Annotated in this window: 86 protein-coding genes, 1 tRNA gene and 5 pseudogenes (1 of these 92 running past the window's edge); 42 read left to right on the forward strand and 50 right to left on the reverse strand. The window is 37.7% G+C overall.

Annotated elements, in window-relative coordinates; translation table 11 throughout:
• The 3 genes in view from NMG86_RS24320 to NMG86_RS24330 are tightly spaced (at most 18 nt apart) and all read left to right on the forward strand, a layout consistent with a single transcriptional unit that may run on beyond the window.
• Positions 1-363, forward strand: partial view of a sensor histidine kinase gene (locus NMG86_RS24320; protein WP_052338582.1) — the 3' portion only. 507 nt of this gene lie to the left of the window's left edge; only the last 363 of its 870 coding nucleotides appear in the window; its start codon lies off the left edge, out of view; it ends in the stop codon at positions 361-363.
• Positions 364-378: 15 nt separating this feature from the next.
• Positions 379-492, forward strand: coding sequence for an AAA family ATPase (locus NMG86_RS24325; RefSeq protein ID WP_272944390.1), 114 nt, complete (start codon positions 379-381; stop codon positions 490-492).
• Between the two features lie 18 nt (positions 493-510).
• A complete protein-coding gene (locus NMG86_RS24330; RefSeq protein WP_026796694.1) occupies positions 511-861 on the forward strand; it encodes a ribbon-helix-helix domain-containing protein in 351 nt (116 codons plus the stop codon).
• Between the two features lie 11 nt (positions 862-872).
• Here NMG86_RS24330 and NMG86_RS24335 read toward each other — a convergent pair whose 3' ends face one another.
• The 7 genes from NMG86_RS24335 to NMG86_RS24365 form a co-directional block, all read right to left on the reverse strand.
• Complete coding sequence (locus tag NMG86_RS24335) at positions 873-1,880, reverse strand: ParA family protein (protein ID WP_026796695.1); 1,008 nt, start codon at positions 1,878-1,880, stop codon at positions 873-875.
• Positions 1,877-3,067 (reverse strand): ATP-binding protein, encoded by a 1,191-nt coding sequence (locus NMG86_RS24340; protein ID WP_026796696.1) that lies wholly within the window; start codon positions 3,065-3,067, stop codon positions 1,877-1,879. Before NMG86_RS24340 ends, NMG86_RS24335 begins: the two co-directional genes overlap by 4 nt.
• A 219-nt stretch (positions 3,068-3,286) precedes the next feature.
• Entirely contained in the window at positions 3,287-3,877 is a 591-nt protein-coding gene (locus NMG86_RS24345) for a Uma2 family endonuclease (RefSeq protein ID WP_026796697.1), read from the reverse strand.
• A 35-nt stretch (positions 3,878-3,912) separates the two neighbouring features.
• Complete coding sequence (locus tag NMG86_RS24350; RefSeq protein ID WP_026788072.1) at positions 3,913-5,226, reverse strand: O-antigen ligase family protein; 1,314 nt, start codon at positions 5,224-5,226, stop codon at positions 3,913-3,915.
• Between the two features lie 34 nt (positions 5,227-5,260).
• A complete protein-coding gene (locus tag NMG86_RS24355; RefSeq protein WP_026795310.1) occupies positions 5,261-6,100 on the reverse strand; it encodes a YaaW family protein in 840 nt (279 codons plus the stop codon).
• 129 nt (positions 6,101-6,229) lie between these two features.
• Entirely contained in the window at positions 6,230-6,565 is a 336-nt protein-coding gene (locus tag NMG86_RS24360; RefSeq protein ID WP_026795311.1) for a helix-turn-helix domain-containing transcriptional regulator, read from the reverse strand.
• Complete coding sequence (locus tag NMG86_RS24365; protein ID WP_026788075.1) at positions 6,537-6,881, reverse strand: type II toxin-antitoxin system RelE/ParE family toxin; 345 nt, start codon at positions 6,879-6,881, stop codon at positions 6,537-6,539. Before NMG86_RS24365 ends, NMG86_RS24360 begins: the two co-directional genes overlap by 29 nt.
• Before the next feature lie 102 nt (positions 6,882-6,983).
• On the opposite strand from NMG86_RS24365, the gene NMG86_RS24370 reads away from it, so the two are divergent.
• Positions 6,984-8,054 carry an NAD(P)/FAD-dependent oxidoreductase gene (locus NMG86_RS24370; RefSeq protein ID WP_043938961.1) on the forward strand — a complete coding sequence of 357 codons (1,071 nt, stop codon included), beginning with the start codon at positions 6,984-6,986 and terminating at the stop codon, positions 8,052-8,054.
• A gap of 62 nt (positions 8,055-8,116) precedes the next feature.
• Here NMG86_RS24370 and NMG86_RS24375 read toward each other — a convergent pair whose 3' ends face one another.
• Both NMG86_RS24375 and alr read right to left on the reverse strand, forming a co-directional pair.
• Complete coding sequence (locus NMG86_RS24375; RefSeq protein WP_026796699.1) at positions 8,117-9,037, reverse strand: cation diffusion facilitator family transporter; 921 nt, start codon at positions 9,035-9,037, stop codon at positions 8,117-8,119.
• An 18-nt stretch (positions 9,038-9,055) separates the two neighbouring features.
• On the reverse strand, positions 9,056-10,261 hold the full coding sequence (gene alr, locus NMG86_RS24380; RefSeq protein WP_026796700.1) for an alanine racemase: 1,206 nt from the start codon (positions 10,259-10,261) through the stop codon (positions 9,056-9,058).
• Positions 10,262-10,334: 73 nt separating this feature from the next.
• Here alr and NMG86_RS24385 point away from each other — a divergent pair, with 73 nt between their 5' ends.
• Positions 10,335-10,832, forward strand: a complete 498-nt coding sequence (locus NMG86_RS24385) for an HNH endonuclease (RefSeq protein WP_026788079.1) — start codon at positions 10,335-10,337, stop codon at positions 10,830-10,832.
• Between the two features lie 122 nt (positions 10,833-10,954).
• Here NMG86_RS24385 and NMG86_RS24390 read toward each other — a convergent pair whose 3' ends face one another.
• Positions 10,955-11,473, reverse strand: coding sequence for a DUF3172 domain-containing protein (locus tag NMG86_RS24390; protein WP_026788080.1), 519 nt, complete (start codon positions 11,471-11,473; stop codon positions 10,955-10,957).
• A 284-nt stretch (positions 11,474-11,757) separates the two neighbouring features.
• Here NMG86_RS24390 and clpS point away from each other — a divergent pair, with 284 nt between their 5' ends.
• The 5 genes and pseudogenes from clpS (at position 11,758) to NMG86_RS24415 (ending at position 18,487) form a co-directional block, all read left to right on the forward strand.
• Entirely contained in the window at positions 11,758-12,039 is a 282-nt protein-coding gene (clpS, locus tag NMG86_RS24395) for an ATP-dependent Clp protease adapter ClpS (RefSeq protein WP_026788081.1), read from the forward strand.
• 26 nt (positions 12,040-12,065) lie between these two features.
• Entirely contained in the window at positions 12,066-12,956 is an 891-nt protein-coding gene (locus tag NMG86_RS24400; RefSeq protein WP_040957607.1) for a CPBP family intramembrane glutamic endopeptidase, read from the forward strand.
• 670 nt (positions 12,957-13,626) lie between these two features.
• Entirely contained in the window at positions 13,627-14,859 is a 1,233-nt protein-coding gene (locus tag NMG86_RS24405) for an HlyD family secretion protein (protein WP_237747642.1), read from the forward strand.
• A pseudogene (locus NMG86_RS24410) lies at positions 14,834-17,950 on the forward strand (efflux RND transporter permease subunit); the annotation flags it as partial. The gene NMG86_RS24405 and the pseudogene NMG86_RS24410, both read left to right, overlap by 26 nt.
• 27 nt (positions 17,951-17,977) lie before the next feature.
• On the forward strand, positions 17,978-18,487 hold the full coding sequence (locus tag NMG86_RS24415) for a hypothetical protein (protein ID WP_051340308.1): 510 nt from the start codon (positions 17,978-17,980) through the stop codon (positions 18,485-18,487).
• 233 nt (positions 18,488-18,720) lie between these two features.
• Here NMG86_RS24415 and NMG86_RS24420 read toward each other — a convergent pair whose 3' ends face one another.
• Complete coding sequence (locus tag NMG86_RS24420; RefSeq protein ID WP_026788083.1) at positions 18,721-19,722, reverse strand: pentapeptide repeat-containing protein; 1,002 nt, start codon at positions 19,720-19,722, stop codon at positions 18,721-18,723.
• 597 nt (positions 19,723-20,319) lie between these two features.
• Between NMG86_RS24420 and NMG86_RS24425 the strand changes: the two genes are divergently transcribed.
• From NMG86_RS24425 to NMG86_RS24440, 4 genes are read left to right on the forward strand one after another with little or no spacing between them, the layout of a single operon-like run.
• On the forward strand, positions 20,320-21,909 hold the full coding sequence (locus tag NMG86_RS24425; protein WP_026796701.1) for a hypothetical protein: 1,590 nt from the start codon (positions 20,320-20,322) through the stop codon (positions 21,907-21,909).
• 48 nt (positions 21,910-21,957) lie between these two features.
• On the forward strand, positions 21,958-23,658 hold the full coding sequence (locus NMG86_RS24430) for a glycosyltransferase family 39 protein (protein WP_026796702.1): 1,701 nt from the start codon (positions 21,958-21,960) through the stop codon (positions 23,656-23,658).
• Between the two features lie 41 nt (positions 23,659-23,699).
• Complete coding sequence (locus NMG86_RS24435; protein ID WP_026796703.1) at positions 23,700-24,452, forward strand: DUF8692 domain-containing protein; 753 nt, start codon at positions 23,700-23,702, stop codon at positions 24,450-24,452.
• A 46-nt stretch (positions 24,453-24,498) separates the two neighbouring features.
• Positions 24,499-25,080: a Uma2 family endonuclease gene (locus NMG86_RS24440; protein WP_043939487.1), complete on the forward strand. Its 582-nt coding sequence runs from the start codon at positions 24,499-24,501 to the stop codon at positions 25,078-25,080.
• A gap of 4 nt (positions 25,081-25,084) precedes the next feature.
• On the opposite strand, the gene NMG86_RS24445 is transcribed toward NMG86_RS24440, so the two are convergent.
• The 3 genes and pseudogenes from NMG86_RS24445 to NMG86_RS24455 all read right to left on the reverse strand — a co-directional run.
• Positions 25,085-25,678 carry a TIGR04376 family protein gene (locus tag NMG86_RS24445; RefSeq protein ID WP_026796705.1) on the reverse strand — a complete coding sequence of 198 codons (594 nt, stop codon included), beginning with the start codon at positions 25,676-25,678 and terminating at the stop codon, positions 25,085-25,087.
• Positions 25,679-25,757: 79 nt separating this feature from the next.
• Positions 25,758-26,936: a hypothetical protein gene (locus NMG86_RS24450; protein ID WP_026796706.1), complete on the reverse strand. Its 1,179-nt coding sequence runs from the start codon at positions 26,934-26,936 to the stop codon at positions 25,758-25,760.
• Positions 26,937-27,083: 147 nt separating this feature from the next.
• A pseudogene (locus tag NMG86_RS24455) lies at positions 27,084-27,264 on the reverse strand (nucleoside triphosphate pyrophosphohydrolase); the annotation flags it as partial.
• A gap of 195 nt (positions 27,265-27,459) precedes the next feature.
• Between NMG86_RS24455 and NMG86_RS24460 the strand changes: the two are divergent.
• Positions 27,460-27,726, forward strand: a complete 267-nt coding sequence (locus NMG86_RS24460; RefSeq protein ID WP_026795324.1) for a hypothetical protein — start codon at positions 27,460-27,462, stop codon at positions 27,724-27,726.
• Between the two features lie 22 nt (positions 27,727-27,748).
• Positions 27,749-28,195: an HNH endonuclease gene (locus NMG86_RS24465; RefSeq protein WP_026795325.1), complete on the forward strand. Its 447-nt coding sequence runs from the start codon at positions 27,749-27,751 to the stop codon at positions 28,193-28,195.
• A gap of 12 nt (positions 28,196-28,207) precedes the next feature.
• Here the strand turns inward: NMG86_RS24465 and NMG86_RS24470 are convergent, their stop codons facing one another.
• Positions 28,208-29,587 (reverse strand): helix-turn-helix domain-containing protein, encoded by a 1,380-nt coding sequence (locus NMG86_RS24470; RefSeq protein ID WP_026796707.1) that lies wholly within the window; start codon positions 29,585-29,587, stop codon positions 28,208-28,210.
• A gap of 331 nt (positions 29,588-29,918) precedes the next feature.
• On the opposite strand from NMG86_RS24470, the gene NMG86_RS24475 reads away from it, so the two are divergent.
• Entirely contained in the window at positions 29,919-30,338 is a 420-nt protein-coding gene (locus tag NMG86_RS24475) for a hypothetical protein (RefSeq protein ID WP_026796708.1), read from the forward strand.
• A 375-nt stretch (positions 30,339-30,713) separates the two neighbouring features.
• Here NMG86_RS24475 and NMG86_RS24480 read toward each other — a convergent pair whose 3' ends face one another.
• From NMG86_RS24480 to NMG86_RS24490, 3 genes are read right to left on the reverse strand one after another with little or no spacing between them, the layout of a single operon-like run.
• Positions 30,714-30,968 (reverse strand): hypothetical protein, encoded by a 255-nt coding sequence (locus NMG86_RS24480; protein WP_026796709.1) that lies wholly within the window; start codon positions 30,966-30,968, stop codon positions 30,714-30,716.
• Between the two features lie 53 nt (positions 30,969-31,021).
• Positions 31,022-31,846 (reverse strand): nucleoside triphosphate pyrophosphohydrolase, encoded by an 825-nt coding sequence (mazG, locus tag NMG86_RS24485; RefSeq protein WP_026796710.1) that lies wholly within the window; start codon positions 31,844-31,846, stop codon positions 31,022-31,024.
• Between the two features lie 33 nt (positions 31,847-31,879).
• The gene (locus NMG86_RS24490; RefSeq protein ID WP_071783062.1) at positions 31,880-32,551 is read right to left on the reverse strand and encodes a metal-binding protein; all 672 of its coding nucleotides are present in this window, start codon (positions 32,549-32,551) and stop codon (positions 31,880-31,882) included.
• Between the two features lie 76 nt (positions 32,552-32,627).
• Here NMG86_RS24490 and NMG86_RS24495 point away from each other — a divergent pair.
• Positions 32,628-32,699, forward strand: a tRNA-Val gene (locus NMG86_RS24495).
• A gap of 51 nt (positions 32,700-32,750) precedes the next feature.
• Positions 32,751-34,052 carry a PQQ-dependent sugar dehydrogenase gene (locus tag NMG86_RS24500; RefSeq protein WP_043938959.1) on the forward strand — a complete coding sequence of 434 codons (1,302 nt, stop codon included), beginning with the start codon at positions 32,751-32,753 and terminating at the stop codon, positions 34,050-34,052.
• Between the two features lie 68 nt (positions 34,053-34,120).
• Here the strand turns inward: NMG86_RS24500 and NMG86_RS24505 are convergent, their stop codons facing one another.
• Positions 34,121-34,810: a Uma2 family endonuclease gene (locus NMG86_RS24505; RefSeq protein WP_043938957.1), complete on the reverse strand. Its 690-nt coding sequence runs from the start codon at positions 34,808-34,810 to the stop codon at positions 34,121-34,123.
• Between the two features lie 181 nt (positions 34,811-34,991).
• On the opposite strand from NMG86_RS24505, the gene ispG reads away from it, so the two are divergent.
• Positions 34,992-36,212: a (E)-4-hydroxy-3-methylbut-2-enyl-diphosphate synthase gene (ispG, locus tag NMG86_RS24510; RefSeq protein WP_026795333.1), complete on the forward strand. Its 1,221-nt coding sequence runs from the start codon at positions 34,992-34,994 to the stop codon at positions 36,210-36,212.
• 152 nt (positions 36,213-36,364) lie between these two features.
• Positions 36,365-37,651, forward strand: coding sequence for a carboxyl-terminal processing protease CtpC (gene ctpC, locus NMG86_RS24515; RefSeq protein ID WP_026788099.1), 1,287 nt, complete (start codon positions 36,365-36,367; stop codon positions 37,649-37,651).
• On the opposite strand, the gene NMG86_RS24520 is transcribed toward ctpC, so the two are convergent.
• Genes NMG86_RS24520 through NMG86_RS24530 form a run of 3 tightly spaced genes read right to left on the reverse strand, consistent with a single transcriptional unit; the run spans position 37,644 to position 40,578 of the window.
• Complete coding sequence (locus NMG86_RS24520; RefSeq protein WP_155806316.1) at positions 37,644-37,799, reverse strand: hypothetical protein; 156 nt, start codon at positions 37,797-37,799, stop codon at positions 37,644-37,646. The two genes, ctpC and NMG86_RS24520, sit on opposite strands and share 8 nt — an antisense overlap.
• Positions 37,796-39,199, reverse strand: coding sequence for a DUF2079 domain-containing protein (locus tag NMG86_RS24525; protein ID WP_043939649.1), 1,404 nt, complete (start codon positions 39,197-39,199; stop codon positions 37,796-37,798). The genes NMG86_RS24520 and NMG86_RS24525 overlap by 4 nt, the downstream gene beginning before the upstream one ends.
• Positions 39,200-39,252: 53 nt before the next feature.
• Positions 39,253-40,578: a mannosyltransferase family protein gene (locus tag NMG86_RS24530; protein WP_144018181.1), complete on the reverse strand. Its 1,326-nt coding sequence runs from the start codon at positions 40,576-40,578 to the stop codon at positions 39,253-39,255.
• A gap of 271 nt (positions 40,579-40,849) precedes the next feature.
• Between NMG86_RS24530 and NMG86_RS24535 the strand changes: the two genes are divergently transcribed.
• From NMG86_RS24535 to NMG86_RS24545, 3 genes are all read left to right on the forward strand, one after another.
• Complete coding sequence (locus NMG86_RS24535) at positions 40,850-41,929, forward strand: AI-2E family transporter (protein WP_026788102.1); 1,080 nt, start codon at positions 40,850-40,852, stop codon at positions 41,927-41,929.
• Between the two features lie 83 nt (positions 41,930-42,012).
• Complete coding sequence (locus NMG86_RS24540) at positions 42,013-43,080, forward strand: ABC transporter permease (protein ID WP_026788103.1); 1,068 nt, start codon at positions 42,013-42,015, stop codon at positions 43,078-43,080.
• Positions 43,081-43,134: 54 nt separating this feature from the next.
• Positions 43,135-43,284, forward strand: coding sequence for an FAD-dependent oxidoreductase (locus tag NMG86_RS24545; RefSeq protein ID WP_071783063.1), 150 nt, complete (start codon positions 43,135-43,137; stop codon positions 43,282-43,284).
• Here the strand turns inward: NMG86_RS24545 and NMG86_RS24550 are convergent.
• Positions 43,246-43,551: a hypothetical protein gene (locus NMG86_RS24550; RefSeq protein ID WP_043938954.1), complete on the reverse strand. Its 306-nt coding sequence runs from the start codon at positions 43,549-43,551 to the stop codon at positions 43,246-43,248. The two genes, NMG86_RS24545 and NMG86_RS24550, sit on opposite strands and share 39 nt — an antisense overlap.
• Before the next feature lie 54 nt (positions 43,552-43,605).
• On the opposite strand from NMG86_RS24550, the gene NMG86_RS24555 reads away from it, so the two are divergent.
• From NMG86_RS24555 to NMG86_RS24570, 4 genes are read left to right on the forward strand one after another with little or no spacing between them, the layout of a single operon-like run.
• Positions 43,606-44,442 (forward strand): ATP-binding cassette domain-containing protein, encoded by an 837-nt coding sequence (locus tag NMG86_RS24555; protein ID WP_026796713.1) that lies wholly within the window; start codon positions 43,606-43,608, stop codon positions 44,440-44,442.
• 31 nt (positions 44,443-44,473) lie between these two features.
• The gene (locus tag NMG86_RS24560) at positions 44,474-45,250 is read left to right on the forward strand and encodes a hypothetical protein (protein ID WP_026796714.1); all 777 of its coding nucleotides are present in this window, start codon (positions 44,474-44,476) and stop codon (positions 45,248-45,250) included.
• 24 nt (positions 45,251-45,274) lie between these two features.
• Positions 45,275-45,661 carry a hypothetical protein gene (locus NMG86_RS24565; protein ID WP_144018182.1) on the forward strand — a complete coding sequence of 129 codons (387 nt, stop codon included), beginning with the start codon at positions 45,275-45,277 and terminating at the stop codon, positions 45,659-45,661.
• A gap of 17 nt (positions 45,662-45,678) precedes the next feature.
• Positions 45,679-45,999, forward strand: a complete 321-nt coding sequence (locus tag NMG86_RS24570) for a hypothetical protein (protein ID WP_026796716.1) — start codon at positions 45,679-45,681, stop codon at positions 45,997-45,999.
• Positions 46,000-46,074: 75 nt separating this feature from the next.
• Here the strand turns inward: NMG86_RS24570 and NMG86_RS24575 are convergent, their stop codons facing one another.
• The 5 genes from NMG86_RS24575 to NMG86_RS24595 all read right to left on the reverse strand — a co-directional run bounded on the left by NMG86_RS24575 (position 46,075) and on the right by NMG86_RS24595 (position 58,343).
• The gene (locus NMG86_RS24575; protein WP_026788104.1) at positions 46,075-47,712 is read right to left on the reverse strand and encodes an HD-GYP domain-containing protein; all 1,638 of its coding nucleotides are present in this window, start codon (positions 47,710-47,712) and stop codon (positions 46,075-46,077) included.
• 96 nt (positions 47,713-47,808) lie between these two features.
• A complete protein-coding gene (locus NMG86_RS24580; RefSeq protein WP_026788105.1) occupies positions 47,809-48,090 on the reverse strand; it encodes a 4a-hydroxytetrahydrobiopterin dehydratase in 282 nt (93 codons plus the stop codon).
• Between the two features lie 479 nt (positions 48,091-48,569).
• Positions 48,570-49,073, reverse strand: a complete 504-nt coding sequence (locus tag NMG86_RS24585) for a phosphoribosyltransferase (RefSeq protein WP_026788106.1) — start codon at positions 49,071-49,073, stop codon at positions 48,570-48,572.
• 73 nt (positions 49,074-49,146) lie between these two features.
• Entirely contained in the window at positions 49,147-55,422 is a 6,276-nt protein-coding gene (locus NMG86_RS24590) for an AAA family ATPase (RefSeq protein WP_052338584.1), read from the reverse strand.
• A 254-nt stretch (positions 55,423-55,676) separates the two neighbouring features.
• Positions 55,677-58,343, reverse strand: a complete 2,667-nt coding sequence (locus tag NMG86_RS24595) for a pentapeptide repeat-containing protein (protein ID WP_043938950.1) — start codon at positions 58,341-58,343, stop codon at positions 55,677-55,679.
• 93 nt (positions 58,344-58,436) lie between these two features.
• Here NMG86_RS24595 and NMG86_RS24600 point away from each other — a divergent pair, with 93 nt between their 5' ends.
• Positions 58,437-59,453: a HEAT repeat domain-containing protein gene (locus NMG86_RS24600; protein WP_052338585.1), complete on the forward strand. Its 1,017-nt coding sequence runs from the start codon at positions 58,437-58,439 to the stop codon at positions 59,451-59,453.
• 95 nt (positions 59,454-59,548) lie between these two features.
• On the opposite strand, the gene NMG86_RS24605 is transcribed toward NMG86_RS24600, so the two are convergent.
• The 6 genes from NMG86_RS24605 to NMG86_RS24630 form a co-directional block, all read right to left on the reverse strand.
• On the reverse strand, positions 59,549-60,154 hold the full coding sequence (locus NMG86_RS24605; RefSeq protein WP_051319448.1) for a hypothetical protein: 606 nt from the start codon (positions 60,152-60,154) through the stop codon (positions 59,549-59,551).
• On the reverse strand, positions 60,151-60,531 hold the full coding sequence (locus tag NMG86_RS24610) for a DUF1823 family protein (RefSeq protein WP_036843457.1): 381 nt from the start codon (positions 60,529-60,531) through the stop codon (positions 60,151-60,153). Before NMG86_RS24610 ends, NMG86_RS24605 begins: the two co-directional genes overlap by 4 nt.
• A 74-nt stretch (positions 60,532-60,605) precedes the next feature.
• Entirely contained in the window at positions 60,606-61,166 is a 561-nt protein-coding gene (locus NMG86_RS24615; RefSeq protein ID WP_026795341.1) for a Uma2 family endonuclease, read from the reverse strand.
• Positions 61,167-61,275: 109 nt separating this feature from the next.
• Positions 61,276-61,494, reverse strand: coding sequence for a hypothetical protein (locus tag NMG86_RS24620; RefSeq protein ID WP_026788109.1), 219 nt, complete (start codon positions 61,492-61,494; stop codon positions 61,276-61,278).
• Positions 61,495-61,789: 295 nt separating this feature from the next.
• Positions 61,790-62,551: an amino acid ABC transporter ATP-binding protein gene (locus tag NMG86_RS24625; protein ID WP_026796718.1), complete on the reverse strand. Its 762-nt coding sequence runs from the start codon at positions 62,549-62,551 to the stop codon at positions 61,790-61,792.
• Positions 62,517-64,004 (reverse strand): ABC transporter substrate-binding protein/permease, encoded by a 1,488-nt coding sequence (locus NMG86_RS24630; protein WP_026796719.1) that lies wholly within the window; start codon positions 64,002-64,004, stop codon positions 62,517-62,519. The genes NMG86_RS24625 and NMG86_RS24630 overlap by 35 nt, the downstream gene beginning before the upstream one ends.
• Before the next feature lie 262 nt (positions 64,005-64,266).
• On the opposite strand from NMG86_RS24630, the gene cysC reads away from it, so the two are divergent.
• From cysC to NMG86_RS24650, 4 genes are all read left to right on the forward strand, one after another.
• A complete protein-coding gene (cysC, locus tag NMG86_RS24635; protein ID WP_026796720.1) occupies positions 64,267-64,803 on the forward strand; it encodes an adenylyl-sulfate kinase in 537 nt (178 codons plus the stop codon).
• 139 nt (positions 64,804-64,942) lie between these two features.
• A complete protein-coding gene (locus NMG86_RS24640) occupies positions 64,943-65,662 on the forward strand; it encodes a DsbA family protein (protein ID WP_233423096.1) in 720 nt (239 codons plus the stop codon).
• A gap of 136 nt (positions 65,663-65,798) precedes the next feature.
• Positions 65,799-66,365, forward strand: a complete 567-nt coding sequence (locus tag NMG86_RS24645; protein WP_081694422.1) for a lysophospholipid acyltransferase family protein — start codon at positions 65,799-65,801, stop codon at positions 66,363-66,365.
• Positions 66,366-66,402: 37 nt separating this feature from the next.
• A complete protein-coding gene (locus NMG86_RS24650; protein ID WP_026788115.1) occupies positions 66,403-66,696 on the forward strand; it encodes a DUF2288 domain-containing protein in 294 nt (97 codons plus the stop codon).
• On the opposite strand, the gene NMG86_RS24655 is transcribed toward NMG86_RS24650, so the two are convergent.
• The 4 genes from NMG86_RS24655 to NMG86_RS24670 form a co-directional block, all read right to left on the reverse strand.
• On the reverse strand, positions 66,679-67,392 hold the full coding sequence (locus NMG86_RS24655) for a phosphorylase family protein (protein ID WP_026788116.1): 714 nt from the start codon (positions 67,390-67,392) through the stop codon (positions 66,679-66,681). The two genes, NMG86_RS24650 and NMG86_RS24655, sit on opposite strands and share 18 nt — an antisense overlap.
• 109 nt (positions 67,393-67,501) lie before the next feature.
• The gene (locus NMG86_RS24660; RefSeq protein WP_158295762.1) at positions 67,502-67,648 is read right to left on the reverse strand and encodes a hypothetical protein; all 147 of its coding nucleotides are present in this window, start codon (positions 67,646-67,648) and stop codon (positions 67,502-67,504) included.
• A 213-nt stretch (positions 67,649-67,861) separates the two neighbouring features.
• Positions 67,862-71,428 (reverse strand): PAS domain S-box protein, encoded by a 3,567-nt coding sequence (locus NMG86_RS24665; RefSeq protein WP_052338586.1) that lies wholly within the window; start codon positions 71,426-71,428, stop codon positions 67,862-67,864.
• Between the two features lie 32 nt (positions 71,429-71,460).
• On the reverse strand, positions 71,461-71,784 hold the full coding sequence (locus NMG86_RS24670) for a circadian clock KaiB family protein (RefSeq protein WP_026788117.1): 324 nt from the start codon (positions 71,782-71,784) through the stop codon (positions 71,461-71,463).
• Positions 71,785-72,216: 432 nt separating this feature from the next.
• Here NMG86_RS24670 and clpP point away from each other — a divergent pair, with 432 nt between their 5' ends.
• From clpP to NMG86_RS24695, 5 genes are all read left to right on the forward strand, one after another.
• A complete protein-coding gene (clpP, locus tag NMG86_RS24675; protein WP_026796723.1) occupies positions 72,217-72,927 on the forward strand; it encodes an ATP-dependent Clp endopeptidase proteolytic subunit ClpP in 711 nt (236 codons plus the stop codon).
• 12 nt (positions 72,928-72,939) lie between these two features.
• On the forward strand, positions 72,940-74,289 hold the full coding sequence (clpX, locus tag NMG86_RS24680) for an ATP-dependent protease ATP-binding subunit ClpX (RefSeq protein ID WP_026788119.1): 1,350 nt from the start codon (positions 72,940-72,942) through the stop codon (positions 74,287-74,289).
• Between the two features lie 73 nt (positions 74,290-74,362).
• Positions 74,363-75,712 (forward strand): GH39 family glycosyl hydrolase, encoded by a 1,350-nt coding sequence (locus NMG86_RS24685; protein ID WP_036843463.1) that lies wholly within the window; start codon positions 74,363-74,365, stop codon positions 75,710-75,712.
• Positions 75,713-75,818: 106 nt separating this feature from the next.
• A complete protein-coding gene (locus NMG86_RS24690; protein ID WP_026788121.1) occupies positions 75,819-76,286 on the forward strand; it encodes a Spy/CpxP family protein refolding chaperone in 468 nt (155 codons plus the stop codon).
• Positions 76,287-76,338: 52 nt separating this feature from the next.
• Positions 76,339-76,977: a YqiA/YcfP family alpha/beta fold hydrolase gene (locus tag NMG86_RS24695; protein ID WP_026796724.1), complete on the forward strand. Its 639-nt coding sequence runs from the start codon at positions 76,339-76,341 to the stop codon at positions 76,975-76,977.
• 3 nt (positions 76,978-76,980) lie between these two features.
• Here NMG86_RS24695 and NMG86_RS24700 read toward each other — a convergent pair whose 3' ends face one another.
• From NMG86_RS24700 to NMG86_RS24740, 9 genes are all read right to left on the reverse strand, one after another.
• Positions 76,981-78,003 carry an Npun_R2821/Npun_R2822 family protein gene (locus NMG86_RS24700; protein ID WP_026796725.1) on the reverse strand — a complete coding sequence of 341 codons (1,023 nt, stop codon included), beginning with the start codon at positions 78,001-78,003 and terminating at the stop codon, positions 76,981-76,983.
• 17 nt (positions 78,004-78,020) lie between these two features.
• Positions 78,021-78,914, reverse strand: coding sequence for an Npun_R2821/Npun_R2822 family protein (locus NMG86_RS24705; RefSeq protein WP_026788123.1), 894 nt, complete (start codon positions 78,912-78,914; stop codon positions 78,021-78,023).
• 9 nt (positions 78,915-78,923) lie between these two features.
• On the reverse strand, positions 78,924-79,895 hold the full coding sequence (locus NMG86_RS24710; protein ID WP_026788124.1) for an Npun_R2821/Npun_R2822 family protein: 972 nt from the start codon (positions 79,893-79,895) through the stop codon (positions 78,924-78,926).
• A gap of 63 nt (positions 79,896-79,958) precedes the next feature.
• Positions 79,959-80,924, reverse strand: a complete 966-nt coding sequence (locus NMG86_RS24715; RefSeq protein ID WP_026788125.1) for a glycosyltransferase family 10 domain-containing protein — start codon at positions 80,922-80,924, stop codon at positions 79,959-79,961.
• Between the two features lie 19 nt (positions 80,925-80,943).
• Positions 80,944-82,152, reverse strand: coding sequence for a glycosyltransferase (locus NMG86_RS24720; RefSeq protein ID WP_043938948.1), 1,209 nt, complete (start codon positions 82,150-82,152; stop codon positions 80,944-80,946).
• A gap of 36 nt (positions 82,153-82,188) precedes the next feature.
• The gene (locus NMG86_RS24725; RefSeq protein WP_026796727.1) at positions 82,189-84,198 is read right to left on the reverse strand and encodes an ABC transporter ATP-binding protein; all 2,010 of its coding nucleotides are present in this window, start codon (positions 84,196-84,198) and stop codon (positions 82,189-82,191) included.
• A gap of 76 nt (positions 84,199-84,274) precedes the next feature.
• Positions 84,275-85,444 (reverse strand): glycosyltransferase family 4 protein, encoded by a 1,170-nt coding sequence (locus NMG86_RS24730; RefSeq protein ID WP_026796728.1) that lies wholly within the window; start codon positions 85,442-85,444, stop codon positions 84,275-84,277.
• A 41-nt stretch (positions 85,445-85,485) separates the two neighbouring features.
• Complete coding sequence (locus tag NMG86_RS24735; protein ID WP_026796729.1) at positions 85,486-86,313, reverse strand: hypothetical protein; 828 nt, start codon at positions 86,311-86,313, stop codon at positions 85,486-85,488.
• Between the two features lie 85 nt (positions 86,314-86,398).
• Positions 86,399-86,623: a DapH/DapD/GlmU-related protein gene (locus NMG86_RS24740; RefSeq protein ID WP_272944378.1), complete on the reverse strand. Its 225-nt coding sequence runs from the start codon at positions 86,621-86,623 to the stop codon at positions 86,399-86,401.
• A gap of 568 nt (positions 86,624-87,191) precedes the next feature.
• Between NMG86_RS24740 and NMG86_RS24745 the strand changes: the two genes are divergently transcribed.
• Positions 87,192-89,141, forward strand: a complete 1,950-nt coding sequence (locus NMG86_RS24745; protein WP_026796730.1) for an ArnT family glycosyltransferase — start codon at positions 87,192-87,194, stop codon at positions 89,139-89,141.
• Here the strand turns inward: NMG86_RS24745 and NMG86_RS24750 are convergent.
• Positions 89,142-90,346, reverse strand: a pseudogene (locus NMG86_RS24750) (glycosyltransferase).
• 30 nt (positions 90,347-90,376) lie between these two features.
• Positions 90,377-90,586, reverse strand: a complete 210-nt coding sequence (locus tag NMG86_RS24755) for a hypothetical protein (protein ID WP_026788132.1) — start codon at positions 90,584-90,586, stop codon at positions 90,377-90,379.
• A 131-nt stretch (positions 90,587-90,717) separates the two neighbouring features.
• On the opposite strand from NMG86_RS24755, the pseudogene gloB reads away from it, so the two are divergent.
• A pseudogene (gene gloB / locus NMG86_RS24760) lies at positions 90,718-91,490 on the forward strand (hydroxyacylglutathione hydrolase).
• A 153-nt stretch (positions 91,491-91,643) separates the two neighbouring features.
• Here gloB and NMG86_RS24765 read toward each other — a convergent pair.
• Positions 91,644-91,808 carry a hypothetical protein gene (locus NMG86_RS24765; protein ID WP_499103729.1) on the reverse strand — a complete coding sequence of 55 codons (165 nt, stop codon included), beginning with the start codon at positions 91,806-91,808 and terminating at the stop codon, positions 91,644-91,646.
• 211 nt (positions 91,809-92,019) lie between these two features.
• Here NMG86_RS24765 and rplI point away from each other — a divergent pair.
• Together rplI and NMG86_RS24775 are read left to right on the forward strand one after the other, a co-directional pair.
• Positions 92,020-92,479: pseudogene (gene rplI, locus NMG86_RS24770) on the forward strand (50S ribosomal protein L9).
• Between the two features lie 144 nt (positions 92,480-92,623).
• Positions 92,624-92,746 (forward strand): hypothetical protein, encoded by a 123-nt coding sequence (locus NMG86_RS24775; protein ID WP_274518401.1) that lies wholly within the window; start codon positions 92,624-92,626, stop codon positions 92,744-92,746.
• Positions 92,747-92,781 lie beyond the last annotated feature (35 nt).

Below are 92,781 nucleotides of genomic sequence, written 5' to 3' on the forward strand. Positions count from 1 at the left end.
TATCCAGGGCATTTTAATCAAGCTATATCTTATTTAATTAATCATGGGATTAATTCCCTAGATAAAAAAGCAGAAGCTCACCCTTCCGATCCTGAATTTAAACCTACAATTACTATTAAAACCGACTTAAACCAAGATTCTGTACTTTTATCAATTCAAGATAATAGTTTAGGAATATCTGATGACGTTCAAAATGCAATTTTTGAGGATTTATTAATTACAAAACCTGTATTACAAGGAAGTGGAATTGGTTTATCGGTGAGTCGTCAAATCATTGAAGATCGGCATCAAGGCAAAATTATCTGTCGGTCATTGGTGGGAACTGGAACAGAATTTATTATTGAACTTCCTCTGTCGTTATGAGTTAATAATAACAAAATTTTACGAGGACTTGAATTAGAAGGCTACCCTGGATGTGGTAAGACATTTATTGCTAGAGCGATCGCCAAAGAATGGCATATTCCTCAAATTAATTTTGAAATTTCTCGTTAAAACCAAAGAGAATAAATTATGCTCAAAATTACCTTAACCCCCGAACAAGAACAATTTTTACAAGCCCAACTCAAAACTGGAAAATACAATAACCCCCAAGAGGTAATTTCTAAAGCCTTTAAGCTGTTAGAAAAAGAAAATAAAACCGAATTACTTGCTAATATTCCAGCCAGCGCATCAGCTAAAAAGATCCTGACAGAAAAGATTAAAGAGTTTAGGGATAACCTAGAAAACACTCAAAACCAACCCCTAAACCCCGAACGAGAAAAATTGAGTCGAGAAGTAAAAGAGCTATTCGATAAAACTCAATCTATCCCTGGGATTGGAGATATAACCGAGGAGGAAATAGCCGCAGAAATAGAAGCCTAGGTGAAATCCTATTAATCCCTTAAATCCTTGTTCATAATTTGTGTGAGTTCAGCAATTTTTAAAGCTAAGGAATGAAAATCTTTATAAGCATTTTGTACCGCTTGAAGATGAGCACCAATTGCTCCATCGGCAGGTTTCAGGGCGAACATCGGTTTATGGGCTTCTTGCGCCAAAGGCATAAGGCTTTGATAATGTTTGAGTAAAGCTAAACAATTCGGGTCATGACTCAATGCTAATTCAGGATTTTCTGCTTCTCCTAAAACCGCTTGTCGATAAACATTAGGAATGCGATTCATCCAGCGCTGATAGGCTTTTACTGGACGATCTAATCTAACCGAATGCTGTAACAAAACATATCCGACTGGCTGCATTTGACCCGAAGGAAGTTGTAAATCGGATACCGGATTTTTTTCTAATCTTTCTTGCCACTCTTGTCGCCAACGTCTTAAAGTGGGGCCTAAATTTTTCAATCCTTGTAGGGAGAATAAATCGGGCGCAATGGGAACAACAACATAATTAGCCGCAATTAAAGCTGCACGGTTAATCGCGCCTAAATTGGGGCCAAGATCGGTTAAAATCACATCAGCCTGATGGCTTTCGGCGGTGTATTGTAGGAGTCGCCAAAAGGCAGAAATTACTCGAAAAGATCGTTCTTTCCTATCCATACATCCCGGCCATTCTGAGGAGAGATCATCTTCAAATCCAGATAACAATAAATCTCCTACTAATAGTGCTAAGTTATCTTCGATTAATTCTAATTGCGGAGAGGCAATATCTCCAATACCACGCACAAGCGGTTGAACACACCGAAAAACTGTATTGGGTTGAGAGTTTCCTTCCCAAATTTCTTCTAAGCGATCTTCATCTAAAAAAGCCGCCGTGAGATTGGCTTGCGGATCTAAATCAGCAGCAACAACTCTTAATCCTAAATTATTATACATCCAAGCTAAATGATAAACAAGGGATGTTTTTCCAACGCCGCCTTTATTATTGAAAAAAGCAATAATGGGAATAGTCATAAATGTCTCCGAATCACAGCTAAAATACAACTCTCTTCAACGGTAAATTCTGGGGGAGGATTACCATTTTTTTGGAGTTCTTTTTGGGCGATAGAAATTCCCGCCCCAAATCGTTGTACATAACCTAAATTTTTCAAAACTTCTGCTAAATTAGGATTACGATAATCGGTAATTCCGGGTTGACCAAAGTTTTGACGGGTTACTTGTCCAAAGGGGCCACCTGGATTTTGAATTTCAATGCGATCGCTAAACCATGTAATTCTAACAGGTGCATTAGTCGATTCATAGGTTCGATGTAAAACTGCATTTCGAGTTAATTGTTGTAGCGCAACTAAAGGATAATCTGGCTGCTTAATTTCTAAAGGTTGAGTGATAAAATCAGAAGCTACTGAAATATTAATCTGTAGGGTTTCATCCAACTGTCTTAAGATTTGTGAAATCGATCCAGTGAGTTCTTTTTGATCTTTAGTCGGATCAGTTAACTCCGTTCCTTCGATTCTACGGAATTGAATATAAGCACCCGGAATAAAATCTCTAGGTTCTTTTCCAATGACTAAAATTCCTAAATTTGTGGGTTGAATGGGAGGATCAAGACGATGAATAAATCGCACTGAAGCCAGTTTTTGTTCAGTCGTTCTTTGATTTTGTTCTAGGATATCTGGGGGTAAACTAGCGGGCAAATATTCTTGTTGAAATAGGTTTAAATTAAAATCATCTAAACTAGCAGAGGATAAGGGTTGAATATCAAAGGGTAAATCTCTGAAACGCCGTTTTTCTGATAGGCGACGTTCGTCGTCGGCACTAGCGGTGCAGCGACTTGGCCCTACTCGTGTCCAAACCCGTCCGTTATAGCGTACAGGAGGCGCATAGGAAGGTTCTACAATAATAACGGCTAATTTACATCCAGCTATAGTTCGTTTCTGAACTATCATTGTGGGAAACGGTAGGAAATTGCCAAGCATACCAGAAAGTTTTAATAACAATTCATCTGTGATAGCCAGATTAGCACAACTACTATCATCATTAACCCCAATAAAAAGTACCCCAGGTTTTTGATGATTAGGTAAGTCATTAGCAAACGCACAAATTGCTTGCCTAATTTTGTCCCTGTCTGATGGGGATGCTTTACGTTCTACTCGATCTGATTCTAGATCCTTAAGCAGCTTTTCTAATTCAGCGTCATCCATTTTTAGGCGATTTTAAGATATTCTATTGATTAATTATAAACTATTTTTTTAAAAAATCAAACACAAATGATAAAATATTAACTGAAGTCAACGAGAACTTTAAAATGACTCAAAGATTGCGTGTTGTTGCCCGTGTTATGGCATTACCTAATCAGGTAGAAGCGTTAAAAGTGTTATTATTAGGGTTAGATTCGGTGTTATGACCGGATTTTATAGGGTTTAATTGTTAAGATTAAAAATAGGATTTAAGTCTAAAATAAAACCCTTTAAAATATTTTCTCCTGATAATTGATCAGGGTTTTGTAAGATTTCAATAGGTTGATTGATTCGATATATTTCTACTTTTTTTTGAATGGGATCAATTAGCCATCCTAATCCTACCCCATTTTGTTGATATTCTTTCATTTTATTTTGCAGCGTGGTTAAACTATCGGTTTTTGACCGTAATTCAATCACAAAATCTGGATAAATAGGGGGAAACTTTTCTCTTGCTTCTGGGGTTAATTTTTGCCATCTTTCTAGTTGTATCCATGACCCATCGGGAGAACGATTTGCGCCATTAGGGAGTTTAAAACAGGTAGAAGAATCAAAGGTAACTCCGGTTTTATCTTGTTGACTCCAGGTTTCTAACTGAAACAAAATAGAAACATTTCTTCGTCCTGTTTCTCCTCCCGTTGGTGGCATAATTATTAAAACTCCATCAGCAGTTTTTTCAAATTGTAAATCTCTATTTTCGCTACAAAGTTCAAAAAATTGTTCATCGGTTAAAGTATGAATAGAGGGTAAATTGAGAGTTAATATTTCCACCATAAAAGTTACCCTTTTGGGGACTATTAAAAGATGATTTAATTATAACTGTTTTTAGTGGAATTACCAATAGTATTATCAACAACTCCCCAAATTCCTGATAAAATTATCCAACTCAAGGTATTTACTCTAAAATCAAATAAACTGACATCAAAACAGTTAAACAAAATTAATCCTAAAAACGTGATTAAATAGCTATAATAAATTAATCGCTCTGAAGGATTAGTTAAGCTATTTGTTAAGAATAAAAATCCTTGACTTAAAATCCAACATATTATTCCCATAAAAAATAGTGTTGTGGGGATTCCAATTTCAGCAAACATCATTAAAAATAAATTATGGGGATGACCTAACCAAACGTTCATTTTAGCTTCATATAAAGGCGTAAAATTTCTTAATCCCCATCCGGTTAACGGTCGAGTTTGGGCTAAATTTAAGGCAAATTTCCATTGGGTAATTCTTAGAGTTTCTACCGGACGCACAAAATTTTCATCGGTAATTCTTTGCCAAAAATAAGCGGGGATAATCATTCTTAACCCGTCTTTAATCGGAGAGGGTGCAAAAGCTGACCCGAAAACGGCCGTTACTCCCGTAGTCACTAATAAGATTAACCACCACCATCCTAAATATAAAGCATAAGCTAAACTTGATAATACTGCTAATCCCCAAGCATTACGAGAATTAGTTAAAATTAAGTCAATTGCTGTTAATAATAGTGTGATAATTAATAGTATAATTTTCTGATTTTTATTCAGAATAAAAATATCATATTTCTCGGCTTTGTTTTGCCATTCTTCAATTAATAATCCTAGGGTTAATGTGAAAATAATTATTAAATATGCTGCGAAAATATTAGCATACATAAATACCGATGACATTCGACCCACCGGGTTACCATTTAGTTGTAAACTCCAACCTAAAATTCCCTGTAAAATATCAATTCCCGACCAGCTTAAATATTGTTGTCCGAGTCCCAAAATTATCACGGGAATAGCACCAAATATCATTAACCATGATAACTGTCGCAATTGACTAGGGGTTTGGATAATTTCACTTAACCCCGCAAACATAATAAAATAGGGAATAAAATTAAATAAACCCAGAAAAGACTCCAGGGAATTATTCGCTAAAATAGAAATAATAACTAATAAAATACTTAAAATAGCTAACCCTTGGTTAACGGGATTTTTCCGAATTGATTGAAATTGACGTTGATAACTGAGAATCATTCCCAAAAAAATAGAAATGCTGCCAAATATTGGTAAAATAGGTAATAAAAATACCCCCCATTGTAAACAATTCCAAGGTAATTGTAACCGTCGTTCTGGGTGGGGTAAAAGTATTGATTGCATGGGTTAAAATCAGTCAAAAAACCTTAAATCAGTATTAAGAATAAGCCCAATCTGAACGGGTTAAACGAATTTGTGCTAAAGTAAATATGGTGGGAATAATCCGCGCATAATTGGTAGAAATTGCTCGCCATCCTAAGTCAGCAACTAACCACGTCCATAATAACGGCCCCAGGAAAGAAAATACACTGCGAGTTACGCCATATTTTGTCGCAGTAACGGCCATTCCTCGGTTTGCTGTTTGAATAGCAACATAATTTTGAAATTGAGTTGCTGCGGTTGCGCCTCCTGTGATTAAGGCTTCTTTTGCTACTTGATATTTAGCAAAATGTAAAGCAAATTGACTGGCTATTTGTCCTAAAATTATCGGTCGGATAACAGAATTAACTGCTACCAAACTTCCAGCTTTAAATAACCATCCTAACGGATCTTTTTGGGCAGAAATTGGTAAGGGTTGTAAAGGTTTTGTTTCGGTTAATGCTTTTTGAACTTTTTGGGTGAGGTTGGTTTGTTCTGACTGGGGTAAACGTTTCCAAGCTTGACCTAAAAGATGTAAAAAAACTTCCGCTTCTAAATCAGCCGTTGACAGGTTTTTTGCATAGGGAATTTTCAAATAACGACAAACTTGAATTAACGCTTGGCGGTAAGTCACCTGTTGAGTTTTTCCCCGTAAAACCGTTACCCCATCGGCGGCGAGATAGCGAAAACGCTGTTCTAAGGCGTCTAACCAGGCTTCCCGGTCTTGACTTTGAACGTCGATGGGGGTGGGAGTTTGTACATAGTCTAAAGGGTTCAAACCCCGACTAAACAAGAGTTTTGTTAACTGTTCTAACTCATCTTCTGTTGCCAGTTCTAATCCAGATCTAAGTTCGTCCAATGTTGATATCCTCCTCAATTGGGAGTTTTTCCGTTTCCTATTTTACTACTATTTGGGAAAATCTCTTATCCCTGATCAGTAAATCCTGTTTTATGAACAATTGATCATTAAATCCCCTGAAATTCATTATTATTCTTTTTGCTCAACGGGTTTAACTGTTACATTTAATTGTAAACCCATTGCATTAAGCCAGGAAATAAATGTATAAATTTCTTCAGCTTGACTTTGAGATAACATCTGATCTAGCTTTTTATAAAGTTGATGAGCTTCTTCGGTTAACTGATGATTTTGTAAATACGCATCAACAATATCTTTAAATGCAGCTTGAAGTAATTCGGGTTCAGGTTGATTATCTTCAATCTCTAAGATTACTTCTAAATAGCCCGCAGCACTAATGGGATCTTTGAGAGAAGAAATCAAATATTCATGATAGTTTTTACTTGTGGCAACTTTCAGTTTGTTCATAATTTCTCCAGTATTTCTTGGCTTTTTTAATATCTTCTTTTTGAGAACTTTTATCACCCCCACAAAGAAGTAATATAACAGTTAAACCAATTTGTCCAAAATAAATGCGATAACCCGATCCATAATCAATCCTAAATTCATATACTCCTTCTCCTACTGAGCGATAATCTCCTAAATTTCCAAGTTCAACTCGCCTTAGTCGTTTCTTAATTAGAGATACTCCTCTAATATCCTGAAAAGCATCTAGCCATTCTTCAAAGGGACTTGTTCCATCAGGTTTTAAATAGGTTTTTACTTGCTTAGGTTGAACTTCCATAATTTTAACACAACCCATCAGATTACAACTTTCATTCATTTAGAATATCAGGAATTAGCAATATACACTTATAATCTAAGAAACTAAAGTTCAACAATACCCATGAATTCAATCATATTTGATGTCGCCGTTATTGGTTCTGGAGTTTCGGGTTTAACCTGCGCTCAAGAGTTACAAAAAGCCGGATATAAGGTTATAGTTTTAGATAAATCTAGGGGTGTGGGAGGACGGATGGCGACTCGACGAGTATCAGGAACTCGTGCAGATCATGGGGTGCGTTATTTGGAACCGAAGGGGGAACTATTACAACAGTTAATTCAAGATTTACAAACTCAGGAACCCTTAGAAAATAAATTACAACTTTGGACAAATACCCTCTATGAGTTTAAACAAAATCAACTCCAACCTCAAGCTATTTCTCAACCCTATTATATCATGCCTTCTGGCATGAATACCGTCGGAAAAATTATGGCTGAGGGCTTAAATATTCAGTTGAATAGTAGAGTTGAATCTGTGACAATTACAACAGAAAATAATTGGCAATGTCATATAGAATCAACTGATAAAAACAATCCAGAATTGCCTGAAATAGTAACGGCAAAATCTCTGGTTATTGCCATTCCTGCCCCCCAAGCCTTGATGTTATTAGAATCGTCTGATATTGAGTTTGAATCTATTTTTTTAAATCAGATAAAATCAGTTGAGTATGATCCTTGTATTACGGTAATGGCAGGTTATTCTAAAGAACATAATCCAGATATTCTAAATTGGAAAGCGGTCACTTTCTCCGATGATTCCATATTAGCTTGGGTAGGAATAGATAGCAGTAAACGCTCACATCCTACCCAGCCTGTTTTTGTAATTCAAAGTAATAGTATTTTTGCTCAACAATATTTAGAAACAACTGATTTAAACGCCGTAGGACAAAAATTAATTGATCAAGCTGCAAATACTTTATTACCCTGGTTAGATACCCCTGAATGGATACAAATTCATCGCTGGCGTTATGCCTTTTGTCGAACACCTTTAAGCGTTTCCTGTTTAACAAATATGACTCCATTACCCTTAGTTTGTGTGGGGGACTGGTGTGGCGGAAATCAAATTGAAGGAGCGTTAAAATCGGGAATAGATGCCGCCAATTGGTTACAAAATCAACCCCATTTAAAACGGTAAAAATATAGACAGATGCCGCAACTGCCATTACCCATTACCCATTACCCATTACCCATTACCCATTACACAATATGATCAGGCTCCAGGGGACAAGGATACTGCTGATCCCCAGTTTCAACTTGTAGGGTAGGATGGTCGATGTCAAAGTGATGATGCAATTCTTCGCTGATATGGGCTAAAAAGCTATCTCCTGGGCAGCCTTCAGGCATCACCAAATGGGCTGTCAGGGCCGTTTCTGTGGTACTCATGCCCCAAATATGAAGATCATGGACTTGTGCCACCCCGGGTAACTCTTGCAGAAAAGTCCGTACCGCCAGGGGTTCGATGTGCTTGGGTACTCGATCTAAAATCAATCCTAGGGCATCCCGCAGTAGGTTCCAAGTCCCTACCACAATTACTACCACAATCACTAAACTGATGGCGGGATCGAACCATAGCCACCCCGTTAACAGAATGGCTATGCCCGCGAACACCACCCCGACAGAAACCAGGGCATCGGCGGCCATGTGCAGAAACGCACCCCGAATATTAATGTCTTTTTTACCCCCGGAGAAAAACAAGAGGGCGGTCAGGGTATTGATCACGACCCCCACCCCAGCCACCCAAATTAGGGTCATACCCGGCACGGGAGTGGGTTCTTGGAGTCGGCGCAGGGCTTCCCAGGTAATGCCTCCCATCGCCAGCAGGAGCAGAATTCCATTCAGTAGGGCGGCTAAAATTGATGATCGTCGCCAACCATAGGTATAGGTTTGATTGGGCGGAAGCTGCCCCAGGTAACTAGCACCCCAGGCCAGTAACAGCCCCAAAACATCACTTAGGTTGTGTCCGGCATCGGCTAGTAGTGCCAGGGATTGGCTAGTTAATCCAAAGGCGACCTCAATCAACACAAAGCCAATATTTAAGCCAATACCGATTTGAAAAGCCCGGGTATAGGTTTTTGGAGTATGACTATGGGAATGACTATGGGAGTGATGATGAACCACAACGGAGATCCTAAATAACTATTTATTCATAATATTAACACGGGGAAGTCGATGTTTAAATCCACAAAGGATTTCCCATGAAATTGTACCAATAGTATTCGCCCAATCATCGGCAGAAATCGAATATTCTCCATCCTGACCTAATAATGTGACGACTTCTCCGACCTGTAAATCTGGAATTTCACTCACATCTAACATGATTTGATCCATGGTAATTGTGCCAATTTGAGAAACTAATTGACCTCGAATTAAAACCTTAATTTTATTAGAAAGATTCCGAGGAATACCATCGGCATAGCCAATGCCAATCACGGCAATTTTAGTTTGTTTTTTGGCAATAAATTGATAACCATAACTGACTCCAGTTCCGGCTTCAATGGTTTTAACTTGTGTTACCCGGGCTTTAATTTGCATAGCGGGTTTTAAAGTAACTACAGAGGTTAAATGAGTGGCAGGATAAAGACCATAAACACTTAATCCAATTCGCACCATATCATAATGTAAATTCCGATCTGCTAATGTTGCCGCGGAGTTAGAAATATGTAATAATGGAAATTGGGGATCAGCATCAGATTGCCAATGATCTCGGATTTCATTAATTACATTTTCATAGCGATAATGTTGTTGTCGCATCACCGTAGGATCGGGACTATCGGCCGTGGCAAAGTGGGAATAAATTCCGGCTAATTCTAAATTAGGTAATCGTTGAACTAATTTAAAAAATTCTAACCCTTGTTGCCAGGGAGTTCCTAACCGTGACATTCCGGTATCAATCTTAATTTGAACTGCTAAAGATTGATCTAATTTATTTAAAGTTTCTGAAAATAATAATGCTTGTTGAGGTGTGCATAAAGTCGGTTGAAGTTGCCAATGGGCGATCGCTTGGACTTCTTCGACCGTATGGATCGCCCCCAATAGTAATATCGGTTGCTTAATTCCGGCTTCTCGCAATTCTATCCCTTCTGGGAGGGTGGCAACGGCTAACCACTCAGCCCCCGCCTGACAAACGGTTTTAGCCACGGAAACCGCCCCATGTCCGTAGGCGTCGGCTTTGACTACCGCCATTAATTTTGTTTGGGGAGATAATAAACCTTTAAGCTGGCGGATATTTTCAGCGATCGCCCCTAAATCCACTTCCACCCACGCCCGTTGACGAATCCCAACTTCTATCTCCGAATTGAACAAAGTCCTGTTTCCAATAGAAATAGATTTTCCACTAACCATATTTTTGCCGTTTAACCCCTGAAGGGGTTAAGCTGTGTTAATATCGGTCAAATCTTATCGCAAAATCTAGCCAATGGGTAGTGTTTTGGTATTGAACGCCTCCTATGAGCCTCTCAATATTACGACTTGGCGACGGGCGGTTGTCTTATTACTCAAAGAAAAAGCCGAGCAGGTTGAGCATAATGGAAAATTCCTTCTTCCCGATTTTCCCTTGCCCACCGTGATTAGGCTGCGACACTATGTTCGAGTTCCCTATAAAGATATTCCCCTCACCCGAAGGAATATACTGCACCGGGATAGCCACTCTTGTCAATACTGTGGTCATACCGGAGAGGATTTAACCCTAGATCATGTTATTCCCAGGTCTCGTGGGGGCGGGGATACCTGGGAAAATTTAGTTTCAGCCTGTGTTTGCTGTAATGTCAGAAAGGGCAGCCGCACCCCCAAAGAAGCCGGAATGATTTTGCGGATAACACCGCGTAAACCCCATAGCAGCCTCTATTTTGAGGTGACTCGGCACGTTAAAAGCGGTATGAATAAAGAATGGCAAAAATATGTAATTGGTCTTTAATTTTGCATTCAGTTGAATGGGGAGACAGGGGAAGCATGGGAGGTAAACTCTTTCTATTCCCCATTACCCATTACCCATTACCTATTCCCTATTACCCATTCCCTGTTCCCTTTTTAAACAATTTAAAATCGTTCTGTTTCTGACCTACCGGGGGTTTGAATGCTTCCGGGTTGATTAATAAACAGGTTAGCTGCACCGTCGTTTTGATAAATACAGTTAATGGTGGGATTACTTTCTAATTCCCCCGTAAATCCAAAGGTATTCATTCGTTGTCTACAATCTCGCTCTTGTTCATTATTCAGCAGATTCCGTTGTTTTAAAATTGCCCAGTTACTGGTACGCAGAACACATCCTGGTTGGAGTTTGGGCTGTGTGACATAGACATTGAAGGGGTTTAGGGTGACAAAGACACGCAAATCCGTGACCATCGCGCTGGCACCAAATTTAATACAGGTTTCGGTATTCGGTGCATTTTGGTCAATAAATTGGCTAGAGGCTACGTTGGATGGGTTTAAGGTGGTGGTGGAACTGATCGCAATTCCAATCCCAATTCCTAAAATCAGTACCCCGCCAATTACTGCTAAAGCCGTGTAATTAAATAGCGAAGGTTTAGCAGGTGCCATTTTGGTTCTACGTCTCATATTAACTCAACAGGGTTGAAACACTCAAACTAGAGTAGAGTATATTCCTTCTGATATGTTATCGCGTTTGGCCGTTGGTTGTGAGTTTTTAGCGTTGTTGGTTAGTGTTGTTGGTTGTTAGCGAGCGAGGACGCTCGCACTACTCGCTCCGTAACTTTCAACCGCCAATATTCAGTAACCTTGTCGCCATCGCAATGATTCATTAAACTATTATGTACAGTCTAATAATTTATAAATTCTGTTCACCCTCAACCCTTTAATTTTTTCAAAAAGGAGAAAAAGCCGTGTCTGTTGAGACAGTACAAAAGAGTGCCACCGTTAGAAAAATTGCTCCCCGTTATCGGGTTTTACTACATAACGATGATTATAATTCCATGGAGTATGTTGTCCAAGTGTTGATGACAACGGTTCCCAGTTTGACTCAACCCCAGGCGGTGAGTATTATGATGGAGGCCCATACTAATAATCTGGCTTTGGTGATTACTTGCGCTCAAGAACACGCGGAATTTTACTGCGAAACCTTGAAAACCCATGGACTGATTAGCACTATTGAACCGGATGAATAAACCTCCTAAAATATAGGGAAATTGGTTTGAAATACGATCTTGAATTTTTAAGGGAATATCCTGCTTTTCTGAGAATTGTTATTTTTCTCCTGGTTTTGGTGTTGCTTTGGCTACCCTTGGCGGCACCTTTTTATTTTTTTATTAGCGATCGCAATTTTGTTAGTATTATTACGTTAATTTTACTCTATATCGAGTTTATTATTTTAATTCACTTCTGGGCAAAATTAATTTATCGTGAATCTCGTCCTCTAATTCGCTATGGTTTAGTTTTTAATCCTAAAAATTATCAAAATTATCTCAAAGGATTATTATTAGGATTATTCAGTTTAATGGGATTATTTATAATCGAATCTATATTCGGTTGGGTAATATGGCAACCTGCAAACCCTAATTTTTTCAGCATTATTTTAGAAGGGTTTTTAGTTGCTCTTGGAATTGGTTTTGCGGAAGAATTATTTTTTCGGGGATGGTTACTAGATGAACTAAAACGGGATTATAACCCTAAAATTGCTTTAGGAATTAATAGTATAATTTTTGCGGGGTTACATTTTATTAAACCCTTAGCCGAAATTCAAAGAACTGCTTTACAATTTCCCGGATTAGTGTTATTGGGATTAATATTAGTTATCTCAAAACTAGCTTGGTTTCCCGCTTCTTCTAATAGTTTGCGGTTAAGTCCCTCCGGTTGGTTGGGTTTACCCATGGGGTTGCATGGGGGTTTAGTTTGGGGTTATTATATTATTAATGTTGGGCAATTAATTAATTATTCTGATACGGTTTCTGAGGCTATCACTGGAATTGATAAAAACCCTTTAGCCGGGGTGATGGGGTTATTTTGTTTGAGTGCAATTGGAATTTTTATCTGGTATAAATCGTTATTTCAAAAACTGTCTCAATCTTCTGAATTTAAACCCTAATTTCAGATTTCTAGTTCAAATTTTGCGGATAAAATCCAGATTTTATGTTCAGAAACCCGGTTTCTTGGGTCTTATGTGTAAGTTCTGAAACTTCTGATTTCATCCTAATTTCATATTTATCAGAAAAATTGGTTTGAAACCCCGTCCCTTCGACCGTTCGACTGGCTCACGGCTCAGGACAGGCTTTTCTACGACGGCCTTGTGTTAGAATATTAGTGGTCTAAACAACCCACCCAACTTTGCAGTCGATATACCATCTACGGAGATGTGAAACCGAGCCTGGAGGAGATCTGGGAAAGCGGAAGTAAGGCAATGGTATAAAAATAAGTCCAACCTTGAACGCAAATCAAAACTTAACATCCTCACCGCACTTCTAGGGTGGTGAGGATGTTAAGTTTGAAACTACGAAGACAAAACCCATAGCAAAACCCCCTTGTTGATTATGAGATACTTAAGTTTCCATTTATGGATTTCTCGACTCACCTATGGGTCAGGAACCCTTCTCGCTATTTTATTACTAACAACTCCCAATATTGTATTCGCCCATGGTGGACATGGTGGACATGAATTTGAAGGAAATATGGCGGCGACACCCGCCACCGGAATTAAAGTAGATTCCCAGACCGTTCAACGTATGGGAATTCGTGTGGAACCTGTTAAAAAAGAATTCATGGATGGGGGAATTAAAGCCACCGGACAGATTGAAAGTTTACCGGATAAAAAAGTAGAAATTACTTCGCCAACGGCGGGTAAAATTGTCCAGTTATTTGTAGAACCAGGGGATAGGGTTCAACAAGGAGAAGGAATTGCGGTTTTATCCAGTCCTGAATTAGTCTCGTTACGAGTAGAATCTCTGCAAAATTCAGCCACCACAGAAGCAGAAGTTAAACAGGCAGAAGCTAACTTTATATTAGCACAAGAAAACTATCAACGTCAAGTTAATATTGCTAATGCCGAGATTGAACAAGCCCAAAATCAATTAATCGCAGCCCAAGCCCGTTATCAACGGGATAACTCTATTGTTAATCAAGGGGCAGTTGTCAGTGTAGCGAAGGAAAATTATCAACGTCAAATTAAAATTGCGGAGGCGGAAATTGCCCAAGCTGAAACGGAATTAGCCGTTGCTCAAGAACAATATGATCAAGATAAAAAATTAGTAGAAACTGGGGCGATTCCTCGACGGACTTTTTTGGAATCTCAAGCCCATTTAGCCCAAGCAAAAGCAGATTTAACCAAAGCCAAAAGCCAGCGTGATGTATTAGCAGCCGAAACCAGTGTTAGACAATCAGAAATTGATTTACCTGTGCGAGATTTACGAGAATCAGAAACTTTATTAGCCACAGCAAAAGCCGAATTAGTCAAAGTCAAACAACGGCGAGAGGTTTTAGCAGCAGAAGCGGAATCAAAACGCTCAAAAGCTGAATTGGAAGCCACAAAATCCCGATTTAATTTAAGTCAAACAGCTTATGAAACTCGGTTAAGGCAGTTAGGAACGGGGGCAGACCAAGATGGCACAATCACGATTACTTCTCCGATTTCAGGAATTGTTAGTCATCGAGATATTACATTAGGTCAATCGGTGGATGATGCTGGTTTACCAATTATGACAATTCAAAATAATAGTCATGTTTTAGCAACAGCTAATATTTATGAAAAAGATTTAAAAGATATTAAAGTTGGTCAACGGGTACAAGTAAAAGTATCAGGATTAGAAAATCAAGTTTTTCCAGGGGAAATTACTAAAATATCACCAATATTTGAAGGTGAAAGTCGAATAATTCCAGTTTGGGTAGAATTAGATAATTTAGAAGGAAAATTAAAACCAGGAATGTTTGCAGAATTAGAATTAATTACCTCTCAAACGGTTAATCCAGTATTATCAATTCCCTCAAATGCCTGTTGATGTTTTTCCTGCCTTTGCGCCGCCTCAAGTCGAAATCCAAACCGAAGCACCCGGACTCGCACCGGAAGAAGTCGAATCTTTGGTAACTTTACCGATTGAAAGTGCTATTAATGGCACGCCAGGAGTAACAATAGTACGTTCTGCTTCTGCCATTGGATTATCTGTTGTTAAGGTAATTTTTAACTGGAATACTGATATTTATCAAGCTAGACAATTGGTGACAGAACGGTTACAACAAGCTCAAGAAAAACTCCCTAATGGTGTTGATGCTCCCCAAATTTCTCCGATTAGTTCCCCCATTAGTACCGTTGTTCAATATGCCTTAACTTTAACCGAAAATCAAAAATATACTGATTCTAATAATCCGCCTCAATCCGATCATAAATCCTCCTCAAAACTGAATTTAATGGAGGTTAGAAGACTGGTAGATTGGCAAATAACTAACCGTTTGTTGGCAGTTCCTGGGGTATCTCAAGTGGTAGTTTATGGGGGAGATATTCGTCAATATCAGGTATTAGTTGACCCAGCAAAACTTAAAGCCTTTGATATTTCCTTACCGGAGGTTACTGAAGCCACAGAACAAGCTAATATTAACGCACCTGGAGGTTTTTTAACCAATCCTGACCAAGAATTTTTAATTAGAGGAGTGGGGCGAATTACTTCTATTGAAGATTTAAAAGAATCTGTGATTGTTGCTCGAAATGGTATTCCAATTCGATTAAAAGATGTGGCAGAAGTTAGAATCGGTGCCGCCTTAAAACGGGGGGATGGCTGGTTAAATGGAAAACCTGCCGTTGTAATTTTAATTAATAAACAACCCCAAGCCGATACCCCAACGGTGACGCGAAATATTGAAGTAGTAATGGCAGAAATTCAAGCGAGTTTACCCGAAGGAATTAAGATTGATAATACTTTTAGACAGGAGGATTTTATTGAGGCTTCTATTAAAAATGTCCGAGCAGCTTTAATTGAAGGTAGTATTATTGTGGCTCTAATTTTAATTCCTTTTTTGATGAACGGGCGAGCGCTAGTTGTTAGTTTAACTGCTTTACCGCTATCTTTATTATTAGGATTATTAGGCTTAAATTTCTTAGGTCAGGGACTCAATACCATGACCCTAGGAGGGTTAGCCGTTGCTATTGGTAATGCCGTTGATGATGCCATTGTTGATGTGGAAAATGTCTATCGCTGTTTACGCGAAAATAGATTATCTACCCATCCTAGACCTGCTTTAGAAATCGTATTTGAAGGCTGTCAAGAAGTTCGTGATTCTCTATTTGGAGCCACATTAATTACTGGGGTAATATTTTCTCCCGTGTTTGCTTTAGAAGGAGTAGAAGGTCGGATTTTTACGCCTATGGGTATTGCCTATTTAGTAGTAGTTTTAACATCAGGAATAACAGCTTTAACAGTTACTCCGGCCCTCTGTGCAATTTTATTACCTAAAGGAAGATTACCAGAGGAAGAAACGGCAATTGCTCGATTTTTCAAACGAATTTATGGTTCTATTTTGAAATTTTCGATGTCATCTGCTAAAATTATTTTAGCGATCGCTTTTGCCAGTTTAATTGCTACAATTATTATTGTTCCAAACTTGGGAAGAATCTTTTTACCAGAATTTCAAGAACGCTCTTTAGTTAATACTTTAACCCTCTATCCTGGGGTATCTTTAGAAGCCACAAATCGAGCGGGTTTTGCCATGCAAGAAGCCCTTAAAGATGACCCTAGATTTGATTATATTCAATTGCGTTCAGGACGGGCGCCAGGGGATGCGGATGCGGCGGGAGTTAATACGGCTCATTTAGATGTAGAATTAAGCGAAAAAGGGATTCAAGACCGAAAAGGAAGTATTGAGAAAATCCGAGAAGAATTTGCCAAATTACCAGGAGTTGCTCCTAATATTGGCGGGTTTATTTCTCACCGGATGGATGAGGTTTTATCGGGGGTAAGAAGTGCCATTGCGGTTAAAATATTTGGCCCAGATTTAGAAGAATTACGACGGTTAGGAAAACAGATTGAAGATTTAATGAAAACCGTGAATGGGATTGTGGATTTACAACTTGAACCTCAAGTCCCGATTCAACAAATTAACATTAAATTTGACCGTCAACAAGCGGGACGCTATGGGTTAACTGTTGGAGCTATTTCTAATATGATAGAAACCGCTTTAAATGGTCGAGTTGTCTCGCAAGTTTTAGAACAACAACAAACGTTTGATTTATTAGTTTGGCTTCCCGAAAATGCCCGAAATAATTTAGAAACCTTGGGGAATTTATTAATTGATACTCCCGCAGGTCAAAAAATCCCCTTAGCCCAGGTCGCCAAAATCAATTATAGCACTGGCCCGAATACAATTAACCGCGAAAATGTCTCCCGTTTAATTGTGGTTTCCGCTAATGCTTCCGGTCGAGATTTACGGTCTATTGTCAATGAAATTCAAAGCCAAGTTAAACAACAGGTGCAACTTCCCACGGGGTATTTCATCGAATATGGCGGACAATTTGAATCGGAACAACGGGCAACTCAAAATTTAATTATTTTTACGTTAATTGCTTTTATAATCATTAGCTTTTTAATGTATTTATCGGTTAAATCCATTCCTTCCACTGCTATGATTATGATTAATTTACCTTTAGGGTTAATTGGTGGTGTGATTTCCGTTGCCTTTACCAGTGGGATTATTTCCGTTGCTTCTTTGGTGGGATTTATTACTTTATTTGGAGTTGCCGCTAGAAATGGGTTATTATTAGTGGATAATTACAATACTAAATTTGCTGAAGGATTGCCTATGCAAGAGGTAATTATTCAAGGGTCAATGGAACGCTTAAACGCAATTTTAATGACCGCTTTTACTTCAGCATTAGGGTTGGGGCCGTTAGTCGTAGGAACTGGGGCAGGAAAGGAAATTTTGCAACCCTTAGCGATTGTTGTTTTAGGAGGATTATTTACATCAACGGTATTAACTTTAATTGTAATTCCAGCGCTTTATTCTCAATTTGGGAAAGTCTTATTCCCTAAACCTAAAGGGGATAAAAATGGGGCCGGACAATCTCAAAAAATAGGAACATTTTATCCAGAATCTCTGTCTTAAAAACTTTAAATTAAAGGAGAAATCAAAATGATTAAGTTTTTTCAACCCAAATTTTATGTTTTAATCGGTTTGGGATTATTATTAATTGTAGCTTGTAGTCAAACTTCAACAACAAATCCCCCTGAACCTACAGCCCAAACGACCAGTTCTCCTATGCCTACAACTTCGGCAACAACTGCTGAAAAACCCGCCCTAGAAACCGCAACAAAAGACCATTCTGCACCCAATAAAGGGGGGCAAGTAGTGGAAGTTGGGAAATATCATTTAGAATTAGTGGCGTTACCCGAAGCAACTGGAACCCATTTAGATTTTTATCTCCTAACCGGGGATAATCACCAAGCGGTTGCTGATGCAAAAGTTACAGCCCAAATTGAAGTTCCCAATGGTGAACAACAGACTTTAGATTTAATTTATGATGCTCAAGGCGGACATTATGCTGTGCTTCTCCCTGGAGAAACCGCAGGGGAATATAAAGTTGCGGTTTTAACTGATATTCAAGGTGAAAAAGTGAATGGTCGGTTTGATTTTAAACGCTAATTTTTATTAGTTATAATTGAATATAAACATGATATCATTATTTTTATATTCAATTTCTCACTTTCAAGTTTGGGCTTCCGGTTACTCTAATAATGCTAATCATTGCCTATTTTTGGATTGAATTAACTGTTGGTTTTTAGGGGTATTTGTGATCAAATTGATCAAATATAGCACTTGCAATAGTTGTTGGGCTAAAGCCCCAAGAGGGGAGGGCTAAAGCCCAACAACAAGGGTTAATAAACCTGACCATCGGGCATGGTTGCACCATACAAAATGGTATTTTGTAAATCCACTCCATTGAGTTTGGCATTTCGCAAACTGGCGCCGGTTAAATTCGTTCCTTCTAAACAAGCTCCATCCAAATTTGTTCCCCACAAATAGGCGCCTTGAAGATTAGCACCCGTTAAATCTGCACCGGATAAATCGGCTAAATTGAGATTGGCTTTACTCAAATCTGCGTTTCTCAAATCTGCATCTCGGAGGTCAGCTTTCATTAAGTTAACTAGAACAAATTGCCCTCCTCTTAATACACTTTCATGCAAATCTGCTTGTTGTAAATTTGCCCCTTCCAGATTAGAAAATCGCATTTGAGCAGCCTGTAATGATGTTCCCGTGAAGTTTGCACCAGACAATTTTGCCCCACTTAATTTAACATTATTCAGGTCTAGTCCACTAAAATCAATTCCTTCTAAGTCTAATCCATTCAGAAATGCACTATTCAAGGTGACTCCGTTTAACTGCGCCCCTCTTAAATTGGCTCCGCTTAATCTCGCTCCGGTTAAATTTGTCCAGTTTAAATTGGCTTTTTCTAAATTAGCAGACCGGAGATTAATTCCCTTTAAGTTCGCGCCACATAAATTCACCCCGGTTAAATTGGCACGAAATAAATTTACACAAAATAGAATCGCACCACTCAGTTTTGCATTAGTCAAATCGACGCCATTTAATTGGGCACCTTGGAGGTTAGCTTTAGTTAAATCGGCTTCAATTAATTGGCTGCCTTTCATTTTGGCATAGGTTAAATTAGTTCCATATAAAAATGCTCCGTTCAAGTTAGTATTGAGGAAGAAAGAACGTTCTAAATAGGCTCTTGCTAGGGAAGCATCTTTTAAATTTGAACTCGATAGGTTGGCTTGATTGAGGGTGACTCCAATTAAATTCTCCGCTACAAGATCTAACCCTCGAAAATCCCTTTCTCCCCGAAGATATCGATCAACAATTTCACTGCTTTTCATGGTATTATCCTCTAACTCTAATTGAATAATAATTCAGAGAAAATAACTTTTTTTCAGAAAACTTGCTGGGGGTATTTTCTTGAATTAATCAGGGTTTGATTTTAATGCACTTAGTTCTGATTAAGATTTATTAAATATCCAATATTTTCTTGAAAAAAGTTAGTGACTTTAGGAATAATACTGAAATTACTTGAACTCTGATTTTGATCGCTTTGACAGAGATCACCCTTAAAATTTTTACACAAATCGATCTAGCTTTCGTTCAATATCAGTTTTATTTTGTCTCTATTAATCAGTATACAGTAACAATTGTAATTTAATAGTTTATAAATTTTTGTAAACTTTTTGAAAGACTTAAACACCTCAATTCTTAGATTTTCCCTGGTTTGGGAAAGGGGGAAGTGGACAGTAGCCCGTCCATCCTGAAAAATAGCATGGCTAGGTTCCAACCTAGAAATTATAGGTAATTTTACTATCTGTAGATTCAGAATTTATTATCTGGGAGATTTAGGAAATGAGAAAAATAAGATAGCGATCGCGCCTTTTTTGGTACAATAGCGGTGATTTGTTTGGTGCAACTAACAGCAACTATTAACCGTGAGTAAAGATTTATTTGCCCGTGAAGCCTTAACTCAAATTCCTAAAATTTTAACCTTATTGGATAGAAATCCCCATAGTCCAACCTATGGCTGTTTTGATCGAAATTTTTGGCATTATAAAACTAAAGATTTTGCCAATGGGAGAATGCAAGAATTAGTATTACCCCTAGCTTTAGTTTATGATCTACCTATTTCTGATAATCCCTATTATCAACAACCTGCGATTAAAACCTGGGTAGAATCGGGTATTATTTACCAGACTAATAGCGTTTATAATGATGGTTTTTGTGATCAAAATTTCCCATTAGAACATTCTACGAGTGCCACGGCTTTTTCCCTATTTGCAGGTTTAGAAAGTTATCATTTATTGGGGTTAATGAATTATGAAGCCCTACAATGTTTTGAACATCAAGCCCAGGGGTTAGCCTATTGTAAATTTAGTCAGAGTGCCAGTCAGGAAGCGTTAATTCTTCTGTGTTTAGAAAGGTTGGGTCAAATGTTACAAACCTCTAAATGGCATCGAATTAAAGCCTCTCGTTTAGAACGGTTATTATCTTTACAAAGTCAGGAAGGATGGTTTAAAGAAAGTGATACGTTTGATCCAGGTTATCATAGCTTAACCATTTCTTTTTTAGCTCAATTAGATGATTTGAGATCGGATTTACGGTTAAAAGAGTCCTTAATTAAAGCCGTAGAATTAGCCGCCTATTTTATTCATCCCGATGGGTCGCATGGTGGGGAATATGGTAGTTTTAATACCTATCAATTTTTTCCCTATGGGTTTGAATTAGTGGGGGAATGGCTACCGGATGCGTTAAGAATTAATGACCGATTTTTACAAGGAATTAAAAATGGGTTATCCGCTTGTTATGGGGATGATTATTCGTTAGGAAATCAGGTTTGGAATTATTTACTTACTTGGCGCGATTTTGTCCCTGGAAGACCCCAACCTTTAGCGCGAGATGTAGCAAGTATTTGGTTAAAGGAAGCAGAAATTTTAATTAAACGTCGTCCCCATGTTGAATTATATGTAGCTTTAAATAAAGGCGGAGTTTTTAAGCTATTTCGGGAAAATAAACTGCTATTATCAGATACTCATTTTTCCCTTAAGGTTCGTCAGGGTCGTCAAATTAAAAATGCTGTAGCCCATTTAATGAGTGCTTATACAATTCATGTCGAACAGGATGAGATTTTAATTGAAGGAGGATTAAGTTGGGTTAAATCTAATCAATTATCTTCGTTTAAATTAGTTTTAATGCGAGTTTTAATGTTAATATTAGGTAAGTTTTTCTCCAAGCAAATTCAGAGGTTAAATAGTTCTAAAATTGTTCTAGGAAAACAAGATACACCCTTTAGATTTACCCGGCGATTTCGTTGGGAAAAAAATCAATGGCATATTATTGATGAATTATATGCTGATTCTTGGCGAGGGGTGATTTCCGCCGGAATAGGTTGTGATCAAACTTCCATGGATATTCCCCTAAGTCGCACATTTCAACGGGGACAATTACAACCCTGGTTAGATGTAACAGATGAGATTAGAAAGTTAACTCCAGGTCAATGTTTGAAATTAGAAAGACGGTTTTAAGAGATAATTTTTATTATGTGAGTTTACTTTGTGTGAGGATTATTTTCAGTGATTAAAATAACGAATAACCGATGGTTTCATCCTGGTTTACTATTATTTTGGGTAGGACTAGGAATTTTATTGCGCTTTCTGGGTTTAGGAAATAAATCAGCATCCAGTATTGAAATTTCTACTTTAGTATTTAGTTTGGGTCACGGACTAAAAACTATTCCTTTAGATCAAATTATTTCAGCAGATATTTTATTATCGCCTTTGCGGTTTGAAACTTCTAGTCAACCTGCGGATATTCTTAATCATTTATTGACTGAAAGTAATCATCCCCCCTTATATTTTTTAATCAATCATTTCTGGATGAATTTATTTTCTAATCAGGGAGAATTAGTTTCCTTAACGGTGGCGCGTGCTCTCAGTTCTATTTTAGGGGTTTTATCAATTCCGGCTATTTTTATTTTAAGTTATTTTGCCTTTAGGTCGCTGATTTTTGCTCAAATTACCGCCGGATTAATGGCGGTTTCTCCCTACGGAATTTATTTATCACAGGAAGCCAGACATTATACATTAACCATACTTTTTATCATCGCATCTTTAGGCTATTTAGTCAAGGCAATTAGAAGTTTAGAGGGAGAAAAATCTTTATCTATGATTCAAGTCATAGGTTGGATTATTGTGAATGGATTAGGAATAGCCAGTCACTATTTTTTTATAGTTTTTTTAGGGTCATCAGGGTTAGTTATAGGGGGATTTTGGTTAAAGGATTGGCGAAATAAATTAGGCATATTTAGACCATCTTGGCTGAGGATTTATGGAGTAATTTTAGGAACATTAATCAGTGGATTAGTTTGGATTCCAATTTTACAAAGTATTCCCAATGATCAACTCACAGACTGGATAGAAACTCAATTTAAGGGATTAGGATTTATAGAGCCTTTATTTCGGTTATTTGCTTGGTTAATTACCCAAATATTTTTATTACCCGTCGAAGCAACACCAATAATTATAACTATAATTTCAGCCGTGATTTTATTAACGGTTTTCCTTTGGATTAGTCCGGGTATAATTCAAGGAATTAGGTTAAATTTTCAATCCTCCGAAACTCAACTAGAGACTAAAATTTTTTCTGGTGTGTTTATTAGTATTATTTTACTGTTTTTAATTTTAATCTATGGACTCCAAAAGGATGTATCCCTGGCGGCTAGATATCAATTTGTTAGCTTTCCTGTGTTTATTTTAATTTTGGGTTCCGCATTGGGTATAATTTGGAAAAATCCCACACTTGCTAATTATTCTTGGGTTTCACTTCCGCCTATTTTGCAAGCGAATGGCAAAAAAATTGTGATTGTCACCTTAATCATGGGATGTTTGGGTGCTTTAACGGTTGCGGGAAATTATGGGTTTCAAAAATCCCAAAGATCGGATCTTTTAGCAAGTTATATTATTAATCAAGCTAAAACATCTGTGATTATTGCTACAACCCAACAAACCCACGCAGAAACTCGATCTTTGATGGGATTAGGATTAGAATTTAAGCGTCAGCAGGCTAAAAATTTACCTGAATTTATGTTAGTGAAAAAAACAGATACTCCTTCCCCTACTTTTACAAATGCTTTAACTAAAGTTCAACGTCCCTTTGAGTTATGGGCGGTGAATTTAAAAGATAATACGGATTTTAGTCAATTCCGGTGTCAACAAGATCCCCGTCCTCAACCTAAATTTAATGGATATAGATATCGACGATATTATTGTCGATAGTTGGGTTATGATTTGAGGTTGATCAAATAGGATAAGTTCAAATGCAATTATCTCTAACCCTGTCTCCGATAAAATTAGCTAAACGCCTAACAATGGGAGTAGGATTTTTTACTTTCACCAGTATTCTGATACAAATTGGTAGGTTTGGATTTAACTATCGAAAAGATTGGACAGCGATGTTTAATGTTGATCGAGAAATGAATTTACCCACTTGGTTTAGTGCATTTATGTTAGCGTTTTGTGCTTGGTTATTGGGGGCGATCGCCTCTGCAAAACAAGCTGAACTTGAACAACAAAACAGCTTAACTGATCCTAATGATAATTCTTCGGTAAAATATCGTTATTTCCAACAATGGAAATGGTTATCAATTATTTTTTGGTTATTCGCTATTGATGAAGTAGCTACCATTCATGAAATTCTAATTATTCCTGATATTGCTAAAGGGTTAAATTTACCACCTTTTTTACGTTCAATGTGGGTAATTCCAGGCATAATTTTAGTCATAGTTTTTCTGCGTAAATACTGGAAATTTTGGTTACATCTTCCCCGAAAAACCCGTGATCATTTTATTTTAGCAGCATCTTTATATATTGGCGGAGCTTTATTTATGGAAATGGTTGGGAGTGTGGTGGCGTTTTATTACCATCAACAAAGTCTAATTTATTCATTAGTAGCCATTGTCGAGGAAATCATGGAAATGATGGGAGTAATTGTGTTTATGTATGGACTGTTAGTTTATATTCGAGAATGGCAAGAAAAAATTGATCTTGAGATTAAAATTTTGCCACAATAGGCTATATAATAAAAGGATATGATTTAAGTGGGAGCATAATATGGTTATGCAAGTGAAACCTCTCCTCTATTCTCCAGAAGAGTATTTCAAACTCGAAGAAACCGCAGAATTTAAACATGAATATCGAGATGGAGACATTATTCCCATGAGTGGAGGTACAACAAATCATAATCAAATTATAGTGAATCTTTGCGCTCATTTATATTTTGCTCTAAGAAAACAAAATTATCGGGTATTTACCAGCGATGTCCGTCTATGGATGGCCGAACATCGGTTATACACCTATCCTGATTTAATGGTGATTAAAGGGGATGTTATTTATCACGAAAATCGCACGGATACGGTTTTAAACCCCTTAGTAATTATAGAAATTTTATCTGAATCAACGGGAAGTTATGATCGCGGAGATAAATTTAAGTATTATCGTTCTATTCCCGAATTTCAAGAATATATTTTAATCGATCAATATCAATATTCCGTCGAACAATTTGTAAAAACAGAAACGGGAAAATGGCAAGTTAATTTTTATGAGTCGGCGGATTCTATTTTAACATTAAGCACCCTTGACTTTTCCATCAATTTAACCGATCTCTATGAGCAAGTTAACTTTGAAACCTCAGAAGCATAAAATTCTAACGTCCCATATTCCGTTTCAACTGTTCTAATTCTTCATCCATTTCCCATTGTTTGAATTTCCCTTCTAAGGAATCATTAAAAGAATTAGAACTACCAGAGGATTTACTCTGATTCCAACCCTGGGTTTCCCTGGAATTTTGAGGGTTTTCTTGAGCTTTTGATTTGCTACGGTTAGCTTCAACTTCTGCGGCTTTAACCTTAACTTCTTTGTGACGTTGTTGAACTTGATAATAGACTTCTTTAGATTTTTGAATCCGGTCTTTAACTCCTTGCATTTGTCCCCAAAGTTGATTCCCTTGACGCAAAAATCCCGCCTCTCGCTCTTGAGCCGCCGCCACTAAATCTAAACGATTGGCTGCTTGTGCTTTTTGTGCCCATTTATGCCATTTTTGGACATCTTGAGCCACTTCTAAAATTTCCGCTTGTAGCTTTTTTTCCTTTCGGTTCAACTCAGCAATTAATTTTAAGGTATCCTCCTCCTGTTCCCGCAACTGTTCTTCTAAAGCTTGCAATTCTAAATGAGGATTATCCTTGAGAAACTCCTCTAACCGAGTCTCTAAAAAATTACTAAAATCTTCAAATAAACCCATAATTAAATATTAAATAGAAAAGAACAGTAGAGACGTGCCACGGCGCGTCTCTCTCCCAGGATTAACTGAATTAACCCATTTAGAATTGTTGTCCCACAAAAATTGTTTTAACCTCCCCATTCCGACGAATAACGGCTTGCTGGTTTACCACTTCCACCAGTGACCAACCACTCGCACCAATGGTTTCACCGACATAAATCCGACGGGCTACTCCATTAATTTCAAACAGGGCCGCCGAACGATCGCCCAATTCCAGAGTTCCCACCAAGGTATGGGCCGTTATTGGGGCAGGGTTCGCTGCCGTTGGCTCTTGTGCTGGCGTTTCCGTTACCCCAGGTGAGGGGGGTAATGGAATAGTTGCCGCCGGGACTTCCTGCCGAACTTGAGGAGTTGTGGGAGTAACTTGGGTCGGTGTAGCGGGTTTAGCCTGGGTTGTGGGGGTTGAAGCTCCTGTTTTTGCAGGAGCTACGGGAGCAGCACCCGAACCTTGTCCACCTGGAACCGCAACAGAAGCAGGTGCGGGGGGCTGGGTTTGTTGTCCCTTAGCCAAGTTTTTCATCACCTGTTGAGACAGAGATGCGGTTTGATTAGAGGCATCTTGAATCGCCCCAGCCACTCGGTTAATAGCTGCGACGAGGTTATTGGTATCCACCACGGGAGCCACGGGAGCCACGGGCGGAGTCCCAGGAACGGGCAGGGTCGGTAGGGTGGCATTGGCCACGGGAGGAGGTAATAGGGGCAAGCCTAACCCTGTTTGTTGATTCTGTTGTTCAATATTTGTCAGCGATCGCTCAATATAATTGGAAAATTGAATATCCGCTTTGGTCTTGGTATCTAATACGCGTTCGGGGGACACCGCCACAGGTTCCGGGGCAAATAAACGCCCTAGCCCTCCCCGGGTCGCCAACCATAATAATAGTGTGATAAATAGCGATGAAAACGCCGCAATTAATAGAATCCGATCCAACGAGGGAGAGGGCTTTTTAACACTCGCATCGCGTAATTTGTCTTTGTCTTCTTCTTCCTCCCGTGGCATCGGGGGTAGAATAATTTGAGGGACTTTAATCGATTTTAGGGAGACAAATTCTGATTTGACCGCTTCCTTGGGTAGCCGAGATTTTCCCTCGATCGCCCGATCAACATCAGAAAAAAGGTCATCCATCAGTTCATCGGCCCATGCTTCTACCGATATTGGTGCTTTGGCAATTGGCACTTGGGAGAATTCCAACCGGGTTTTACTCATTGTTTCTTGAGGCATTGATCGCTCCTGTTATCTGTAAATCCTTAACCTCGATTTATTGATGATACAGCTATTTTATTGATATTTTTATATCATTTCCGACATTTAGCCCATTGTTGAACTAAAAATTAGACTTTATTTCTGGGCTAGGATAGCTTTTGCTTGTTACCAGAGGGCGTCTAAATTCCTCTAAACTGTATTCCGATAAAGGGCGACCGCAATATTCCTCAACCTTGGATAACCTTTTAATAAAACGATGATTAGTTTCCTGTAACCCAATATGGGGATCTAAATCATACCAACGGGCTAAATTAATTAAGACAAATAAAATATCCCCTAATTCTGCTGTTTATCCTCAAAAGATAATTGGTCAATTTTTTCGGCAAATTCACGAACTTCTAAAGATGGCATAATAACTTACCACAAATAAATATTGATAAATTTCTCCTATTATAGCATTATTTTGAATGTTATGCTAAAATAGGTTAAGAAAGTACAGAGTCAGATAGCTATTATTATATACTTTAATCCAGTTTTAATCATGCAAAATTTAACTTTACCCAAACTTGAAACTTTACCTGAAAATTTTTCCTTAGAAGGGATAATTAGCATTACCTTAATAGAAGGAATTACTATCTTTCGTGCTTCTGAAAAGATTCAAAGTAGAATTGAAACTTTACTTGAGAGACAAAAGAAAGCAGTATTAACTCTTGAAGAAGAAAAAGAATTAGATGCTTATGAAGAATTAGATGATTATTTAAGTTTGGTAAATCGGACGATTCGCAATCTTTATTCAACTCAGATTTAACGAAAAATATTATTTTTAATTTATGGATAAAAATACTCCTAAAGAAGTTCGTAAACGAGCAAAATATTTGTGTGAATATTGTCATGCTTCAGAAAAATGGCAATATGTTCAATTTACGATTGATCATATTATTCCCCTTGATCAAAGTGGGGCAAATTCTCCTGATAATTTAGCTTTAGCTTGTTTTCATTGTAATCGTAAAAAATCTAATAAAATTACGGCTACCGATCCAGAATCAAATTTAGAAGTTTCTTTATTTAACCCCCGTTTACATGATTGGAAAAATCACTTTATTTGGTCAAAAGATAAACTCTACATTATTGGCTTAACCTCTATAGGACGCGCTACTGTACAATTGTTAGAATTAAATAGAAATAGAATTATTGATATTCGTGCTGCTGATTTAATTGCAGAAAGACATCCACCCAGTGACGATCCAATTTTAGCTAATGAAATGTCATCAGAATAATTATTACACAGATCAGTAATTATTAGATTTTTCTCCTATTGTTCTCACATACTCCCGAAAAAGACAAGATAAATTAAACAAAATGGTATCGCCTTTGATTTTAGCAACTAAATACCGTTGTTGTAAAGATTTTAAACCATTAATTAAGTCCATTGAGGACAAGTCTAAATGTTGTCTTAAATCTTCTCTGGAAACAGGTTGCTCAAATTGACTCAATACTAAAACAATTTCCTGTTCAATAGGTGATAATCTATTAAATAGCTGGTTAAAGTGCGATCGCATTTCTTTAGTAATTACTAAACTATCCTCAGCTAAAAACTCAGCCACATCCCCATCAAAAACATCTTTAATTAAAAGAGCAATATCTTTCAAATACATCGGATTTCCTTGATATTTTTCAATCAATTTTAACCCCCTATCCTGATCTTGTTTTAATCCTATCCCTGACAAAATTTCTCCATCCTCTAAACCGGATAATTTTAAAGATTTAATCGGATATAATTCCTCATCCAAACATTCCATTTCTGCACATTGTTCTTGACTCATTAAAATTAGATGACTTTGATGTTCTGTTTCTGTGATCAGTTTAAAAAAGTTTTGATAATCTTGATAAACACTTTGATATTGTCCAGAAAATTCACCCTGGGTAAAAATATTATGAACGTCATCAAGGATAATCAAACATTTTTTATCCGTGAAAACATCAAATAATTGTTTTAAGTTGTCATCTATAGTTGCTTTTGATTCTTGGTTACAAGCATTCAATAAATCATTGATCAGTAATTCTAAAGGTTTGGGATATTTTAAACTTTTCCAAATAATTACTTCAAATTGATCTAAGTTTAAATCAACCCATCTTTTAACTAAAGTCGTTTTCCCTATTCCAGATAATCCTAAAACTGAAATCAAACGAATATTATTATCTAATATCCAATTATAAACAGTTTTAAGTTCAGATTCTCTATTATAACAATTTATTATTTTGGGAGCCAGGGTTAAATCGTTGCTAACTGATTTAGATAAAGCATTATTTAACTTTTCTTGACTATTTTGCTTTGAATTATATAAAATTTCTGGACTATAATTAAAATTATGATTACCATTTTGACAAATATTTTGATTTTGAGAGGATGTTATATTTAATCTTTTAAAAGTAGACCTAAAATTAGACTTATTAATATCTTCTCCTAATTGTTTGGATAGAATTTCCCATAATTTATAACCCACATCTCTCACCCGACCTTCACTGTGGTTACATTCTTCTGCTATTTCTCTATAAGTTTCATTCTGCCATACCCCTTTAATTACTGCTTCTTGAAGATTATCTAGGTGTTTTCCTGTTTGTGAAAAAACTAAGTGATCGGCTATTTGTAAAATTTCTGTAATCATCATAAAAGCCATATAGAGTAAGAATTATAGACATTATACCTTAATTTAGTCAGGCATTTTACGACAATTCAAGATTTAATCAGAAATATTTATTAATAAAAGACACGATTTAATCAGACATTTTAGTATTGTAGGTAAGATTGATCAGTTGATAGAAAGGATACAGATGTAAGCTAACTTGACTAAAATTAAAAGGGCAGTCCTGCATAAGTAGTGATGCGATTTTATGCAACCGATCTGGATCAGAAGATGAAAGGCAAAAATTATTTAATGCTGCCCAGATGAAAAAGTTAGTTGGAGTTAGCTTATTTCTGTAATAATTTTAGGAGAGTTGATGAAAACTACTTTTTCCTGGTTATCTTCGTATTTTCTATTAACTGGTTTAGCCATCTCTGGAATAACTTTTTTAGGAGAAGTTCGTCCAGCATCTGCCTGTACAGGTTTTTGGGGTCGTATGGATCCAACCTGTGACCATGGAGGAATAACAAATCCGGTACATATGACTACTCAAGACTTTAAAATTTGCAATAAGACGGAAAATAGCATTAGTTTTACGCTTAACGGTTCATTGGAGGCACCATTGCGTGTTGGTTACTGTAGAACCTATACAAATGTTATATTACCTGGAAATGTTGCTTTTGATGCTTCTTATGCTGATGGTTATCAAGAGTCTAGCTATGGTTTGGATGATGAAAAAAACTATTCATTCAAACTTAATAATCAAGGAAGTGGCATAGATCTCTTTGCAGATTAGATGACTTCTGTTAACAATCGTAAAGATTCTGGTCAGGGGAGGGGCGGTAGTCTGAATGAATTATAAAAGTCTCTCCCAAGCATTTCTTATCATTTGATTTTAGTTGATAATATCCTCAGACAGAAAAAGTATTGGTTTAACCATTTACTTAAAAATCGGACGCACCCTACGGAGAATTAAGCTGTAATTATCGTAAGTCTAAAAACTCCCTATCCAATAAATTATAATCTTTAAAATTCTTGATTTTCTATTTCTAAACAAAGTTTACTCTTAATCTCTTTCTTAGTGTCTTCGTGCCTTTGTGGTTCTTTATTTATTGCTCACTAAAATCAACTAAAGCATAAAGAGGAGTTGTATCAGCAATAACCGCTTTAATCATGACTCACATAATAGAGTATTAGCTAATATCTGATCATGATTGATTGTTGTATCAGCATAACCGCTTCCTGGTACAGCAGGAGTAATATTAAATGTCTTTTTAACCTCATTCGTCAAAGAATTAGATGGGTTCAGTTCAGAATTGTCAGAAATAGTAATTTCTTGCATTAATTGTTGTAATAACCATTGTTTATCCTCAAAAGATAATTGGTTAATTTTTTCGGCAAATTCACGAACTTCTAAAGATGGCATAATAACTTACCAAAACTATTGATAAACCTTCTCTATTTTAGCACGATTAGACTTTATTTCTGGGCTAGGATAGCTTTTGCTTGTTGCCAAAGAGCGTCTAATTCCTCTAAACTGTATTCTGATAAGGGGCGATCGCAATATTCCTCAACCTTGGATAACCGTTTAATAAAACGATGATTAGTTTCCTGTAACCCAATATGGGGATCTAAATTATACCAACGGGCTAAATTAATTAAGACAAATAAAATATCCCCTAATTCTGCTTGTTGATGCTCTTTATCCGATCCTTGAATTGCTTCTTTAAATTCAGCAACTTCTTCCTCAAATTTATCCCAAACCCCCTCAATATTATCCCATTCAAAACCGATAGATGCAGCTTTTTGAGAAATTTTCATTCCGGCAATTAACGGGGGTAATTGTCGCGCATAACGGCTTAATTTAGAACTAAAAGTTTTAGTTTCGGGTGTTTCTCCTCGCTCATTTGATTTGATTTCTTCCCAATTTTGCCTAACTTCTTCGACACTATTAACTTCCACTGCCCCGAATACATGAGGATGGCGACGAATTAATTTTTCTGTAATATTATTGGCAATTTCTTCTAAGGAAAATTGATTTGATTCCCCGGCAATTTGGGCTTGTAAAATTACTTGTAATAGTAAATCCCCTAATTCATCAGCAATAGCATTTTGATCCCCGCTCCGAATTGCGTCTACTACTTCATAGGCTTCTTCAATAATATAGGGTACTAAAGTTTCTGGTGTTTGTTCCAAATCCCAAGGACATCCCCCCTCTGGCGATCGCAATTTGGCAACAACATCAATTAAGTTTTGTAGAGCGATTAATGTAGGATTCAGGGTAATATTTTCGGTGTTACTCATTTTAAATCCTTGAATTTTATGATCAAAAAAGGTTTATTTTTTAGGACGACGGGGAGATTTTTTAGCATTTGTGGGATTAGATTTTTGACGTTTGGGTTTAATTGGGGGAAGCTCCAATTGGGGAAATTCAGACACTTGACGCTTGGTTTTTTGGGGTTTGGGTGTTTCCCTGATCTCTGTTTGAGTTTTTCCGGTTTTTAGCCATTTTCTAAATTCTTTATATAAAGAGTTAGACCAGTCACTAAAAGAATGACTCATGGCTCCCATTTCTAATCCTAAATAAATGGCGATACATTCCCTCGGATAATTGGAGAGCGATCGCAAACTATTCTGCAATATTTCTAAAGGTTCCCTATTTAGTAACTCTAAATATTGTGCCACCATTAACCCCAAAAATCCCAAAATTCCCAGACCTCCTCCTAAATAAAGAATCCTCAAAGCCGTCCCAATAAAAGGCCCATGGGATAAAAAGGAGCGATGGCGCAAACTGTTTTGGTAGGGCGCCCAGAAACACCGCAACATCCCCCAGCGTTGAAACTGTCGGGAGTTGATATCTAAATCGGGGCCAAACATGAGGCCACTAAACAGGAAACTCCCCGTCACCAGAAAGGTGAGGTGACTGCTGCGGGTTTGGCTAAAGGTTAAGCCCGCAATAAAGGGTAAGCTCCAAAGAGTTATCTGGTCGTGGGTTTGACCTGATGGCATGGGGTAAAATGATCAATCAGGGAAAATAGGGTTGTGATTCTAAAAGTTTATGCTATAATAGCCGAATGTGTTAATCGGGCGGTTAACTCAGCGGTAGAGTGCTTCCCTTACAAGGAAGAGGCCACAAGTTCGAATCTTGTACCGCCCATGATTTTAAATCTTAATAGAATTCATCAACTCGAATAATAGCAGGGTAATTATGTCCAAATTAGGTTATTTTCCCTTATTATTTTTAGGATTATTAATCGGTTGTCAACAAAATAGCGATCGCATTCCCACAAATTCCTCCATTTCCGTTGCGATCGAAACCCAAAATAATATTATCATAAAACCATTATCCCCCCAACCGATTCGGATTAATTTAGAAGACTTACCGCCACCTTTCCATAGTGAGAGTGCATCTAAACCTCCCCAAGTTATTCCCATTCCTAATAACCCCGTTTTAAATGTTCCCCCCGGATTTAAAGTTAATATCTTTGCCGAAAATTTAGATAATCCTCGGTGGTTAGCCTTAACTCCCGATGGTGATGTATTAGTAACAGAAACCAAACAAAACCGGATTCGGTTATTAAAAGATACCAACAAAGATGGGGTAGCTGATCAAATTACAACCTTTGCAGATAGCAAAAATGGCTTAAATATTCCCTTTGGAATGGCATTTTCACCCGGTTATTTTTTCTTGGGAAATACAGACGAAGTTAGACGTTATTCCTATAATAATCAACAGCAACTCACGGGAACAGGCGAAAAAATAGCGGAGTTACCTGGAGGCGGATATAACCAACATTGGACACGCAATGTTGTTGTTTCTCCTGACAATCAAAAACTCTATGTTTCCATTGGTTCAAAAACAAATGTGAGTGAAGAAAATCCTCCCCGTGCATCAATTCAAGTGATGAATTTAGACGGGTCTAATCAACAAACATTTGCTTATGGATTAAGAAATCCTGTGGGGTTAGACTTTCATCCAGAAACCAAAGAACTTTATACAACTGTTAATGAAAGGGATGGGTTAGGGGATGATTTAGTTCCTGATTATTTTACCCGTATTCGTTCAGGAGAATTCTATGGCTGGCCCTATAGTTATTTTACACCTAATAATTTAGATCCGCGTCATGTTCAAAATGGTCAAAGTGTCCGCCCGGATTTAGTTAAAAAAACCTTAAAACCCGATGTTTTATTTCAAGCCCATTCAGCCGCTTTAGGATTACAATTTTATGATGGTAATACCTTCCCAGAACCCTATAAAAAAGGCGCATTTGTAGCGTTTAGAGGTAGTTGGAATCGCAATTCTGGTACGGGATATAAATTAGTTTTTATTCCTTTTAATCAAGGTCGTCCCCAGGGATATTACGAGGAATTTTTAACTGGATTTTTAGTTAATCCTGCTATTCCTGAAACTTGGGGTCGTCCGGTGGGTTTATTAGTATTACCCGATGGAAGTTTGATTTTTACTGAAGAAAGTAATGGCCGGATTTATCGGGTTCAATATTCTCCCTAGGTTGGGTTGAGAATAATATGAAATCTGATTATAAATGCTACAGATGATCCCCCCTGTTCCCTCCCCCCCTAGCCCCCCGTGCACGGGGGGTTTGGGGGGGCTGTTCCGGTGTTCCCTGCTATATACGTCTTTTTAATCCAGCTTCTAAATTTTTTCATTGTGGCGTTTCGTCCCAATATTTTAATTTTTTGTAAATATTGAGGGATAATATCAGTTAAGGGTAAATTAGGGAAGGTGGGACTATATTGTGTTTCTTGATAGTTGCCATTTTGCAAAATATAGATTTTTAATATGCCGTTTTCAAATCTCCAAAGTTCAGGAACCCCTAATGTGGCATAAATATCAAGATGGGTGCGGGAAGTAATATCAATTTCTAAAGCCAAATCTGGAGGGGGATCAATTGTTAAATCTAATCGGTTTTTATTTCTAACTAAAGCTTCATTTTGAATAAAAAAACAGTTATCTGGTTCTATTCCTTGTCGCATAAGTTGATTTTTGAATGTAGTTGAACCCAAAGGGAAAAATTCTATATCGAGTTCTTCTAGTAAAGCTTTGATCAAATCGCTAACAAGTTCTTTGCTAAATTCATGTTCAGGTAAGGGAGTCATAATTTCTAAGGTTTCATTTGCATAAGCAATTCGGGATGAACGATGTTCACCTAATTCATCTAATAGGGTTTCAAATTCTTGCCAAGTAATCTGATTAAATATCACGGTTTGTCCAGGGGGAACGGTGATTTGTTTCAGTTCTAACAACATCGTTAAACCTTTGGTAACAATCAGGAGCCTAGTTAAATTGTAGAAGCAATTACCCCTTTCCTCCCGAACCCCCTTAACTATCCGCGATGGGTAATTCCCTAAATGCCCCTTTTGTGGCAATCTATTAATCAATAGGAAAAAAAATTCCGATCGCTATATTGACAAACATCAATTATTAACTATGCAAACTTTACCTATTCCTACTCAAACCCCGGCTAGTCAAACATCGGTGGATACGATGATTCACCGCCGTCAAACCCGTCCTGTCCAGGTAGGGACGGTTACTATTGGGGGCGGTCATCCCGTGGTTGTCCAATCAATGATTAATGAGGATACGATGGACATTGAGGGGGCGACGGCTGCGGTGCGTCGTCTGCATGAAATTGGCTGTGAAATTGTGCGGGTGACGGTTCCCAGTGTGGGTCATGCCACCGCCGTAGGGAAAATTAAACAGAAATTAGCCGAAACCTATCAACCTGTGCCCCTGGTGGCGGACGTTCATCATAATGGCATGAAAATTGCTTTGGAAGTGGCAAAATATGTGGACAAAGTAAGAATTAATCCGGGGTTATATGTATTTGAAAAACCGAAAAGCGATCGCACGGAATACACCCCAACTGAATTTAATGAAATTGGTGATAAAATTAGACAAACCTTAGAACCTTTAGTCGTATCTTTGCGCGATCAAGGTAAGGCGATGCGAATTGGGGTAAATCATGGTTCCTTAGCCGAAAGAATGTTATTTACTTATGGTGATACCCCGGAAGGCATGGTGGAATCTGCATTAGAATTTATTAAAATTTGTGAATCTTTGGATTTTCAAAATATTGTTATTTCCCTGAAAGCTTCCCGGGTTCCGGTGATGGTGGCGGCGAACCGTTTAATGGTGAAACGGATGGATGAATTAGGCATGGATTATCCCTTACATTTAGGGGTGACGGAAGCCGGAGATGGAGAATATGGCCGAATTAAATCAACGGCGGGAATTGGCACTTTATTAGCAGCAGGAATTGGTGATACAATTCGGGTTTCTTTAACTGAAGCTCCTGAAAAAGAAATCCCGGTTTGTTATAGTATTCTGCAAGCTTTAGGACTGCGGAAAACCATGGTTGAATATGTGGCTTGTCCTTCCTGCGGTCGAACTTTATTTAATTTGGAAGAAGTCTTACATCAAGTTCGTGAAGCCACAAAACATTTAACGGGTTTAGATATTGCGGTGATGGGATGTATTGTTAATGGGCCCGGAGAAATGGCCGATGCTGACTATGGTTATGTCGGTAAACAACCGGGTTTTATTTCCCTATATCGGGGTCGAGAGGAGATTAAAAAAGTCCCTGAAACCCAAGGGGTTGAAGAATTAATTAGTTTGATTAAAACTGATGGTCGTTGGGTTGATCCTTAATTAATTCAAAGCAGTGCGAGCGTCCTCGCTCGCTAATTAATATTGATAACTACTTTTATATCCTGAACCAAGAATCAATACCGGAAAGCTGAAACCTGTGCTAAATTGGGCGTATTGATATTGAAATTTCTATTTTCTAGTTCAGCAAACCGATGATTATTTCGAGAAGTGGGCTGGTTCTTGGGGCGACGGCAATGATGTTAACGGCTGTAACCGTTGCCGGAGCAGGAATTCATCTTTCTAGTCAGGCATCCTTTCGGGAAAGCCCAAAGGAGTTGATTGATGAAGTTTGGCAGGTGATCCAAAAAAGTTATGTTGATGGCACCTTTAATCAAGTGGACTGGGTGGCGACCCGCACCGAGTATTTAAACCGGAACTATGCCGACGATGAACAGGCTTATAAAGCCATTCGGGAAATGTTGAAGAAGCTAGATGACCCCTATACTCGCTTCATGAACCCCGAAGAATTCAAAAATATGCAAATTGACACCTCCGGGGAGTTAACGGGGGTAGGGATTCAATTAACCCAGGATGAGAAAACGAAAAAATTAGTGGTGATTTCACCCATTGAGGATTCCCCCGCATTTAGTGCTGGGGTTCAATCCCAGGATATTATTACTGAAATTGATGGTCGCAGTACCGAGGGCATTGATATTAATGAAGCGGTGAGTTTAATTCGTGGCCCGGTGGGAACGAAAGTTAATATTAAAATCCTGCGGGGGGATAAACCTTTGGATTTTAATATTACTCGCGATCGCATTGAAATTCATCCGGTTCGTGCTTCTAAAAATCCTAGTTCTAAGGGAGATATTGGTTATATTCGCCTAAATACTTTTAGCGCTAACGCCGCCGAAGAAATGCGGGATGCTATTAGTGATTTAGAAAAACAAAATGTTTCGGGTTATGTCCTAGATTTACGCTCAAATCCTGGGGGTTTACTTTATTCTAGCGTTGAAATTGCGCGGATGTGGCTGAATCAAGGAGATATTGTTTCTACGGTGGATCGCCAGGGTGAAACTGACCGTGAAAAGGCAAATAATCGAGCTTTAACGAGTAAACCATTAGTGGTTTTAGTTGATGGCGGATCGGCCAGTGCTAGTGAAATTTTATCCGGTGCATTACAGGATAATAAACGGGCGCTTTTAGTCGGAACAAAAACCTTTGGTAAAGGGTTAGTTCAGTCGGTCAGGGGCGTTGGCAAATCTTCGGGTTTAGCAGTAACTATTGCTAAATATTTTACCCCCAGTGGTCGAGATATTAACCATGAAGGCATTCAACCGGATATTAAAATTGAACTCACCGAAAAACAACGGGATGAGTTAAGAAAAGATCGGACTAAAGTTGGAACAATTGATGATCCTCAATATGTGAAGGGGTTAGAAATTCTCGGTGCTGAAATTTCTAAAACTAAACAGGGAACTCAAACTAAGTCTAAGTAATTAAAAGTTGTTGGGCTCGTTGTTGGGCTCGTTGTTGGGCTCGTTGTTGGGCTCGTTGTTGGGCTTTAGCCCCATCTTTCCGTGCTTTATCCCAGAAAGATTGGGCTAAAGCCCAACAACTAAAAAGCGTTTTTGCGATTATTTTCAAACAGAATCTTGTTCAAATAACCAAACATCATCCTGATGATATTTTAATTGAAAATCAGGATGATTTTTTAATCGGTTTACTAATTCGATTACTAATTCGGGAGAACTCGGCCATCCGGGGTGACGTTGGTTTAATAAAACATATTGAAAGGGTTTTAAATCGGTCTGTTCTCGTCCTTGGATAGCTAATTGTAGGATAGGACGGTGGGTAAGGTGGGGGGTAATTTTATCCGTGGTTAAAACAGGATTTTGGGTTTTAATATAGGTTAGGGCTTCCCGTGTAGCTTGCCAATTATCGAGGGTTTGGAGATATTTGGAGGCAAAATAACCATATTTTGCTAAGGCGAAAAAGCAAATTAAAGACCATAAAATTATCCATTTTTTTTGTTTTATCCATCCTCCTCCTGTTGCTAAATTGGCAATAATAGCTAATAAAAGAAAAGGCAAAATTGCTAAGGAATATTGTTGCGTTAAGTTCTTCATTTGGGGATTTTCGGCTAACAGATTTAAAAATAAAATTGGTGTCGCACAAATTAAAGGAGTTAAATGTCGCCAAGAGAGTCCCCAAATTAAGGGAATTAAGAGTAAAATTAAATATTCTAAATTAGCTAAAGTGAAAATTTTACTTAATACTAATCCAGGTTTTAATATGATATTTAAGCTGATTTCAAATAGAGAATTTCCCAGGAAACTATAGACTCCAACGGCGATGGGTGGGGCTTGGGAAAAGTGGGGGATAATCCATTCTGTAGAGAGGAAAAACCAGCATATTCCTGAAAGAATTGCGATCGCAGCACAACGGCGTTTTTTCTCAAATAGCCATAACCATATCCCCATTGTTATTAATAATAAAGATAAAACTTCTTTACAGCCTAAAATAATAAAAATCGAGATAATAAATCCTAAAATATGATTATTTCTAGCCGCTAAAATAGCATATAAAATCGCAGGTAAGGCGATTACTTCCGGGTGAAAATCAAATAAATTAACATTAAAAATTAAAGGATATAATAGATAGACAAATCCTAGGGTTTGGGCTTGGGTTTCTTTTAATCCTGCTTGTAAAGATAGCTGATAAGTGGGTAATGCACCGAGGGAAAGGGAAATTGCTTGAATAGCAAATAACCAATGAATATCGGGGTAAAGTTTATAAAATAGGGCAATAATATACAGAATATAGGCGGCATGATCCCCTAGAATATGTAATCCTCGAAAATAAACAAAGGGTTCTTTTCCCTGACTAATTAAGTAAATTCCATTATCAAAAATTCCTAAATCATAGGCATTAGATTGAAAGAAAAAATGACGTAAACTACTACAAGCAAATAAAATCAAGCTGCTAATAATAAATCCTGTTAATACGGGATGAACTTTAATTTTTTTTTCTGAAAATAATATCATTTTTTATCTTATTTATTAAAGATTCTATATTTTCCTTTATTGCCTTTTTTCTATTAACTTACCCAAAGATGTTGGGCAAAGCGAATTGAAAAACTAATCAGTAAGAGGGCAAAAAATCCCAAGGTTAGATAACCCCAACGACGATGATGGGATAACATCACCCCTAAAGCTAAACTAATAGAAATAATACCATAGGTTAAACGACTTAGAGAAATTGTACCCCCAGATGCTAATAATAAACCCAAGGCAAAAAAGCCATAATTAACCGCTACCAAACTAAGTTCATGGCGTAAATACCAGAGTAAATAACCTCCTCCCAAAATAATAGTTGTATTCAGGAAAGGATCACCAGCAATTAGCCATAAAATGATGATTAATAAAAATAAACTATAATCAAATTTTGCCTTTCCTAATTGATACCGATAACGCCAAATACAATATCCTATTATAGCAATTATTATCACTAAAAGTGGATGCCAAGGGTCAACAATTGTGCCTTGTTTCCAATTTTGAGAACCGATCAAAATTTGCATAATCATTTTTAACCATCCCTGACTATCAAATCCAGTTTGGCGTTGCCATTGGGTATGTTGGACGGTAATAAAAGCAATGGGATTATTAAATTTTATCCAACAATATAGGCTATAAAATAACAACCCACCGCCACTTAATAAGCCGGATAAATAGGCGATCGCAGGCTTTCGTTTTTGCCAGGATGTAATTAAAAAAGCCGGAATTAAAGCCAGTCCAGTAATGCGGGTTGCCGTGGCTAAACTGCCCCATAAAATCACTTGAGGATATTTTTTTAAATCAAATGCTCGGAGGGCGGCGGTACTCAGAAATAAAAACAAACCTTCAGTATAAATAACACTCCCAAAAATAGATAACGGACACCAAGCTAAAACAGCCGTTGTCCAACGAGCAGCTTGAGGATTATTAGTAGTTTCAACCCATTTATACAGTAAAATTAAAGCTCCAAAAAAAGCTAAATTATTAATTAAAGTTCCCGCTACTTCAAAGGGTAAACCTAAATTCATTAACCCGCGAATTAACAAAGGAAATAGGGGGAAAAATGCCACATTTCCACCGGGTTCATTTTGATTAATTACCTCATATCCAGAGGTGGCAATACCCTGATATAATGGACTATCCCAAGCCGAAAATATTTGCCAACCCCAGGCAATTTTTACTATTTCTGTTTCTGAGGAAACTTGATGTAATTGGGCAGTTATAAAAAAAGCCAATAAAATCAGACTGCGACTAAGTACCCCCATTTTGATGGCAAAAATCACGCCTTGGGATTGAAAAAATTGGCTAATTTGGATTAAAAAATATTTTAATCTTACTAAAATTTGAGTTAAACTATTAATTAAATTCATCGGTTAAGTTTTCTGCCCATGCACGGGCGAATAATTATTGTTTTTAGTTTATAATTAAAGTAATTGTATCAAGAATGAAGCAATTATAAATCGGTTGTAATCATTAAAATCTGTTGTTCCCATTACCTATCACGGATTTAAGCAGATTACGCAGATTAACACAAATTAAAATCCGTGAAATCCGTGAAATCCTCTTAAATCCGTGATCCCTATTTCCTATTATGCCAAAATAGGGTAAACTACTGTAGATTTTCAGGTTTCGATTTTTCCTATGAGCAATTCTGTTTTTTCACCCTTACAAAATCGTTTACTCACTTGTTTGCTTATTTTAGTAGTGGGTTGGTTAAGTTTTCAATTATTAGGTTATGTTGGAGAGTTAATTAGTTTATTAGTAACCTCTGGATTAATTGCTTTTTTACTTAACTATGCAGTGGCAAAATTAGAGCGCTTTATTCCTAGGGGAATAGCGGCAGCTTTAGTCTATTTAGTTGCTATTTTAACCTTTGTAATTATTGGGTTAACCATTGTCCCTCCGGTCTTTAATCAAGGACGACAATTGATCACACGCTTACCAGAATTAATTGAATCAGGACGACAACAGTTAGCTGAATTTCAAGTCTGGAGTGTTGACCGTAATTTACCCTTTGATGTGGGGATTTTACAACAACAACTTTTATCTAAAATTCAGGGAACCATTGAACCCATTTTTGCCGGAAGTTTGGGGATAGTTTTAGGAACCTTTAATTGGTTTTTTGACTTAATTTTTATCTTGGTAATTGCCTTTTATATGTTATTAGATGGGGAGCGGTTATGGAAAATTTTAATCACTATTCTATCCCCACAAATTCGAGAAGTGATCACGATTTCCTTAAAACGAAATTTGAAAAAATTTGTCCTGGGACAAACCTTGCAAGGAATATTTATGACATCCATTTTAACCGTTGCCTTTTTTATGCTTAAAGTTCCCTATTTCCTATTATTTGCAGTTGTGATTGGATTACTGGAAATTATTCCCTTTGTGGGGGCAACATTAGGCATTGGAAGTGTCACTTTTATTGTAGCTTTTATTGATTGGTGGATGGCTTTACAGGTGTTAGCAGTTGCCGTTTCCGTTCAACAAGTGAAGGATAATATTGTTGCTCCTCGAATTATGGGGGATTTAACTGGATTAAGCCCCGTTGTTATTTTCAGCGCTTTATTATTAGGAGGAAAAATTGGGGGATTATTAGGATTTATTCTGGCAATTCCCATGGCAGGAGTAATTAAAAGTATCGTTGAGGTGGTTTTTGATCCGACTTTACCCCCTCAAACGGGTTCATTTTTTTATAATCCCTTAAACCCACAGGAATAGGTAATAGGTAATGGGTAATGGGGGAAAATGTTTTCAAAAATAGAGATGAATTTTATTGTTTTGAGAGTGAAAAAAGCTGAACTATGAAATGGTGGCAACGACTAAAAACGAATCCTTTAGCTCAATTTGGGGCTGGAATTTTACTGTTATTTTATTTAGTGGTAATTGCGGCAAATTTTGTTGCACCCTATAGTCCTTATGAATCCCAACTTAACGCTTCTTTATTACCCCCGACCCAAATTTATTGGTATGATCAAAAAGGGCAATGGATAGGCGCCCATGTTTATCCCACTACTCAAGGCCCGGTTGATATTGAAACCGGAAAACGTGAAATTAATCTTGATAAAAGTCAGCCTAGTCCAGTGCGATTTTTTGTGCCGGGAGAACCTTATAAAATTCTAGGAATAATTCCTTTTGATCGTCATTTATTCGGGACTGTAGGGGCTGGAAAAATTAACTTACTCGGCACAGATGAACAGGCTAGAGATCAGTTTAGTCGCCTAGTTCATGGGGGGCGAATTAGTCTAAGTATTGGATTAGTAGGAATTATGATTTCTTTCCCGTTAGGAATGATTTTTGGCGGGATTTCTGGGTATTTTGGCGGATGGTTAGATAGCTTAATTATGCGAATTGTTGAAGTTTTAATGACGATTCCAGGGTTATATTTATTGGTGGCATTAGCAGCCGTTTTACCGCCCCAAATTAGCAGTACCCAGCGTTTTTTGTTAATTGTGGTGATTATTTCTTTTATTAGTTGGGCTGGTTTAGCGCGGGTGATTCGAGGGCAGGTTTTATCAATTAAGGAACAACAATTTGTGCAAGCATCAAGGGCAATTGGTGCAAGTCCGTTGTATATTATCACCCGTCATGTTCTGCCCCAAACGGCTACTTATTTGATTATTTCGGCTACCTTAGCGATTCCTAGTTTTATTATTTCAGAATCGGTTTTAAGTTTAATTGGACTAGGGATTCAACCCCCCGATCCCTCCTGGGGAAATTTACTTTCTTCTGCTACCAATGCCTCAATTTTAGTCCTACAACCTTGGTTAATTTGGCCGCCCGCTATTTTAATTATTTTGACAGTTTTAGCCTTTAATTTATTAGGAGATGGGTTAAGAGATGCCCTTGATCCGCGTAGTATTCAACGATAGTTGATCTTCCCTTACTTGATTGATTAGAATAAAGCTTGAATTCAAGTTCTACTAATGTTAACTAAAAAATCTGGGTGTCAAAATGTTGTGATTGTTGGAGGCGGCCCATCGGGACTGGCGATCGCCTTAATGTTAGCAAAACGCGGCTGGACAGAAATTACCGTTTTAGAAAAAAGAAAAACGGCTGACGATTACGAACCTTAACTGCCGCAACCACCGCCAACAAAGACGAATTTGCAAGTTTAACCAATGCCAAAAACCCTGAAATTGAGGGGCAGACAAGGGAGACGGTGAGGTTAATTGTTGAATGGCATTATCACACTTTTGCACATCGGCATCAAGTCCCAGATTTTGATACAATTCACGGGCATTTCGATAAGCACCCAGGGCTTCTTCACAACAATTAAGTTTTTCAAGAGCATTTCCAGTATTAAACCAAAAAATTATTCTTTTTGATTGAAATATTGACACTGAGATCAATTTATGATTCAATGAAGTGAAGAATTAAATAAAAATTAATTATATATGGAACAATTAACTGATAAACCTTTATTAGAGTTTGCAAATGTTACTTTTGGTTACGGCAATAATCAAGATAAAGTTTTACAAAATGTATCGTTTAGTATTTTTCCAGGAGATCAAATAGGTATTTTGGGGGATAATGGATCGGGAAAATCAACTATCATTAAGATCTTATTAGGTTTATATTCTCCTGAACAAGGGAAAGTTAGCTTGTTTGATCAAAAAGTTTCTTGGAAAAAACATTATCCAAAATTAGGATATATTGGTGATCCATCATATAACTTAGGAGAATTAGGATTACCAACTTCTTTATCTGTTAAAAATGTAGTTGAAATTTTTAAGTTACTATGGAAACAGTCAAATCAATATTTACCAAGTTGCGATGACATTGAACAAAGATTAAATATTCCTAACTTTTATAGTTGTAATATAGGAAAACTATCTAAAGGGCAAAGAATGAGGTTAATGGCTTTTTTAGCACTTGGTAAAAAAATAGATTTATTGGTTGCTGATGAAGCTACTGAGGGATTAGATGGAAAAGTAAAAAAGATCATTCTATCAGAAATTAAACGTGCAATAGAAGATTTTAACCTTAGCATTTTATGGATATCTCATAAATTTGATGAAATATTTGTACTAACTAATAAGATCTATGAGCTACAAGATGGTTATCTTAATCAGAAAATAACAGACAATTTTAATTATAAAATAGAAATCAAGTCTTCATCTCTAGGTTCTAATGTTGATCAAAGTATTGACCAACATAACATTTTCCAAGTTATAGGAGAGCTTTTGGAAAATAGTTTAATTGATGAATTTACAATAAAAGTGCGAAAATAAAAAGTACATACTTGTTACTAGATTGATAACCATGAGTCTCAAAAATATCTTGATCTTAGTTAAACCTCATTTAATAAATTTAGTGAATTCATGGAAATGGCTTGCTATTATAATGCTTTTAACTTGCATTTTTACATTTTTTTACAGTTGGGATGGTACAGAATTATTGTTTTTAGATATACCTTTAGAAGGTTATAAACCTTTTGGGAATCAAGCATTAATTATTTGTTTAAATGAATTCTTTTCGTGGACATGGATAATTTTAAGTTTCTACATACTTCTCAAGCTTATGTTTCCTTTAGGAGATAGCTTTTTGGTTAGTGAACTATTATGGTTACGACTAACTCCATGTAAACCTGCCGAGATTGCTGCTTCAAGAGCTATTTGGATTTTAAGTTATGCTATTTTATTGGGTATTTTAGGTGGAATTTGGTCAATATTAACTGCTTTTGTCCATCAAATTTCACCTAACCCACTGTTTATAAATGTTTTGGGTTTAGTCAGCCACGTTATTCTTTCAGGAGGAATAATCGTTATATTAGACTTTGGCTTAACGTTCGATTTCTATGTTAGAAAGATGATTGCTGTTATTGCTCTATTCATACCCTGGATCTTAAAGTTTATAAGTATGGCCATAGATAAAGTAGCTATTTTAAGAATTATTAAGTTTTTTCCTTACACTATTCCATTTCAGCCTCCACTAAGTGATAATATATATCACTTTGGGACAGCTGCAATTATTGGCATTGTCTTTTTAGGCATACATATATTACTAAAAGCTCAATATATGCCTAGTGAAAACAAATAATTTAATAGGACATCTTAAAGAACAATGATAAAATATATTAGGTACAGTCTTTTACCTGTTTTAGTGATTATCCCACTTTTATTAAGCTGTAGCCCATTAACAGGAGTATTTTATGAGGTATCTGTATATATTGGAGATCAGCTAATTAATACAGCAGCTGGCCAAACGATAGAAATTGTTTTAGATAAAATTACTAAATATTTTCAAGATCATGTAATAATTGATTCTGATAATGGAAATAAAGGAACTTGGTCAGGGAACATAGACTTTAAAAGTGATGGAGCAAGTTGTCGACAAATATATACCCTGAAAATGCCTAGAATGTACCGTGAATCAATAGATTCACCCTGGGGCTTAGCGCCAGATTTTAGAAAAAAAGTTGATGATCATTTTGATCCTTATTGTTCCTAAAATTTATGGAGATAACTATGAATTTCACTATTAAAACTCTAGCAAGAATAATTGCTATCATTATTATGTCAGTAAGTTTAATACTGTTCCTGTATGGAGCTATTAAGTTTTCGCGTGTAGAAACCGCAGAAACAATTTTTTCAAATATCCAAATCTCAACTCCTGGAGTTACTGTGACATCCTCACTATCTGAAAAAACCAAGAACAATGCTCAAATACTTATGGTGGGTTCCCTAATAGGTTTCGTTTTAGGAACTGGAGGATTAATTTTAACTAAGCAACTAGCCAATTCAAGTTCTTCCTCAGAACATCAGGAAAATGAAGATTCAAAAACTTAAATTATAAGCCAAAATTTAAGTGTGGGTATTTCACCTATTTAAAATTGACTTTTTGAGCTTCAGAAATATTAGATATCAAGCTAATTCCATTACTACATCAATACTATGTCCTAATACTTCATAAACTTTCCGTTGTTTAAATAATTCTAAACAATCGGCATTAATAGTATTTTTAGAGGCTTCTTGTTGTAGAATTTTCAATGCGGTAACGGTGGGTAATCCGCTTTTGTAAGGGCGATCACCAGCCGTTAAAGCATCATAAATATCGGCGATCGTAATGATTTGGGCTTGAATCGGAATATCGACGCTTGTTAACCCCAAGGGATACCCAGTTCCATTCAGTTTTTCATGATGGCGATAGGCAATCATGGGTACATTTTTTAAATCATTTGTCCAAGGAATTTGTTTTAAAAATGCGTAGGTATAACTAACATGGGATTCAATACTTTCCCGTTCTTCTGGGGTTAAAGTCCCTTGATGGATCAACAGTTGATCAATTTCTTCTGGAGTTAATAAAGGTTTCATTTCTCCATCTAAATCGCGGTAGGTTATTTGGGCAACTTCTCGCAGTTGATTTAAGGGAATTTCTGCTAAAACTTTAGGTTCATTAGCTTCTAATAAAATCGTCCAATATTTACTTAATTTAGTGACAGATTGCGATAATTTTTGATCCGATTCTTGCAAAGATTGACAGAATATACATTCTTCTTCCTGGGGTAGCTTTTGGGCAGAATGTTGCAACAAATGTTCATATTTTCTCTGAATTGATTCTGCTTCTAAGGTGCGTTGAGCTAAGGCAAATCGATGACGGATGACTTCTAATTGAGTAGGATAGAGTTTTTTGGGTTTGGTTAAAATGGCTTCGGGAACCCCGACTTTTCCAAAATCATGTAATAGGGCTGCATAGCGTAATTCTTGCAATTGACGCTCACTAAATGTAATTTCAGAGAGGGAACCAAAGTTAGTTTGACTCACTTCTTGACTTAAACGCACAGCTAATTCTGCGACTCTTTCTGAGTGACCACAAGTGCAGGGATCTCTGGCTTCAATCACTTCTACCGATGCTTTAACAAATCCCTCAAACAAATTTTCAATACTTTCTTGTAAATGATTTCTTTCAATCGAAATAGCAGCCTGGGAAGCCAGCGATCGCAAAATTCGCTCCTCCCATTTAGAATAGGATTTTGTTGCTTCTATGGCATTTTCTGGCGTAATCTTGATATCAGGGTTAACCTTACGATTAATTAATTGTAATACCCCGATCACTTCCCCCTTGCGGTTTTGCATTGGAACCACTAAAACTGAACGGGTACGATAACTAATATTTTCATCAAAACTCCGATCTAGTTGATAGGGTTCATGTATGGGTAAATCATAGGCATCGGGAATATTTAAAGAAACCGAATTTAAAGCCACATATCCGGCTAAACTGCGAGGGGTTAAGGGGATAGCAAATTCTTTAAAAGATAAGTTAGGTAAAGACGCATTTTGAGCAATTTTAAACAGTAATTTTGAGTTATTATCACTGTGATCCAAAAGATAAACACTTCCCGCATCACTGGACGTAATTTCACGACTTTTAGCTAAAATTAAATTCAGCAGGGAGCTTAAATCTTCAGTTCCAGATAAGGCAGTACCAATATCGAGAAGTTTCTCAATTAGTTCCGCTTGTTCATCAAATTCAGGCAAGAACTTGGGGTTATTAAAAATCATCTTTCTTCAACACAGCTAAAGCTGCGAATTCAAATGGGGAAATAGCAAAGGCTTATGGGGTATTCTATCATAAAAAAAACGGCAGTATTCTTAAGATTAAAACAGTGCTGAGATTTGTTGCGCTAGGGCAAAATCTTTTTCGGTTAAGCCCCCGGCATCATGACTGGTTAAACTGATGGTCAATTTATTATAGGAAATTTCTAAATCGGGGTGATGTCCAGCCGTTTCCGCAGGTTCAACAAGTTTGTTAACAAATGCAATCGCTTCAATAAAATCTTTAAAGATTTTGACTATTTTTAAATGCTTTCCTTCCACTTTCCAGTCGGGAACTTGACTAGAAAGTTCTTGAATTTGGCTAGAATTGAGTAGTGCAACCATGGGATTATTAGGGATAAAAATAAATTGATTATAAACAATACTATCCGCCCTCACCCAGCCCTGGTTTTAGCCGTTGCCATTCCAGATCGGGCGAGAGCGGTGTAGCGGGTCTCTTGAATCGGAACCTGACTGCCGGAAGATCACTCTAACAAGTCCGGTTATCTAGGTCAACAAGTGTCCTAACAGAACATAGACTTGGCACTAGAGGACAGCCCCGGCGCACAGCCGGCATTTTCCAATCAAGTGACCCATGGGTTTACTACCTTCAATCATGGGCATCACCTCCTTGATTCCCTAAACGGTTTAATTCGTTCAGTGTTTACGCTTTTTAGGATAACACAATATTTCAGAATTGCACACCCCAATTGGTAAAAAAATCAAATACTTTCCAGAGGTAAAATTAAGATTTTGCAATCTATCGGGAAATAGGGATCACGGATTTAAGAGGATTTCACGGATTTCACGGATTTTAATCTATGTTAATCTGCATAATCCTGCTTGGCTAAATTTAAGTTTTCATAACATTCAAAGGGTTGATGAATCCAGGGATGATCAGCCAGATAATCAATATAATAATCGGGAGCGATCGCCGAACAACTTTTGTACCACAAAACAGCGGTTTTCATTTCTTGAATTTGGGGATAACGGGATTTTAACCAACCGATAGACTCTTGTAAACTAACCCCAGAATCGACTAAATCATCTACTAATAAAACTTGACTTCCTAATGTGTCTGTTGTCATTGTTAGGTGTTCAGCGAGTTTAATTCCTCCTCGAACTTTCCCCCCGACTCCAGAATAGGATGATGTGGATAAAATTGCCAGGGGTTGATCAAAAATTCGAGATAAAATATCCCCCACGCGCAATCCTCCCCTTGCTAAACAGACAATTTGATTAAATTGCCATTGGGAGTCATAAATTTTTTTGGCTAAGGTTTCAATCTTTTGATGATATTCTGTCCAAGAAATATACAGATCGCTCATAATTAGGTAATGGGTAATTCGTAATGGGTAATTCGTAATTCGTAATTCGTAATTCGTAATTCGTAATTCGTAATTACCCATTACTCATTTTCGATAAACAGCGTTCTAAATAAATTTGAGCCACTTGATCTTGGGGATTGCGATCCAGACATTCTTGGAATAACTGTGCCGCCTCTGAGTAACGTTCTAAATAATACTGCATTAATCCATACTCAAAGGTAGTTTTTGTAATTAATTTCCCCGCTTTAATTTCGGGTAAATCTGCATCAAACACCTCATAGACAGTAACAGCATCGGATTTTCCTTTGACTTTTACCCGATCAATAATTCTAAACGCATATTGATTAGCGTCTTCTAAAGCCATAAAAGTCCAATGGGTAATTAATAAAGAAACCCCATAATTTTTAGTTAAATTTTCAATCCGAGAAGCCACATTCACCGAATCACTAATCACCGTACTATCCAGGCGATTTTTACCCCCGACAATTCCCAACATTAATCCCCCGGTATTAATGCCAATGCCAATTTTAATTGGGGGACGATCGGGGCGTTGGCGGGTTTCATTATAGTCATTAAGTCGATTAATCATCTCCACTCCAGCTCGTACAGAATCATCGGCAGATCCGCCAAATAATGCCATAATTTCATCCCCAATATATTTATCAATAAACCCATAATTATCAACAATTGCAGGCTCCATACGACTTAAAAAAGCATTAATAAATTTAAAATTATCTTCGGGTGTCATATCTTCAGACAGGCTAGTAAAATCCCGAATATCAGCAAATAAAATCGACATTTCTTTTTGAACTGCCGCCCCTAACTGCACTTCTACAATACTTTCATAACCCAAAAAAGAAAGAAATTCATGGGGAACAAATCGCGCCGCTGCGTCGGTTAATTCAAATTCAGAATCTAGGGCTTCATCTAAATGAAGATTCAATTCTGAGAGTTTTTGCATAAATTGAATTCGATCTTCTTCGGCTTTTTTTCGCTCGGTAATATCAACCACAAAACCTTCATAATAAAGTAATTGATTCTGCTCATTAAATACAGCCCGGGCATTTTCAGAAATCCAAATAATACTGCCATCTTTACGATAGGCTTTAAATTCAAATCCTGAAACTTCTCCCTGCTGATCAATTAATTGTTTAAAATCCTTTCGCCTTTGGGAATCAACATAAAGTTCTTCTTGAACATTAGTAATCATCGACATTAAATCCCAGGGAGAATCATAACCTAAAATTCTGGCTAGGGCGGGATTTGCACTAATATAACGTCCGGTGGGTGTAGTTTGAAATAAGCCTTCACTAGCATTTTCAAAAATACTGCGATATTTTTCTTCCGCCTGTCTTAATGCTTGTTCAGTTTGCTGACGTTTAGTAATATCTTGAAAGGCGAGAATTGCATAGGCTAAATCCCCCTGTTCGTCATAGGTTGGTGTCACCCAATTTTCAATCAAAATGGTTTTATCTCCTTGATTGACTTCTAAAATAAAGGTGGTGTCTTGGGTCGAATTAGAGAAATTATCATCGGAAATTGGGGCATAGGATAGATGGTTTTGAAACCCGTTAAGATAGGCTTGATAAATATTAGATAAGGCATCACAGACCACTCCAGGAATCACTTTAGTTTTGAGTAATTCCTGAGCTTTTTGATTGGTATAATAGGGCTTTCCTGTGGGATCTAAAACAGCAACACCCACGGGAATTCCTTCTAAAAATTGTGTCATCTGTCGTTCATTATTTCTAACCTGGGAATACAGTTTAGCATTATCAATGGAAATTGCAGCTTGAGAAAATAGGATTTTCAGAACTTCTAATCTTTCTGGGGTAAACACTGCGGTTGTTAAGTTATTTTCAAGATACAGAATTCCAATCAATTTTCCTCTATTTTTAATCGGAGTCATTAAAATAGATCGGGATTGATGATGTTCCAAATAGGGATCATGACGATATCGCGGTTCTTGACGAGCATCGGATAAAATCACAAATTCTTGGGTTTGAATCACCGTATTCAGAATTAAAAGCGGTAGGTTTTCACTCTCCTCTATGGGTAGGGATTTTAATAAGGAATGAATTTCAATGGAGTCCCCATTTAAAGGATTTAAACTAGCGATCGCTTCAATCACTAAGTTGCCCGATTTAAACAAAAGAATACAACATTTTTCTGCTCCAGCATTTTGAATCACCACTTGAATTAATCGCCTCAAAAGCTGCTCTAAATCAATTTCTTGAGATAGGGCTTGAGAGGCTTTGGTCACCGTTGCTAAATCAAGAGCAGCCGAACCCCCATTACTACTTGATATAATTGTTTCTTCGGTATTTGTATTGATTGTGACTCCAGTTTTAGGGACAATAATTTGTTCCAAAATAGAATCTAACAGTTGAGAATAACGAGATTCTAAAATCTTAACTTTAGCAAAAGCGCCCCAATGAGCATAACCATAATAGGCATCAATTAGGTATACCCGAGCAATTTTTTCTTTTCCCCAATCTAAATAAAATTGAGCCGCTAATTCATAACCGAGGGCTTCTTCCTGAATAAATTGATGGGTTTGAGCCCAATCGATCGCTTGTTCAAAGGCTTCCATCACTTTAACATAATTCCCTTGAATTCGGTTATATTCGGCTTCTACCAAATAAAAATAATGGGAAAAATTTACCGGAGTCAAGGTAGCATAGATTTTTAGTTTTTCAAGATTTAAGGAAATTGTTTCTAAAATACGAGCCTGTTGCTCCCCAGAATATTCAGAATAGAGGGCTAGATTAATTAAAGATTGATAACAGTAAAAAATCGGTAAGAAAATGAAATAGGTTTGTCTATCTAAATATAATTCGGCTTGTTGACACCACTCCCGCGCCTGTTGAAATTTCCCTAATCTATAGGTTAAAATCATAAAATTTAAAGCCAATTGGAACGGTATTTCCTGGGAAGAATGTCCAATTTCACTTATTTTTGGGATTTGGGTTTCAACATAAGAAAAATTCAGTAGGGTTTGGGGATCTAATTTCCCATTTAAAATTTGTAACTTTTGATCATAGTGGGTCATAACCATAAGTTCCGATGGAGATTTTAAATCTCGAAACTGATTTAAGAAATACTCAATTTCTGATTCTAATTCCGATATGTCTTTACCCAATATATCCGCTATTTCAATATAGGATTGAGCTAGACAATACCCTTGTTCAATATTCCCAAGTTCTTGAATTTGGTATGAGTATAGTTGTAGAGGTGATAACAGATTTTTTAAGGAATATTTATAGGGTTTAATTAGGGTATAAACTAATTTTTTGACATTAATTTTTAACTCATAATTCCCTAATTTAGCAGATAATTCTAAAGCCAATTCTCCCATTTCATTCCCTAATTCTATATCTCCTTTGGTACAAAGTATAAATCCGAAAGCTGCATAAACTAAACTAGATAAAGCGGTATTTCCCCGTTGACAGGATAAATTTACTAATGTGATTACCCTTATGGGAAATTGTTCAGGTATAGTAACGTAAGCTGAAGGAAAACTGGCGGTTAAAATAGTGAATAAACTCACTAAATTAGGATCGGATAATTCGGGCAAATCTAATAATTCTAAAGGGGATCTTCCCGCTAAATAATTGATAAAATTTTGCTTTAATTCTTGCCAAGATTCTAAAGGGGAATCATCTCCCAAACTCACATCAAGCTGTTGACAAACAGTTAAAGCAAGATTCACCGCATTTTGATCTTGATGTTGACTTCTATACCCTTGAATCAATAACTCATAAATTCTAACTTGATCCGATAGGGTTTTAGCCTGTTCTAATATAATCCTACCCCAATCATTTAGGGATTCAAAATCTTGACTTAAAGCCGCAACTTCTGTGGCTTCTGTATATAATTCTAAGGTTAATTGATAGTCGGTTTCCCAACTGTTGGCGGTTAATAATCCCATCCCGATCGCTAAATGTCCAACGGCCGTTGGATAGGCGGTGGTTATCTTTGCTTTGCGTCCTGCTATTAAGTTAAATAAGGCTAACTGATGACGTTCTTTTAGATTTTTAATTAAACCTACGCCTAAATTGAACTGATTAATAATATTCAATAAAGTTTCTGGCAAAAGTTCAGTTAAAATTGTTTCTATGGGTTGATCAAACCGTTTTTGAATTTGATTTAATAATAACTTTCCTATTTTTAAATGGGTCGCTTGTCGTTGAGAACTGGGAATTAAAAGATAGGCAGCTTGTTGAATTCGATCATGAATAAATTTATATTGATCAACTCCCGATTGTAATAGGGGTAAAGTTTCATCGGGATCAAATTGTGAACCCAAATCTACACCCATTTCTAGGGAATAAAATGGATAAATTTCTTTAACAATAACAATCAATTGAGCCTGAGCAGCAACTTCTAAGGCTTGTAAGATTTCTAAATAGGATATTTCTGTCACCGTTGCTAAATCAAAGGCATTAAATTGATGGCCTAAACAGGCAGCAAATTTTAAAATTTCCTGGGTTGCTTCTGGTAATTGTTGTAATTTATGAATAATTAAATCTAAAATATTAGGATTGACAAAACGAGTTTTGATTTCCGTTAAATCACATTGCCAACCCCTCAGTAAATCTTGATTACCAAGGGAAGATTGAGGCGGATGAAACCAGATTAGTTCTTCTGTATATAATGACTGGAGAAATTGACTCACAAAAAAAGGATTTCCTTGGGTTTGTTGGTTGACTAATTTCGTTAGGGGTTGAGCTAATTCTAAGGAACAAACTAATGTTTCTGCTATGATTTGATTAATGGCAGATGCTTCTAAAGGATTTAAAACAATCTGCTCAATCGGAGTTCCTAAATTTTCTAAGGTTTTTAAGGTTTCTCTTAAAGGATGGGTTTCTCCGATTTCTTGATCCCGATAGGCTAGAATTAAAACTAGGGATTGGGATGAATTTTCAGGACTCATTAATACCTGAATTAATCTTAAAGATTCTATATCCGCCCATTGTAAATCATCCAAAAAAATAATTAAGGGATGGGGCGGTTGAGCAAAGACCTGAATTAACCTGAGAATTAAACGATTAAACTGATTTTGATCAAGATTTGCTTCTAATTCAGGAGTTAAAACTTGCTGATTTAATAAAGATTTTAGTTCGGGAATAACATCAACGAGAATCTGGGTTTTTTCTCCTAATGCTTCCATTAGTTTGGTTTTCCAATCTTCAACTTTTGCGGGAGTTTCTGTTAAGATTTGTTGAATTAACTGTTTAATCCCTTGTACCCATCCCCAAAAGGGGGTATTATTTCTAAATTGATCAAATTTACCGGATATAAAATAAGCTTGATTTTGGATTGTTTTTTGATAAAACTCTTGAACCAGGGACGATTTTCCAATACCCGATTGACCCGTAATAACGATAATTCTGGATTGAATCTCTGGAAAAATTGAACTTAAATGAGCTAGTTCTGATTCCCGTCCATAAAACTTATCAGGAATAATAAAACGATCATTTAAGTCCATGCTGGCTAGAGGAAATAGAGGAATATCCCCGATTGTTTCCCACTGTTCTAAACATAATTCTAAATCATGTAATAATCCTGATGGGGTTTGATACCGTGCTTCTGGATTTTTAGCCATCAATTTTAAAATAATATTATTTAACATCAAAGGTAAAGAAGGTCTGATTTCAACTAAAGGCAAAGGTAAGAGGGCTAAATGGGCATGAATTAACTCTAAAGGTTCGGAAGATTGGAAGGGAAGTTTGCGCGTGAATAATTGATAAAGGGTAACACCCAAAGAATATAAATCTGTTCGATAATCAATACCTCGATGGGTTCTTCCTGTCTGTTCAGGGGACATATATGCTAAGGTTCCTTCTAACCCTTGGGAATTGAAAAATTCCTGATTTTGGCGGTCAAATTGGGTGGAAATACTAAAATCGATCAGTTGAATTTTTAGGGTTTCGGGATGCACTAAAATATTTTGCAACTTCACATCTTTGTGAATAATTCGATGTTGATATAACTGTTCTAAAATTCGGGTAATTTCAATCGCAATTCTCAATAATTCCCCAAAAGTTAATTCTCGAATCACCCAATAATCTGCCAAGGAAACATAACCCTGATCCTCCATAATCAAGGCAAACCCATTACTATAAGGTTCCAAATCCAAAATCGGAACAATTCCCGATATATTTAGGTTTTTAGTAATCCGATATTGATTCCTAAATTCGATCAACGATACGACGGAGGGGTATTCACTGCGTAATAATTTAATCACCACAGGGCACTGGTCGGACAAACGAATTCCACGATAAACGAGTGTTCTCGATCCGTTATAAATAGGGTTAAGAATCTGATAGCCAGGTAAAGTAATCATAACGGGATTCTCGCTTATCGAAACCGGAAAGGGGTGTGGATTAATAAACAGTTACCAGTTCAGTTGTTATTGATTAATAAAGGCAAGTTACGAAGCGGTTGGGGATTAAAGGTTGATGCTTGACTAGCAACGGACATCCCAAACTCTTTTAATCATAGTTGATCAGTGAGGATTGTTCAGGAATTGGCTCAAATATCCCACCATCGGGTAATATTGCCCCAGTTAAAATCGCCTCTGTGCAGTTTACCCCAGTGTCAAACTGTTCCCTGGAGATTAGCGCGGGAAAGGTCAGCCAGAGCTAGATTAGCCCCACTTAAATTAGCGTCTTTTAAGTTAGCACCGATTAATTGTGCTTGACTGAGATCGGCATTGCTCAGGTCTGCTCGTCTCAAATCACAAAAATTTAATCGGGTTTGTTGTAAATTGGCACTAACTAACTTGACTCGCTGTAAGTTAGCACCTGTCATTTCCGCTTGGCTTAAATTCGCTACTACTAATTTAGCCTGTTTTAAGTTGGCTTGGGTAAGATTGGCATTTTGGAGATTAGCTCCAATTAAATTAGCATAACTTAAATTGACTCCGGTTAAATCCAGACCAGATAGGTCGATACCTTGAAAATTGCGATCGCCGTTTTCATATCTTCGCATCAGTTCCCCCCTGGTACTAATACTAATATCCCGTTGAGGTGAAAATAACCGGGGAAATGTGAAGGTATTACCACTTTTGATCACCTGTGAAACTTCTTCATAAAACGGATAGGAACCTAAACCACTTAATCGTAACCAACCTCGAGAACGAGTCATGGCGACAAATAATTGATTGCGGAAATTAAGATTATTTTCTGCGATCGCAACTTGCTCTAAACCAACAATATAAACCATATCTGCTCCCTGTCCCTTAGCTCGATGAATCCGAGAAATTGTCACCCCACCTTCACACCAAAATTGATTCCCATGGGCATTATTATAACTAGGTTTTAGTATATTACAATCAGAGGTTCCAGGGATAAAAATATCAATGCCTTGCTGAATTAAAAAGTTGGCAATATAGGTTTGTAGTTGTATAGCTTCCCAACCGATTCCTAAAACAATAATTAAAATTTCTCGACTGGGGCGCAACCCGTCAATTTTTAGGTTATAAATAAGGCGATCGCTTAAATCAATTAATTCATCTGAACGAGAATGATAGGCCTCAAATTCAATTAAAGGTTTTTTCCATAACTGAGCCATAGGATTCAGGGAATTTTCTTCAGAACGTTTTAAAGTAATGGTTTCTTCTGTTGTCAAATAAGCATTAACAAGAGATTTTTCCTTTAGTTTTGGATTAGATAAAATTACTTCATAACCCAGCATTTCCCAATCTTCTACCCAAGCAGTTCCGGTTAATAATCCTTGGGGACGTAATAATCCCAAACCCAGGCCATGAGCCGCCGTTAAAATTTCCCATGGAACTCGATAACATCGAGACATAATTTCTGTTTTTTGAATCCCATTGCTATATTCCCCAGTTACTAACTGTCCCAACTTATCCCCAAATAATTCACTCGCCGTCGGAATTTTTAAACTATCTAAACTTTGGATTTCATCATAGGCCCAAATTAATCTTTTTTGTGGAATTTCCCCAATATTCCCATCGGCAACTGTCACCGGACGTAAAGATTGATAAGCCATCCAATAAAAAGGCTGTTTTCCCTCAAATTTCAGATCATCCTCCACCATAAAATCCTGACCTTCATCAATTAAAACCGCATCAAAAATAGCTGGAATTGTAGCTGATTTCAATAAATGTAAACAAGCTTCTGCTAAAGATTCATTGGCTTTTAAACGAGTAGTTTGTTGTAAACTTTGGCTCCAAATCCCCGCCGATTGACAAATAGTTCTATAAAAACCCTGTTGATCTTTAGCTCCCCAAGCATGGAGAACTTTTAACTTAGAATTTTGAGAATCATAGCTAATTTGATTACAACTAAATCTTCTTAAATATTGATCCACCTGTTGTAAAATAGGTTCATATAAACTGCGACTAAAAAATACTAATGCAATATCCCACTCTGGATATTTAAGGTGCATTTGCACCGCTTTTTGACATAATAAAACAGTTTTTCCTGAACCCGCAACTCCTCGGATGCGTTGTGGCCCTGGGGGAATCACCTTAGCAATTTGTTCCTGTTGTAAATCCAATTCAGAAATACGTTTTCTAACCGTTTCTAATACCGCACTACGGGTTAAAGAAGGTTCCAAATAATCCTTTGGACTCAAAAAAAATCGACGAGTCGGCGTCCTAAATAACGGCGTCCCACTAATTACCGCCTTTAACACCCGCCATTGTTCCGGGGAAAGTTCCCCGCCTTTTGCCAGCAAGGGTGCGGTTTTGATCCGTTCGATTAAACTCAACTTTTCCCCAGTTTCCCCCGATTCTGTGATTAAATCTTCTCTAAATAAAATTGGCGGACAACTCGGTAACAGGTCAAATCCCCGATACTGCCATTCAGATTCAAGAATCCGGGGTAGGGCGACCAATACACGACCAGGAACGGCTCGACGGAGAATTTCCTCTAAATTGCAATATTCTAATAAAGCATATAATTGATTTTCAGCCTGTTGATAAGGGTTGGCTTGGGTAGTATAAGATTCTTGTAGTTCCCAGCAATGACCTCTAATCCCTAGAATTTGCTCAATTGTTATTGATTTCACCTCAATAATAATTAATCCCCATTCTGCATCTACGATTAAAATATCAGGTTCCTTGCGAAACCGTCCCAGTTTCGAGAAAATCGGATAGCGCCAATAGGCAATACAATCTCGTTGGACAAAGCTTTGAGAAATGCCAGTCCAAACTTGAGATTCTGCCCGTTCTCCTGCTAAAAATAGAGGTTCAGTGGCAATGAATTTGCGTTCTTGGGATTTGCTATCTCCGATCATTTTTATCCGGTTTCTTACGGCTACAGGTTAAACTAACAAAACGATTGATTCCCATAATATCCACCCTAGCCGATCACAAATTTATTGAGTCTTATGGCTCCTTTTTATCGCCTGACCCTATTTCTATTGGTCTATATTGCCTCCTGGGGTGGAACTTCCTACTTCAGTAGTAGGACTATGGCCGCGGTTGCCAACAAAACCGAACCCCTGACACACACAAGTGATCGCTCCTCCACCAACCCGTTAGGGAGTTCCGATTTATCCTGGCAACTCGCCCAAACTAACCCAGAAAAACCCCCTACCCCAGACGCTAAAACACCCCCACCTCCAAAAAAATCGGGTTTCCGTCTCCCCTCAAAAACATTAATTCTTGGAGTAGGGGCTTTAATTATAACGGTCGGAGCCATTTTAATCTTAATTCGACTAATCAGTCCCTCCGATCCCGAAGAAGGTAAAGTTATTGATATTCAGGCGCAAACCCTGCCTAAATCTCACCCTGAACCCTCTCCATCGGTCAAGGAACAGCCCCAAACCGCCCCCACCGTGATCCAGCCGGGACAACCTTCTGTGTTCTCAGAAGTGAATAGTCATCCAGAGGCGACATTACAAATTTCTAAAACCGATACACCACGGTCAGAATACCCGGCGAGTTCCTCATTAATAGATGCGCCGTATCCGGCTAAACTCGATCCCCAGGAACAATGGATTAATGATTTAAAACAGACTAACCCCAATATTAGGAATAATGCTATTTGGGAACTGGCTCAAGCCGGAGATTCACGGGCAATTCAAGCCTTATTAGAGTTATTAATTAATTCTGACTCAAATCAGCGCAGTTTAGTTTTAGCTGCTCTTTCAGAAATTGGAACTCGCACCTTAAAACCCTTAAACCGAGCGTTAAGTTTGTCCCTTCAAGATGAAAATGCGGAAGTCAGAAAAAATGCAATTCGAGATTTAACCCGAATTTATGATTTAGTCACCCAAATGAGTCAAATTTTACAACGAGCTATTGATGATCCTGATCCTGAAGTTCAAGAAATGGCAAAATGGGCAACGGATCGATTAAGTCGTTTGCGTTCTACTAATAGTCGTGATGAACCTTTAGGGTAATTACGAATTACGAATTACGAATTACGAATTACGAATTACGAATTACGAATTACGAATTACGAAATTGCCTGTTGCCTGTTCCCTGTTCCCTAACGCTATAGCTTTAATTCTTCTGTAAAATCAATACCCGCACCGCGAGTATATTGACCATCGAAAACACCATCCCTATTAGAGTCGAATAAGATAACCCCAGTTTGAAAATAACATTGCAATGTGACCGTTTCTTTCCCGTCCTCAGACACTAAAATATTAATATCACCTCCATGGGTTGCACATTTAAAACTCATGCGTTCAACTTGTTGACTATTTTGTTTTAAAATAGCCTGAATTTTTGAGTCATCACTGGCTATTTTTACGCCAAATTCTTGTTCATAACCAGGAAAAGGAAGAACTCCGAGTGCTATTCCCAGCCGTTCTCCTCTCTCTATTTTAGCTTCCCAACAAGTGAAATAAACAACTTTACTTTGATCTTCATTGGAATGAACTAATAATCCTAATCTTTGAGGTGGTGAACATTGCTTTTGATAATCTTGGGTGGTTTCAGGAAAATTAGACTGTAGTTTTTTCCAGAGGGTTTTACAGGATTCTGTTCCACAGTTTCCGACAATTTTGTTAGTAGGTTCAGCCGAGGAAAGCGGACTTAAAACCAAACTAATTCCAGTAAAACAAATAGATAAACCCAATAATTTTAATAGTTTCATATTAATTTTAGTTCTTTCATTTGGGATAATAACCAACTTGCCATGGTGGCGCGTCGAGTATCTCTGGGGTTAAATTCTCCGATTTTATAACCCTTAAAACCCAATTCTTCCTTGAGCAATTGTTTATTCTCTGCGGGAATAGAACGAGTTAATTTTACCGTTGCGGGACGACTTTCGATAAAATCAGGAGGTGCGGGATATTCGGTTTTCCAATGGGGATCGGCATTTGTCCCATCCCATTGATCGGTTTCAGGATCATACCGATATCCCAGATAATACCAAACCAATTGATTAACAGTAGCATCATCAAGATCTTGATTCATAATCGCCCAAATTGTATCGGTATTTAATGGGGGAAGTTCCAGGGAAGGGGTCATAGTCAAAAATTGAATCTTTTAGCTATTCTCTATTTAACCATAATTTTGCTTTTGGGGCGATCGCTTTTCCTAATTTAACTCAATTTTAACCAACTAAAAATCATCTCTGCCGTTAATTCTAATTCAATTCCTGCTAAAATAGGCAATTTTTTTTCACCTTGATATAATTCAATTCTTTGCCCTGGAAATAGGGCTAAAATACTTTCTGCTTCTGGATCAATTAACCAACCTAATTCCGTACCCTGGCTTAAACAATGGAGTAATTTACCTAAAATTTTAGTTTGGCTTTGTTCAGGAGAAAGGATTTCAATTGACCAGTCAGGATAAATTTCAAATCGATTAACAATTCTTCCCGATGGCAATAAAGGAATTCTTTCCCATCTAAATACGGTAACATCTGGAACAATAGATACTCCCCCAAAAGTACAGCGTAACTCTGGAAAAGCATAGGCTATTTTTGAGGTTTCAGCTATCTGGTTAATAACGGCACAAAGTTTACCCTGTAATCTACTATGTTCACCTTGAGGCATGGGTTTTTGAATGATTTTTCCTTGGAAAAATTCCGATGCTGGTTTAGTTTCGGGAAATTTCAGGAACTCCTCTAAAGTCAGTTGAGGCTGAATAACTGGAGTCATTGTATCCATTTTATATCTGATCATTATTAGAAACTAGACTTCTCGAGGCTATCTTGAGAAACCTAGTTTCTGGGAATTGTTGATGGATTAAAAAACTCACACCGACGTTTTAATAAGCTAAGGTTTCCAGGGTTTCGCGTAGGTACAAACTCACTAATTGATCTAAATTATTGGTGGGTTCAATTAGGTTTAAATCCCGTTCTAATTCCCAGCGTTGAAAACCGGAACTAGATGCGATCGCCACTTTCAAACTTTTCCAGATTTGAGAATCTTCACCCCACTGATTTGAAGCTGAAGCGGCGTTATTCTCAAGGGTTGAATTTGCCATAGTTCTGTACCTCTTTAACAATAGTATCGACTTGATTGATAGAAAAATTCTGTCATCCGTGATACAGATTATCATTTAAACTGAGACAACTCAGTTGGATGAGGAATCAGAATGCACCGAAGACAGGAATTAATGTAACACTATTTAATATTACACAATTTTTGTCAGTTTTGGTCAAGAAATGCTGATATTGAAATTATATAGTAGTTTTTGTGGCTATCTTTACAAAAGTCAAGCCTAATTTAACCACAAAGACACGAAGACACAAAGAAGTTGTCAACACTAAAATTAATTGCTATAGCATTTTTTCTAAAAACTGTTTTGCCCGTTCAGATTCGGGATTTTTAAAAAACTGTTCTGGGGGAGAATCTTCGGCTAGTAAGCCACTATCTAGGAATAAAATCCGGTTAGAAACTTCCCTGGCAAATCCCATTTCATGGGTGACAATTGCCATCGTAATTCCGGTTTTTGCTAAGGCTTTCATCACCTCTAAAACTTCTTTAACCATTTCAGGATCAAGGGCGGAGGTGGGTTCATCCATTAATAAAATATCGGGCTGCATGGCCATGGTTCGAGCGATCGCTACCCGTTGTTTTTGTCCTCCTGAAAGTCGGGAAGGATAGACGTCTGCTTTGTCTGCCAAGCCGACTTTTTGTAATAACTCCATCCCTAAATCTTTGGCGGCAGATTCGGAGATTTTCTTAACTTTTATCGGAGCATAAATCACATTTTTTAAGACACTTAAATGGGGAAATAAATTAAAGTGTTGAAAGACCATCCCCACGGACTGACGAATTTTATAAATTTCGGCTTTCGGGTCAGTAATTTCCATCCCATCAATAAAAATATGCCCAGATGTCGGCTTTTCCAGAAGATTAAGACAGCGTAAAAATGTGGATTTCCCACATCCTGAAGGGCCAATAACTGAAACAACTTGCCCTTTTTGAATCTCGGTTGAAATCCCTTTTAATACTTGTAAATCGCCAAAGGATTTATATAAACGATCCACTTTGACCGCCGGATCAACCGTTACTTTTGAGTTTGCGTTCAATTCCATTTGCCCCCCAAGTTAAGGTAATAATCATCAGATAATAAACAATAGCCACAAAAATCAAAGGTTCAAAGTAAATATACTTTTCTGCTCCGACAATTTGCGCCCGCCGTAACATATCTTCTACCCCAATAACGGATACTAAGGTTGAATCTTTTAACAGGTTAATACTTTCATTCACTAAGGCGGGAAGGATGTTTCTTAGGGCTTGGGGTAAAATAATATCTACCATCATTAGTTGATATTGAATGCCCAAGGCTTCACAGGCTTCTTTTTGCCCCTTGTCAACGGCTTGAATTCCCGCCCGAATGGTTTCGGAAATATAGGCTCCAGAATTTAAGGAAAAGGTTAATATACCCGCTTGAAAGGCGGTAATATCATATCCGGTGAGTTGGGGTGTGGCAAAATAAATTAAGGTTAATTGTACCAGTAAGGGTGTGCCTCGAAAAATGGATGTATAGGCTTGGGAAAAAATATTCAGGGGTTTGATTGTTGAAATCTTAAATAGGGCGAGAATTGTTCCCCAAATAAATCCGAAGAAAGCCGAAACCAAACTAAATTGTAAGGTAATAAAAATCCCAGCTAAGATATAGGGAATATTGGGAGCAATTTTATTAAAATCGAGTTTTAATCCGCTTTCATGGGGAACTTCTGGGGTTTCTAGGGTAGCTTGACGATCAAACCATTTCTTGGCAAGTTCCTCAATTTTACCACTGGCTTGCATCTGTTGAATCACCTGATTAAAGGGTTCAACTAAGGGTGATCCTTTGGGAAAAGCGATCGCCGATCCTGATGCTTCGGTATTGGGAACTTCGTGATAGACTAACCCTGGATTTGCTGCAATATATCCCCTAACAATAGTATTTTCTAAAACCCCCGCATCCAGTCGTTTTGATTTTAACTCCTGAATAATATCACTGGTTTTATTTAAAGGAATAGCCGTTACCCCCGACCAATTTTTAACGGCTTCCTGCTGAATTGATCCCAGTTGGACACCAACTTTTTTGCCTTTTAATTGTTCGGGTTTAGTATAGGCTTTAGGATCAAGACTAACAATGGTATTTTTAGCTTCAAAATAAATATCAGAAAAAGCTACATTTTTTTTTCGCTCAGGAGTAGGGGTCATTCCCGCCATGACAAAATCTGCTCGTTTAGCGGTTAAAGCTGGAATTAAGCCATTAAAATCTATGCCATTAATTTTTAGATCGTAGCCTAATTGCTGGGTAATATATTCGGCAATATCTACATCAAAACCTACAATTTTATCACCACTGGTTGCCGTATCTTTAAACTGATAGGGCGGATAATCTGGGGAAGTTGCCATGATTAGGGTTTTGGTTGTCCCCGATGGTTTTTCCTGGGCAGAAATGGGAAGATTATGGCTAGTAATAATTCCCCAAATTACGAAGGTAATTAGAAATAAAAATAGTAAATATTTAAAGGGGTTTTTCAAAATCATTGTGGGTTGATGTTTTCGCTTTGATATGGATGCGCTGAAGCGCAACAACGAGTTATACGTTTTTATACTGATTACTGTTTAAACTACATTATTCAAAGAAATTCTGTCAAATTTGATAGTTTTCACAAGGGAATACAAATTATTGTTTAAATGTCAAGTCCACTAAACCGAGAATTAAGATTTTGGTTGACTCGCGCTGCAATCTCGACTTACCATAATCTATTGGATATCTGAACGAATAATCACGGGAGAAAAAACCTGAATGCAGCATCGAGGTGTAACAGTATGGTTTACGGGTTTGAGTGGTGCGGGAAAAACCACCATTAGCCAAGCGGTTGCTCAAATATTCCAAGAGAAGGGATGTAAACTAGAGATTTTAGACGGGGATATTGTTCGGGAAAATCTCACCAAAGGTTTAGGATTTAGTAAACCGGATCGGGATGAAAATATCCGTCGGATTGGATTTGTTGCCCATCTCTTAACCCGAAATGGGGTAATTGTCCTGGTTTCTGCTATCTCTCCCTATCGAGAAATTCGCGAAGAAGTGCGGGAGAAAATTGGGGATTTTGTGGAAGTTTATGTGAATGCGCCCTTAACAGTTTGTGAAGATCGAGATGTCAAAGGATTGTATAAAAGAGCCAGAGCGGGCGAAATTACAGGCTTTACAGGCATCGACGACCCCTACGAAGCCCCAACAAATCCAGATGTTGAATGTAATACGGATCACGAAGATTTATCCGAAAGTGTTGCTAAAGTCTTAAAAAAATTAGCGGATTTAGGTTATATCTCCAACGATTAGGAAAGGAGTTGACGGTTAACTGTTAGGATAAAAAAAACGATGGGAACAAAGGATTATGAACATCTCTAGGACAAGACAACAACTTTATCGTCAATCAAGGTTATGGATCACAATAGTTTTGATCGTTGGTGTGACTTTGATGAGTTGTTCAAAATCCGCCCAGTCCGATCAAACCGTTAAAGTTAGTCCTCAACTGGAACAGCAAATCCTGCAAGTAATTCGACAGCATCCAGAAGTGATTTTAGAGTCCGTCCAAGCCTATCAACAGCAACAGGACGGCCAACTAAAACAGGCGCGACAAACTTTCCTAGAACAGATCAAAACTAATCCTAAAGCGGTGATCGGGAATTCTCCCTTTACGGGTTCAGATGCTAAAAATATTGTCCTGGTGGAGTTTTCCGACTTTCAGTGTCCCTTCTGCGCCCGTGCCCACGAAACCATTCAGAAGTTTATGAAGGCTCACCAAGATCAGGTGACTCTGGTTTATAAGCATTTTCCCCTAACTCAGATTCACTCAGAGGCTCTACCCGCGGCCCAAGCATCCTGGGCGGCTCAACAGCAGGGCAAATTCTGGGAATACCAAAACGCTTTATTTACACAACAGAATCAATTGGGAGAGGCTTTATATCCGGCGATCGCAAAACAGTTAAATCTGGACGTGGAGAAATTCAATCGCGATCGCCAAGGCCCAGAAGCCCAAGCTGCGATTCAGAAGGATATCCAATTAGGGGAAAGTTTGGGGATTTCGGGAACACCATTTTTTGTGATGAATGGCGAAACCTTCTCCGGTGCGGTGGAACTCTCTAAAATCGAAGAAGTTTTAGCTACGGTTAAGGCATCCCAAGGCCAGAAAAAGTAACCCCTAACCTCGACTTTTCAACCTAAACTATTTAACCAAGCGCGTGAATCAAGAACTTGCACCCTTTGTCAGAAGCCGGGAACCCCTTTCTAGTTTGATTTTGTATCACTTGTTCAAGTGGTCGGTGATCAGCCCGATGTTGCATCTGTACTTTCGAGGTCGGATTTATGGTGCGGATCGGGTTCCCCTGGCGGGGCCATTAGTCGTTGTGAGTAACCATGCGAGCGATTTTGATCCTGTCCTACTGTCAAATTGTATGGGACGCCCGGTTTCCTATATGTCAAAAGAGGAATTATTTGAAGTTCCCATCTTAAAACAGGCGATTTCCCTGTATGGAGCCTATCCAGTTAAGCGGGGTTCCCCCGATCGCAGTGCGATTCGGGCGGCTTTACAACAATTAGAAAATGGTTGGGCTGCGGGGGTATTTCTCCAGGGAACCCGCACCATTGATGGTCGAATTACGGAGCCCAAATTGGGGGCGGCCTTAATTGCAGCTAAGGCGAAAGTTCCCTTATTACCTGTGTGTTTGTGGGGAACCCATGCAATTACTAATCGGGGTTCCCATTTTCCCCGACCGGTTCCCATTACGGTACGAGTGGGTCATTTGATTCCCCCTCCCGATTCTACTGACCGGGACGAATTATTGGAATTAACCCAACATTGTACCGATGAAATTAATGCCTTGCATGATCTCGGACGTTGAGTTTTAATCAGTATTGAATTTTACACCTAAATTTTTTATGGAAACTGAATTTTTAAGATCCCAACTTACAGAAAACCTGGATGAAGCGGAATGGGACTGGTTAACGCCCCACCTGGAACGGGAGATTGTAATTATTGTGGAATCTCAATTGGATTTATTAACTGTAGGGGAAGCGATCGCCCAGGATAACGCCCTTTCCGTCCAACATTGGATTAGTGAAGCTTTAATTCATAAACCCTCCCCGGAGCAAGTTTTACAATGGAATGATCAACCCAAAAAACGATTTAAAGCCCTAATTGTGCAACCTTTTGTTTTAATTCAAGAGTTTTAATTTTGGGGTCAGCTTTTGCAAAATCGCTAGACTTTTTAAACCACTTCTAATCAGTTTTAATCCCTTAACTGGATGTTGTAATAACACTTTAATTAAGGGAAATATTTTTAATCTTCCATCATTATCAATCGCCGGGGTTAAATCTGGTAAATCTTGAGAGAAGTCATCACTGACAACCCTGACCATGGCGGCTTTAATTCCGGCTTTTGTTAAAAATTCTAATAGAATTAATCCCTCCATATCCACTACTTCCACGGGATAAAGTTGGCTTAATTTTTGTTTTTCCGTGGCGGTGGTAATCACTCGGTCAGTAGTTAAACCCCTGACTAAATGGGAAGAAATTAATTTTTGGTGTAAGAATAAAGCCAAGTCATAATCCCAAGAAATTGCCATAATATTCTCAGGATCTTGACTAGAAATTTTTGAAGTTACAGATAAACAATTCTGATAAACAACAACATCTCCAACCTTAAGATTAGGGGATAAACTTCCACATAATCCCAGAACTAAAACCTGTAAAGACTGATTCTTAATAGCTTCCGAATTAAGCCATTTTTTTAAATAAACGCTTAAATATTCAGAACCCATTGGAATTGGTAAAACCTGAATATTTAATGATTCTACGAGTTGCAATCCCTTTAAAACTGCTCGATATTCTTGACCTTGAGGAACAAGAATAAAATTAAATGGTGCCATCCCTTACCCTAACCATCTGACTAGCCACCGAACAGAAAACCCCCCTTAGCCTTGGGTATTAATTCTGTTAAATCTAGCCAAGAATTTGCCTATTATTCTATCACTCCTTTTAGGTTAGGGCTAATTCTTTAATTTTTCTTTCCAAGGACGAAGTATAGTTAAGCTTAAAGGATTGGGTAGCATTAAAGTCGGGCATTTCTTGCCAACAATGGCGACATCTCCAAACCAGATGACCTTTACGGATGTGTTGGAGCATTGGCGATGCACAGCAGGGACAGTTAGGCATATAAATTTATTAAACCTCGTATGAATTAGCAACATTAGATGGGTTTCCGAGATAGGGAGCAGACTCTATCGGTAACACTTAGATCATGATTTCAGAATAAAAAACAAATTTGAAGAAGTTTTGAAGATCGGAAAAATCCTGAAAATTTGTAACAAATCTATACATTTAAAATAGGAAATGGACTTAAGTATAGTGATCAAAATTAGAGCCAAAAACACAAACTCGGTTTCTTCCTTCTTCTTTGGCTTGGTATAAAGCCGTGTCCGCCGCCCGCATAATTGACTCTCCGGTTAAACCTTGGTTGGGGAACATTGCAATACCTAAAGAGAGGGTAATTTGACCTAAATCTTGATCACGGTGTTTGGGCTTTAATTGTTGCACTTCAACTCGGATTTGTTCTGCTCTTTCTTTCACAAATTCCAGAGAAATTTCTGGTAAAATTAGGGTAAATTCTTCACCCCCATAACGACAGGCAATATCTGACCCCCGGACATTTTTTTGTAAGATATTTCCCAGTTGTTGCAAGACAATATCTCCGCCATTATGACCAAAGGTATCGTTATAATTTTTAAAATGATCAATATCAATCATAATAATTCCTAAGCCAAACTTTTGACGTTGAGCGCGGTTAATTTCTCGTTCTAAGGATTCTTCTAAATAGCGACGATTATATAACCCAGTCAAACCATCTCGGATACTTTGATATTCTAAGGCTTCTCGTAATTTCAAGTTAGCCAAGGCTAAAGCAATATGTTCCGCCACGGCCGTTGCTAACCGTTGTTGGTCTGCCGAAATTTGTCCCGATTCTTCGGAGGCTAAACACAATAATCCTAACGCATCTCCCTGGGCAATCATGGGTACACAAAGATGTTCAACCATCACCGGATAAGTAGCCGGAAGTTTATTTTTTTCAGGGGGTTTAGGAATGATTTCACTGGAATTATTAGAATTTAATTGATATTGACGATGATTTTTTTGATGGATATGTTTACACAATAAATTACTGGTTGTAGCTGGAACAAAATGGGATCTCCCCCGGCGCAATGCCCAACAATCTTGAGGGGAAAAAACCGCCTCACTGATTCCCTGTAAATCTCCCCAAATCGCCACCATTTCTACTAGATTTTTAGAATTTCTAGCCACAAATAAACCCCCCGATATTTTTGGGAAAAAAGGCTTGAGTAAATCATTCATCACTTGATAGGCTTCTTCGGTAGAATTACAGGCTTGTAAAAATTCACTCATTTGACCTAAAAGCATGGTTTCACGGTTGCGTTGTTCCAAATCATTCACCCAGCGTGTGAGGTTTTGATTGGCTTGTTGGGCGGCTTCTTCGCTTTGCTTTCTTTCTGTAATATCACAACAGGTCAGGGCAATTCCATCGGACAAAGGAACCACTTGTATTTGTAGCCATTTTCCTTTAATATTGGGGTTGGAAACTTCTAATTCTTCCTCAAAGCCTTTTCGAGTTCTAAAGGCACGCAAATAACGATCAAAATATCCTAAGTTGCTCTCTTGATAAAACACATCATTTAGTTTTTTTCCTAACAAATTATCTTTGTTTTGTGAAAGTAGTTCTTCGGCTTTAGAATTCATATCTACTAAAACAAAATTTGTTAATTTTCCCTCGGTATCTCGATAGCTTTGTAAGAGAAAAAACGCATCTAAACTGCCATCAATAGCCGCCCGAAATCGGGCTTCTGATTCCTGTAGAGCTAGGGTGGTTTTTTGACGTTCAATCGCTTCTTCTTTGAGGTCATTAATGGCTTTAGCTAATTCATTGGTTCGTTGTTCTACCCGTTGTTCGAGTTCTTCATTAACTTCATGAAGTTCATTTTCTAAGAGTTTCCGTTCGGCAATTTCTCGGACTAATTCATCATTGGAAGTTGCCAGTTGCATTGTCCGTTCTTGAACTTTGATTTCTAGGTCTTCTTGGGCTTTTTGAATCGAAATTTCAACCCGTTTGCGATCGCTAATATCTCGCATAAAAACCGTTAAAATTTTTCCAGCTTCTAAGGATAACCGAGAGATAGAAACTTCCGCCGGAAATTCCGTACCATCTTTACGATAACCCGTCACTTCCTGATATTCTCCAATGTCTTGAATTAGACGATTTTCGGGTAATAATTCGGGATGATATTGACAATCTTTTTGAAATGAAAATTCAGAAATCAATAAGCTAAACGGCCGTTTTAAAATTTCATTAGCCGTATAACCAAATATTTTCTCCGCTCCTTGATTAAATAGGGTAATTTGTTGTTGCTCATTAATCGAAATAATCGCATCCTGAGCCATATCTAAAATCCCAGCCAAGCGTAAACCAGAATCTATAATTGCTTGTTCCGCTTGTTTGGCTTTGGTAATATCTCGATTAATTTTTAGAATCGCAATTGGATTTCCTTCGCTATCTTTCTTGAGTGACCAACTACTATGAATAATCACAGTATTTCCCTGTTGATTGGTTTGAATTAATTCTCCTTCCCAGTTGCCTTTTTCTAGCACTTCCTGTTTAATTTTTTCTAAGGCTTGAGGAGATGGAATTTTGAGCAATTCAACTAAATTGTTTCCTAATGCTTCTGATTTAGAATAGCCATAAAGTTTTTCCGCGCCCTGATTCCAATAGTTGATATGATCATTCAAATCAATCGCAATAATGCCATCATTTGCTAAGTCTAAAAGTTGAGCTTGATCCTGTAAAATCTGTTGAGTTCGGGCTTGTTCTACTAATTCCTGTTTTAACCGACTATTTAAAGATTCTAACTCGGCTGTTCGTTCAGAAACTTTGATTTCTAGTTCTTCATTAATTTTTTTTAAAGATTCCTCTGACCATTTTCGCTCCGTAATATTGGTCAGAATCACCACACAGCCTTTAAAAACACTATGGGGTTTTGATAGAGGACTAGCACTTAATAAAAAATTAATTTTTTCTCCATCTTTTCTAATAAACAGAACTTCCCTTCCTTTATAGGGATGACCATTAATCACGGAGGCAATGGAAAAAATAGAATTAGAACTTTTCTCCTTTTTTCGCAAGGAATGACCGCCATTTTGTTGCGGTAAAAGTTCAAGTTTAATCAGGTCATCGAAATCAGAAAGCAGTAAATTTGCCCCTAAAATTCTCTGAGCTTCTTGACTAGCACGAATAATTTTTCCCTGATGATCACAAACAATAATAGACTCGGCTGCTTGTTCTAAAAGTAATCGAGTTAACCGCTCTTGAGCAACAATATCTTCATCTCGTTTTTGTTCTGATAAATCGGTAATAATTAAACATCCGACCTCCACACCTTTTTGATTCAGGATATTAATAGAAAGATAAACCGGAACTTCCGTACCATCCCGGGCAATTAAGGTTAATTCCGCCTTTCCCGAACCTAAATTTGCCTTCTGAGATAGGGCTTGAAATAAGGTTAAATCCGAGGGAGAAATAAATTCTTTAAAATCCGTCCCAATTAAATTTTTTAACGGGGTTTTAACTAAAGACGCTAATCGTTTATTACAATAGAGTAATAATGTACTATCGGTGGTAATGGTAGCGGCACCCTCTTTCATTTCTTCCACCAGCATTCGATAGGAAGAATCAGCCCCTTGCAGGGTATAAACCTGTTCTCCCTCTAACCCAGCAATTACTAAAGCATCAACTTCTCCATTACCAATCGCTCGTAATGTTTCCTTGGCAATTTCTAATTGGTAACGAAGATCTTGAACTTCCTGTTCTAATTGTTCTTCTGATTGCTCTAAGTCAACCATAGTTAACCGTTCATCTAAAAAATAACATTTTCTTAAAAGGATAAATTCAAAGCCATCAGAATTTTATCGGTTTGAGATAAATCTCCAATGATTCTTTGTAAAGGTAAGGGAAGAATCCGAATTAAAGTCGGGACAGCAACAATTTTTTGTCCTTCCGTGAGTTCAGGTTGTTGATATACGTCAATCACTTCTAAATCGTAATTGCCTTTTAAGTAGGTTTCACAAATATATTTGATTGTTTTCAGCGCCAGAATTGATTTAAGATTGGTTCCAGCGATATACAGACGAAAACAATAATATCCCTGCTTTGCCGGGGGCTGCAAGTCCTGTTTGGGGGCAGATAAATAGGATTTCATTAAATAACTTCTCCTCTTATTTTAAATCAAGGATTTTCCCAACCACCTCCTTTCCACAATTCTAACCCAATCAAAATTTTTTCAGTGCATCCGTTGATACAAATTGTTCAGAAATTGCCAAGGGTTCAAATTCTCGAAAATCATAGCTTAATTTTGCTTGAGTTGGTTTAAAAACTGGGCATAAAGCCCTGGGTTTTTATTTGGGATTCCTGCAACTTAGCAAACAAATTTGAAGAATTTTTGAAGTTAGCTTTATTAAGATTAGAGGGAACAGGGAACAGGTAATGGGTAATGGGTAATGGGTAATGGGGAATTGCCGTTCCTCTCGAATTCTTTTATAATCTTGGGTTGGGGTTGGGAGTTTGGGGTTTTGAACCGTCCTATCGTTACGTTTCCTCCCCGGTTCTGATTCCACTGTTCTATGAGGTGTTTATGATGTTTTCCCAGTCTTCCGGGTACCGAATTGATAACTATTCCAATTTTGAAGTCACAAGCGATAGCCGGATTGAAACCTTCTCTCCGAGTAATATTGTGCCGATTGTGATTGAGCAGTCGGGGATGGGGGAACGGGCTTTCGACCTCTATTCCCGTCTGTTGAGGGAACGGATTATTTTTCTAGGAACTCCGATTGATGATGATGTGGCCAATGCCCTGAGTGCCCAACTGTTGTTCCTAGAAGCCGAAGACCCGGAAAAAGATATCCAAATCTATATTAATTCTCCGGGGGGTTCTGTGACCGCAGGTATGGCGATTCTGGACACCATGCAGCAAATTCGCCCCGATGTGGTCACCATCTGTTATGGCATGGCCGCTAGTATGGGGGCTTTTTTATTAGCCGCCGGAACCCATGGAAAACGGATGTCTTTGCCCAGTTCCCGAATTATGATTCACCAACCCCTCGGCGGAACCCAGGGACAGGCCGTTGATATTGAAATCCAAGCCAAAGAAATCCTATATCATAAACGGGTACTAAATGAGTTATTGGCTGAACATACGGGTCAACCGATTGAACGAATTGAGGAAGATACGGAACGGGACTTCTATATGTCTGCGGAAGATGCTAAAGAATATGGTCTAATAGATAAGGTGATCGACCGCACCCAAAATCTTCCGATTCCCGGAGAATCCGTTTCTGTAACCTAAGATGAGGTAACTATGTCCAAGTACGACTCCCATCTAAAATGTTCTTTCTGTGGTAAGTCCCAGGAGCAAGTTCGCAAGCTCATTGCAGGGCCAGGTGTTTATATCTGTGATGAATGTGTGGAACTCTGTAATGAAATTTTAGATGAGGAGTTATTCGACAGTAGTTCGGCCACACCCCCCCCAACTTCCCCCCGTCCCCAAGTCCCCCAATCTCCCCAACGGCGACAACGGACTGGACGAGTGGGTTTAAATCAAATTCCTAAACCGAGAGAAATTAAATCCTATCTCGACTCCCACGTTATTGGCCAAGATGAGGCGAAAAAAGTTCTCTCGGTTGCGGTTTATAACCACTACAAACGGTTAGGGTTTCTACAAACGAAAACTACCGGACGTCCGGCCGAAGATAGTAATGTTGAGTTACAAAAATCTAATATTCTATTAATTGGCCCCACCGGATGCGGGAAAACCCTATTAGCGGAAACCCTGGCTAAAATGTTAGAGGTTCCCTTTGCTGTTGCTGACGCCACAACCCTCACCGAAGCTGGTTATGTTGGGGAAGATGTGGAAAATATTCTATTGCGGTTGTTACAGGTTGCCGATTTTGATGTGGAAGAAGCGCAACGGGGAATTGTTTATATTGATGAAATTGATAAAATTGCCCGCAAAAGTGAAAATCCATCTATTACCAGGGATGTATCGGGGGAAGGAGTACAACAGGCTTTATTAAAAATGTTAGAGGGAACCATTGCTAATGTCCCACCCCAGGGCGGACGCAAACATCCCTATCAGGATTGTATTCAAATTGATACCAGTAATATTCTATTTGTCTGTGGGGGGGCCTTTGTCGGCTTAGATAAATTGGTGGAGCAGAGGACGGGCAAAAAGTCCATGGGATTTGTCCAACAAGGAGATGTTCAACCGAAAGATAAACGCACCGTTGATGCCCTCAAACACATGGAACCCGATGATTTGGTCAAATTTGGTCTAATTCCTGAATTGATTGGTCGGATTCCGATGATAGCGGTCTTAGAACCCTTAGATGAAGCTACCTTGGTCGCCATTTTAACTGAGCCACGCAATGCTTTAGTGAAACAATATCAAAAACTATTGCGGATGGATAATGTGCAGTTAGAATTTGATGAAGATGCAATTAAAGCGATCGCTCAAGAAGCCTATCGTCGCAAAACCGGAGCCCGAGCGTTACGGGGAATTGTGGAGGAATTAATGTTAGATGTCATGTATGAAATTCCCTCTCGCAAAGATGTCAAACGCTGTCGGGTGACGCGAGAAATGGTAGAAAAACGTTCTACAGCAGAATTATTATTACATCCATCTTCCTTACCCAAACCCGAATCAGCATAATCAGTTATCAGTAGAGACGTGCCATGGCGCGTCTGTACCAGTTATCAGTTTAGGAGTTACTAATTATCAATTTATGACATTAAATCTATTAAATTCGGTGCATCTAAGATTCAAAGAATCTCAATTCAAACTGAAAAAACTGATCCCCGTTTTCGTGGGTTTACTCACGTTATTAAGTATTTTAGGGGTCGGACAATTTCAAGTTTTAGGACAACAACAAAACGATATTACGATTGATTTTGGCGCTCAAAGAACTGGCTTGAATTCCGTTAGTGGCTTTTTGTACGGTAAAAATGCCACCCAACCTCCCGATACTATTATTAAGCCCTTAGAACCTAAATTATGGCGGACATCCCAACTGGACTTGTATCCGCGAGTGATTGGACTGGGGGCTAGATTTCAACTGATTTTAAGTGATACTTGGGGCTATGGCTCCCCCAGGGGCTGGCCCTATGATAATTATGCTAAATGGGAAGAACACGTTCGACAACTTGCCCGCCAACATAAAGATAAAGTCATATTATGGGATGTTTGGAACGAACCTGACTTAAAAGAGCCCTTTTGGAAAGGAACAAGAGAACAGTTTTTTGAAACCTATAAACGAGCCTATCAAGTATTACGTCAGGAATTAGGCCCGAATGTAATGATTGGTGGCCCGAGTATTACTAAATATGATCAAAATTTTCTGAATGCCTTTTTAAATTATTGCAAGAATAATAATTTAGAAGTGAACTTTTTATCTTGGCATGAACTTAATGATCAAGATATTACCTCAATTACGGCTCGGATTAATAATGCCCGTCGGAGTTTACAACAAAATCCCGATTACCAAAGTCTAAAAATTAAGGAAATTCATGTTAATGAAATTATTGGCCCTACGGCTCAATATCGTCCGGCGGAAAATTTAGGCTTTTTGTATTACACCGAATTAGGACGGCCCGATGGTGCGGCTAGAGCCTGTTGGGACCCGATTAATAAAGGCAGTGGAACCAATAATTGTTTTAATAATAGTTTAGATGGTTTAGTTACCCCCGATCAATCCTTACCCAGAGCCGTCTGGTGGGTTTATAAAGCCTACACCGATGGGTTTAATTCCCGGGTTGCGAGTCAGTCTAGTAACCCCAAAATTGTTGCCTTAGCTAGTCGTGCAAATCGAGAAGGAAAAGCTCAAATTCTATTCGGTTATTTTGAACAAGCCTTTTCTGCGCCGACGGCGGGAGTCACATTAATTCTGAAAAATTTACCTAATTCCAGTGGAAATTCAACCTTTAAAGTCCAAAAAATCCCCGATTCTGGAGAACAAGTAATCAAGGAATTGGTCACAGTCCGACAGGAGAATATTACCGTAAATAATCAACAGTTAGTCCGGTTAACAATTCCTAATATTCAACTGCATGAAGCCTATATTTTAACTATTGGCTAAGGTTTATTAAGCAATCTAAGGCTTAAAATCGAACTTTTTGGCGATAAGTTAGTCAATAATTAAAGAAGGGCTTAAAATCAAAGATAACTGTTTACTAGGTAATATTATGTGGCTCCGTAATCAAACTTCCCGTGCTGTTGTGGCAATTTTTGGGCTTTCAATGGTTGCTATGTTCGCTAGTTCAACTCCGGTTATGGCTGAATCTATTGCCCAAGGTGAACCGAATCAACCGCAAATGAATGGCCGTTCAGATAGAATGTTCAGTTCACTGAATTTGACCCCGGAACAACAACAGAAAATTCAAGCAATTCGCCAGGAATATCAGGGACAAATCCGCCAACAACAACAACAAATGCGTCAACTTCAGCAAGAATTAAATGAGTTAATGGCTAAAAATGCTCCTGAAAGCGAACTTCGCCTAAAACATAATCAGTTTATGGCATTAAAACAACAGATGGGAGACATTCAGTTTAATATAATGTTAAAAACGCGAGAAATTTTAACCGCAGAACAACGCACTCAACTGGCTAATTTGATGCAAGAGCGTCGTCAAAGTCCTCGTCGCGATCGCTAATTTTTTTTAACTTTCCTATCGGTTCAAATCACAGAATTAATCATCGCAGGATATGGGAACAAAAACTTATCTTTACTTACATGGTTTTGCTTCTAGTCCTGCTTCTAAAAAGGCAGAGTATTTGCGCGATCGCTTTGCATCTTTATCAATTAATTTAAACATTCCTGATTTGAACCAAGGAGATTTTTCCCATTTAACTTTAACTCGACAACTCCAACAAATTCCCACAGAATTATCCCCGGATACTTCTGATATTGTGGTGATTGGTTCAAGTTTTGGTGGTTTAACGGCGGCTAGATTTGCCGAACAAAATTTATCGGTTAAACGGTTAATTTTACTGGCTCCTGCGTTTAATTTTTTATCAGAGTGGTTTCCCAAGTTAGGAGCAGAAAAATTAAATCTATGGAAAACTCAAGGGTATTTATCTATTTATCATTATGCAGAAAAACAGAATTTACCCTTGCATTATGATTTTTTAGAAGATTTAGCTCAATACCCCGATGAACAGTTACAGCGTCAGATTCCTACATTAATTTTACATGGAATTAATGACGAAGTTATCCCGATTCAAGCCAGCCGAAACTATTTAAAAACCAGACCTTGGGTAAGATTAATTGAACTGAATAGTGATCATGGCTTAGAGAATGTTTTAGGTGAAATTTGGCGGGAAATTCAACAGTTTTTGGTTTGATAGTTAATGTTTAATTTTTTGAATTTTAACTTTTATATTTTTGATTTTTTGTTGGATGAATTGCTTGACTTTTGTTAAAGTTTCACTCATCCCACTAGGACGAATAAACTTCTGAGGACGTTGCTCAGGAAAGTTTAAATAACGATAGTATAAAAACAAATTTTTATAGGCAATATCCACATCATAACCTTGACAAAGCTCGGTAAATTTGCTAGAGGGAATACTCATATAATGTAGATAGGTCAGCCTTTTGCCGTGATCATAAAGAACGTGATCAATGTCCTCAAATTGAGAAGACCAATGATTTCCCGTTGCGTGTTCAACATGATGATAAGCAAAATTATAATAGGGAATTTTACTACGAAGAACCATATAATTAAAAAGGGATTGATCCGGCCCAAATAAAGCCATAACATCTGCCTCACCTGATTTTAAACCCTCTAATAGTTGCTCCAATTGTACATCCAAAAAAACCCCTTTTTTGGATGCAAACCAACCCGCGCAAAAAATATTAGATTTTAGTTCTTCCCCAGGAAAAACTTTGACTAATTGTTCTAAAGGCTGATCAAAAATATATTTAAGATCAGACTTGTATTGAAAATCATAGGTAACCCAATCATAATCATTTAATTTATCATAAATCAGAGTCAAAGAACCCATTAACAAGGTATCTGCATCAAAATAGATAAATTTATCAAAAGGGCCATCAATTCCGCAAAGTTTGCGGTGCATTGCCAGACGATACACTGGGGGGAAACCTCTTTCTTTCCAAACCTTTTGTGCTCTTTCGTGACATTTCCAGGCTTGAGTTGAGAAATTTTCCCACCGTTCTATTACTCGGTTATCTTCAAATAGTGTTACGTTTCTTCTGGTTGCAATTTCAGCTTTAACTTTTTCTAAACGATCATCATAAGGAATCACACAAACGGGAATTTCTTGACCTGCATTCGCTTCAATGCTATTCAATAAAGCCACTAATTGATCATAAACAACATCATTTGCTAATGTATAAATACCGTTAGTCATCGTTTGTGATCCTTAATTTAGAAGTTACTGGAACTGGACAGGAAGGGAAATAAACGAGTTAGTTTTCTTTTCCAAGTGGGTTTTCCTTCATGTAAATAACGATAGTATTCCCAAATATTCCAATAGGAACCTCCGGGTTTTAAGGGTGTTCCTGCCCAGTGTAAATACTTGAGCCGTTTGCCATTATCATAAAGGATATGATCTTTTTCTTTGAAATGTTTAGAACCTCCCCAACTCCCCGGTGCATTTTCTGGGGGTTTGACTAAATTTCCCCGTTTAGAAATTTGTTTAAGAACCAGATAGTTTAAAATGGGCTGATCGGTTACTCCTTGGCTAAAATCAAAATATTCTCGATGTTGGGAACAGTCTCTTAGGATATCATAAAGTTGTTCTAGGGTAAAAATTCCAGTTCGAGATGCCCAAAATCCACTGTTAAAAACATCCTCGATTTGTTCATCGCTGAAAATACCTTGTTCTTTAACCAGGGGGGAAAAGATATTGCTGATTTTTTCTCCAACAAAGTGATAATCACAACAGAAGAAATCCCATTGTTTCAGGTAATCTAAGTTAGCAACAATATCCTCAAAAACGATAATATCGGTATCAATATACAGAAATTCGTCTAAGGGCCCAAACCAAACGGCTAATTTCCGCATTTTATTGGGAAGTTTCAGAAAATCTCGATCAAAAATTTCCCCAATTTTCTGAGTTAATTGTTCCAGAAAGTTTAAATCTGGAAAGACTTGCACCCCATGTAATTTTCCCAATGTTTCTGCCACTTCTTGGTAATCTTCATTAAATGGGATGAGAAAAATGGGAACCTCTGAGTTATAATGGCGAATGCTATTAAGAAGGGCGATCGCATTTTCCATCACCCGGTTATTAGCAACAATATAAATGCCTCGGTTCATAACTTCTCCTTAACTTAATAATTTTAATTTTCTTAAAACTCGTTTTAAGAGATTGGGTTGAGAATTCGGGTAGGGCGATACGGGTGGGGTTGTAAATACAGGACGTTTTTCGGGTTCATGTAAATAGCGATAATACAAAAACAAATCTCGATAAGGGAAATCCAAATTTTCTCCTGAACAAACCCTGGTCATCATATTGGGCTGAACACCAATATAATGTAAATAGGTGAGTTGATTCCCTTTATCATAGAGAATATGTTCCTTTTCCTGAAAGTGTTTAGAGGTTGCACTGCACCCTGTCTTTTCAGTATCCGGTAGGCTATAAGCAAAATTATAACTGGGAATGCCTGAGCGCATCACCATGTAGTTAATTAAAGGTTGTTCTCCGGCTCCTTCATAGAGGATTTCTGATTCTCCTGCTTGTAAATAGCCAATTAACTGATTTCTCACTTCAGCCGAGAATACTCCTTTTTTAGAACCATAAAACCCCGAACAAAAAATTTCAGAATCAATACGTTTTTTGTCAAAGACTTGGAGCAGTTTAGGCGATTTAAGGTTATAAACTTTGGTTCGATCAAAGAATTGGAAATCATAAACGATCCAATCATAATGTTGTAATTTCTCAAAAACATGATCTAATGAGTTCATTACTAAGGTATCTGCATCCATGTAAATAAACTCATCAAAAGGGCCATCAAACGCACAAAACCGTCTATGGGCGCCATACAGTCGGTATTTACGGTTTAACCGTTGGGGTTGAGATTCTAGCATAAACTCATCCCACCGTTGAATTGATTCTAAATCATCATAAATAAAAACATTGGGACGGTGTTCAACTTCTGCTTTAACCCGTTCTAATCGATCATCAAAGGGAAACACACAAACGGGTGTTTCTGGGCCTAAAATGGCATCAATACTGTTGAGTAGCGCCAGCAGTTGGTCATAAACTACATCATTGCCAAGAGTACAAATTCCCTGCATACTGACTCCTCTGTTTCTATAGCGTGTTTAGATGGTGCAGCCGAGCATTCAAGATTGAGTAAATTAGAGACTAGAATTCTCAGCAAACTCAGATAACCAATTCAATAAATTCAGTTTGTGTAAAATAATCTGTCGAGCTTCTGCGATCGCCGCTTTTGCTTCAAACCAAGCATCAGGACTGCTAATAACCTCCTGAATATAGGATATTCCTTTTTCATCTAAACTCGGTAATCTTAAGAAACTGCCTGGAGGCAATAATCGATCTGCTGCTGGCCCTCCATAATAAATCGGGAGACACCAAGCGAGTAAAGAATCCCAAAGTTTTTCAGTAACATACCAATCATTATCGGCATAATTTTCAATCGCTAAATTGTAAGAATAAGGAGCCATTCCATACCATTTATTTTTTAATTCTCCCGATGCTTTCACCCAAGTCGGTAATCCTCGACCATAAAAATCGATTTGCCCATTTTGAGCTTGTAACGCTTGCAAAAAATCTAATCGTTTCCGATGATTAGCCGTGCGATTAATTCCTGATGTAATCCAACTACAAGATTTCACTTTTTCCGGGGGATTCATTTCATTTAACTCTCGAAAGGAGTTGGAATGATACCAAATCGCAGGCATATAATCGGGTGTTGGAGCTAAATCATCGGGGCCGGAAATATAACCACAATACTGTTTCGCTTTTTCATAATTAGTTTTATTAATTTCTACAATTTCTGCTAAGGGGGGTTCTCGCAATAAATAAATCATCCGATCTTTAGTAACCCCCCTAAACTTTTCCTGCATATTCGGTTCAGGCGGTTGGGGTTTGAGGGTTTGTTTTAAGCGTTCTTTCCATGATAATTTTTTAGGAGGTTTCCGAAAATCAAATTGATAAAGTAACAGAAAATCCGGTTGAGGATGATTCGCTTGAATCCTAATATTGCCCCACTTGCCAAAATCATGAGGCGTTTGTTGCCAAAGCCAATCACTTTGGTTTACCCCTGGATAGCTGGTGATCATGCCTACAATTTTTTCAGTCATTAGTTTATCCTCAATCTAATTACAAGGCAACGGTGGGACGCATCGGTTCTGGAACGTGAGCTAAAATTTTAGAAATCCGATTTTCCCAAGAAAACTGACGAGCAAATTCTATATTTTCTGTATATCCCTCTAGTTTGCGTGGATATTTTTCCAAAACTTGCTCAAGACATTGAGCAAATAAATGGGGCTGATCCGGCTCACACCAACCCGATATGATATTAGCATACTTAAATTCCATCAGAGGCGGAATTTCTGTTGATGCGATGGGGGTTCCTGATGCTAAATAATCAAAAAATTTCAGGGGAGAGGTAAAGGTAGCTGCTTGAGTCAACAGATGGGGATGAGCTAGAATATCGGCGGCTTGTAATAAACTAGCAAGTTGATTTTGAGGCAGAAATCCTAAAAATTCAACGTTATCGACCTGTTTTTCTTGCGATTGGGTTTGATAATCTTTGACATGGGATGGATCACCGCCTGCAAAAACAAACTGAATTTTAGGTAAGGTTTTAGCCACATCTATCAATAGATCAATACCTTTAAAAGAATATAATCCCCCCGAATAAACGACTAAATACTGTCGCTGATTGTGTAGAAGTTTTTCTCGCCATTTTTGGGCATCTTCAAGTTGCCGAAATAGAAAAAAATCATTACAACCGTTGTGGAGGGTAATCACTTTTTCGGGAGGCATTCCATTATTAATCATGCTGTCTCTCACGGTATCAGCAACGGTGACGGTAATAGTTAATAAAGGACTATTGACTATTTCAGGTTCAAATTTCCATTGTTCATGATGATCCTGTTCATAAATGGCGGGAATGCCCGAACGAATAGCTAATTTAGCAAAGCCCCAATTACCAGTATGTACAATTTTTGCAGCAGGCTTAATAAAGGTGGGGAAGTAATATTTAGAAATAATTGTATTCGAGTGAGTCCATTTTCCGCCCCAAGGGCGATCAACAGGCCAGGGCCGAGGTAGGGGAGCCACTTTTAATTTATTTTGGACATTATAAGCTTGGACGATTTCTGCTTCTGGTGTTTGGGGTGAAAAGGGATGCAACAATTTCTGGGGATTAAAAGAAGTTATTGCTTTCTGAAGATAAACTAAGACCGTTGAGTAGCCTAAGTTAGCGGCTGCATTGGCAGAATTAACAACCTGTACCAAACTTGCTACATTTGTTTGTGGCAAAACATTCCGAGTGTAAAAAATATAATATTTAGGGAGTGACATAAAATTTATACCTCTGAGTATATATATATTGTAGCGTTAGGTTTTGCTATTCAAGCGAATTTTTACACTTTGTTCAATAAATTCTAGGCTATCTAGGATATAAGTTGCTGAACGATAGGACTCATTGAGAAGTTCCTGCCGTTCTTCAAGATCATCGACTAAATCATCTGCCAGTAATTGCAGGAAACCCATCATGGGGTTGAGACGACTACGGACATCATAGGAACTGCGAATAATGGCTCGATCTCGCGCTGCTTCATCGGCAAATTGCAGGGTGTATAGTTGAGCATATTTTCCTCCTTTGGCCAGCAGTTGATCATGGGTTCCTACCTCTGCCACACACCCTTGGTCTAAAACGGCAATTTGATCTGCTTTTTGAATCGTAGATAAACGGTGGGCAATAACAACTGTTGTGCGATCACGACTGAGTTTTTCAATAGCTTCTTGAACTAAACGTTCTGAAACTGTATCTAAGGCACTGGTAGCCTCATCTAAAATCAGAATATCAGGGTTTTGTAAGATCGCCCTGGCAATTGAAATGCGTTGACGTTGGCCACCTGATAGTAACACGCCGCGATCGCCGATGGCGGTTAAAAACCCTTGAGGTAACTTAGCAATAAATTCCTCAGCATTAGCTTGTTTAGCGGCAAAAAGAATCTCTTCATCCGTGGCATTGGGTCTGGCATAAGCTATATTATCTCGAACAGAGGCATTAAATAGGAAGGTATCTTGACTAACAATTCCCATTAATTGTCTGAGACTGTTGAGATCAAAGTCGCGTAAATCACGACCATCGAGTTGAATACAACCTTGAATTGGATCATAAAACCGAGGCAGAAGATCTGCTAAAGTAGACTTTCCCGCCCCGGAACCTCCTACTAATGCTAACGTTGTCCCACACGGAACATATAAATCGATATCCTGAAGGGCAAGTTTGTCATGACCGGGATAGGAAAAAGAAATGTGATCAAAATGAATCCCTTCTTGAAGTCCTGTAAACGGCATGGAACCGGACTTCATAATTGGTTTATTATCCCGTCTTAAAAACTCGCCAATAATATTGATTGCTGCTATCCTTTGAGCTAAGTTACTACGAGCATTATTCAACTGAGAAATCAGGGGTAAGGTGCGGAATAAGATAAATAGATAGGTGAGTAAAATAGTGGATAATGCTGTGATTTGATCTTGGGATAAAAAGAATTTTCCGATCATAATCAGCACTAATAACACCAGCATATTCACCACTTCATTGATTGGTGCAATCGCGGCGGTTGCCATTTGAGCTTTATAATCTGCCTTTTCTCGTTCTCGAATTAAATGTTTAAGCTGCTCATATTCGGATTTTTCATTAGCAGTGGCTTTGACTAAGCGAATTCCATTCAGGACTTCCATCTGCTTAATGGAATAATTTCGAGATATTTTTGACAGTAAATTTCCTGATAGTCTAGATTTAGAAATAATATATTGATTTAATAAAGTGACGATAAACAGCAAGACGGCTGTTGCTAATGTCAGTTGCCAAGAAATGGACAGGAGAATGATCACAAAGACAAAAATGGTGATGGATGTGGTAAACATTCCAACATAAATACTAATAGCACTGGAAGCCCGGGCGATTTCTCCTCCTAATTGGTTAATTAAATCCCCAACTTTTGTTTTTGCATAGAAATCTAAATCCACATCCAACAGTAATTTTAATCCGGCTTCTCTCATGTCACAAGTTAAGGCGCGACCGAGGGAACTGGAAACTAAGCTACTCCAATAGGTTGTTAAATTTTTTAAAACTAACGCCAATAAAATTGCCCCTGCCATTAACCCCAAGCGATAGGATTCTGGAACATCACCAAAGGGTAGTAATATCTTTTGGATTAAGGGCGGAGCACCCTTCATTTCCATTTCTTGGCCTAGTAAATTTAAGACAACAGGGACAATTAATGTGGTACTGACCCCACTAAAAATTGCTCCAGAGAAACCCAACAAAATTGTCAAGATAATCCTAATCGGATATTGCCGTGCATATTTAACTAAATAGTTTTGATTAATCATACTAACGTTTAATAATTTATTGCATGATAGCCAGGGAGTTTATTGTACTCCATTCCATCGAGTCCAGACTGAAATTCTAACGCAGTTTATTAATAACCTCCTCTAAAATGATCGCCATTGCATCTATACTATAGTTCTCAATACATCGTTGGCGAGCTTGCCAACCTTTAGCTTCTGCATCTTCAAAATTATCAAAAATCCTCTCTATAGTTTGAGCAATTTGTTCAGGTGAATCCGACTCAACTAAATATCCTGTTTCACCCAGAATTTCTGGAATATCTCCCACTTTGGTTGCTAGAATCGGTTTTGCCATAGCCATACCATCGGTTAGCTTCAGAGGAAATTGAGCTTGCGCTGCGGGAACGTCGCGTTGAGGAACCACGATAATGTGGGCAGCAGCAACGACTTCAGGCATCATTATAGCGGGAGTTTTTGGTAACTGAATGATCCACCGTCCCCATCTTTCGATTAATTGATCATCATACTGATCATAGGGGCTTCCTCCCACAATCACCAATTTAATATCGTTTTGATTCAGTTGTTCTAGGGCAATTAGGACATCTTCTAATCCTTTATAGGGCCGTGGCGCCCCAGGAAACATCAGCACTCGGTATTCCGATAAACCTAAACGGGCGCGACTTTCTTCGGCACTGTAGCGAGTCGGATCAAATAAATTAACATCTTTCCCGTTAGGAACAGAAGTACCCCCAAATCGCTTTTGCAAAAATTTAGTATGAGTAGTTATTTGATCAGCATATCGAATTAATTTTTCCATCCCTTGAATATACAAGGGGTGGACAGGCGATCTCAATGCGCCATTTGCTTTTAAAATATCTCTAGCTAATTGTTTGGGAGAAGGTTGATAGCGCCATTCATCACCTCCATTCCAACTCATTTCCCAGTCATCTATATCTAAAATGATCGGTTTATGACTGAGTAATTTTTTCAAAAGAGCTACACCAAAACTAGGAACTTGAGGCTTAATCGCATAAATCATATCCCCATCAATTTTCGGGAGAAGTTGCTGCACAGACTTGAAGAATTGAGGATAATTTCCCCCGGAGACAGCCTGGATTTTATCGGAATTGGAAATTGCTCCATATAATTGATCTTGAAATACAAATCCTAATATTTCAAACTCATAACCGAGTTTCTTGAGTGCTTCTCCTAACAAAGATGCTCGAATAAATCCATCATTTGTGGATAAATTCCACACTAACATAGAAACTTTTTTAATTGATTTCATGGCTCAATAATTTTAAATGAAATAGAATTTGAGAGGTGATCTTACCGATTTCTCCAGCTATTTGTAGTTTGGTTGGGAAGAAAATATTTCGCCAGTCGATCAAAAATTCTTGTCAGTAGAGAACGAGTGACATTTTTGGCGTATTGGGGTCGATAGGGATAGGTAGAATGCAAAACTTTAATTGGTTCATTGATGGTGTAACATTGCTTCCACTTATCTAGGTAATTATAAATTGGAGATAAAATCTGAACATGGGGTTGGGCTGTTTCTACGGCTGCTGCAAAAGCTCCTTGATCTCTTAATAATAAAATATCTTGATGCTCTAAGATGATATTGAAATAGTCGCGGAAGGCTTGGAAAAACTGTTGATTTTTAGAGCTTTTTCTAAACGCTATAAACCCACTATTATATTGAATGCTGGTTTCTTTTAACGGTAATCCTATTGATTGCAAAGTGGGCAATATTTCTTGTTTAACTCGCAGTAAATTAGAAGCTTGTGCAATAGAAGGTTGTACATCTTCTGTAATTAGAATATCACTGGCATTGAGGTACTCAAATACTTCTGGAATTGCTGAGAGTAAACAAATATCACAATCGAAATAAATTGTTTTTTCAAACGGGGATTGTTCATATAACTCTAACTTTGACAATCGAGAAGCTAACACAGGGTTAGGGTGAGTAGGTGCTGGTTTTAAGTGAATATTGCCAAAAGCCAGAAGTAAAAATTGCAAGTATTTAGGAACTTGATCAATTAAAATGACAATTGGTTCTTGATGAAATTTACGCACAGAAGCCAAAAAATGGATACAGTCTTGGAAAGAATAAAGACCTGTTAAAATAGTTATAAATCCTTGCTTTTCATTGTTCATAATTTTAGTATTAATAGCTGGTTTTTAATGAGAGAAACATCACTAATTTGATCAAAGACTACCTTGAGCAAGAATAGTATCAAGTCTATTGTATACTGTCGTTGATTAATTTGTCTTGTTGATCTAACTTTTCATAATGTTCTCGTTCCCGATATTTGAGAGTTCTCATGGGCTGATTTCCGACAATCGCTAGAGGTTCAACATTTGCTGTGACAACTGTACCTACTGCGATAATAGCTCCATCTCCAATCGAAACCCCTGGAATAATCATAACATTCGCGCCAATCCAAACATTGCGCCCAATAACCACAGGTTTATGAATATAGCAATCCTAAATAGGTTGTAATATTGGAGCCTTGCTGTGCTTGCGTTTCAGGCTGATTGATCATCATGACTCATTTGGAATTGCTATATAAACTTTATACCCTAAAGATACATTTTCTGGATGATCGATTTTCAAATCTTTTTTAAACCGCACCCCTTCGGCACAAAATTTTAATTTTTCCTTAAGTTTTTTATGCTTATATCTCCTGATTTTGCTTTGCCATTAGTCTTCCCATTGGACAATATAGGGAATCAAATTTTCATCAATAATTCGCTCTAATTTATTTTTAAGTTTTGATAGGATTGACATCATGTTAAGCTAGTGAATTCTCCTTGTTAAATTGTCTGATCAGTTTCTAACCTTAACATTGACTAACTTCTAATAAAGTTAAATTTTGTTAATTTTTGTTCAGATCCCTTGTCGGTTGAAAATTAGCTGTGTTACCATTATCTTAGTCATGTGCTGAATTCAAAACCATCCCTAGATTTGCTTGAAATTAGTACCTGAGTTAATTTTTTATAATTTAATTTGGAATTATTACCAGCAAAAAAATATGCTTTCTTTTTTGCTTTTAACACCCTGTGTTGTCCTGTGGTTAGTTTTTTATGCTCAAGGACAATTTTGGCGTCAAAGTTTGCTATCTGCCTTTGTGGTATGGGGTTTGTTGATTACTGGCATCACTGAATTCCTAAGTTTGTTCAATTATTTTACTATAGCTTCTGTTTTAGGAGTCTGGCTATTCCTTAATTTTATATTAATTTTTTTATATGTTAAAACTTATTCTTTACCTGGTCTGGATTTATTAAGGTTTACAAAAGAGCAATTGAAGATGCGTTCAAAATTTTTATTATTTGTTTTAATGAGTGTAATCTTTATTGTGGTGATTATTGGATTAATTGCTATTCTTTCTCCACCCAATAATTGGGATTCAATGGATTACCATCTGAGTCGTGTTGTTCATTGGATACAAAATCATAGTATTAAACATTATCCGACGAGTTATACTCCCCAACTTTATCAAAATCCCTGGTCTGAATATGTAATTCTTCATTTTCAAATCTTAACAGGAGGAGATTACTTGGCTAATTTCGTCCAGTGGTTTAGCATGGTTGGAAGTATTATTGGAATTTCACTCATTGCTCAACAGCTAGGTGCAAATTTCAATGGTCAAATTTTTGCTGCTGTTTTTGTGGCAACAATTCCCATGGGAATTTTGCAAGCGTCTAATACTCAGAATGATTATGTTTTAGCGTTTTGGTTAGTTTGTTTGGCGCACTTTATTCTATCTGCAATCCAACAAAAAGATAGAATTAACTGGGTGAATGCCTTTTATATAGGGAGTACCACTGGGTTAGCTATTCTTTCTAAGGGAACTTCCTATTTTTATGTTTTACCTTTCTTAATTTGGTTCGGACTTTATTCCCTAAAACAATTAAAATGGCAATTTTGGAAACCCAATTTAATTATAGCTATTATTACTATATCATTAAATATAAGCCACTATTTTCGTAATTATCAAGTCTTTGGTTCTTTCCTCGGTTCCCCAGGAGATTACCGTAATGGTGTAATTAACTTAAGTACATTAATATCGAATGTCTTGAGAAATGTAGCATTACATTTAGGCTCTCCTTTCGGCTTTATTAATGGAAGATTTAATAAATTAATTCATGTTATTCATGATATTTTAGGAATCAATATTAATGATCCTCAAACCACATTCTCTAGTGTTTTCGCTGTACCTGGAGGTTGGTCAACCCTTGGCATTTGGGGAAATGAAAATAATGCTCCTAATTTGTTACACACTTTATTGATATTGATATTTTTGTTAATTTTTTGCTTCAGGAAAGACTTGAAAAAAAATTACTACCTCGTTAGTTATTTAACGGTTGTAGTCAGTGGTTTTTTAATCTTTTGCTTACTTGTAAAATGGCAAATTTGGCATAGTCGTTTACATCTACCTTTATTTGTATTATTCTCGGCTTTTCTCGGATTAATGTTATCTCAAATTAAACCTAAAATTGTTGTTCAATTAATTTTAGTTGTTTTTATTTTGTCATCTTTACCTTGGTTATTCTTAAATAAGTATAGACCTATCTTTCACCCCACCAATAGTATTCTTGTTGTCAACAGAATGGATCAATATTTTAGTAATCGTCCTGAACTTTTAGAACCTTTTAAGGAAACTGTAAAATTTTTAAATTCGCAAAATTGCCCTAAAATTGGTTTACAAATGGGAAATGATGCGTGGGAATATCCCCTATGGGTTATGTTACAAAATTCTCAACCCCAGAATTTAGAAATCCGACATATTAATGTTGACAATGCCTCAGCAAAGTTAGCTGAAACTTCACCGCATAGTAATTTTGTTCCCTGTAGGATTATACAGATGAGAACTAAAAGGAGTGGTCAAAAATCTCACGAAAATATTATTTTTAAAGATCAAACTTATCAACAACAATGGGAAAAAGAACCTATAGCTATTTTTAAACCTGAGTCACCGTAACTACTTAACTTCCGTTACTCGCCAACTCAATTTTAAATTTAGCCAGAAATTCCAAAAAGTCACAATAGCGATCGCAATTACCTTCGCTAAATAGGCATTCATTCCAAACAAATTAAACAGGAGATTTACCAATAACACATTTAAAATTAACCCCGATAAACAAATTAAGTTAAACTTCAAAAATCGTTTAAACCGTTTTCCCGTACCTTTTTGATGACTAGAAATATCTCCAAATGTCCAAAGATCATTCCAGATAAAATTATTAATAATCGCCACTTCTGCCGATAAAATTGCACTACGGGTTAAAGCCAAACCACTAACAGTATAGAGGAGATAAAATACTGCCATATCGACAAAAACCCCACTAAAACCCACAACCCCAAACCGCAAAAACCGCGTTATAGGCCATCTGGCTAAACGTAATTTAACTAAATGTTGTAAATATTCAATATACTGTTTCCAAGTAACTTTGCTTTCTCCTTCCAAGCGTTCTTGGAACACATAACCCACTTCTCCCACCCAACGAATTTGCCCCCGACCTAACACTTCAATCAGGATTTTATAACCAATAGGATCAAGAGTTCTTCCAGCAATTGCCTCCCTTCTCACCATAAAATAACCACTCATCGGATCAGAAACTCTACCAATAACACCGGGTAAAATAATTAATCCTAAAACCTGCGCTCCCTCGATAAAAAGCGCCTAATCACACTCCAATCACTAACACCACCGCCTTCAACATGGCGACTACCAACGGCTAAATCCGCACCCCGTTCTATTTCAGATAAAAGTTGTAATAAACTTTCTGGAGGATGTTGTAAATCCGCATCAATTACCCCTAAAATTTCCCCTCTAGCCACTTGCCAACCCCTAATTACAGCAGTTGATAATCCCCGTTCTTCCTGACGTCGCATCACCCGCAATTGGGGAAATTCTGGGATTAACTCCGCCGCAACTTTCCAAGTTAAATCCGGGCTATCATCATCAACAATAATTAACTCATATTCATGAGGAATTACTCCGTCTAATAACTGAGTTAATTGTTGAACAATGGGTCTAACATTTTCGCTTTCTTTGTAAGTGGGAATGATCAAGGATAATCTAATCGCAAACTCACTAATTTCCGTTGAAATATTGGCTTGGGCAGGAATCTGTAATGGCCCAGTTGGAACCGGAATTAAATTATTGACTTCAGGAAAATTCATATTGGGTTTGACCTCATTAATTGTTACTGTTTACATATCATTAAATCTAACACGACCCGTCTGAACATAATCAAATACTCGATTAATTTGGTTACGTTCAGATTCGGTAATATCTTTATCAGATAAAATAGCCGACATTAATCTCAAATAATCAGCATGACCCAGTTGACCAGAATTGACAATCCGATCCGTCACTTGACTAATTGAGATTTTAGAGCGAGTGGGAAGTGTCCACAACATTTTAATCTTAACCTCTCTAATTTAACTATTGACTAATTTTGCGATAAAATTTGCTAAACTAACGAATTAGGCTCCGCAAAGTCTTAACTATTCTAAACCCTAATCAAATCATTTGGTGGAGATTGCTTTTTATGCAAATTGAACGAATTCCAGTCCTCTCTGATAAACTATATTTTTTTACTGCATGATCCTGATCGGAAAATTGCCGCCGTTGTTGACCCCGCAGAAGCCGATCCCGTTTTACAACATTTACAGAGATTAGACGCTGAATTAGTTGCAATTTTAACACTCACCATCACAGCGATCATATTGGGGGAAATACTCAACTGATTAAACAATATCCCATCTTACCGTTTATGGAGGTGAAGAAGATCGAGGCAGAATCCCCGGTCAAATGGTATTTTTAAAACCGGGTGATCAAGTTCAATTTGGGGATCAAATCGGGCAAGTTTTATTTGTTCCCGGTCATACAAAAAGCCCATATTGCCTATTATTTTCCGCCCCAAAATCCCGATCAACCGGGGGATTTATTCTGCGGGGATACCCTATTTGCCGGGGGCTGTGGCCGTTTATTTGAAGGTACTCCCCAACAAATGTTGACATCTTTAAATCAATTCCGAAATCTCCCAGAAACCACTAGGGTTTGGTGTGCCCACGAATATACTCTTAATAACTTAAAATTTGCCTTAACGGTTGATGCTGATAATCGAGATTTACAGGATCGTTTCAAGAAGTTACCGTAGCCCGCAGTCAAAATCAAGCCACAATTCCTTCAAATATTGGTTTAGAAAAACGCACTAATCCTTTTTTGCGTTGGGATATTCCCAGTCTACAAATGGCGGTGAATAGCCATGATCCCGTTCAAACCTTTGCTCGTTTACGGGGAATGAAGGATCAATTTTAAGGTTAAATCAAAGTTCCCAATCTTCAATTTGTAAGTTGGGAACTCGACTAAATTCTGTGGTATTGTGAGTGACTAAAACTCAAAACAAATTCTCCCTAATTTCATATTGTCCTTGATTTTCTCGGACTAATGGTTCACCCACCCAGCCACCAATTACTCCTCAAAAAACCCAGGTTGCCAATTTTCATGTTTCAGGTTTTCACTAGCGGCTTGAAAGATCACAATAGCTTCTAAGTCTCTATCTTTAAATTCTGCTGGCATTTGTACTCGTAATATTCCATCCTTACCAATGCGTCCTTTGAACTGAATACTCTGCATAGCAGCCTCCGGGGTGAATCCTGATCCAACTCAGTCTGTATTGTATAGCAGGGAACACCGGAACAGCCCCCCCAAACCCCCGTGCACGGGGGGCTAGGGGGAGGGAACAGGGAGAGTATCCTCAACCGGGGTAAGTTGATCATGGACTTGCGATCGCACCCTAATTTTGTTAATATAGAGTGTTTGGGTTAAAAAAATATAGGAACTGATCATGGCAAAGCGGACTCAAGTGGTTCTGACCAAAGATGTGATTAAATTGGGAAAAAATGGGGATCTCGTAGAAGTCGCCCCGGGTTATGCTCGTAACTATTTGATCCCTCAGAGTATAGCAGTTCGGGCTACCCCTGGGATTCTCAGACAGGTAGAACGGCGTCGAGAAGAAGAACGTCAACGTCAACTAGAACTGAAACAACAGGCTGAAGCTCAGAAAAAAGCCCTGGAAGCGGGTGGTGTGTTCAAAATTGCCAAACAAGTTGGGGAAAGAAAACGCAATTTTTGGTACTGTTACCGAAAAAGAATTAGCAGAATTGATTCAACAAGCAACGGGTCAAGAAGTTGATCGTCGGGAAATTACTCTCCCCAGTATCAGTAAATTAGGAACCTATAAAGCCAATATTAAGTTACATTCTGACGTGACGGCTGATGTGGAAGTTGAAGTGGTTTCTCTGTAAATTTCATCAATTTCAAAGGTTTTTCCTAAGCCCGAACTTGAGTTCAGGGCTTATTTTTATTCTTGTTCTTTGAAATAAGGTTCTTCAGTATCTAGTATGCTAAAATTATAGTTAATAAAATTAATCAGGACTTATACAAAAAGATTGGCTGATAGAATCCTACAAGAAGTTTTAGAAATAGATTTAGAGAAGTCGGAATTAATTGCCATCCTCGAAAAAAGAACACAAGAAGAAATCAAAAAAGTGTTGATGAGATGGGGAACATAAGTGTTAGAAAAGATAGAAGAAGTCAGCATAGATCT

The organism is Planktothrix rubescens CCAP 1459/22 (assembly GCA_904830895.1).
GTDB lineage: Bacteria > Cyanobacteriota > Cyanobacteriia > Cyanobacteriales > Microcoleaceae > Planktothrix > Planktothrix agardhii.

Coding starts and splice junctions, on each gene's coding strand:
- NMG86_RS24445 (WP_026796705.1), bottom strand. CDS start 25,678: ATGGGTTTATTTGAAGATTTTAGTAATTTTTTAGAGACTCGGTTAGAG.
- alr (WP_026796700.1), bottom strand. CDS start 10,261: ATGGTTAGTGGAAAATCTATTTCTATTGGAAACAGGACTTTGTTCAAT.
- NMG86_RS24685 (WP_036843463.1), top strand. CDS start 74,363: ATGACATTAAATCTATTAAATTCGGTGCATCTAAGATTCAAAGAATCT.
- ctpC (WP_026788099.1), top strand. CDS start 36,365: ATGATTATTTCGAGAAGTGGGCTGGTTCTTGGGGCGACGGCAATGATG.
- NMG86_RS24465 (WP_026795325.1), top strand. CDS start 27,749: ATGGATAAAAATACTCCTAAAGAAGTTCGTAAACGAGCAAAATATTTG.
- NMG86_RS24330 (WP_026796694.1), top strand. CDS start 511: ATGCTCAAAATTACCTTAACCCCCGAACAAGAACAATTTTTACAAGCC.
- NMG86_RS24605 (WP_051319448.1), bottom strand. CDS start 60,154: ATGAAACTATTAAAATTATTGGGTTTATCTATTTGTTTTACTGGAATT.
- NMG86_RS24420 (WP_026788083.1), bottom strand. CDS start 19,722: ATGAAAAGCAGTGAAATTGTTGATCGATATCTTCGGGGAGAAAGGGAT.
- NMG86_RS24640 (WP_233423096.1), top strand. CDS start 64,943: ATGAGTTGTTCAAAATCCGCCCAGTCCGATCAAACCGTTAAAGTTAGT.
- clpP (WP_026796723.1), top strand. CDS start 72,217: ATGATGTTTTCCCAGTCTTCCGGGTACCGAATTGATAACTATTCCAAT.
- NMG86_RS24340 (WP_026796696.1), bottom strand. CDS start 3,067: ATGGATGACGCTGAATTAGAAAAGCTGCTTAAGGATCTAGAATCAGAT.
- NMG86_RS24765 (WP_499103729.1), bottom strand. CDS start 91,808: ATGCAGAGTATTCAGTTCAAAGGACGCATTGGTAAGGATGGAATATTA.
- NMG86_RS24370 (WP_043938961.1), top strand. CDS start 6,984: ATGAATTCAATCATATTTGATGTCGCCGTTATTGGTTCTGGAGTTTCG.
- NMG86_RS24470 (WP_026796707.1), bottom strand. CDS start 29,587: ATGATGATTACAGAAATTTTACAAATAGCCGATCACTTAGTTTTTTCA.
- NMG86_RS24670 (WP_026788117.1), bottom strand. CDS start 71,784: ATGAAATCCTATTTATCTGCCCCCAAACAGGACTTGCAGCCCCCGGCA.
- NMG86_RS24590 (WP_052338584.1), bottom strand. CDS start 55,422: ATGATTACTTTACCTGGCTATCAGATTCTTAACCCTATTTATAACGGA.
- NMG86_RS24690 (WP_026788121.1), top strand. CDS start 75,819: ATGTGGCTCCGTAATCAAACTTCCCGTGCTGTTGTGGCAATTTTTGGG.
- NMG86_RS24645 (WP_081694422.1), top strand. CDS start 65,799: ATGTTGCATCTGTACTTTCGAGGTCGGATTTATGGTGCGGATCGGGTT.
- NMG86_RS24665 (WP_052338586.1), bottom strand. CDS start 71,428: ATGGTTGACTTAGAGCAATCAGAAGAACAATTAGAACAGGAAGTTCAA.
- NMG86_RS24545 (WP_071783063.1), top strand. CDS start 43,135: ATGTTAACTAAAAAATCTGGGTGTCAAAATGTTGTGATTGTTGGAGGC.
- NMG86_RS24450 (WP_026796706.1), bottom strand. CDS start 26,936: ATGCCTCAAGAAACAATGAGTAAAACCCGGTTGGAATTCTCCCAAGTG.
- NMG86_RS24475 (WP_026796708.1), top strand. CDS start 29,919: ATGAAAACTACTTTTTCCTGGTTATCTTCGTATTTTCTATTAACTGGT.
- NMG86_RS24555 (WP_026796713.1), top strand. CDS start 43,606: ATGGAACAATTAACTGATAAACCTTTATTAGAGTTTGCAAATGTTACT.
- NMG86_RS24490 (WP_071783062.1), bottom strand. CDS start 32,551: ATGCCATCAGGTCAAACCCACGACCAGATAACTCTTTGGAGCTTACCC.
- NMG86_RS24405 (WP_237747642.1), top strand. CDS start 13,627: ATGGATGGGGGAATTAAAGCCACCGGACAGATTGAAAGTTTACCGGAT.
- NMG86_RS24440 (WP_043939487.1), top strand. CDS start 24,499: ATGCAAGTGAAACCTCTCCTCTATTCTCCAGAAGAGTATTTCAAACTC.
- NMG86_RS24715 (WP_026788125.1), bottom strand. CDS start 80,924: ATGACTGAAAAAATTGTAGGCATGATCACCAGCTATCCAGGGGTAAAC.
- NMG86_RS24575 (WP_026788104.1), bottom strand. CDS start 47,712: ATGATTTTTAATAACCCCAAGTTCTTGCCTGAATTTGATGAACAAGCG.
- NMG86_RS24710 (WP_026788124.1), bottom strand. CDS start 79,895: ATGCAGGGAATTTGTACTCTTGGCAATGATGTAGTTTATGACCAACTG.
- NMG86_RS24610 (WP_036843457.1), bottom strand. CDS start 60,531: ATGACCCCTTCCCTGGAACTTCCCCCATTAAATACCGATACAATTTGG.
- NMG86_RS24630 (WP_026796719.1), bottom strand. CDS start 64,004: ATGATTTTGAAAAACCCCTTTAAATATTTACTATTTTTATTTCTAATT.
- NMG86_RS24525 (WP_043939649.1), bottom strand. CDS start 39,199: ATGATATTATTTTCAGAAAAAAAAATTAAAGTTCATCCCGTATTAACA.
- NMG86_RS24705 (WP_026788123.1), bottom strand. CDS start 78,914: ATGAACCGAGGCATTTATATTGTTGCTAATAACCGGGTGATGGAAAAT.
- NMG86_RS24570 (WP_026796716.1), top strand. CDS start 45,679: ATGAATTTCACTATTAAAACTCTAGCAAGAATAATTGCTATCATTATT.
- NMG86_RS24390 (WP_026788080.1), bottom strand. CDS start 11,473: ATGAGACGTAGAACCAAAATGGCACCTGCTAAACCTTCGCTATTTAAT.
- NMG86_RS24700 (WP_026796725.1), bottom strand. CDS start 78,003: ATGACTAACGGTATTTATACATTAGCAAATGATGTTGTTTATGATCAA.
- NMG86_RS24540 (WP_026788103.1), top strand. CDS start 42,013: ATGAAATGGTGGCAACGACTAAAAACGAATCCTTTAGCTCAATTTGGG.
- cysC (WP_026796720.1), top strand. CDS start 64,267: ATGCAGCATCGAGGTGTAACAGTATGGTTTACGGGTTTGAGTGGTGCG.
- NMG86_RS24725 (WP_026796727.1), bottom strand. CDS start 84,198: ATGATTAATCAAAACTATTTAGTTAAATATGCACGGCAATATCCGATT.
- NMG86_RS24335 (WP_026796695.1), bottom strand. CDS start 1,880: ATGACTATTCCCATTATTGCTTTTTTCAATAATAAAGGCGGCGTTGGA.
- NMG86_RS24560 (WP_026796714.1), top strand. CDS start 44,474: ATGAGTCTCAAAAATATCTTGATCTTAGTTAAACCTCATTTAATAAAT.
- NMG86_RS24735 (WP_026796729.1), bottom strand. CDS start 86,313: ATGAACAATGAAAAGCAAGGATTTATAACTATTTTAACAGGTCTTTAT.
- mazG (WP_026796710.1), bottom strand. CDS start 31,846: ATGAGTAACACCGAAAATATTACCCTGAATCCTACATTAATCGCTCTA.
- NMG86_RS24620 (WP_026788109.1), bottom strand. CDS start 61,494: ATGGCAAATTCAACCCTTGAGAATAACGCCGCTTCAGCTTCAAATCAG.
- NMG86_RS24360 (WP_026795311.1), bottom strand. CDS start 6,565: ATGAACAAACTGAAAGTTGCCACAAGTAAAAACTATCATGAATATTTG.
- NMG86_RS24600 (WP_052338585.1), top strand. CDS start 58,437: ATGGCTCCTTTTTATCGCCTGACCCTATTTCTATTGGTCTATATTGCC.
- NMG86_RS24345 (WP_026796697.1), bottom strand. CDS start 3,877: ATGGTGGAAATATTAACTCTCAATTTACCCTCTATTCATACTTTAACC.
- NMG86_RS24385 (WP_026788079.1), top strand. CDS start 10,335: ATGGGTAGTGTTTTGGTATTGAACGCCTCCTATGAGCCTCTCAATATT.
- NMG86_RS24460 (WP_026795324.1), top strand. CDS start 27,460: ATGCAAAATTTAACTTTACCCAAACTTGAAACTTTACCTGAAAATTTT.
- NMG86_RS24745 (WP_026796730.1), top strand. CDS start 87,192: ATGCTTTCTTTTTTGCTTTTAACACCCTGTGTTGTCCTGTGGTTAGTT.
- NMG86_RS24530 (WP_144018181.1), bottom strand. CDS start 40,578: ATGAATTTAATTAATAGTTTAACTCAAATTTTAGTAAGATTAAAATAT.
- NMG86_RS24365 (WP_026788075.1), bottom strand. CDS start 6,881: ATGGAAGTTCAACCTAAGCAAGTAAAAACCTATTTAAAACCTGATGGA.
- ispG (WP_026795333.1), top strand. CDS start 34,992: ATGCAAACTTTACCTATTCCTACTCAAACCCCGGCTAGTCAAACATCG.
- NMG86_RS24755 (WP_026788132.1), bottom strand. CDS start 90,586: ATGTTGTGGACACTTCCCACTCGCTCTAAAATCTCAATTAGTCAAGTG.
- NMG86_RS24615 (WP_026795341.1), bottom strand. CDS start 61,166: ATGACTCCAGTTATTCAGCCTCAACTGACTTTAGAGGAGTTCCTGAAA.
- NMG86_RS24580 (WP_026788105.1), bottom strand. CDS start 48,090: ATGGTTGCACTACTCAATTCTAGCCAAATTCAAGAACTTTCTAGTCAA.
- NMG86_RS24585 (WP_026788106.1), bottom strand. CDS start 49,073: ATGAGCGATCTGTATATTTCTTGGACAGAATATCATCAAAAGATTGAA.
- clpX (WP_026788119.1), top strand. CDS start 72,940: ATGTCCAAGTACGACTCCCATCTAAAATGTTCTTTCTGTGGTAAGTCC.
- NMG86_RS24595 (WP_043938950.1), bottom strand. CDS start 58,343: ATGATCGGAGATAGCAAATCCCAAGAACGCAAATTCATTGCCACTGAA.
- NMG86_RS24650 (WP_026788115.1), top strand. CDS start 66,403: ATGGAAACTGAATTTTTAAGATCCCAACTTACAGAAAACCTGGATGAA.
- NMG86_RS24565 (WP_144018182.1), top strand. CDS start 45,275: ATGATAAAATATATTAGGTACAGTCTTTTACCTGTTTTAGTGATTATC.
- NMG86_RS24625 (WP_026796718.1), bottom strand. CDS start 62,551: ATGGAATTGAACGCAAACTCAAAAGTAACGGTTGATCCGGCGGTCAAA.
- NMG86_RS24415 (WP_051340308.1), top strand. CDS start 17,978: ATGATTAAGTTTTTTCAACCCAAATTTTATGTTTTAATCGGTTTGGGA.
- NMG86_RS24505 (WP_043938957.1), bottom strand. CDS start 34,810: ATGTTGTTAGAACTGAAACAAATCACCGTTCCCCCTGGACAAACCGTG.
- NMG86_RS24435 (WP_026796703.1), top strand. CDS start 23,700: ATGCAATTATCTCTAACCCTGTCTCCGATAAAATTAGCTAAACGCCTA.
- NMG86_RS24480 (WP_026796709.1), bottom strand. CDS start 30,968: ATGCCATCTTTAGAAGTTCGTGAATTTGCCGAAAAAATTAACCAATTA.
- NMG86_RS24695 (WP_026796724.1), top strand. CDS start 76,339: ATGGGAACAAAAACTTATCTTTACTTACATGGTTTTGCTTCTAGTCCT.
- NMG86_RS24655 (WP_026788116.1), bottom strand. CDS start 67,392: ATGGCACCATTTAATTTTATTCTTGTTCCTCAAGGTCAAGAATATCGA.
- NMG86_RS24730 (WP_026796728.1), bottom strand. CDS start 85,444: ATGAAATCAATTAAAAAAGTTTCTATGTTAGTGTGGAATTTATCCACA.
- NMG86_RS24500 (WP_043938959.1), top strand. CDS start 32,751: ATGTCCAAATTAGGTTATTTTCCCTTATTATTTTTAGGATTATTAATC.
- NMG86_RS24720 (WP_043938948.1), bottom strand. CDS start 82,152: ATGTCACTCCCTAAATATTATATTTTTTACACTCGGAATGTTTTGCCA.
- NMG86_RS24535 (WP_026788102.1), top strand. CDS start 40,850: ATGAGCAATTCTGTTTTTTCACCCTTACAAAATCGTTTACTCACTTGT.
- NMG86_RS24350 (WP_026788072.1), bottom strand. CDS start 5,226: ATGCAATCAATACTTTTACCCCACCCAGAACGACGGTTACAATTACCT.
- NMG86_RS24660 (WP_158295762.1), bottom strand. CDS start 67,648: ATGCTCCAACACATCCGTAAAGGTCATCTGGTTTGGAGATGTCGCCAT.